This is a genomic window from Ewingella allii (genome assembly GCF_044430645.1).
Classification (GTDB): Bacteria; Pseudomonadota; Gammaproteobacteria; order Enterobacterales; family Enterobacteriaceae; genus Ewingella; species Ewingella allii.
The window spans coordinates 173014-288356 of record NZ_JAWUDN010000004.1 but is presented as its reverse complement, the minus strand read 5'-3'; the positions used below and the strand labels follow the sequence as shown (position 1 = coordinate 288356).

General features: G+C 54.4%; 94 protein-coding genes (2 of these 94 only partly in view). 43 read left to right on the top strand and 51 right to left on the bottom strand.

The window, feature by feature from the left end; translation table 11 throughout:
* Nucleotides 1-1192, bottom strand: the 5' portion of a protein-coding gene (gene clcA, locus SBO83_RS12000; protein ID WP_396131715.1) for a H(+)/Cl(-) exchange transporter ClcA. 275 nt of this gene lie to the left of the window's left edge; only the first 1192 of its 1467 coding nucleotides appear in the window; its start codon is at nucleotides 1190-1192; its stop codon lies off the left edge, out of view.
* A gap of 173 nt (nucleotides 1193-1365) precedes the next feature.
* Between clcA and hemL the strand changes: the two genes are divergently transcribed.
* Nucleotides 1366-2646, top strand: a complete 1281-nt coding sequence (hemL, locus tag SBO83_RS11995) for a glutamate-1-semialdehyde 2,1-aminomutase (protein WP_396131656.1) — start codon at nucleotides 1366-1368, stop codon at nucleotides 2644-2646.
* Nucleotides 2647-2711: 65 nt separating this feature from the next.
* On the opposite strand, the gene fhuB is transcribed toward hemL, so the two are convergent.
* The 4 genes from fhuB to fhuA form a co-directional block, all read right to left on the bottom strand.
* A complete protein-coding gene (gene fhuB, locus SBO83_RS11990) occupies nucleotides 2712-4700 on the bottom strand; it encodes a Fe(3+)-hydroxamate ABC transporter permease FhuB (protein ID WP_396131655.1) in 1989 nt (662 codons plus the stop codon).
* A complete protein-coding gene (gene fhuD, locus SBO83_RS11985; protein ID WP_396131654.1) occupies nucleotides 4697-5599 on the bottom strand; it encodes a Fe(3+)-hydroxamate ABC transporter substrate-binding protein FhuD in 903 nt (300 codons plus the stop codon). Before fhuD ends, fhuB begins: the two co-directional genes overlap by 4 nt.
* Nucleotide 5600: 1 nt before the next feature.
* Entirely contained in the window at nucleotides 5601-6428 is an 828-nt protein-coding gene (gene fhuC / locus SBO83_RS11980; protein ID WP_396131714.1) for a Fe3+-hydroxamate ABC transporter ATP-binding protein FhuC, read from the bottom strand.
* A gap of 107 nt (nucleotides 6429-6535) precedes the next feature.
* Complete coding sequence (gene fhuA, locus SBO83_RS11975) at nucleotides 6536-8746, bottom strand: ferrichrome porin FhuA (RefSeq protein WP_396131653.1); 2211 nt, start codon at nucleotides 8744-8746, stop codon at nucleotides 6536-6538.
* A gap of 550 nt (nucleotides 8747-9296) precedes the next feature.
* Here fhuA and SBO83_RS11970 point away from each other — a divergent pair.
* On the top strand, nucleotides 9297-10835 hold the full coding sequence (locus tag SBO83_RS11970; protein ID WP_396131652.1) for an oligopeptide:H+ symporter: 1539 nt from the start codon (nucleotides 9297-9299) through the stop codon (nucleotides 10833-10835).
* A gap of 62 nt (nucleotides 10836-10897) precedes the next feature.
* Here the strand turns inward: SBO83_RS11970 and mrcB are convergent, their stop codons facing one another.
* Together mrcB and hrpB are read right to left on the bottom strand one after the other, a co-directional pair.
* Nucleotides 10898-13483, bottom strand: a complete 2586-nt coding sequence (mrcB, locus tag SBO83_RS11965) for a bifunctional glycosyl transferase/transpeptidase (protein ID WP_396131651.1) — start codon at nucleotides 13481-13483, stop codon at nucleotides 10898-10900.
* Between the two features lie 129 nt (nucleotides 13484-13612).
* Nucleotides 13613-16054 (bottom strand): ATP-dependent helicase HrpB, encoded by a 2442-nt coding sequence (hrpB, locus tag SBO83_RS11960; RefSeq protein ID WP_396131650.1) that lies wholly within the window; start codon nucleotides 16052-16054, stop codon nucleotides 13613-13615.
* A gap of 79 nt (nucleotides 16055-16133) precedes the next feature.
* Here hrpB and thpR point away from each other — a divergent pair, with 79 nt between their 5' ends.
* The 6 genes from thpR (at nucleotide 16134) to folK (ending at nucleotide 21460) form a co-directional block, all read left to right on the top strand.
* Nucleotides 16134-16679: an RNA 2',3'-cyclic phosphodiesterase gene (gene thpR / locus SBO83_RS11955; RefSeq protein WP_396131649.1), complete on the top strand. Its 546-nt coding sequence runs from the start codon at nucleotides 16134-16136 to the stop codon at nucleotides 16677-16679.
* Between the two features lie 18 nt (nucleotides 16680-16697).
* Nucleotides 16698-17417 carry a DNA/RNA nuclease SfsA gene (gene sfsA, locus SBO83_RS11950; protein ID WP_396131648.1) on the top strand — a complete coding sequence of 240 codons (720 nt, stop codon included), beginning with the start codon at nucleotides 16698-16700 and terminating at the stop codon, nucleotides 17415-17417.
* Between the two features lie 286 nt (nucleotides 17418-17703).
* Nucleotides 17704-18159 (top strand): RNA polymerase-binding protein DksA, encoded by a 456-nt coding sequence (dksA, locus tag SBO83_RS11945; RefSeq protein WP_034787382.1) that lies wholly within the window; start codon nucleotides 17704-17706, stop codon nucleotides 18157-18159.
* Between the two features lie 76 nt (nucleotides 18160-18235).
* On the top strand, nucleotides 18236-19150 hold the full coding sequence (gene gluQRS, locus SBO83_RS11940; RefSeq protein ID WP_396131647.1) for a tRNA glutamyl-Q(34) synthetase GluQRS: 915 nt from the start codon (nucleotides 18236-18238) through the stop codon (nucleotides 19148-19150).
* A 511-nt stretch (nucleotides 19151-19661) separates the two neighbouring features.
* Nucleotides 19662-20984, top strand: a complete 1323-nt coding sequence (pcnB, locus tag SBO83_RS11935) for a polynucleotide adenylyltransferase PcnB (protein WP_396131713.1) — start codon at nucleotides 19662-19664, stop codon at nucleotides 20982-20984.
* Nucleotides 20981-21460, top strand: coding sequence for a 2-amino-4-hydroxy-6-hydroxymethyldihydropteridine diphosphokinase (gene folK, locus SBO83_RS11930; RefSeq protein WP_353501027.1), 480 nt, complete (start codon nucleotides 20981-20983; stop codon nucleotides 21458-21460). Before pcnB ends, folK begins: the two co-directional genes overlap by 4 nt.
* 27 nt (nucleotides 21461-21487) lie before the next feature.
* Here folK and qseC read toward each other — a convergent pair whose 3' ends face one another.
* Complete coding sequence (gene qseC / locus SBO83_RS11925) at nucleotides 21488-22855, bottom strand: quorum sensing histidine kinase QseC (RefSeq protein WP_396131646.1); 1368 nt, start codon at nucleotides 22853-22855, stop codon at nucleotides 21488-21490.
* Nucleotides 22852-23526, bottom strand: a complete 675-nt coding sequence (gene qseB / locus SBO83_RS11920; RefSeq protein WP_396131645.1) for a quorum sensing response regulator transcription factor QseB — start codon at nucleotides 23524-23526, stop codon at nucleotides 22852-22854. The genes qseC and qseB overlap by 4 nt, the downstream gene beginning before the upstream one ends.
* A 174-nt stretch (nucleotides 23527-23700) precedes the next feature.
* On the opposite strand from qseB, the gene panB reads away from it, so the two are divergent.
* The 3 genes from panB (at nucleotide 23701) to panD (ending at nucleotide 25886) form a co-directional block, all read left to right on the top strand.
* Nucleotides 23701-24495 carry a 3-methyl-2-oxobutanoate hydroxymethyltransferase gene (panB, locus tag SBO83_RS11915; RefSeq protein ID WP_353501024.1) on the top strand — a complete coding sequence of 265 codons (795 nt, stop codon included), beginning with the start codon at nucleotides 23701-23703 and terminating at the stop codon, nucleotides 24493-24495.
* A 14-nt stretch (nucleotides 24496-24509) separates the two neighbouring features.
* Complete coding sequence (gene panC / locus SBO83_RS11910) at nucleotides 24510-25364, top strand: pantoate--beta-alanine ligase (RefSeq protein ID WP_396131644.1); 855 nt, start codon at nucleotides 24510-24512, stop codon at nucleotides 25362-25364.
* A gap of 141 nt (nucleotides 25365-25505) precedes the next feature.
* Nucleotides 25506-25886: an aspartate 1-decarboxylase gene (panD, locus tag SBO83_RS11905; protein WP_353501022.1), complete on the top strand. Its 381-nt coding sequence runs from the start codon at nucleotides 25506-25508 to the stop codon at nucleotides 25884-25886.
* A gap of 348 nt (nucleotides 25887-26234) precedes the next feature.
* Here panD and SBO83_RS11900 read toward each other — a convergent pair whose 3' ends face one another.
* Entirely contained in the window at nucleotides 26235-27005 is a 771-nt protein-coding gene (locus SBO83_RS11900; protein ID WP_353501021.1) for an ABC transporter permease, read from the bottom strand.
* Nucleotides 27005-27928, bottom strand: coding sequence for an ABC transporter ATP-binding protein (locus tag SBO83_RS11895; protein ID WP_353501020.1), 924 nt, complete (start codon nucleotides 27926-27928; stop codon nucleotides 27005-27007). Before SBO83_RS11895 ends, SBO83_RS11900 begins: the two co-directional genes overlap by 1 nt.
* 148 nt (nucleotides 27929-28076) lie before the next feature.
* Between SBO83_RS11895 and can the strand changes: the two genes are divergently transcribed.
* On the top strand, nucleotides 28077-28733 hold the full coding sequence (gene can / locus SBO83_RS11890) for a carbonate dehydratase (protein WP_034787270.1): 657 nt from the start codon (nucleotides 28077-28079) through the stop codon (nucleotides 28731-28733).
* 118 nt (nucleotides 28734-28851) lie between these two features.
* On the opposite strand, the gene hpt is transcribed toward can, so the two are convergent.
* The 3 genes from hpt to cueO all read right to left on the bottom strand — a co-directional run bounded on the left by hpt (nucleotide 28852) and on the right by cueO (nucleotide 32194).
* Nucleotides 28852-29388, bottom strand: coding sequence for a hypoxanthine phosphoribosyltransferase (gene hpt, locus SBO83_RS11885; protein ID WP_034787258.1), 537 nt, complete (start codon nucleotides 29386-29388; stop codon nucleotides 28852-28854).
* Between the two features lie 113 nt (nucleotides 29389-29501).
* On the bottom strand, nucleotides 29502-30467 hold the full coding sequence (gene gutQ / locus SBO83_RS11880) for an arabinose-5-phosphate isomerase GutQ (RefSeq protein WP_396131643.1): 966 nt from the start codon (nucleotides 30465-30467) through the stop codon (nucleotides 29502-29504).
* A 110-nt stretch (nucleotides 30468-30577) separates the two neighbouring features.
* A complete protein-coding gene (cueO, locus tag SBO83_RS11875; RefSeq protein WP_353501017.1) occupies nucleotides 30578-32194 on the bottom strand; it encodes a multicopper oxidase CueO in 1617 nt (538 codons plus the stop codon).
* 204 nt (nucleotides 32195-32398) lie between these two features.
* Between cueO and SBO83_RS11870 the strand changes: the two genes are divergently transcribed.
* The 5 genes from SBO83_RS11870 to yddG all read left to right on the top strand — a co-directional run bounded on the left by SBO83_RS11870 (nucleotide 32399) and on the right by yddG (nucleotide 36939).
* Nucleotides 32399-32749: a YacC family pilotin-like protein gene (locus SBO83_RS11870; protein ID WP_396131642.1), complete on the top strand. Its 351-nt coding sequence runs from the start codon at nucleotides 32399-32401 to the stop codon at nucleotides 32747-32749.
* A 225-nt stretch (nucleotides 32750-32974) separates the two neighbouring features.
* Nucleotides 32975-33838: a polyamine aminopropyltransferase gene (speE, locus tag SBO83_RS11865; RefSeq protein ID WP_396131712.1), complete on the top strand. Its 864-nt coding sequence runs from the start codon at nucleotides 32975-32977 to the stop codon at nucleotides 33836-33838.
* Nucleotides 33839-33866: 28 nt separating this feature from the next.
* The gene (gene speD, locus SBO83_RS11860) at nucleotides 33867-34661 is read left to right on the top strand and encodes an adenosylmethionine decarboxylase (protein WP_353501016.1); all 795 of its coding nucleotides are present in this window, start codon (nucleotides 33867-33869) and stop codon (nucleotides 34659-34661) included.
* Nucleotides 34662-35146: 485 nt separating this feature from the next.
* Nucleotides 35147-35935, top strand: coding sequence for a hypothetical protein (locus SBO83_RS11855; RefSeq protein ID WP_396131641.1), 789 nt, complete (start codon nucleotides 35147-35149; stop codon nucleotides 35933-35935).
* A gap of 125 nt (nucleotides 35936-36060) precedes the next feature.
* Nucleotides 36061-36939, top strand: coding sequence for an aromatic amino acid DMT transporter YddG (gene yddG / locus SBO83_RS11850; protein WP_353501014.1), 879 nt, complete (start codon nucleotides 36061-36063; stop codon nucleotides 36937-36939).
* Nucleotides 36940-36943: 4 nt separating this feature from the next.
* On the opposite strand, the gene yacL is transcribed toward yddG, so the two are convergent.
* The 6 genes from yacL to pdhR all read right to left on the bottom strand — a co-directional run bounded on the left by yacL (nucleotide 36944) and on the right by pdhR (nucleotide 47545).
* Nucleotides 36944-37309, bottom strand: coding sequence for a protein YacL (gene yacL, locus SBO83_RS11845; protein ID WP_396131640.1), 366 nt, complete (start codon nucleotides 37307-37309; stop codon nucleotides 36944-36946).
* A 77-nt stretch (nucleotides 37310-37386) separates the two neighbouring features.
* A complete protein-coding gene (acnB, locus tag SBO83_RS11840) occupies nucleotides 37387-39984 on the bottom strand; it encodes a bifunctional aconitate hydratase 2/2-methylisocitrate dehydratase (RefSeq protein ID WP_396131639.1) in 2598 nt (865 codons plus the stop codon).
* Between the two features lie 406 nt (nucleotides 39985-40390).
* Nucleotides 40391-41815: a dihydrolipoyl dehydrogenase gene (lpdA, locus tag SBO83_RS11835; protein ID WP_353503897.1), complete on the bottom strand. Its 1425-nt coding sequence runs from the start codon at nucleotides 41813-41815 to the stop codon at nucleotides 40391-40393.
* 215 nt (nucleotides 41816-42030) lie between these two features.
* Entirely contained in the window at nucleotides 42031-43926 is a 1896-nt protein-coding gene (aceF, locus tag SBO83_RS11830) for a pyruvate dehydrogenase complex dihydrolipoyllysine-residue acetyltransferase (protein ID WP_185688562.1), read from the bottom strand.
* Nucleotides 43927-43939: 13 nt separating this feature from the next.
* Nucleotides 43940-46603, bottom strand: a complete 2664-nt coding sequence (gene aceE / locus SBO83_RS11825) for a pyruvate dehydrogenase (acetyl-transferring), homodimeric type (protein ID WP_353501011.1) — start codon at nucleotides 46601-46603, stop codon at nucleotides 43940-43942.
* 171 nt (nucleotides 46604-46774) lie between these two features.
* A complete protein-coding gene (pdhR, locus tag SBO83_RS11820) occupies nucleotides 46775-47545 on the bottom strand; it encodes a pyruvate dehydrogenase complex transcriptional repressor PdhR (RefSeq protein ID WP_034787223.1) in 771 nt (256 codons plus the stop codon).
* 437 nt (nucleotides 47546-47982) lie between these two features.
* Between pdhR and aroP the strand changes: the two genes are divergently transcribed.
* Nucleotides 47983-49359: an aromatic amino acid transporter AroP gene (aroP, locus tag SBO83_RS11815; protein WP_396131638.1), complete on the top strand. Its 1377-nt coding sequence runs from the start codon at nucleotides 47983-47985 to the stop codon at nucleotides 49357-49359.
* A gap of 97 nt (nucleotides 49360-49456) precedes the next feature.
* On the opposite strand, the gene ampE is transcribed toward aroP, so the two are convergent.
* Both ampE and ampD read right to left on the bottom strand, forming a co-directional pair.
* The gene (gene ampE / locus SBO83_RS11810) at nucleotides 49457-50311 is read right to left on the bottom strand and encodes a beta-lactamase regulator AmpE (RefSeq protein ID WP_396131637.1); all 855 of its coding nucleotides are present in this window, start codon (nucleotides 50309-50311) and stop codon (nucleotides 49457-49459) included.
* 67 nt (nucleotides 50312-50378) lie between these two features.
* Entirely contained in the window at nucleotides 50379-50948 is a 570-nt protein-coding gene (gene ampD, locus SBO83_RS11805) for a 1,6-anhydro-N-acetylmuramyl-L-alanine amidase AmpD (RefSeq protein ID WP_396131636.1), read from the bottom strand.
* A gap of 94 nt (nucleotides 50949-51042) precedes the next feature.
* Here ampD and nadC point away from each other — a divergent pair, with 94 nt between their 5' ends.
* The 4 genes from nadC to hofC all read left to right on the top strand — a co-directional run bounded on the left by nadC (nucleotide 51043) and on the right by hofC (nucleotide 55386).
* Nucleotides 51043-51936, top strand: coding sequence for a carboxylating nicotinate-nucleotide diphosphorylase (gene nadC, locus SBO83_RS11800; RefSeq protein ID WP_396131635.1), 894 nt, complete (start codon nucleotides 51043-51045; stop codon nucleotides 51934-51936).
* Between the two features lie 293 nt (nucleotides 51937-52229).
* The gene (gene ppdD / locus SBO83_RS11795; protein WP_353501006.1) at nucleotides 52230-52697 is read left to right on the top strand and encodes a prepilin peptidase-dependent pilin; all 468 of its coding nucleotides are present in this window, start codon (nucleotides 52230-52232) and stop codon (nucleotides 52695-52697) included.
* A complete protein-coding gene (gspE, locus tag SBO83_RS11790) occupies nucleotides 52694-54169 on the top strand; it encodes a type II secretion system protein GspE (RefSeq protein WP_396131634.1) in 1476 nt (491 codons plus the stop codon). The genes ppdD and gspE overlap by 4 nt, the downstream gene beginning before the upstream one ends.
* Complete coding sequence (hofC, locus tag SBO83_RS11785) at nucleotides 54166-55386, top strand: protein transport protein HofC (RefSeq protein ID WP_396131633.1); 1221 nt, start codon at nucleotides 54166-54168, stop codon at nucleotides 55384-55386. Before gspE ends, hofC begins: the two co-directional genes overlap by 4 nt.
* A 57-nt stretch (nucleotides 55387-55443) precedes the next feature.
* Here the strand turns inward: hofC and SBO83_RS11780 are convergent, their stop codons facing one another.
* The gene (locus tag SBO83_RS11780; RefSeq protein WP_034787211.1) at nucleotides 55444-56487 is read right to left on the bottom strand and encodes a GMP reductase; all 1044 of its coding nucleotides are present in this window, start codon (nucleotides 56485-56487) and stop codon (nucleotides 55444-55446) included.
* Between the two features lie 255 nt (nucleotides 56488-56742).
* Here SBO83_RS11780 and coaE point away from each other — a divergent pair, with 255 nt between their 5' ends.
* Genes coaE through yacG form a run of 3 tightly spaced genes read left to right on the top strand, consistent with a single transcriptional unit; the run spans nucleotide 56743 to nucleotide 58326 of the window.
* On the top strand, nucleotides 56743-57372 hold the full coding sequence (gene coaE, locus SBO83_RS11775; RefSeq protein ID WP_396131632.1) for a dephospho-CoA kinase: 630 nt from the start codon (nucleotides 56743-56745) through the stop codon (nucleotides 57370-57372).
* Nucleotides 57365-58117, top strand: a complete 753-nt coding sequence (gene zapD, locus SBO83_RS11770) for a cell division protein ZapD (protein ID WP_396131631.1) — start codon at nucleotides 57365-57367, stop codon at nucleotides 58115-58117. Before coaE ends, zapD begins: the two co-directional genes overlap by 8 nt.
* 8 nt (nucleotides 58118-58125) lie before the next feature.
* On the top strand, nucleotides 58126-58326 hold the full coding sequence (yacG, locus tag SBO83_RS11765; RefSeq protein WP_034787200.1) for a DNA gyrase inhibitor YacG: 201 nt from the start codon (nucleotides 58126-58128) through the stop codon (nucleotides 58324-58326).
* A gap of 62 nt (nucleotides 58327-58388) precedes the next feature.
* Here the strand turns inward: yacG and mutT are convergent, their stop codons facing one another.
* From mutT to secM, 3 genes are all read right to left on the bottom strand, one after another.
* Complete coding sequence (mutT, locus tag SBO83_RS11760; protein ID WP_396131630.1) at nucleotides 58389-58790, bottom strand: 8-oxo-dGTP diphosphatase MutT; 402 nt, start codon at nucleotides 58788-58790, stop codon at nucleotides 58389-58391.
* A gap of 92 nt (nucleotides 58791-58882) precedes the next feature.
* Nucleotides 58883-61606 (bottom strand): preprotein translocase subunit SecA, encoded by a 2724-nt coding sequence (secA, locus tag SBO83_RS11755; protein ID WP_396131629.1) that lies wholly within the window; start codon nucleotides 61604-61606, stop codon nucleotides 58883-58885.
* A 96-nt stretch (nucleotides 61607-61702) separates the two neighbouring features.
* Nucleotides 61703-62227, bottom strand: coding sequence for a secA translation cis-regulator SecM (secM, locus tag SBO83_RS11750; RefSeq protein ID WP_353500998.1), 525 nt, complete (start codon nucleotides 62225-62227; stop codon nucleotides 61703-61705).
* A gap of 26 nt (nucleotides 62228-62253) precedes the next feature.
* On the opposite strand from secM, the gene SBO83_RS11745 reads away from it, so the two are divergent.
* Nucleotides 62254-62778: a DUF721 domain-containing protein gene (locus tag SBO83_RS11745; protein WP_396131628.1), complete on the top strand. Its 525-nt coding sequence runs from the start codon at nucleotides 62254-62256 to the stop codon at nucleotides 62776-62778.
* A 12-nt stretch (nucleotides 62779-62790) separates the two neighbouring features.
* Here the strand turns inward: SBO83_RS11745 and lpxC are convergent, their stop codons facing one another.
* The 21 genes from lpxC to leuO all read right to left on the bottom strand — a co-directional run bounded on the left by lpxC (nucleotide 62791) and on the right by leuO (nucleotide 88378).
* Nucleotides 62791-63708, bottom strand: coding sequence for a UDP-3-O-acyl-N-acetylglucosamine deacetylase (gene lpxC, locus SBO83_RS11740; RefSeq protein ID WP_185688570.1), 918 nt, complete (start codon nucleotides 63706-63708; stop codon nucleotides 62791-62793).
* Between the two features lie 98 nt (nucleotides 63709-63806).
* A complete protein-coding gene (gene ftsZ / locus SBO83_RS11735) occupies nucleotides 63807-64961 on the bottom strand; it encodes a cell division protein FtsZ (RefSeq protein ID WP_034787181.1) in 1155 nt (384 codons plus the stop codon).
* 71 nt (nucleotides 64962-65032) lie between these two features.
* A complete protein-coding gene (gene ftsA / locus SBO83_RS11730; protein ID WP_034787178.1) occupies nucleotides 65033-66289 on the bottom strand; it encodes a cell division protein FtsA in 1257 nt (418 codons plus the stop codon).
* Nucleotides 66286-67125 carry a cell division protein FtsQ gene (gene ftsQ, locus SBO83_RS11725; protein ID WP_034787176.1) on the bottom strand — a complete coding sequence of 280 codons (840 nt, stop codon included), beginning with the start codon at nucleotides 67123-67125 and terminating at the stop codon, nucleotides 66286-66288. The genes ftsA and ftsQ overlap by 4 nt, the downstream gene beginning before the upstream one ends.
* A gap of 1 nt (nucleotide 67126) precedes the next feature.
* Nucleotides 67127-68047 carry a D-alanine--D-alanine ligase gene (locus tag SBO83_RS11720; RefSeq protein WP_353500996.1) on the bottom strand — a complete coding sequence of 307 codons (921 nt, stop codon included), beginning with the start codon at nucleotides 68045-68047 and terminating at the stop codon, nucleotides 67127-67129.
* Nucleotides 68040-69515 carry a UDP-N-acetylmuramate--L-alanine ligase gene (murC, locus tag SBO83_RS11715; protein WP_396131627.1) on the bottom strand — a complete coding sequence of 492 codons (1476 nt, stop codon included), beginning with the start codon at nucleotides 69513-69515 and terminating at the stop codon, nucleotides 68040-68042. Before murC ends, SBO83_RS11720 begins: the two co-directional genes overlap by 8 nt.
* Nucleotides 69516-69593: 78 nt before the next feature.
* A complete protein-coding gene (gene murG / locus SBO83_RS11710) occupies nucleotides 69594-70661 on the bottom strand; it encodes an undecaprenyldiphospho-muramoylpentapeptide beta-N-acetylglucosaminyltransferase (RefSeq protein WP_396131626.1) in 1068 nt (355 codons plus the stop codon).
* On the bottom strand, nucleotides 70658-71860 hold the full coding sequence (gene ftsW, locus SBO83_RS11705) for a cell division protein FtsW (protein WP_185688573.1): 1203 nt from the start codon (nucleotides 71858-71860) through the stop codon (nucleotides 70658-70660). The genes murG and ftsW overlap by 4 nt, the downstream gene beginning before the upstream one ends.
* Entirely contained in the window at nucleotides 71860-73176 is a 1317-nt protein-coding gene (gene murD / locus SBO83_RS11700; RefSeq protein ID WP_396131625.1) for a UDP-N-acetylmuramoyl-L-alanine--D-glutamate ligase, read from the bottom strand. Before murD ends, ftsW begins: the two co-directional genes overlap by 1 nt.
* Nucleotides 73177-73178: 2 nt before the next feature.
* Nucleotides 73179-74261, bottom strand: coding sequence for a phospho-N-acetylmuramoyl-pentapeptide-transferase (mraY, locus tag SBO83_RS11695; RefSeq protein WP_034787164.1), 1083 nt, complete (start codon nucleotides 74259-74261; stop codon nucleotides 73179-73181).
* Nucleotides 74255-75616 (bottom strand): UDP-N-acetylmuramoyl-tripeptide--D-alanyl-D-alanine ligase, encoded by a 1362-nt coding sequence (murF, locus tag SBO83_RS11690; RefSeq protein WP_396131624.1) that lies wholly within the window; start codon nucleotides 75614-75616, stop codon nucleotides 74255-74257. The genes mraY and murF overlap by 7 nt, the downstream gene beginning before the upstream one ends.
* Nucleotides 75613-77100 carry a UDP-N-acetylmuramoyl-L-alanyl-D-glutamate--2,6-diaminopimelate ligase gene (murE, locus tag SBO83_RS11685; protein ID WP_396131623.1) on the bottom strand — a complete coding sequence of 496 codons (1488 nt, stop codon included), beginning with the start codon at nucleotides 77098-77100 and terminating at the stop codon, nucleotides 75613-75615. The genes murF and murE overlap by 4 nt, the downstream gene beginning before the upstream one ends.
* A complete protein-coding gene (locus tag SBO83_RS11680; RefSeq protein ID WP_100938078.1) occupies nucleotides 77087-78850 on the bottom strand; it encodes a peptidoglycan glycosyltransferase FtsI in 1764 nt (587 codons plus the stop codon). Before SBO83_RS11680 ends, murE begins: the two co-directional genes overlap by 14 nt.
* Nucleotides 78851-78877: 27 nt before the next feature.
* On the bottom strand, nucleotides 78878-79198 hold the full coding sequence (gene ftsL, locus SBO83_RS11675; protein ID WP_353500991.1) for a cell division protein FtsL: 321 nt from the start codon (nucleotides 79196-79198) through the stop codon (nucleotides 78878-78880).
* Nucleotides 79195-80136: a 16S rRNA (cytosine(1402)-N(4))-methyltransferase RsmH gene (gene rsmH / locus SBO83_RS11670; RefSeq protein WP_353500990.1), complete on the bottom strand. Its 942-nt coding sequence runs from the start codon at nucleotides 80134-80136 to the stop codon at nucleotides 79195-79197. Before rsmH ends, ftsL begins: the two co-directional genes overlap by 4 nt.
* Nucleotides 80137-80138: 2 nt before the next feature.
* Nucleotides 80139-80597, bottom strand: a complete 459-nt coding sequence (gene mraZ, locus SBO83_RS11665; protein ID WP_034787151.1) for a division/cell wall cluster transcriptional repressor MraZ — start codon at nucleotides 80595-80597, stop codon at nucleotides 80139-80141.
* 680 nt (nucleotides 80598-81277) lie between these two features.
* The gene (cra, locus tag SBO83_RS11660; RefSeq protein WP_396131622.1) at nucleotides 81278-82282 is read right to left on the bottom strand and encodes a catabolite repressor/activator; all 1005 of its coding nucleotides are present in this window, start codon (nucleotides 82280-82282) and stop codon (nucleotides 81278-81280) included.
* A 333-nt stretch (nucleotides 82283-82615) separates the two neighbouring features.
* Nucleotides 82616-83107, bottom strand: coding sequence for an acetolactate synthase small subunit (gene ilvN, locus SBO83_RS11655; protein ID WP_034787147.1), 492 nt, complete (start codon nucleotides 83105-83107; stop codon nucleotides 82616-82618).
* A gap of 2 nt (nucleotides 83108-83109) precedes the next feature.
* Nucleotides 83110-84828 (bottom strand): acetolactate synthase 3 large subunit, encoded by a 1719-nt coding sequence (gene ilvI, locus SBO83_RS11650; RefSeq protein WP_353500989.1) that lies wholly within the window; start codon nucleotides 84826-84828, stop codon nucleotides 83110-83112.
* Between the two features lie 452 nt (nucleotides 84829-85280).
* Nucleotides 85281-87077 carry an AMP-binding protein gene (locus SBO83_RS11645; RefSeq protein ID WP_396131621.1) on the bottom strand — a complete coding sequence of 599 codons (1797 nt, stop codon included), beginning with the start codon at nucleotides 87075-87077 and terminating at the stop codon, nucleotides 85281-85283.
* A 356-nt stretch (nucleotides 87078-87433) separates the two neighbouring features.
* Nucleotides 87434-88378, bottom strand: coding sequence for a transcriptional regulator LeuO (gene leuO / locus SBO83_RS11640; protein ID WP_396131711.1), 945 nt, complete (start codon nucleotides 88376-88378; stop codon nucleotides 87434-87436).
* A 722-nt stretch (nucleotides 88379-89100) separates the two neighbouring features.
* Between leuO and leuA the strand changes: the two genes are divergently transcribed.
* The 4 genes from leuA to leuD are packed head-to-tail and all read left to right on the top strand — an operon-like array spanning nucleotide 89101 to nucleotide 93781.
* Complete coding sequence (leuA, locus tag SBO83_RS11635; RefSeq protein ID WP_396131620.1) at nucleotides 89101-90672, top strand: 2-isopropylmalate synthase; 1572 nt, start codon at nucleotides 89101-89103, stop codon at nucleotides 90670-90672.
* A gap of 2 nt (nucleotides 90673-90674) precedes the next feature.
* Nucleotides 90675-91766 (top strand): 3-isopropylmalate dehydrogenase, encoded by a 1092-nt coding sequence (leuB, locus tag SBO83_RS11630; RefSeq protein ID WP_034787139.1) that lies wholly within the window; start codon nucleotides 90675-90677, stop codon nucleotides 91764-91766.
* Between the two features lies 1 nt (nucleotide 91767).
* Nucleotides 91768-93168, top strand: coding sequence for a 3-isopropylmalate dehydratase large subunit (leuC, locus tag SBO83_RS11625; RefSeq protein ID WP_185688581.1), 1401 nt, complete (start codon nucleotides 91768-91770; stop codon nucleotides 93166-93168).
* 7 nt (nucleotides 93169-93175) lie between these two features.
* A complete protein-coding gene (gene leuD, locus SBO83_RS11620) occupies nucleotides 93176-93781 on the top strand; it encodes a 3-isopropylmalate dehydratase small subunit (protein ID WP_278878767.1) in 606 nt (201 codons plus the stop codon).
* Between the two features lie 64 nt (nucleotides 93782-93845).
* Here leuD and SBO83_RS11615 read toward each other — a convergent pair whose 3' ends face one another.
* Together SBO83_RS11615 and sgrT are read right to left on the bottom strand one after the other, a co-directional pair.
* Nucleotides 93846-95009: an MFS transporter gene (locus SBO83_RS11615; protein ID WP_396131619.1), complete on the bottom strand. Its 1164-nt coding sequence runs from the start codon at nucleotides 95007-95009 to the stop codon at nucleotides 93846-93848.
* 157 nt (nucleotides 95010-95166) lie between these two features.
* Nucleotides 95167-95346, bottom strand: coding sequence for a glucose uptake inhibitor SgrT (gene sgrT, locus SBO83_RS11610; RefSeq protein ID WP_353500982.1), 180 nt, complete (start codon nucleotides 95344-95346; stop codon nucleotides 95167-95169).
* A gap of 103 nt (nucleotides 95347-95449) precedes the next feature.
* Between sgrT and sgrR the strand changes: the two genes are divergently transcribed.
* The 4 genes from sgrR to thiQ all read left to right on the top strand — a co-directional run bounded on the left by sgrR (nucleotide 95450) and on the right by thiQ (nucleotide 100685).
* Entirely contained in the window at nucleotides 95450-97111 is a 1662-nt protein-coding gene (gene sgrR / locus SBO83_RS11605) for an HTH-type transcriptional regulator SgrR (protein ID WP_396131618.1), read from the top strand.
* Between the two features lie 319 nt (nucleotides 97112-97430).
* Nucleotides 97431-98414, top strand: a complete 984-nt coding sequence (gene thiB, locus SBO83_RS11600; protein WP_396131617.1) for a thiamine ABC transporter substrate binding subunit — start codon at nucleotides 97431-97433, stop codon at nucleotides 98412-98414.
* Nucleotides 98390-100000, top strand: a complete 1611-nt coding sequence (gene thiP, locus SBO83_RS11595) for a thiamine/thiamine pyrophosphate ABC transporter permease ThiP (RefSeq protein WP_396131616.1) — start codon at nucleotides 98390-98392, stop codon at nucleotides 99998-100000. The genes thiB and thiP overlap by 25 nt, the downstream gene beginning before the upstream one ends.
* Nucleotides 99984-100685, top strand: coding sequence for a thiamine ABC transporter ATP-binding protein ThiQ (thiQ, locus tag SBO83_RS11590; RefSeq protein WP_396131615.1), 702 nt, complete (start codon nucleotides 99984-99986; stop codon nucleotides 100683-100685). Before thiP ends, thiQ begins: the two co-directional genes overlap by 17 nt.
* A gap of 7 nt (nucleotides 100686-100692) precedes the next feature.
* Here the strand turns inward: thiQ and SBO83_RS11585 are convergent, their stop codons facing one another.
* Nucleotides 100693-101460 (bottom strand): DedA family protein, encoded by a 768-nt coding sequence (locus SBO83_RS11585; RefSeq protein WP_185688587.1) that lies wholly within the window; start codon nucleotides 101458-101460, stop codon nucleotides 100693-100695.
* A gap of 314 nt (nucleotides 101461-101774) precedes the next feature.
* Here SBO83_RS11585 and SBO83_RS11580 point away from each other — a divergent pair, with 314 nt between their 5' ends.
* From SBO83_RS11580 to rluA, 3 genes are all read left to right on the top strand, one after another.
* Complete coding sequence (locus tag SBO83_RS11580; RefSeq protein ID WP_396131710.1) at nucleotides 101775-104171, top strand: DNA polymerase II; 2397 nt, start codon at nucleotides 101775-101777, stop codon at nucleotides 104169-104171.
* 195 nt (nucleotides 104172-104366) lie between these two features.
* A complete protein-coding gene (gene rapA / locus SBO83_RS11575; protein WP_396131614.1) occupies nucleotides 104367-107264 on the top strand; it encodes an RNA polymerase-associated protein RapA in 2898 nt (965 codons plus the stop codon).
* A 66-nt stretch (nucleotides 107265-107330) separates the two neighbouring features.
* The gene (gene rluA / locus SBO83_RS11570; RefSeq protein WP_396131613.1) at nucleotides 107331-108032 is read left to right on the top strand and encodes a bifunctional tRNA pseudouridine(32) synthase/23S rRNA pseudouridine(746) synthase RluA; all 702 of its coding nucleotides are present in this window, start codon (nucleotides 107331-107333) and stop codon (nucleotides 108030-108032) included.
* Nucleotides 108033-108101: 69 nt separating this feature from the next.
* On the opposite strand, the gene djlA is transcribed toward rluA, so the two are convergent.
* The gene (gene djlA, locus SBO83_RS11565; RefSeq protein ID WP_396131612.1) at nucleotides 108102-108917 is read right to left on the bottom strand and encodes a co-chaperone DjlA; all 816 of its coding nucleotides are present in this window, start codon (nucleotides 108915-108917) and stop codon (nucleotides 108102-108104) included.
* A 182-nt stretch (nucleotides 108918-109099) separates the two neighbouring features.
* Between djlA and lptD the strand changes: the two genes are divergently transcribed.
* The 6 genes from lptD to apaH form a co-directional block, all read left to right on the top strand.
* Nucleotides 109100-111475 (top strand): LPS assembly protein LptD, encoded by a 2376-nt coding sequence (gene lptD / locus SBO83_RS11560; protein ID WP_396131611.1) that lies wholly within the window; start codon nucleotides 109100-109102, stop codon nucleotides 111473-111475.
* Nucleotides 111476-111541: 66 nt separating this feature from the next.
* Complete coding sequence (surA, locus tag SBO83_RS11555; protein WP_353500971.1) at nucleotides 111542-112837, top strand: peptidylprolyl isomerase SurA; 1296 nt, start codon at nucleotides 111542-111544, stop codon at nucleotides 112835-112837.
* Entirely contained in the window at nucleotides 112827-113834 is a 1008-nt protein-coding gene (gene pdxA / locus SBO83_RS11550) for a 4-hydroxythreonine-4-phosphate dehydrogenase PdxA (RefSeq protein WP_396131610.1), read from the top strand. Before surA ends, pdxA begins: the two co-directional genes overlap by 11 nt.
* Nucleotides 113835-113854: 20 nt before the next feature.
* Nucleotides 113855-114688, top strand: coding sequence for a 16S rRNA (adenine(1518)-N(6)/adenine(1519)-N(6))-dimethyltransferase RsmA (gene rsmA / locus SBO83_RS11545; protein WP_396131609.1), 834 nt, complete (start codon nucleotides 113855-113857; stop codon nucleotides 114686-114688).
* 80 nt (nucleotides 114689-114768) lie between these two features.
* Nucleotides 114769-115146, top strand: a complete 378-nt coding sequence (gene apaG, locus SBO83_RS11540; RefSeq protein WP_396131608.1) for a Co2+/Mg2+ efflux protein ApaG — start codon at nucleotides 114769-114771, stop codon at nucleotides 115144-115146.
* Nucleotides 115147-115151: 5 nt separating this feature from the next.
* Nucleotides 115152-115343, top strand: partial view of a bis(5'-nucleosyl)-tetraphosphatase (symmetrical) ApaH gene (apaH, locus tag SBO83_RS11535; RefSeq protein WP_396131607.1) — the beginning only. 663 nt of this gene lie beyond the right edge of the window; 192 of the gene's 855 nt are visible here — the first part of the coding sequence; its start codon is at nucleotides 115152-115154; its stop codon lies off the right edge, out of view.

Here is a 115343-nt window from a genome sequence, read left to right as displayed (position 1 = left end):
CCATGCCGGCAATCGCGAAGGTGGCAGGCTCTATGCCGTACTGCGGGAACATCGCCAGACTGGCGCTACCAAAGGCCGTGCCGAGCAGGGTTCCCAATGCCAGCATGGGGGCAAAAATCCCGCCGGGCGCGCCTGAGGCAAAGCACAGCAGCGTGGTGGCAACTCGAATAAGAAAGATAAACAGCAGCATTCCCAGCGTGTATTTCCCCGCCGCCGCGAGGGGGATCAGCGCAAAACCGCCTCCGGCGGCTTCGGGCAGGAACAGCCCCAAGACTCCGCAGAAACCGCCCAGCAGGCCGCCAATGATCAGCACTTTGCGCAGCTTGCCGCCGTGAATTCTGGCGAACATATCCTGAGTGCGGAAAATCAACGCATTGAACGCCACGCCGACCATGCCAAACACCATGCCCAGCACCAGATAGAGCCACAGGGTGTTGAGTGGTGCATTGGCCAGCTTGCCGACTTCAATCACCGCGCCTTCGCCGTTGAAAATGCGGAACACGATGCTCGACATAATCACGCCGATAAACACCGCTTTAATGGAAATCAGGCTGTAGCGGAACTGCAAACGCATCTCTTCGATGATAAACAGAATGCCCGCCAGAGGGGCATTGAAGGCAGCGGAAAGGCCCGCCGCCGCGCCGGTTGCCAGCAGCGAGTGGCGCGCTTCGGCACTGCGCAGGCGGAAAATATCCACCATCATCTTGCCGATATTGGCCCCCATCTGCACCGTCGGCCCTTCGCGCCCCAGCACCATCCCCGCGCCGAGCGTGCCCATGCCGCCGATAAATTTCACCGGGATCACGCGCCACCAGCGCACCGGTCTTAGCTCTTCCAGCGCGCCTTCTATTTCAGGGATGCCGGAACCACTGGCCTCCGGCGCAAAACGGTGGACCAAAAAATAGCCCAGCATGGCCAGTAACGCCGAGGCGATAAAGGCTACCGGCAGCAGCAAGATCCAATGATCGCTAAACACGCCTAAACCCGATTGGCGCAGGTGGATCACCCAATCCACCGCCTTTTCGAAAGCCACGCCAAGCAGCCCGGCGACGGTGCCGACTATCGCCGCGACCACCAGAATCGCGACGGGCGTTTTATCTCGACGCAGAAAATAGCGCAGAACATCGCTGCGCTTGCGGGGCCCGCGCAGAGCAGCATCTTTAGCAGAGTCGTGGGACGAGGTATCAGTCATGAGTTTGCAGGAATAGGCTAATAAGATGGGCAGATTTAACCACATAAAGCCCAATTTCGGAAAACGGAATACCAGACCAACGGCGCGAAGCGATTTCATAACGCGCCCCACTTCTTTAGAATGGGCGCATTATTTCCCTTTTCTACAAAAGCAGCACAATCCAGGAGCCGTATATGAGTAAGTCAGAAAGCCTGTTTTCGCAGGCGCAGGCGCTAATCCCAGGTGGCGTAAACTCACCGGTTCGCGCGTTCTCCGGCGTGGGCGGCGTCCCTTTATTCATTGAGCGTGCTGATGGCGCTTTCCTGTTTGATGCCGATGGCAAGGCGTATATCGACTATGTCGGCTCATGGGGCCCAATGGTGCTTGGCCACAACAACGCCGAGATCCGCAACGCCGTGATCGAAGCGGCGCAGCGCGGTTTAAGCTTCGGCGCGCCAACCGAGATGGAAGTCAAAATGGCCGAGCTGGTCACCGATTTGGTGCCGAGCATGGACATGGTGCGCATGGTGAACTCCGGTACCGAAGCCACCATGAGCGCCATTCGTCTGGCCCGTGGCTTCACCCATCGCGACAAAATCATCAAATTCGAAGGCTGCTATCACGGCCATGCCGACTGCCTGCTGGTCAAAGCCGGTTCTGGCGCACTGACGCTGGGTCAGCCAAATTCGCCGGGCGTACCGGCTGATTTCGCTAAGCATACTTTGACCTGTACCTATAACGATCTGGACTCCGTGCGCGCGGTGTTCGAGCAATACCCTGACGACGTGGCCTGTATCATCGTTGAGCCAGTGGCCGGTAATATGAACTGCGTGCCGCCACTGCCAGAATTCCTGCCGGGCCTGCGCGCGCTGTGCGACGAGTTTGGCGCGCTGTTGATTATCGATGAAGTGATGACCGGTTTCCGCGTCGCGCTGGGTGGCGCTCAGGAGCACTATAACGTGATGCCTGACCTGACCTGCTTGGGCAAAATCATCGGCGGCGGTATGCCGGTCGGCGCATTCGGCGGACGCCGTGAAGTGATGGACGCGCTGGCGCCAACCGGCCCGGTTTATCAGGCAGGTACGCTGTCAGGTAATCCGATTGCCATGGCCGCCGGCATCGCCTGTCTGACGCAGGTTTCCCAGCCGGGCGTGCATCAAACCCTCACCGAGCTGACTACCCGTCTGGCAGAAGGTCTGGTGGATGCCGCGCAGAAAGAGAACATTCCGTTCGTGGTAAACCACGTTGGCGGCATGTTCGGCCTGTTCTTCACCGAATCAGAAACCGTCACCAGCTATCAGGACGTGATGAAGTGCAACGTCGAGCGCTTCAAGAAGTTCTTCCACCTTATGCTCGAAGAAGGCGTTTATCTGGCTCCTTCTGCTTTCGAAGCAGGCTTTATGTCTCTGGCTCACACTCAGGAAGACATTCAGCGCACCATCGACGCGGCGCGCCGCTGCTTCGCTAAGCTTTGATTGTTGCAGAACAGCATTAAAAAAAAGGGGCCAATTGGCCCCTTTTTGTATTTCTGTATTGGGTACTACCTTCCCTGCTTCCGCAGCAAATAGATAAAGTACGGCGCGCCGATAAAGGTGGCCAATAGCCCGGCAGGAATTTGGTCGGGGAAGATAATCATTCGCCCACACCAATCGGCAAACACCATCAGCAGTCCCCCCAAAATACTGGCGACCATCCACTGAGGAATAGCGCGGCGGAAGCCTAGCATCCGCGCCATATGCGGCGCCATCAGGCCGATAAAGCTCAGTGGCCCGACGGTCAGCGTCGCGGCCGCAGTCATTACCGCAGCCAGCAGCAAAATCGCCGAGCGAGAAGGCGTCAGCGCCATGCCCACCGATTTAGCCGTCACGCTGCCCAGCGGCAAGATACTCACCCAGCGGCGACAGAAAGGCACCAACACCAGCAATACAGCAGCAATGGCCGCCGTGCGCCACGCCTGTGCCATGGTCACCGAGTAAGTCGAGCCGGAGATCCACGTCAGCAGGCCGCCCATGCGCGGATCGCCGCTGGCCAGCAGCAGCGCCATCAGCGTGCTGAAGGCCGTACTGAGCGCAATACCGGTCAGCAGCATGCGTTCGGCGGAGAAGCTTTTCAGCCCGGATGAAACCAGAATCACCAGCAGCGTAATGGCCGCGCCCGCGCTTCCCGCTGGCAGTAGCCAAACAAAGGCGTCGCCGGGGACGAGGAACAGCATTAGCACCACGCCGAAGGCCGCGCCGGAGCTTATCCCCAGCACTTCAGGACTCGCCATGGCATTGCCGGTTAGCTTCTGAATCAGCACACCGGCCGATGCCAGCATCAGCCCGGCAGACAGTGCAGCCACCACGCGCGGTGTGCGCCAAGGCAGCAGCGCATCAAGCTGCGCGCCAGTGGACCAGTTCCAACTATTAGCATCGCGCCCGGCCATCAGCGCAACGGCAACGCCCACTACCAGCAGTAATAGCGCCAGCCCGACCCAGCGCACCAAGTGGTGGCGCTCTTCTGGAACGTGGTCGCCCTGATCCATCGGCGGCGGCGACATACTGTTGCGCAGACGCGGCAGCAGCCATAGCAGCAGCGGCGCGCCGACCAGCGCGGTGGCCGCCCCGGTGGGAATTTCCATCCAGACCTGTGTCAGATATTGCATGATTTGGTCGGTCAGCCACAGCAGCAGAGCACCAATCAGCGGCGCGAGGATCAGCCTTGACGTCAGGCGGCGCGCCCCGAGCATCTTCGCTAATAGCGGCGCGAACAGGCCGATAAAGCCAACTATGCCCACGGCGTTAACAATCTGCGCACTCATCAGAATCGCCAGCGCCAGCACGCTGAGGCGCGCAACGTTCAGCCCCAGCCCCAGATTCTTGGCAATGCCGTCATCCAAACCCAGCAGAGTCATCGGGCGCTGCAACACAAACGCCAGCAACCAAACGATAATCAGCCGGGGCAGCAGGAAACTCGCCACGCTCCAGTCTTGCTGATTCAGCGAGCCGGTATTCCACATATATAAGCTTTGCAGCCGCTGGTAATTGAACAGTCCGAACAGGCCGTTTATCGCGCCGCAGTACAGGCCGAGCACCAATCCGGCAAGGATCAGCGTCACCGGCGACATGCGTTTGCCCCACGCAATGCCAAACACCAGCAGCCCGATGACTATCGCCCCAATCATTGCGGCAAATTGCTGTGTCAGCTCGCCGCCGGGCAGTGCCCATAGAATGGATACCGTCAGGCCGAGCTGCGCCCCCGCCGAAACGCCGAGGGTGGCGGGTTCTGCCAGCGGATTGCGCAGTACCTGTTGGAATAACAGCCCGACCAGCCCCAAGGACGCACCGGCAAGCAGCGCCACCGCCACGCGCGGCAGCGTGCTGTAATGGAACATCATCTGATTGACGTTATCGATGCTCGGCTGCCACAGCGCCTGACTCCACTGGTCGAACGGCAGTTGCTGGCGCAGGTTGTAGAAGCTGAGGGCCGCACTGACCAGCGCCAGCAGGATAAGTAAGCTTAGAGTTACGCTGAGAGAGCGACGATTCATGAGGCTTTCCCCAGCGTAGCCGTCAGGATGCGGCAAAAACGCATGGCGCTGAAGGTCGCGCCGTAGAACCAAACAGCAGGCACCATGCTCAGCTGTTTTTCGCGCACAAAGGGCATGGATTGCCACAGCGGTGTGCGAGAAACCTGCGCATAGACATCGGCGTCGCCGTGCCCGAAGCAGATGGCGTGGGCGTTTTTAACCGCCGCCAAACGCTCAATGCCAACACTCACGCTGCCCCAGAAGCTGCTTTCACCCTGCCATGCGTTGGTCAAACCTAAATCGAGCATGATTTCCTGAAACAGGCTGCCCTTGCCGAAAACCAAAACGTGGCGCGTGTCGAGGAAGGAGAACAGCAGAATAGGCTTTTGCGCGAAGGGCTGCACCTGAGTGCGGGTAGTGTCCAGCAGGTCATGGTAAATCTTCAGGTGCTGGGCGGCGCGCTCCTGTAAGTCGAGGTAACTCGCCAGCTTGTTGAGCGAGCGAATCGCCTGCTGGAGCGGATTCGGGCTGCCGTCGTTGGCCGTTAAACCCAGCACGGGCGCAATCGGCGCCAGCTGTTTGGCATTCGGGCCATAGCCTTGAGACACCAGCAGCAGCGAGGGTTTTAGCTGCTGCATCAGCTCCATATTCGGCTCCATTCGCTGGCCGACATCAATCACCTGAGCGGGCAGTTTTGGCTCATCCACCCACAGGTTGTAATTGCGGATATCCGCCACGCCCATTGGCATCACGCCGAGGGCAATCAGCAGCTCGGCCGGTAGCCATTCAAGGGCAATGATCTTGCTTAGATCAGGGCGCGAGGTGGCGAAAGAAGGAATGGCCGCCAACAGCGGAGAGAGCGCTAGCGCCTGTAGCAGACGGCGGCGACTTAGGTCAGGTGTAGGGAAAATCGTAGACATATCAATAGACAAAGCTTACCGGTGCGCCACCGGCTGGATGCGGGAGGATGCCCATCGGGATACCGTAAACTTGCTCAAGCACGTCGCCGCGCATCATCTCTTCCGGCGTGCCTTGGGCAATCAATTCGCCGCCGCGCAGCGCCATCAGATAATCGCAGTAGCGCGCTGCCATATTCAAATCATGCAAGACGGCAATCACGGTCAGCCCTTTCTCTTGGCTGAGGCGATGAATCAGGGCCAGCACGTCAACCTGATGAGCGATGTCCAGCGCGGAGGTAGGTTCGTCGAGCAGCAGGCAGCGGCTGTCCTGCGCCACCATCATGGCTAGCCATGCTCGCTGGCGTTCACCGCCGGACAGGCTATCCACCAAACGATGGGCGAAAGGCTTCAGGCCAACCAGTGAAATCGCCTCTTCGACTTTCTCACGATCCTGATGTTTGAAACGCCCCAGCGCGCCGTGCCACGGGTAACGACCAATCGCCACCAGCTCTTGCACCGTCATCCCTTCGGCTGCGGGCAGCTGTTGCGGTAAATAGGCGACCTGACGCGCAAAGGCTTTGCTATCCCACTGCTCCAGCGGCGTCTCATTCAACTGAATTTGCCCGGCAGAGGCAGACTGATGGCGCCCCAGCATTTTCAGCAAAGTGGATTTACCCGAGCCATTATGACCAATTAACCCGCACACTTTCCCCTTCGGGAACGTCAGCGACAGCGGCGCAAGCAGCGTGCGTCCGGGCACGGTGAAACTCACCTCATTCAGGCTGAACGTACTGTCATTAGCATGAGAGTCAGTTTGCGCGGCAGAATGATTTACGGCGTGGTTTGGCATAATATTTTCAGACATTCAGTTAGCCGCTCTTTACGTCAGATTCGAAGAAACAAAAATGGAAAAGGGCACGAGGTTCCGTGCCCACTTTTCATGACTATGTCAGGCTATCAGAAGCGGAAAGTTGCCGTGGCAACGACCTGACGCTCTGCACCATAGAAGCAACCATAGGTTGCAAAACAGCTTGCTACATATTCACGGTCAAACAGGTTATTCACGTTTAAGGCAATGTTAGAACCGTTCATACCAAAACGACCCAAGTCATATTTCACAACGGCATCCATCACCACTGCGCTACCGACTTTGAAGGTATTCGCTGGATCACCATAGCTTGAACCCAACAAACGCCCACCAGTTCCGAGTGTTAAACCACTGAGAGCAGTTTCATGGAAGGTGTAATCACCCCACAGTGAAGCCATGTGTTTTGGCACCTGCTCTGGCGTATTCCCTTTCAGCGTAGTATCCGTGGTGTATTGCGCGTCAGTGTAAGTATAAGACGCGGTCATGTTGATGTTGGCATTAACTGCGGCTTTAGCTTCAAGCTCTACGCCACGTGAACGAATTTCACCGCCCTGAATGGAGGAGAACACGTGAGCCGGATCAGACATCAGGTTGTTGGTTTTGGTCAGCTGATAAAGCGCACCAGTCACCACCACCGGCATATCATTTGGAACATACTTCACACCAGCTTCGTACTGGCGTCCTTTGGAAGGAGCGAAGGTATTGCCGCTGAAATCTGCACCTGCAGTCGGTTCGAAAGATTCGCTATAGCTGAAGTAAGGGCTGATGCCATTATCAAACAGGTAGTTCAAACCACCGCGCCATGTGAATTGGCTGTCGTCACGGCTAGTGTAGTTATTGGCTTGATAAGCTTTCGTTGATTGCTCAACCCAGTCGTAGCGACCACCGAGCGTCAGAACAAAGTTGTTCCACTCTGCCTGATCCTGTGCATAGAGGCCGGTCTGCTTTTGCTTGTTCTGCTGATAAGGTGCCGCGTCGCCAAAGTCGAAATCTTGATAGACAGGGTTATACAAATCTAACTGCGTCGCGCTACCAAAGGTCGCATTAACATCATTACGCATCTGCTGGAAATCAATACCGGTTAACAGGGTGTGATCAACAGAAGAAGTCGTAAACTTGCTCTGCAACTGAGTATCAACTGCAAACGTGTGAAGTTTTTCGTTATCAACCACCGTGCTGCGGTTCAGAGTGTGGTCATTAGGTGCTGTAGGACTGGTATCCAAACCAACGCCGTAGACGCTTTTCTGCGAAGTCTTGGATTCGACATAACGCAAGTTTTGACGCACCGTAAAGGTATCGTCAAACGCGTGTTCGAAGCTGTAACCCACTAATTTGTGAGATAAAGAATAGGTGTTGTTTGGTGCGCCTTCGTTAAAGCTCGATGGCAGGTGGGAACCATTTGGTAAAGGCTGAACCGTGCCTTCCTTCGGCAACCAACCGTAGTAGCCCGACTCTGGAGTGTCCTGCAAATTGGCGAGGAAAGTGAAGTTAGTTTTATCGTCAGGACGCCAAGAAAAAGAAGGCGCAATGGCATAACGTTTCTCTTTTGACATGTCCTGTTGAGTATCGTTAGAACGCGCAACACCCGTCAGGCGATAGGAATAAACCCCGGCATCATCAAGCGCATCGCTAAAGTCAAAACCGGTCTGATACAGATTGTCATTACCCATTTTGAACTGAACTTCTTTCAACGGCTCAGTGGTCGGACGCTTGCTGACCATCGAAATTATGCCGCCAGGACTGCTTTTCCCGTAAAGAACGGAAGTCGGCCCACGCATTAACTCAACGCGTTCCAGCATGTAAGGATCGATGAGCACTTCGTTATAGAAGTCGCCCTGCAATTTCAGCCCATCCAGATAGTTATTCTGGTTCACAGAGCCGAAACCACGAATTTTCACTGCGTCGTAAGTGTTTGATGAACCTCGGGTTGATATGGTAATACCCGGCGTGTAGCCCAAGGCCTCTTTTACCGACTCTGGCTGATGAGTATCCATCTCTTCACGCGTCACAACAGAAATTGACTGCGGGGTTTTAACAATCGGCGTGTCGGTTTTGGTGCCGGTGGCGCTGTGTTTCGCCGCGATGGTCGGCGACGGCCCCCAGGCTGATTCCGGCGCTACGTTAGCCGCGGCGTTGCCGGTGACCACGATAGTATCGCTTTTCGCCGGGGTGCTGCTGGTTTCTGCCGCGGTGGCTTGAAACGCTGTCGTTCCCAATGCGGCGGCGATAGTTAATGCCAAAGTTCCACGCTGAAAAGACCCTTTTGATGCAGTCATTGAAAGTGTGCGCTGATGTACCATTTGCTGTTCTCTGGAGATGTTGAATGGGAATGTAAACGATAATTATTATTATGAACGTCGGATAATATGCGTAACCCATACCCTTCTGCAAGCGCATTAAGGCCGGACAAAGTGTGAACGAATAGAAAATAGCCCTATGTAATACAGGGGTAAATACGATGGGTAAATGTTCGAAATGGCATGTGAAGCCGATGAAGAATAAATATTTTTAATGTTACCCAAGGGTAAAAATTAGCTGCTGAATGTATGCCCCAATTTCAAAGCGCTGAATGCATCGTCGTGAGGGTGAAAAAGCGTTTAAAATCGCGGTTTCACAGCATGGAAATGGTTAAAAGGACTAAAGAGAGCAATAAAACAACGTTGAGCATCCTGTGAAAACAAAATACAGTACGGCCCTTCCCCCGCGCGATACTGCGTTTTAGCAGGCTCAAAGGAGTTAAATCCGCACCGGGATAATTAAGGCTAATAGGGAAATTGCCGAGGCTATAGATACACATACATCGACAATAAAAGCTGCATTTAATACAGCAAACCAAATAGGCAATACATTATGCAATCCTCTGTTAACAAACAAGAAAGCCGGACGTTCCTCGGCCATCCTTACCCACTTCGATCCCTGTTCTTCACTGAAATGTGGGAGCGATTCTCGTTCTACGGCATCCGCCCATTATTAATTCTGTTTATGTCTGCCGCGGTGTTCGACGGCGGCATGGGGCTGGCGCGTGAGAACGCCTCGGCGATTGTCGGTATCTTCGCGGGCAGCATGTATTTGGCCGCTTTGCCGGGCGGTTGGTTGGCCGATAACTGGCTGGGTCAGCAAAAAGCCGTGTGGTATGGCTCGATTCTAATTGCCCTGGGTCACCTCTCCATCGCCCTGTCGGCGGTAATGGGCGACAACCTGTTTTTCATCGGTTTAATGTTTATCGTGCTGGGGTCGGGTCTGTTCAAAACCTGTATCTCGGTGATGGTCGGTACTCTATATAAGAAGGGTGATACCCGCCGCGACGGCGGTTTTTCGCTGTTCTATATGGGCATCAACATGGGTTCTTTTATCGCCCCGCTAATCTCCGGCTGGCTGGTTCGCGACCATGGTTGGCACTGGGGCTTCGGCATCGGTGGTATCGGAATGTTAGTGGCGCTGGTTATCTTCCGCCTGTTTGCCGTGCCTTCGATGAAGCGCTATGACAAAGAAGTGGGTCTGGACTCCACCTGGAACACACCGGTTGCTAAGAAGAATGGCGTTGGCACTTGGTTGCTGGCATTGGCCGTCGGCCTGGCGGTGATTGTGACGCTGATCGCCCAAGGTATCATCGTCATCAATCCTTTAGCCGTGGCGAGCGTTCTGGTTTACGTGATTGCCGCCTCGGTCACGCTGTATTTCATCTATCTGTTCGTGTTCGCCGGTTTGAGTCGCAAAGAGCGCGCCCGCCTGTTGGTCTGCTTCATTCTGTTAGTATCAGCAGCCTTCTTCTGGTCCGCCTTCGAGCAGAAACCGACCTCGTTCAACCTGTTCGCCAATGACTATACCCAGCGAATGATTGGGGATTTCGAGATCCCTGCGGTGTGGTTCCAGTCGATCAATGCCCTGTTCATTATCCTACTGGCACCGATTTTCAGCTGGGCGTGGCCTGCGCTGGCGCGTAAAAAAATCCAACTGAGCAGCATCACTAAGTTTGTTATCGGCATCCTGTTTGCTGCGGCGGGCTTTGGCCTGATGATGCTGGCGGCGCAAAACGTGCTGAGCAACGGCGGTGCGGGTGTCTCTCCGATGTGGCTGGTGGGCAGTATTCTGATGTTGACGCTGGGTGAGCTGTGCCTTAGCCCAATCGGGTTGGCGACCATGACCCTGCTGGCGCCGGAAAGAATGCGCGGCCAGATGATGGGCCTGTGGTTCTGCGCCAGCGCGCTGGGTAATCTGGCGGCGGGCTTGATTGGTGGTCACGTGAAAGCTGACCAACTGGAAATGCTGCCTAACCTCTTCGCGCGCTGCTCCATCGCGCTGCTAATTTGTGCCGCGGTGCTGATCCTGCTGATTGTCCCTATCCGTCGCATGATGGAAAACCAGCAGAAACCGGCTGAAAATAGCTAATCCCCTCCCAATGAAAAAGGGCGCGAACTGAGTCGCGCCCTTTTTCATTTCAGCATCTGATCCTACGGACTTGAGCCGAACATATCCTTAATCCAGCCCGCAACGCCTTTGCCATCTTCTTGTTGAGATTGCTGCTGTTGCTGCTGCTGTTGTTGCTGCTGCTGAATCGCGGCTTGCGACGCCTGACAGAGTTGGTCAGGGGAATCGGTCCAAACCGGGATACTGCGCGCTACGCCGCCCGTCAGGCCACCGCTGTTACAGACGAAGTTTCCACTGCCGTCGATATTCATGGTGGTGATGCCTTCCGGCACCTGCAAGGTCAGCGGCTGCGGCGTTTCGTTATCCAGATAGCGGCTATAGAGCACCAGCGCGCCGGTAGAACCCCACAGCTTAGACGGGCCGTTGTTATCGCGGCCAACCCAGGTGATCGCCACCTGATTGCCGTCGATACCCGCGAACCAGCTGTCACGCAGTTCGTTGGAGGTACCGGTTTTCGCCGCCAGATGCAAGTTCGGGAACTTGTTCGCCAAGGCGCGTGAAGTCCCCTCGGAAACCACCTGCTGCATCGCGTACATGGTCAGATAAGAAGCCTGAGCCGGAATAACCCGAACCGCCTGTGGGAAGCTCTGGTAGAGCACGGTACCGTCTTCCGCAATCACCGAACGCACGGCGGACAGTGGCGCTTTGTTGCCGCCGCTGGCAATGGTCTGGTACTCCTGCGCAACTTCCATCGGCGTCAGGGCAATGGCCCCCAACAGCATTGACGGCAGCTGGTTCAGCGACTCTTTTGGAATACCCAGATTAATCAGCTGCTTGGTAATATTATCCAGACCTACCGCCATACCGAGGTTAACCGTTGGCACGTTCATCGAGCGCGCCAGCGCGTCTACCAGCAGCACTTGTCCACGGAACTGGTGGTCATCGTTCTTCGGCGACCAGGTCTGGCCATTGGCCAGTTTCAGGGTTAGCGGCTGGTCAGCCAGCACGGTGTTCAGGCGGTATTTATCCGGCTGCGACAGGGCAGTCAGGTAGGTCGCAGGCTTGGCCAGAGAGCCGACCTGACGACGCGCCTGCATGGCACGGTTGAAGCCCGCAAACTGGGTTTCGGCGCCGCCGACCATGGCACGTACTTCGCCGGTGTAGCGGTCAACAATCACCATCGCGGTTTCAATGTCGTTCAACCCGCTCTTCTTACGCAGTAAAGGAATGCCTTCTTCCACGGCTTTCTCGGCGGAATCCTGAGAAATCGGGTCGAGGGTGGTAAAGATTTTCACCCCTGACATATCCTGCACTTTGTCGCCAAGCTTGGCCTGCAGCTCTTGACGCACCATCTGCATAAAGGCTGGCTGAGGAGAAATCACCCCGCCCTTCGGCTGGACGCCTAGAGGGCGCGCGCTGAGCATGTCATACAATTCTTGGTCGATAACCTTTTGATTAACCAGCAAACGCAGCACTAAGTTGCGGCGTTCAAGGGCCAGTTTCGGGTTACGCCACGGGTTGTACAGCGAGGCACCTTTCACCATGCCGACTAACAGCGCCTGCTGATCCAGACTCAGCTCATCCACCGGACGGCCAAAGTAGTAGAGGCTCGCCAGCGGGAAGCCGCGAATCTGATCTGAGCCACTCTGGCCGAGATAGACTTCGTTCAGATACAGCTCGAGGATGCGATCTTTGCTGTAGTTGGCGTCGACCAGAATCGCCATATAGGCTTCGCGCGCTTTACGGCTCAGCGAGCGTTCGTTGGTCAGGAACAGGTTTTTCACCAGCTGTTGGGTCAGCGTACTGCCGCCCTGCACCGCGTGTCCGGCGGTTAAGTTCGCCACCACCGCGCGGCCAATCGCCCAGAAGTTGATACCGTCGTGTTCATAGAAGTGACGGTCCTCGGTTGCCAGCAGCGTGTCCACCAGCAGGTCCGGGAAACCAGAGCGCGGCACGAACAGGCGCTGTTCACCGTTCGGAGATTGCAGCATGGTGATCAAACGCGGATCGAGGCGGAACAGCCCAAAGTCGCGGTTGTTGTCGAGGTTCTTAATCTCCGAAAGATGGTTATCTTCAAACATCAGGCGAGCGTTGATCTGGCCCTCTTTACCATCTGGGAAATCAAACGGGCGGCGCAGCAGATCAATGCTGTTGGCAGCCACGGTAAACTCGCCCGGACGGGTAATACGCGTTACTTGGCGGTATTGCGTGCCTTCCAGCAGGTTAATCATCTCTTTTTTGCTGTAGGGCATGTCCGGCTCAAGGTTGACCTGACGACCATACACCGCCGCTGGCAGCTGCCAGACTTTGCCATCAATACGGCCACGGATCTCAGTATTGAGATAGAAACCGTAAATCCCCATCAGAATGGCGAAGATGATGAACAGCTTAAACAGCAGCCAGAACCACCAGCGTTTTCTGCTGCGCGGCTTGCCCCCTTTGCCGGATTTCGCCGCTTTGCGTGGCGCGGCTTTGCGGGTCATACGCGACTCCCGACGGGTCTCTTCTTCATCGTCATAGTCGTCATCCGTTTCGCGGTCTTCTTCATAGTCATCATCGAATTCTTCATAATCGTCATCCCTACGGCGACGTACCGGACGCGAGCGCGAAGGCTTACGTCCTGCGGGTTTGCCTTTACGGCCAATCGGCTCGCGATCATCGCCAGACATGACAACTCTCCATAAAAACTGCTGTGTTCATAAATTGCGGCCTACTCTCTGCCTCGGTTGTGGCTATGACCAGAAGAAATCTCTGAAAAAAATCAGACAATTTCGCGTCTATCGACTTGGGTTTTCTGGTCATTGATATTTTTTGGTGCGACGCGTGGGCATTTCCACAGCCGGATTATCCGGCCAGGGGTGCTTAGGGTAGCGACCTTTCATCTCTTTTTGTACTTCGCGATACGTCCCTTGCCAGAATGCCGCCAAATCGGCGGTGATCTGCAATGGGCGCTGGGCGGGCGAAAGCAGCTCCAGCACCACGGCGACGCGGCCTTCGGCCAGCATCGGGCTGCGCTCCTCGCCAAACATTTCCTGCATCCGCACCGACAAAATCGGCGGCTGGTCAGCATAATAGCGGATTGGCAAACGGCTGCCAGTAGGAACGGTGTAATGGGTCGGCAGCGCCTTATCTAATCGCTGGCGCTGATGCCAATCCAGCAGCCGCAGCAGCGCGTCATGCAAATCCACCTGTTGCAGCATTTTGAGCGAGCGCACGCCGTTAAGCGACGGCGAGAGCCAATGCTCGAGGCCGTCAAGCAGGCTTTGGTCATCCATCGCGGGCCAGTCAGCTTCGGGCATCCATTTGGCGGCGCAAGTCAGGCGCAGGCGCAGCTGTTCGGCGGCTACCGACCAGTTAAGCGACGCCAAACCCTGCTGCCGAACCCAGTCAATCAGCGCCTGTTGTAAATCGGCGTCATCCGGCTTGGCCTGTGGGTTAGCTTTCAATACCAGCCGCCCCACCTGCCAGCGCCGCCACGCGCGTAGCGTGCCTTTCTCTTCATCCCACTCGACCGCAGTCTGCTCTTTGACAATTTGCGGCAAACGCTCGGCCAACTGGCTGGCATCCAGCGTCACTGCCAGCAAAATTCGCGCGTCTGGGCTGTTATTGCCATGCAACAGCTGCGGCGCCACCAGCCACGCGGCGCGGGTTAGCGCATCGTCCTGCGGCAGAGAAGCCCCGAGGCCGTTGGCTAACAAATAGCGGCCATCGGCTCCCCGGCGCTGGGCAATGCGGTCACTGAAGGCGGCGGCCAACAGCCACGGAGCCAGTGCCGCGTCCACCTGCCCTTTTTTGGCCGACACTCGCTGAGCTAGCTGACCAGCGCGGCGCTGCCAGTTGCCCTGCGGGCGACTGAGCCAGTAATCGATATCTGGTATGCCGCCGCGCGGAGGCTCCTCCAGCATGGCGGCCAGCAGCGCCGCCGTCGCTAAGGCATCGGCACCCTGAGCATCGGCGGCAATCAGCATCGCGGCAAGGCGCGGCTCGCAGCCGAGCTTGGCCATGCGCTGCCCCGCCGAGGTAAGTTTGCCCTGCTTATCCGTCGCGCCAAGAGAGTGCAGCAAGGTTTTGGCCGCCGCCATCGCGGGGGCGGGCGGCGCATCAAGCCAAGAGAGTTGGTCAGGCTGCTGGCAGCCCCACTGCAAAAGTTCGAGCCAGAAACTGCTCAGGTCGCTTTGCAGAATTTCCGCCTCGCCCTGCGCACTAGCGCGTTCAGCCTGCTCTTTGGCGAACAGGTGCCAGCACAGCCCCGGCTCCAGACGCCCGGCCCGGCCCGCGCGCTGGGTCATCGAGGCTTGGCTAATCCGCTGCGTCACCAGACGGGTCAGGCCGGAGCGCGGGTCAAACTGCGCGCTGCGTTCCAGCCCGCTGTCCACCACCAGCCGAATACCTTCGATAGTCAGGCTGGTTTCAGCAATATTGGTCGCGAGCACGATTTTGCGGCGGCCCGCTGGTGCAGGCTGAATCGCCTTTTGCTGCTGATCGAGCGTCAGCGCGCCATACAGCGGGCAGAGGTCGATATCGTCAGACACTCTCCCTGCCAGCAGGTTCTGCACGCGAGTGATTTCCGCCACGCCGGGCAGGAACAGCAGCATCGAGCCGCCGTTTTCGCTCATCAGGCGACTCACCACCCGCGCTATGCCTTCGTCGAGGCGCTCGTGGCTGGCGAGAGAAATATAGTGGCGATCCACCGGGAAGCTGCGCCCCTCGGAGACTATCACCGGCGCGTCGGGCAGCAGCGGGGTGAGTCGCAGATTGTCGAGGGTGGCTGACATAATCAGCAGCTTGAGGTCATCGCGCAGGGCGTTTTGCACGTCGAGCAGCAGCGCCAGCGCCAAATCGGCTTGCAGGCTGCGCTCGTGGAATTCGTCGAGGATAACCAGTGAGACGCCGCTCAGCTCAGGGTCGGCCTGCACCATGCGGGTCAGGATCCCCTCGGTGACCACTTCAAGACGAGTGGCGGCGCTGGTTTTGCTTTCCGCGCGCATGCGATAGCCGACGGTCTGGCCGGGCGTTTCACCAAGCTGCTGGGCCAGACGATAAGCCACGTTCTTGGCCGCCAGCCGACGCGGCTCGAGCAGCAGGATTTTACCGGGCAGGTTAGCCTGTTGCAGCAGCTGTAGCGGCAGCCAGGTCGATTTGCCCGCGCCCGTCGGGGCCAGCAGCAGTACCTGCGGCGCGCTTTTTAGCGCGGCTAATAAAGGGTCAAGTACGGCACTGACCGGCAAAGAAGATGACAATGAAAAAGCCCCATATGAGTTGATTTAAAGCGCCAGCATTGTAGCATCTGGGCCTGCTTCTGCCTTAAGGGAACCTGCAATGTCCGCTCAACGCCGTCTGTTTTTTGCTTTATCACTGCCACCGAAATTACAAAAACAGGTGATTAAATGGCGTGCTGATAATTTCCCGGCCGAGACAGGACGCCCGCTGACGGCGGCCAATTTGCATATCACTCTGGCCTTTTTGGGCGAGGTAAGCGAACAAAAAGAGGCGGCTTTGCGCGGCGTCGCGGGGCGAATCGATGCCAAAGCCTTCAGCGTGCAAATCGATGACGCGGGCCACTGGCCCGGAGCCGGCGTGGTTTGGCTCGGCACTCGGCGTGCGCCACGCGCGCTGCTGCAACTGGCCGAGGTGCTGCGCTCCCACGCGGCGCGCAACGGCTGTTACCAGAGCGCGCTGCCGTTTCATCCGCATATTTCGCTGTTCCGCGCCGCCACTCGTCCGGTCGCCATTCCTCCCGCAACGCCCAACTGGACGCTGGACGCCACCGAGTTTGGCCTGTACCAGTCCCTTTATGAGAGTGGCCGCACCCGATACTCCTTGTTGCAAAGCTGGCCGCTGTCGCCCGCCGCGCCTAACGACTAATTTCAATCAGGAAATGTCATGCACTTCGAGCCACCACTTCAACCCGCAACCCTGATCAAACGTTACAAACGTTTTCTGGCGGACGTGGTCACCCCAGAAGGTCAGGAATTAACCCTGCATTGCGCCAATACCGGCGCGATGACCGGCTGCGCTACGCCGGGCGATACCGTCTGGTATTCCACCTCCGACAACCCAAAACGCAAGTACGCTCATAGCTGGGAGCTTACCGAAACGCAGCAGGGGCACTGGATTTGCGTCAACACGCTGCGGGCCAACCAGCTAGTGCGAGAAGCGCTGGAATTAGGCGGTATTCCAGAATTATCTGCTTACAGTAAGATCTCTAGCGAAGTTAAATACGGCGCCGAAAACAGTCGCATAGATTTCATGTTACAGGCGGATAACGGTTCTGACTGCTATATTGAAGTGAAATCTGCCACCTTGTTGCAACAAGGATGCGGCTTCTTCCCCGACGCAGTGACCCTGCGAGGTCAGAAGCATTTACGCGAGCTTCAAGCGATGGCAGAACAGGGACAGCGAGCCGTTTTATTTTTCGCTGTATTGCATTCAGGCATTGAAAGCGTCTCTCCGGCACACCATATTGATCCGCGTTATGCAGCATTGTTGACGCAGGTACAGAAAAACGGTGTCGAAGTGATGTGTTACGGTGCAAAACTTTCTGCCGAGGGTATCCGCCTCACAGAACGTTTACCTCTGGCTACCCGCCAGTTTGTCGGATAACCCCTGTTATTAAAGCCATCGGCGGCGACCACATGGGGGCAGAGACTCTAAATTGTTCAATTTTTGAAGGATTAAGGAGTCGCGAATACGCTTTTCCTCACAGGTCTGTCAAGACCCTGCGATGATTAATTGCTTACCTCGTTGCCTTCTGGTATTTATAGCGGCCTGATTTTTTCCCCCTTTTGGGGATCGAAATACTCAACATCGTTGAATTACAGCAAGGCGGACAACGCAGCAGTAGCTTAAAGGATGAAGAGTATAGTGCGTTTTATGTAGGAGAAGCATCATGCAAGAAGGGCAAACCCGTAAGACATCGTCCTTGAGCATTCTCGCCATCGCTGGGGTAGAACCATACCAAGAGAAGCCAGGCGAAGAGTACATGAACGTCGCTCAGCTGACCCACTTCAAGAAGATCCTTGAAGCGTGGCGCAATCAGCTCAGGGATGAAGTTGACCGTACCGTTTCGCACATGCAGGACGAAGCTGCAAACTTCCCAGATCCGGTCGACCGTGCCGCTCAGGAAGAAGAATTCAGCCTTGAACTACGTAACCGCGACCGTGAACGTAAGCTGATCAAAAAAATTGAAAAAACGCTGAAAAAAGTGGAAGACGAGGATTTCGGATATTGCGATTCCTGTGGCGTTGAGATCGGTATTCGCCGTCTCGAAGCACGTCCTACCGCTGATTTGTGCATTGACTGTAAGACATTGGCTGAAATCCGCGAAAAGCAGATGGCAGGTTAAGTCTCGGGTCCCACGCGGTGCATTACGCACCGCGTTCCCTTAACAACGCAGCACCCTCTTTCGTTTCAAACTTCTTATGTCAGATACCCACGCCACGTCGCCCTACATCGGCCGCTTTGCTCCCTCACCTTCCGGTGAACTTCACTTTGGTTCTCTGATTGCCGCCCTCGGTAGCTATTTGCACGCCCGCGCCGCGCAGGGCCAGTGGCTGGTGCGTATTGACGATCTCGACCCGCCGCGCGAAATCGCCGGTTCCGCCGACAACATTCTTGCCACGCTTGAACGTTTTGGCCTGCACTGGGATGGTGAAGTGGTTTGGCAGTCGAAACGCCATGACGCCTACCGCGCCGCCCTAGACTCGTTGCACAACAATGGCCTGAGCTATTACTGCACCTGTACCCGCCAGCGCGTCGCCCAGCTCGGAGGCACCTATGATGGCCACTGTCAGCACTTAGGCCTTGGGCCTGAGAATGCGGCGATTCGCCTGCGCCAGACGCGCCCGGTTTACGCCTTCGACGATGATTTTCAGGGCCAACTGCACGCCAGCCAGACTCTCGCCGAAGAGGATTTTATTATCCGCCGCCGAGACGGCCTGTTCGCGTATAACCTCGCCGTGGTGGTCGACGATCACTATCAGGGAGTCAATCACGTGGTGCGCGGAGCCGACTTAATTGAGCCAACGGTGCGGCAGATATCGCTTTATCAGCATCTTGGCTACCCGCAGCCGGGATATTTGCATTTGCCGCTGGCGGTCAATGAGAGTGGCGATAAGCTTTCCAAACAAAATCACGCGCCCGGCCTGCCACCCGGCGACCCGCGCCCCGTGTTGTTGAAAGCGTTACAATTTTTAGGTCAAACCTTGCCGGAAAACTGGCAGGATTTACCATTAGATTTATTATTACGCTGGGCGATTGAACATTGGTCCCCCGCGCAGATGCCGCGTCAGCATGCGAAAGCTCCGCCAGATTTGACTTCGGCATTCTCAAAGTAGCCAGTGTGAGCTATGATTAGCCGCTGTTTTTGCGTCGCGTCATTTTTATCAGTCACTATCGAGGTGTCCCATTTTTACCCGAGTAGCCAATTTTTGCCGTAAGGTGCTAGTTCGTGAAGACAAAGTCATCCGTGAAGAAAACGCGGTGCCTGAACCAGCCCCTCTTCGTGAAGATAAAGACCGCCGCGACCCAACCTCCGTGGACTCTGCTTCCGTTGCCGACGGCAACCCAAGAACGCCGTCATCCCCACGCCGCGAACGCAGCGGCAATCGCGATAACCGTAATCGCCGTGATGACAATGGCAATCGAGGCGATCGACGCGGCAATAATGCGGCGCAAGGCGCGAGACAGCCATCCCGCTCTGCCCCTCGTCAGAACGAAAATCATGACAATCGCCGTTCAGCCAGCGAAGCGCCACGCGGCGATCGCCCATTCGTTGAACGTTACGTGACCGAAGAGCCGGCGAAGAAAGCCCGCGTCTCCTTTGATTACGAAGGCGAAACCCGCGCCATGACCATTATTCCTCGCGATGAGCACAACATCTCTCGTCGTGATATCAGCGAAAACGCCCTTAAAGTGCTGTATCGCTTAAATAAATCCGGTTACGAAGCCTACCTGGTTGGCGGCGGCGTGCGCGATTTATTGCTGGAAAAGAAACCGAAAGACTTCGACATCACCACCAACGCCACGCCTGAGCAGGTACGCAAACTGTTCCGCAACTGCCGTCTGGTAGGCCGTCGCTTTCGTCTGGCTCACGTGATGTTTGGGCCGGAAATCATTGAGGTCGCCACCTTCCGTGGTCATCACGAGCAGCAAGAAGAAGTGGAAGACAAAAACTCTTCCCAGCAGGCCGTCAACGGCATGCTGCTGCGCGACAACATCTTCGGCACCATCGAAGATGACGCCCAGCGCCGCGACTTCACCATCAACAGCCTGTATTACGGCGTGGCCGACTTCACCGTGCGTGACTACACCGGTGGCCTGCGTGACCTTGAAAACGGCATTATTCGCCTGATTGGTGACCCAGAAACTCGCTACCGCGAAGACCCGGTGCGTATGCTGCGCGCCGTGCGTTTCGCCGCCAAGCTGGACATGAAAATCAGCCCGGAAACCGCGCAGCCTATTCCTCGTCTGGCAACGCTGTTACAGGAAATCCCTCCGGCGCGCCTGTTCGAAGAGTCTTTAAAACTGCTGCAAGCGGGCAACGGCTACCATACCTACCTGAAGCTACGTGAATATCAGCTTTTCCAGCCACTGTTCCCGCTGATTGCGCGCCAGTTCACCGAAGAAGGTGACAGCCCGATGGAGCGCATTCTGGTTCAGGTGCTGAAAAACACTGACTTCCGTCTGCAAAACGATCAGCGCGTTAACCCTGCGTTCCTGTTCGCCGCGATGCTGTGGTATCCGGTGATTGAACACGCGCAGAAGCTGGCACAGGAAGGCGGATTGACCTATTACGATGCCTTCTCGCTGGCGATGAACGACGTGCTCGACGAGCAGTGCCGCACATTGGCGATCCCAAAACGTATTACTACGCTGGTGCGTGATATCTGGGCGCTGCAACTGCGCCTGTCTCGCCGTCAGGGTAAACGTGCGCATAAGCTGATGGAGCATCCTAAGTTCCGCGCCGCCTTCGACCTGCTGGCGCTGCGCGCCGAAGTCGAGCAGCATCGCGAACTGCAAAGCCTGACCGAATGGTGGGGTGAGTTCCAGGAAGCGACACCGGCCTCGCAGAAAAACATGCTGGGTACGCTGGGTGATGACGCCGCACCACGCCGCAGCCGTCCGCGTCGTCCGCGCAAACGGGCACCGCGCAAGGACAATGCGCAATGATTCGGGTCTACATTGCGCTCGGCAGTAACCTTGCCAAGCCTGTAGACCAGGTTAACTGTGCGCTGGAAGCTCTGGCGCACATGCCCCGCACCCAGCTGGTGGTCTGCTCGGCATTTTACCGCAGCAAGCCCCTCGGCCCGCAAAATCAGCCTGATTTCCTCAATGCCGTGGTGGCACTGGATACCGAACTGCCGCCAGAAGAGCTGCTCGACTGCACTCAGGCCATTGAACAGAATCAGGGACGGGTGCGAAAGCTGGAACGTTGGGGACCGCGCACGCTGGATTTAGACCTGCTGCTGTATGGCGATCGGGTGATCAACACCGAACGTCTGACCGTGCCGCATTACGACATGAAAAACCGTGAGTTTATGCTCTATCCGCTGGCAGAAATCGCGCCAGACGTGGTGTTCCCTGACGGCGAATCTCTGCAAACTGTTCTCACCCGCGTGCCGCTGAACGGGCTGGAACGCTGGTAACTCGCGGCCAGTTCATCTGGCCGTTGCTTATCTGATTACGACTTCTAAGCCACCCTGCTGGCGATTGCGATAACTCACCTGCAAGCCGTGCAACTGAGCGATACGCCGCACAATCGAAACGCCCAGCCCGCTGCCGGTCTGCTGTTGCCCCGGCGGCCGATAGAACCTCTCCCCCAGCCTCGCAAGGTGCGCTTCATCAATGCCCGGCCCCTGATCTTCAACCCGAATCCCCTGCTCGTCGAGCCACACCGTGACGTTCGACCCGCGCGGCGAATAGCGAACCGCGTTATCAATCAGGTTGCGCAGCATCAGCGAAAGCAACAACGGCTGGCCCTGAATCGTCGCCGGTTCGCCCAGAGGTTCAAAGCGCAGCGCGATGCCGCGGGCGTGCGCGGCGGCGTCCTGCTCACCCATCACCTGCATCAGCAGGCTGGCCCAGCTGATAGGCTCAAGCTCCTCTAACCCGTCAAAAGACTCCAGCCGCGACAGGGTCAGAAGTTGATCCACTAGCCGCGTGGCGCGATCAATGCTGGTAGTGAGATTCCCCAGCGCATGTTCGCGCGCGCTGGCGTCATCGCCGGAAAGCTGCACCACTTCGGTTTGAACGCGCAGCGCCGCCAGCGGGCTGCGCAGCTCATGGGCGGCATCCGAGGTGAAGCGGCGCTCGCGCACCAGCAGCTCGCCGGTGCGGCTAAACAGCGAGTTAAGGGATGTCACCAGAGGCAAAACCTCGGAGGGAACCTGCTGGGTGGAGATGGGCGCAGCGTCGTCAGGCGCGCGGCGATGAAGATCGTCCGCCACCCGGCGCAAAGGTTTTAGCTCGCGAGTGATCAGCAGGATCATCGCGAGAAGCAGGATAGGCAAGCTCGCCAGCCACGGCATTAACTGCCCGCTGACCAGCGTCCACGCCAGATCGTTGCGATAGTCATATTCTTGCCCGACCACCACGCGGAACTGCCCGTCGGCGGTGGTCAGCCACAGCAGTCGCCACGCGTCGTCATCCCCTTCCAGCTGGCTGTCGGTGAACCCCTGCGTGCTACTGTCAAAACGGATATGCTTGCCGTTCTCGCCGTCGTTGAGCAGCATCTTGCCCTGACGATCAAAAATGGCGAAGGTCAGCGCGTCATCGTCGGTATGGCCGCGATTGCCTTTATGCAGGATTTTCTTGGTTTCCGGCAGGCGCACGTCGTGCTCCACCGCCATCATCTCCGCCAGCCCCGCCCCTGCCAGTCGTTTGGCGAACAGTATCTGCTGGGTGTCGAACACTTCATTAATGTTGTGGCGAGTCTGCTGCCAGGCGATAACCGAGGCGGCCAGCCAAGTGAGCAGCGCCAAAAGGCCGAACAATAAAATCAGCCGCAGCCGCAAACTGAGACGCGCAAATCTAGCTCTCACTGGCCCTCCTCCGTGGCATCGCCCAAGGTGTAGCCCACGCCGTGGACGGTGCGGATAAAGCCGTTGCCGAGCTTCTTTCTCAAGTGGTGAATATGCACTTCAACTGCGTTGCTGCTGACCTCATCGTCCCAGCTGTAGAGCTTTTCCTGAATCAGCGGGCGAGGCAGAACCCGGCCTTTGTTGTTGAGAAACAGCTCCATGACGGTGATTTCACGCTGGGTGAGCACCACGACTTCGCCATTTAGCGTCGCGCTGCGAGAGGCGGGGTCGAATTGTAAACTGCCGTGGGTGACAATCGGGGTGATCTGCCCGTGGCGGCGGCGGATCAGTGCCTGTAGCCGCGCCGCGACCTCCACGAGCGCAAAAGGTTTGCACAGATAGTCATCGGCGCCGGCCTGTAGGCCACTCACCCGCTGTTCCAGTGCGTCACGCGCCGTAAGGATCAGCACCGGCGTGTCTTTGCCTTCGCGCCGCCATTCCCGTAACAGCTGCATACCATCGAGGCCCGGCAGGCTCAGGTCGAGAATCACTGCGTCATAAGGCGCGCTGTCGAGCGCCGCTTTGCCCATTTTACCGTCGGTAAACCAGTCAAGCGTAAACCCCAGCTTGCCCAACCCGGCCTTGATGCCGTCGCCAATCATGTTGTCGTCTTCAATCAGTAAAATGCGCATTGCTCTTCCTTAATATTCGCCCGAAATCTCCACTCTTTGATTATACGTCAACCACCTTAAGCAGTTCTTAAGATGTTCCGTGCCCTGAGCAGGAACTTCACTACCTGCTTATTCGGTCATACAGTAGAATGTCGGCAAGATATTCACCGAATGAATTGTTCACAGGAAGATCTCATGAAAGCTACAACCCTCAGCCAGTTACGCCAGTGGAAGCAAGAGAACCACAAGTTTGCGACCATTACCGCCTACGATGCCAGCTTCGCGCAGCTGTTCGCCGAGCAGGGTATCCCCGTGATGCTGATTGGTGATTCCCTCGGCATGGTGGTGCAGGGCCATGACTCTACCCTTCCAGTCACTGTCGAAGAGATTGCCTATCACACGCGCTGCGTGCGTCGCGGTGCGCCCAAGGCGCTGCTGCTGTCTGACCTGCCTTTTATGAGCTATGCCACCCCAGAGCAGACCTTTGCCAGCGCGGCCGTGCTGATGCGCGCCGGGGCCAATATGGTGAAGTTAGAAGGCGGAAGCTGGCTGTGTGAAACGGTGAAAATGCTCACCGAGCGCGCGGTGCCGGTTTGTGGTCATTTGGGCTTAACGCCGCAGTCGGTCAACGTATTCGGCGGCTATAAAGTGCAGGGCCGTGACGAAGTGGCGGCTAACCAGCTGGTGAAAGATGCGCTGGCACTCGAAGAAGCCGGAGCCCAGCTGATGGTGCTGGAGTGCGTGCCGGTCGAACTGGCGAAGCGCGTGACCGAAGAGCTTGCCATTCCGGTGATTGGTATCGGCGCGGGCAACGTGACCGACGGCCAGATTCTGGTGATGCACGACGCCTTTGGCATCACCGGCGGCCACACGCCGAAGTTCGCCAAAGACTTCCTGACGGAAGCGGGCGACATTCGCGGCGCGGTGCGCCTGTACGTTGAACAAGTCGCTCAGGGTGTCTATCCAGGCGAAGAACACAGTTTTAAATAAGAAGGGTTATCGACGTGCTGATTATTGAAAATGTGCCGCTGCTGCGCCGTGAAATTCGTTTTTACCGCCAGAACAACAAACGTATCGCACTGGTTCCCACCATGGGCAACCTGCACGAAGGTCACATGACTCTGGTGGAAGAAGCCAAAGCCCGTGGCGACGTGGTGGTGGTAAGTATCTTTGTTAACCCAATGCAGTTCGAGCGCCCTGACGATTTGGAGCGCTACCCACGCACCTTGCAGGAAGACTGCGAGAAGCTGAACAAACGCGGCGTGGACTTGGTTTTCGCGCCCTCACCGGCGGATATCTATCCAAAAGGCTTGGCTACCCAGACTCAGGTCGACGTGCCGGTTATCTCCACTATTTTGGAAGGCGCGAGCCGTCCGGGGCATTTCCGTGGTGTGTCGACCATCGTCAGCAAGCTGTTCAATCTGGTGCAGCCTGACGTCGCCTGCTTCGGCCAAAAAGACTTCCAGCAGTTGGCGCTGATCCGCACGCTGGTGGAAGACATGGGTTATGACATCGAGATTATCGGTGTACCGACCGTGCGCGCCAAAGACGGTTTGGCATTGAGTTCGCGCAACGGTTATCTCACTCACGACGAGCGCAAAACCGCGCCTGAGCTGGCGAAAATCATGAACCAGCTGGCCGAGCGCCTGAGCCAAGGCGAGCGCCACGTCGAAGAGATGCTGGAAGAGACGGCGCAGCAGCTACGCGACGCCGGCTTCACCCCTGACGAGCTGTTTATTCGCGACGCCAAGACCCTGCAAGAGCTGAATGTGGATAGCACGTCGGCCGTGATTCTGATGGCGGCGTGGCTGGGTAAAGCGCGACTGATTGATAATCAGCAGGTTGATTTGACGCAGTAGACAACGGGTACTAAATCGGCAAAGATGTGGTCGATCTGGGTATCGGATTTTTTGTATTTCATCAATTTGTTACCCCAAGCCTTCCCGCTGTCGCAATGAAGCAACAGTGTGAAAGTTAAAGGTAAATGAAGGGTCACCTACATGGTACGTACTATGCTCCAAGGCAAACTGCATCGAGTTCACGTGACTCAGGCTGATTTGCACTACGAAGGCTCCTGCGCCATCGATCAAGACTTCCTCGACGCGTCAGGGATTCTGGAATACGAAGCCATCGATATTTATAACGTTGATAACGGTCAGCGTTTTTCGACCTATGCTATCGCAGCTGAACGCGGCTCACGGATTATATCGGTGAACGGCGCGGCAGCGCGCTGCGCCTGCGTCGGCGACCTGCTGATCATCTGTTCTTACGTGCAGATGTCAGACGCCGAAGCCCGCAAGCACCAGCCGAAAGTCGCCTATTTCGAAGGTGAAAACCAACTGAAACGCACCGCCAAGGCGGTACCTGTTCAAGTGGCGTAACCTTGATTCAGGCATAAAAAAACGGGGCCACTGACTGGCCCCGTTTTTTTATTTTTAACCGCAATGAATCCACTAAATCATTTGTGATCTATCAAGGCGGCAACTAAGCGAACCCCAGGAGCTTACATCAGTAAGTGGCTGGGGTGAGTGCAGGCAGCCAACGCCGAGACAGCGCAAAAAACGGGGCAACTGACTGGCCCCGTTTTTTATTTTTAACCGCAATGAATCCACTAAATCATTTGTGATGTATCAAGGCGGCAACTAAGTGAACCCCAGGAGCTTACATCGGTAAGTGACTGGGGTGAGCGCAGGCAACCAACGCAGAGACAGCGCAAAGGATGACGTGGATTAGCTTCGCAAGCCGCGGCCACGCTCTATCAAATACCAAGCCAGCAAGTAAAACACTGCAATAAACGCCACCAACACGCCCATGGTGAACACCAGCGGAACATCGGTGATCCCCAAGAAGCCGTAGCGGAAGCCGCTGATCATATAGACAATTGGGTTGAGCTTAGAGACCGCCTGCCAGATTGGCGGCAGCAGAGTCAGCGAGTAGAACACCCCGCCCAGATAGGTCAGCGGGGTCAACACGAAGGTTGGGATCAGGCTGATGTCATCAAAGGTGGTGGCAAATACTGCGTTGAGCAGGCCGCCGAGGGAGAACAGGATCGCCGTCAGCAGCAGAGTCAGCGCGATAACCCACCATGAGTGGATCACCAGCGGCACGAAGAACAGTGAAATCGCGGTGACCAAAATCCCCACGCAGATACCACGCGCCACGCCGCCGCCGACATAACCGGCAATCACCACGTGCGTTGGCACAGGGGCCACCAGCAGCTCTTCAATATTGCGCTGGAACTTGGCGCTAAAGAAAGAAGAGGCCACGTTAGCGTAGGAGTTAGTGATCACCGCCATCATGATCAGGCCCGGCACGATGAACTGCATGTAGGTGAAACCATGCATTTGGCCAATCTGCGAACCAATCAAATTACCGAAAATGATGAAGTACAGCGTCATGGTGATCACTGGCGGAACCAGCGTCTGGATCCAGATACGCCCGAAACGGTTAATCTCTTTTAGCCAGATACTTTTGAGTGCAACCCAATACAATTGCGACATTATTTCGATTCCTCACTGCCGTTCACCAAGGTGACAAACAGCTCTTCCAAACGGTTAGCCTTGTTACGCATACTCAACACCTGCACGCCCTGATTGCTCAGTTGGCTAAACAGCGAGTTCAGCCCCTGTTCGCGCATCACTTCCACTTCCAGCGTCGAGGTATCCGTCAGCTTGTGGCGATAGCCTTCCAGCTGCGGCAGATTACTTTTCGGTGCCAAGTCGAGAATGAAGGTTTCAGATTTCAGCTTCGAAAGCAGCTCTTTCATGCTGGTGTTTTCCACCAGCTGGCCGCCCTGAATAATGCCGATGTTGCGGCACAGCATCTCCGCTTCTTCCAGATAGTGGGTGGTCAGGATGATGGTGGTCCCCTGGGCGTTAAGCTCTTTAAGGAAGCCCCACATGGAACGGCGCAGCTCGATATCCACCCCGGCGGTTGGTTCATCGAGGATCAGCAGCTTCGGCTCGTGCATCAGCGCGCGGGCAATCATCAGGCGGCGCTTCATCCCCCCCGACAGCATGCGGGAACGCTCGTTGCGCTTGCCCCACAGATCCAGCTGGGTTAGGTATTTTTCAGCGCGCTGTAAAGCCAGCGGGCGCGGAACGCCGTAGTAACCGGCCTGATTGACCACCACTTGCATGACGGTTTCAAACGGGTTGAAGTTGAACTCCTGCGGCACCAGCCCGAGCTGGCGCTTGGCGTTGACGATATCCTTATCGATGTCGTAACCAAAGACTCGAACCTTACCGGCAGATTTATTCACCAGCGAGCTGATGATGCCAATGGTGGTCGATTTACCGGCACCGTTTGGCCCGAGCAGCGCGTAGAAATCACCTGCTTCTACCTTGAGGTCAATGCCGCGTAAAGCCTGCACACCACCGGCGTAAGTCTTGGTTAACTTCTCCAGTTCCAATGCGTATGTCATAAGTGGAGCTTACCTTGTGTAGAGAACCTTGTTATAAATTCTGGCGTTATGATTTGTTGCTTAATGGGATGCTGAATCGATATGAAATAGCGGAGTGTTGCCCTATATTAACCCATCGCAGTTGATCGGTTACAGGCTATTAACGTCCATGAATGACATTGAAACACTTAAAAATAATAACGCCCTTTGGTCAAAAACCATGGTGGAAGAAGATCCAGGCTTCTTCGAACGTCTTTCCGAATCGCAAAAACCCCGCTTTCTATGGATTGGCTGCTCAGACAGCCGTGTGCCTGCTGAACAACTGACCGGGCTTGAGCCTGGCGAACTCTTCGTTCACCGTAACGTCGCCAATCTGGTTATCCATACCGACCTTAACTGCCTGTCCGTGGTGCAGTACGCCATCGACGTGCTGGAAGTCGAGCACGTGATTATCTGTGGGCACTACGGCTGTGGCGGTGTTCAGGCGGCGGTAGAAAATCCTGAGTTGGGGCTTATCAACAACTGGCTGCTGCATATTCGCGACATCTGGTACAAACACAGTTCACTGCTCGGCGAGCTTTCCCCAGACCAGCGTCTGAACAAGCTGTGCGAGCTGAACGTGGTGGAACAGATTTACAACCTCGGCCACTCAACGGTGATGCAGACCGCGTGGAAGCGTGGACAAAAAGTCTCGCTACACGGCTGGGTTTACGGCATTCAAGACGGGCGTCTGCGCGACCTCGAAGTGACCTCCACCAGCCGCGAAACGCTGGAACAACGTTACCGCCAAGGCGTCTCCGCCCTACTGCATGGCAATCCGCAGTAACTGTACAAAAGAATAAAAAGCAAAAGGCACATTATGTGCCTTTTTTTGTGCCTTTTTCCGGCGTGTCGCTCTGTGTGTACTGCCCGAGCTAGAAATACTAAGGCGGGCAGCCAGCCACTTACTCTTCGAGCATAACCACTTTGCCGACGTACGGCAGGTGGCGATAGCGCTGGGCGTAGTCGATGCCGTAACCCACCACGAATTCGTCGGGGATGGCGAAACCTACATATTCGACTTTCACGTCCACTTCGCGGCGCTCGGGTTTATCGAGCAGCGTGCAGATTGCCAGAGATTTTGGGCCGCGCAGTTGCAGCAGTTCGCGGACTTTGCTCAGGGTGTTGCCTGAGTCGATGATGTCTTCGACGATCAGCACATCTTTGCCACGGATATCTTCATCCAAGTCTTTAAGGATTTTAACATCGCGGGTGGTGGACATGCCGTTGCCGTAGCTGGAGGCGGTCATGAAATCCACTTCGTGGGAAACGTCAATGGTGCGACACAAGTCAGCCATAAACATGAATGAACCGCGCAACAGCCCGACCAGCACCATATCACTGCCGCTATCACGGTAGTGCTCGGTGATTTCACGGCCTAACTCAGCAATTCGGGTTTTGACTTCCTGCTCGGAAATCATGACGTCTACTCTGTGTTTCATATAAAGCCTAACCACCTGGAATTTGAAAGAGTCATCGCCACCACTGACCGTGATGGCGACCTTAAAGCGCGGGGATTATAACAAAGAACCAGTTAATGAGTAACGCCGTCGGATCAACCAATGCCCGCCTGATGTAAATCATGCAGATTTATCGCCCCGACCAGCACGCCGTCGCTGTTCACCACCGGCGCGGCGCTGATGTTCTGCTGGTGCAGGGCTTCCAGCGCCTCGCCCGCACGCCACTGTTCCGGAAGTTGGAAGCCGGGGCGGGTGATGGCATTCATTAGCGGCTCGTCGAGAGTATGACCTTTCACCAGCCAGCGGCGTAGGTCGCCGTCGGTAAATACCCCCACCACGTGGCGCTGTTTGTCGCAGACCGCAATCAGGCCCAGCCCGGTTCGGCTCAGCTCCAGCATGGCATTCATGACATTTTCGTCGCTGTCGATAACCGGCAGTCGGTCGCCGGTGCGCATCAAATGGTGAACGCGATTGAGTAAGCGCGCGCCGAGGCTGCCGCCCGGATGTGAGCGAGCAAAGTCCTCGGCACCGAAGCCGCGATGGCGCATTAAGGCCATCGCCAGCGCGTCGCCCATCATCAGAGTATTGACCGCGCTGGAGGTCGGGGCCAGCCCCATCGGGCAGGCTTCGCGCTCTACGCCGACGTCAATAATGGCATCGGCGGCCTGCGCCAGCGGGGAGTCTTTGCCACCGGTGATAGCAATCAGCTTGGTTTGGTTTTCGGCTAATAGAGGCAGGATCATATCCAGCTCTTTGGCGCGCCCAGAATAGGAGATGAAGATCAGCACGTCGTTGCTGCCAATCATGCCTAAGTCGCCGTGCAGCGCCTCGGCCGGATGGACGAAGAAGGCTGGCGTGCCGGTGCTGGCGAGGGACGCGGCAATTTTCTTGCCGATGTGCCCGGATTTACCCATTCCCGACACCACGGCTTTGCCTGTGCAGTTGAGCAGCAACTGGCAGGCTTCGACGAAATTGTCATCCAGCCGAGTCAGCAGCCGTTGCGCCTCTTCGATTTCGATTTCCAGCGTTTCCCGCGCAAAGCCCAGCAGCGACTTTTTCATCTTCTTCTCCCCTCAGAATGATGTGAATATCATTTTTTTCAGCCGCGTTACCATACAGTCTGCTGAGGCGAATGTCAGTGATCGACATATCGACTCAACAAACAAAGGCCTTAACTGGAAACCGTAAATCCAAGCATCATGCCGGTGTCTTCGTGTTCCAACAGGTGGCAGTGAGCCATGTAGGACTGCTCTTTGCTCGCCAGATAGTTGAAACGCACCAGCACCTCGCTGCGCCCGCCCTCCACTCTCACGATGTCTTTCCAGCCCGCGCGGTGCGCCGCTACTGGCTTACCATTCTCAGACAGAATGCGGAACTGGGTGCCGTGAATGTGGAACGGGTGCAGCATCATGTCGCCTTCACCGGAAATGGTCCATTTCTCGTACTGGCCCTGTTTGACATCAAAGGCCGGGCTGTTCATGTCATAAGCTTTGCCATTGATTCGGTTGCCGGTCATCAGGTCGAACTTGCCGTCATCCTTCTTACTCATGTCCATGCCTGCCATGTTGCCGTGGTCGTCATGGGACATGCCCTGCATATTCATGCCCGCCATATCGTGGCCGCCGTCGCCTGAGCCGTGATCCATGCTCATGCCCGCCATGGACTGATGCCCATAGCGCGCCATCAGCGCCGCCATGCCCTGCTGGTCAAGGCGCGGATCCATGGAGAGCTGCAACCAGCGGGTTGGCAGGCCATCGACGGAAACCAGCTCCGGCAGTGTGATCAGTTTATCCGGTATGTTCTGCTCGCCCTGCGTCAGGGTCGGCTGCACGCGCAGCACCGGCAGAGGTTTATCGAACGGCGCAAGGGTCATGCCCATCTGAGTGACCGGCAGGGTGACGAGGTCGAAAGCTTTGGCATCCGGGCAGTTGACCAGCACTTCGAAACGTTCGCCGGGCAGCATCGGCAGCTCGCTGAGTTTCACCGGCTCGGCGAGGAAGCCGCCGTCGCTGGCAATCACGTAGAGTGGGCGACCGTCGCTGGTTGAGACATTGAGGGAGCGCGCATTACAGCCGTTGAGCAGGCGGAAACGCAGCCAGCCGCGCGACACGCCGTGCTGCGGGAAGACCACGCCATTGGTCAGCATGTGTTGACCAAACCAGCCCACGGCGGCGGTCATCACATCCATCTGGTAGTCGATCTGCCCGGCGTCGTTCAGGCGCTTGTCCTGAAGAATCAGCGGGATATCATCCACGCCCCAGCGCGACGGCAGTTGCAGCTGGTTGCTTTCGTCATCTTCAATCAGTACCAAACCGGCCAGCCCCATGGCCACCTGATAGCCACTGGTCTGATGCGGATGCGGATGGAACCAGCAGGTAGAAGCAGGCTGGTCGAGGGAGAACTGCACCGTGCGGCTGGCACCCGGCGCGATGACGCCCTGCGGGCCGCCGTCCACCTGACCGGGAATTTCCAGCCCGTGCCAGTGTACCGTGCTGGCGACATTCAGTTGGTTATTCACCGTGACCGTCACCGGCTCGCCGCGTTTGACGCGCAGCGCGGGGCCGAGGATATTGCCATTAATTCCCCAGGTTTCGGTATTCACGCCCGGCGTAAACTGGCTCTGCCCGCGCTGTAAATTCAGCACCATCACGCCTTTGGCGTTGGGTTTGAGCAGCATGGGAATCGGCAATGCTGGCCTGTCAGCAGCAAATGCCAGACGGCTCCAGCCCGGCAGCGTAGTGGCCGCCCCCATCAGTGTTGTCCATTTAATAAAGTCACGACGATGCATGTTCAGATCCTTTTGGCGATGTTCCGTGCCTCTGTCGGGGTTGGCAAAGAACGGGCAGATATAAGACAGAGGGTAAACCTTCCACCAAGGGAAGGGTCAAGCAGCATTGCCGACAAAAGAAATTTAGTGTGACTCAGGGCAAATATGTTAACGTCGTTTCATTCTATCTGAGCCTGCTTTTTTCTCTTTATAAAGAACCACTCCATGAAAAAAACGACGCTAACCCTGATGTTGCTCGCCCTGCTCGGATTCTCCTCCGCCAGCCAGGCCCTAAGCGAATCAGAGGCTGAAGACCTGGCGGATTTGACAGCCGTCTTCGTGTATTTGAAAAATAATTGCGGCTACGAACAGCTTCCTAATTCGCAAATTAAGCGCGCGATTGTGTTTTTCGCTCAACAAAACCGTTGGGATTTAACCAATTACAGCAGCTTCAACATGCAGGCGATGGGTGAAGACAGCTACCGCGACCTGAGCGGGATTGCCGTCGCCAAACCGACCAAGTGCAAGGCGCTGGCTCGCGACTCCCTGAGCCTGCTGGCCTACTCCTCTAACTAACTCCCCTCCACGCCCGGCTTTTGCAGCTTTTCACTGACTTTCGCCTCTAGCCGGGCCGCTCTCCAGCGTATTTCCCCACCTCAGCTACACTTATATTCCTAAAACGTCTGAGTAATATTCAATCGTGCATACAATGGCGATGTTGGCTATCATGTTGCCCCCATTTTCCAAGGCTGTGAATACTCAGGAGAAGATTGCACAATGTCCCAGAATCCGTCACAGAAATTGTCCGAAAAAGAAATGTGGTTTGAGACGCTGCACGCCAACTTTGGCCAATATTTTCGCGTCGAAAAAGAGCTGTATCGCGATAAAACCGAGCATCAGGATCTGATCATTTTCGAAAACGCCGAGTTGGGCCGCGTGATGGCGCTCGACGGCGTGGTGCAAACCACCGAGCGGGATGAGTTCATCTATCACGAGATGATGGCCCACGTGCCGATTCTGGCTCACGGTAAGGCTAAGAAAGTGCTGATTATCGGCGGCGGCGACGGCGGAATGCTGCGCGAAGTGTGCCGTCATACGCAGGTTGAGTCTGTCACCATGGTAGAAATTGATGCCGGCGTGGTGGAGTTCTGCCGTCAGTATCTGCCGAACCACAATGCCGGTGCCTATGACGATCCGCGCTTTAACTTGGTGATCGACGACGGGGTGAAGTTCGTCAATCAGACCAGCGAAACCTTTGATGTGATCATCTCAGATTGCACCGATCCTATTGGTCCCGGAGAAAGCCTGTTTACCTCAGAGTTTTACCAAGGCTGCGAGCGCTGTCTGAATCCGGGCGGCATTTTCGTGGCGCAAAACGGCGTCTGCTTCTTACAGCAGGATGAAGCCGTTAATAGCCACCAGAAGCTGAGTCACTACTTTAGCGACGTCAGTTTTTACCAAGCGGCGATCCCGACCTATTACGGCGGCATCATGACTTTCGCCTGGGCCACCAACAGCCCGGAGCATCGCCAGCTCGACGCTAAGACTCTGCAAGCACGCTTCGACGCCGCAGACATTGCCTGCCGTTATTACAATCCGGCAATCCATTATGGCAGCTTTGCCCTGCCGCAATATCTACTGAATGCCCTGTCAGCCTCGCGCTGATCCGGCATCCATGAGGGGGTGAACTAAATTGCAAAAACTGAAACTGCATGGTTTCAATAACCTGACAAAAAGCCTGAGTTTTTGTATCTACGATATCTGTTATGCCAAAACGGCTGACGATCGTGACGGCTATATTGCCTACATCGACAAAGAATATAACGCGAACCGTTTGACGGAAATTCTCACCGAAACTTGCTCCATCATCGGTGCCAATATCCTCAACGTCGCGCGGCAGGACTATGAGCCACAGGGCGCCAGCGTCACGATTTTAGTGAGCGAAGAGCCAATGGACCCACGCGACGTGGATACCACCGAGCACCCTGGCCCGCTGCCAAACTCCGTGGTGGCGCATCTCGATAAAAGCCATATCTGCGTGCATACCTATCCAGAAAGCCACCCTGAAGGCGGCCTTTGCACTTTCCGCGCCGATATTGAAGTCTCCACCTGTGGCGTTATCTCGCCACTCAAGGCGCTGAACTACCTTATTCACCAGCTGGAATCTGACATTGTCACCATTGATTATCGCGTGCGCGGCTTCACTCGCGACATTAATGGCGTCAAACATTACATCGACCACTCGATCAACTCGATTCAGAACTTCATGTCGAAGGATATGAAGGCGCTGTATGACATGATGGATGTGAACGTGTATCAGGAAAATATATTCCACACCAAAATGATGCTGAAAGAGTTCGACCTTAAACATTATCTTTTCAATGCCAAGCCCGACCAATTAAGCGCGGCAGAGCATAAAGAAATTACCGACCTGCTGTATAAAGAGATGCAGGAAATTTATTACGGTCGCAATATCCCTTCGCTGTAAGATTTTTTAGCCGAACAGAGGTTAATAAGACGTTAATAAATGGCGGGCATCACATGTCCGCCATTTTAATTTGACTTAACTCCACGCTCAGCTACATTTAATTCTTATAGAAATCCCCGCTTCTACCTAAAAAATTCACTAAAGCTGTTTTTTACATTACCTTAAGTCAAATTGATCAGAAAATGATCCGCGTATTAAGTCAAATTTAAAGAATATAAAAAGATAACTAACTCAACTAGTTAACCATAAAGACTTTAAATTTAACTTAATACCTCTGTATTGATCTTATTTTGACCAAAAATGAATAGAGCCTGTTTTACCCACCTTATCCTGCGTTAGCATCCCCCCGCTGTTTTTAAAATCACCGCTCTCCTTCACCGACACAAAGAAATAATAAAATGACAATCTGTAAATTAAAGACCGTTGCCACCTTATTGGTATCGAGCTCTTTATTGGTTTCCGGGGTTTCCCGGGCCGGGGAAAGTTTGTTCAGCAGCAATACCGATGGAACACGCCACTATGTCAGTTATGGGGCGGAATATTATAAATGGGATGAAACCGTCGCTAACCAAGACGGCAAATACGTTGCAGAACATGGTCCTCGCCTGCGAGTAAACTTTGGCGCCAATAACTATCTCGATGCCCCAAGTGGCTTATTAAAAGCCTGGGACATGAGCCTGATGTTTGGCATCGTCAATTATCAGGGCAGCACGCTAGATGATAGCGCCAACGTGCCCGATGGCTCGTTAAAAGGCAAAACCACCTATACCGGCTACAGCGCGGATATCACGCGCGGTTACCGTTATCGCGCCTCGGACAGCATTTCTTTTGATGCCAAAGGGGCGCTGGGCGGGCAATTCTGGCTGCGCAATATTCGTTCCGACGATGTTTATATTGCCTCAGAGAATCGCACCCGCCAATTTAGTGCGCTGGAAGTCACGCTCCAGCCTTACGCCAAAGCTTCTCTTGGCGCAAACTGGCAGATGACCAGCGAGTCGCGCCTCAGTTTGGAAGGCGGCGCGCTATATCCGATTAAGACCTGGACCCACAGCAATCAGGGCGGTGTCTGGCTTGAGCCGAAATCTCGCCTGTCGCCGTTCACCAGCCTGACGTGGAATATCAACAAAGACCTGTTTGTGAAAGCGTCCTATATTCACCAGAAATACGGTAAATCGGACGACAAACAGGGCCAGCTCGACGGTCAGAATGTCGGCTACTATCAGCCAGCCACCACCACCTCGACGCTGGGCTTAGAGGTCGGTTACTACTTCTGATCCCCGCCTTTCACTCCCCTTCATCATGAATTGCTGTTGATGAAGGGGATTGAGATTCTTCAGGTTTGCTTAGCCGCGGCAATCGCTTATCTTGGATATCCCTTTCTCTGACTCAGACCGAATCCATGGATCGTTTTGCGACGCTTTTTGGTGTTATTGCCATTGTATTGTGGAGCATGAGCGTTGCTCTGACCCGCAGTCTGGCCGAAGCCCTTGGGCCATTTGGCGCGGCAGCCTCTATTTATACCGTGAGTGGAATTATGGTGTGGATGGCCAGCGGGCGGCCGACGCTGCGCGGGCAATCTGCGGCTTATCTGATTATTTGCGGCCTGCTGTTCGTTTTCTATATGGTGTCGTTTTCGCTGGCGATTGGTCTGGCCCATAGCCGCCAGCAAACCTTAGAACTTGGCCTGATTAACTACTTGTGGCCCAGCCTGACTCTGCTGTTCGCCGTGCCGTTGCTGAAATTAAAGGTGCGTTGGTGGATGTGGCCGGGCGCGGTGTTAGCCTTTGTTGGCGTGCTGTGGGCCATTAGCGGCGGGCACGGTTTGGATATCCACCAGCTGATGCGCAATGTGCGCAGCAACCCGGTGGCTTATGCGCTGGCGCTTGGCGCAGCAGTGTCTTGGGCGCTCTATTCCAATCTGGTGCGGATATTTAGTAAAGGGGCTGGGGTGTTGCCGCTGTTCTTGCTGGCAACCGGCGCGGTGCTGTGGGCGCTCTACTTCAACTACTCTTCTACCCGAATCAGAATGACCTGGCCGGCCGTCACTGAGTTACTGGTGATGGGCGCGATCACCGCGATTTCCTATCAGTGCTGGGACATCGCGATGAAAAAAGGTAATGCCACGCTGGTGGCGGCCCTCTCCTATTTCACGCCGTTATCGGCTATTTTCATCGCGGGGCTGTGGCTACATACCCTGCCGGGAGCCAGTTTCTGGCCGGGCGTCGGCATGGTGGTGGCGGGGTCGCTGCTATGCTGGAGCGCCTCGCGCGGCAAGTAACGGCTTACCGGTAGATGGTGATAAAAGAACGGTACTTCTCGAGGACTTGCAGAAAGTCCTCGACGCCGCAAAACGCCAGACTCTCTTCATCATAATAGCTCATGCCCTCTTCCATCTCGTCGCCCTCGAATCCTAACTGGTTGGCGCGGATCATCACTTCATCGTCGGCCAGCAGCAGGGTGTACTCATGGCCTTCAATCTGGCACTGGCGCTCGCTACCTTTCAGCTCGGCGAGGGCAGCTTCGACTTTATCCAACACGCTCAAGTCGCCTTTAACTTCTTCGTTCAGCCAGTGGCCCAGAACCTCATGCCCCATTGAAAAACGAACTTTGACCTCACCGGTGATATCACGCAAAAAATCGTAGTCCATGGTTGAGTCCTCTGAAAAATTCATAACAAAAAGGGGAGCCGAGGCTCCCCTTTCAACAATGGTCAGAATATAACGATTTAGACTGCGGTTTGGAAGATAACGCCGTCAGCTTTGTCAGTATATTCGCTCAGCTTGTCGAAGTTCAGATAACGGTAGGTGTCTACCGCTGTCTTGTCCACTTCGGCCATATAGCCTAAATACTCTTCCGGCGTTGGCAAGCGACCCAGCAGGGAAGCCACCGCGGCCAGCTCTGCCGAGGCCAGATAGACGTTTGCGCCATTGCCTAGACGGTTCGGGAAGTTACGGGTAGAGGTTGAAACCACGGTCGAGCCGTCGGCCACGCGTGCCTGGTTACCCATGCACAGTGAACAGCCAGGGATTTCAACACGCGCACCGCTCTTACCGAAGACGCTGTAATAGCCCTCTTCTGTCAGCTGAGCCGCATCCATTTTGGTCGGTGGAGCAACCCACAGACGAGTCGGCAACGCGCCTTTATGGCTGTCGAGCAGTTTACCTGCTGCGCGGAAGTGACCGATGTTGGTCATGCAAGAACCGATGAACACTTCATCAATTTTGCTGTTCTGCACAGAGGAAAGCAGACGAGCGTCGTCCGGATCGTTTGGCGCACAAAGGATTGGCTCTTTGATCTCAGCCAGATCGATTTCAATCACTGCCGCGTATTCCGCGTCAGCATCGGCTTCGAGCAGGTTTGGATTCGCCAGCCACTCTTCCATGCCTTTGATGCGGCGCTCGATGGTACGACGATCGCCGTAACCTTCAGAGATCATCCACTTCAACAGCACGATGTTAGAGCTCAGGTACTCTTTGATCGGTGCCTGATCCAGTTTGATCGTACAACCCGCCGCTGAACGCTCTGCGGACGCATCCGCCAGTTCAAAGGCTTGTTCGACTTTCAGCTCTGGCAGACCTTCGATTTCCAGAATACGGCCGGAGAACAGGTTCTTCTTACCTTTCTTCTCAACGGTCAGGTGACCTTCTTGAATTGCGTAGTAAGGGATTGCATGAACCAGATCACGCAGGGTGATACCCGGTTGCATCTTACCTTTGAAACGCACCAGAACGGATTCTGGCATATCAAGAGGCATCACGCCGGTTGCTGCCGCAAAGGCCACCAGCCCGGAACCCGCCGGGAAGGAAATGCCGATTGGGAAGCGAGTGTGTGAGTCGCCGCCGGTGCCGACGGTGTCTGGCAACAGCATGCGGTTCAGCCATGAGTGGATGATACCGTCACCCGGGCGCAGTGAAACACCGCCGCGGTTCATGATGAAGTCAGGCAGAGTGTGGTGAGTCGTGACGTCAACCGGCTTAGGATAAGCGGCGGTATGACAGAAAGACTGCATCACTAAATCAGCCGAGAAGCCCAAGCAGGCCAGGTCTTTCAGCTCATCACGGGTCATTGGACCTGTGGTGTCCTGAGAGCCTACGGAGGTCATCTTAGGTTCGCAGTATTCACCAGGACGAATCCCGGCAACGCCACAGGCGCGGCCAACCATTTTCTGTGCCAGTGAGAAGCCCTTGTTGCTCTTAGCAACTGGCTTAGCGATACGGAACACGTCGCTCGCAGGCAGTTTCAGAGACTCACGGGCTTTGGTGGTTAAGCCACGGCCGATGATCAATGGAATACGGCCACCGGCGCGAACTTCGTCCAGCAAGACGTCAGTTTTCAGCTCAAACTTAGCAATCACTTCGCCAGTGTCGTGGTTACGCACTTCGCCAAGGTACGGGAAGATGTCGATAACATCGCCCATGTTCAGGTCAGATACGTCCACTTCGATTGGCAGCGCGCCCGCATCTTCCATGGTGTTGAAGAAGATAGGTGCGATTTTGCCGCCCAGCACCACACCGCCGCCGCGCTTGTTCGGCACGAATGGGATGTCGTCGCCCATGAACCACAACACGGAGTTGGTTGCAGATTTACGGGAAGAGCCGGTACCGACTACGTCACCCACGTAAGCCAGCGGGAAGCCTTTTTTGTTCAGTTCTTCGATCTGTTTAATTGGACCTACGCTGCCCGGCGCGTCAGGCACGATGCCTTCGCGTTCGTTTTTCAGCATAGCCAGCGCGTGCAGAGGGATATCTGGACGGGACCAGGCATCCGGAGCAGGCGACAAATCGTCGGTATTGGTTTCGCCCGTGACTTTGAAAACGGTAACGGTGATTTTCTCGGCCAGCTTTGGACGAGACAGGTACCATTCCGCATCAGCCCAGGACTGAAGAATCTTTTTCGCGTGCTCATTGCCTGCCTGCGCTTTCTCTTCCACATCGTAGAAGTTGTCGAACATCAGCAGAGTATGGGACAGCGCTTTAGCCGCGATAGGTGCCAGTTTGGCATCTTCCAGTGCGTCGATCAGCGGGTGAATGTTGTAGCCGCCCTGCATGGTGCCCAGCAGTTCAATGGCTTTTTCAGGGGTAACCAACGGGGAGGTTGTTTCGCCTTTGGCGACGGCAGCCAGGAATCCGGCTTTAACATAGGCGGCTTCATCAACGCCTGGCGGTACACGATTAATCAGCAGGTCTAACAGAGTGTCTTCTTCGCCTTTCGGCGGATTTTTCAGTGACTCAACCAACGCTGCCATCTGTGAAGCATCAAGTGGCTTAGGGACGATGCCCTCTGCAGCACGCTCGGCTACGTGCTTACGGTATTCTTCTAGCACGACTTTCTCCTCGCTCTCATTGTCATTTATTATGCCTGGCTTCCATCATCAGAACGGCGTCATGCCTGTAGGGGCAGGGTTTTTCAATCTTTCTGATGAATCGGGACACTGCGGGTATGTTGATTTCTTTGTCGTCATAACAAGTCCTTGAACCTAAGCACAGTGGCCCTTTGCGCCGAGGCAGCATAGCAGGATTTATCTCGCTTGTTAATTCGTTCACATAAAAGCAACATTAAATCTTTGCTGAATCGTTGAGCGCAGACGGATCGACTGCGCGCCCTCTCGCCGCGCATTAGAACAGCATAATAGGCTTAGATTAACAAGGGATTAAAGGCGGGTTTTGGCAAATAGCGGACATAAAAAACGGCGCCTTTCAGCGCCGTTTGTTCAAACTCTAAAGCTTAAATTATTTCTTTTTCGCTTTAGGGTTCGGCAGGTCAGTGATGCTGCCTTCGTAGATTTCTGCTGCCAGACCCACGGACTCGTGCAGAGTCGGGTGAGCATGGATGGTCAGCGCGATATCTTCTGCATCACAACCCATTTCAATCGCCAGACCGATTTCGCCCAACAGCTCGCCACCGTTAGTACCGACAATAGCACCACCAATTACGCGGTGAGATTCTTTGTCGAAGATCAGTTTGGTCATGCCGTCTGCGCAGTCGGAAGCGATAGCACGGCCAGAAGCAGCCCACGGGAAGGTGGCGGTTTCGTAGCTGATGCCTTTCTCTTTCGCTTCTTTCTCAGTCAGACCGACCCAAGCAACTTCTGGCTCAGTGTAAGCGATGGATGGAATCACTTTCGGATCGAAGTAGTGTTTCTTGCCGGAGATAACTTCGGCAGCCACGTGGCCTTCGTGCACGCCTTTGTGTGCCAGCATTGGCTGACCGACGATGTCGCCGATAGCAAAGATGTGTGGCACGTTGGTGCGCATTTGTTTGTCGACGTGGATGAAACCGCGGTCGTCAACTTCAATGCCTGCTGCGCCAGCTTCCAGCGATTTGCCGTTTGGCACGCGGCCGATTGCCACCAGCACTGCGTCATAACGCTGTGGTTCTGCAGGGGCTTTCTTGCCTTCCATTGTTACGTAGATGCCGTCTTCTTTGGCTTCAACAGCGGTAACTTTGGTTTCCAGCATCAGGTTGAATTGCTTGCTGATTTTCTTGGTAAAGACTTTAACAACGTCTTTGTCAGCCGCAGGGATAACCTGATCGAACATTTCCACTACGTCGATTTTTGAACCCAGCGCGTGGTAAACGGTACCCATTTCCAGACCGATGATACCGCCGCCCATGACCAGCAGACGCTCTGGGACGGTTTTCAGCTCAAGCGCATCCGTTGAGTCCCAAACGCGTGGGTCATCATGTGGAATAAATGGCAGTTTGATTGGACGGGAACCCGCCGCAATGATCGCATTGTCGAAGTTGATGGTGGTAGCACCGTTTTCGCCTTCAACAACCAGAGTGTTCGCGCCAGTAAATTTGCCCAAGCCGTTCACGACTTTGACTTTACGGCCTTTCGCCATACCTGCCAGACCACCGGTCAGCTGGTTGATGACTTTTTCTTTCCAGACACGCACTTTGTCGATGTCGGTTTTCGGCTCGCCGAAAATAATGCCGTGCTCTTCCAAAGCTTTAGCTTCGGAGATGACTTTCGCCACGTGCAACAGGGCTTTGGAAGGGATACAGCCAACGTTCAGACACACGCCACCGAGGGTGGAATAACGTTCAACCAGAACTGTCTCAAGACCTAAATCAGCGCAACGGAAAGCAGCAGAATAGCCCGCAGGGCCCGCCCCAAGTACCACGACCTGAGTTTTAATTTCAGTACTCATCATGACCTCTTAATTGTTTGTCCGGCGGGTCAGACGTCTTTATTTATGTCGTAACGCCCATCGTCCACCGGGTCGTTCTATCGCCCGCAGTTTACAAAATTGTTAACAAATTTGAAACAACAAACGGCATACGATTTGTGCTTTGCTACTGATAATCCCCAACAGCATGGCGAGATTAGCAGAAAAAAGCCGGCCGTTTGGCCGGCTTTTTTGGCTTACATCACCAAGCGGCGAATGTCAGACAACACGTTGTTAATGATGGTAATGAAGCGCGCACCATCCGCACCGTCGATAACACGGTGGTCGAAGGAGAGCGACATTGGCATCATCAGGCGCGGTGTGAACTCTTTACCGTTCCAGACTGGCTCCATTGCGGACTTGGAGACACCGAGGATTGCCACTTCTGGCGCGTTGACGATTGGCGCGAAGTGGGTCGTCCCGATACCACCAAGGCTAGAGATGGTGAAGCAACCGCCCTGCATTTCGCCAGCAGTCAGCTTACCGTCACGCGCTTTCTTGGAGATAGCCATCAGTTCACGGGACAGCTCAGCGATACCTTTCTTGTTCACGTCTTTGAAGACGGGAACAACCAGGCCGTTAGGCGTATCAACCGCAACACCGATATTGATGTATTTTTTCAGCGTCAGCTTCTGACCATCTTCGGACAGAGAACTGTTGAAGCGAGGCATTTGCTCAAGAGCAGCTGCAACGGCTTTCATGATGAAGACCACTGGGGTGAATTTCACATCCAGTTTGCGTTTCGCCGCTTCGTCATTCTGCTGCTTACGGAATGCTTCCAGCTCGGTGATATCGGTTTTGTCGAAGTGCGTAACGTGCGGGATCATCACCCAGTTACGGCTCAGGTTAGCACCAGAGATTTTCTGGATACGACCCAATTCAACTTCTTCGATTTCACCAAACTTGCTGAAGTCGACTTTCGGCCATGGCAGCATGCCCGGCAGACCGCCGCCAGTTGCTGCAGCAGGTGCAGCTTCAGCGCGTTTCACGGCTTCTTTCACGTAAGTCTGCACGTCTTCGCGCAGGATACGGCCCTTACGACCCGTGCCCTTCACTTTCGCCAAATTCACACCGAATTCGCGCGCCAGGCGACGAATAACCGGAGTCGCATGAACGTAAGCGTCGTTCTCAGCGAACTCGCCTTTGCTTTCTGCCTTAGCAGCAGGTGCAGCGGCTTTCTGTTCTTGCTTAGCAGGTGCAGCAGCTTCTTCTTTCTTAGCAGCAGGAGCTGGAGCAGCGCCTTCTACTTCGAAGACCATGATCAGGGAGCCGGTGCTGACTTTGTCGCCCGCAGCGATTTTGATCTCTTTCACGGTACCCGCGAACGGAGCCGGAACTTCCATTGAAGCTTTGTCGCCTTCAACGGTGATCAGAGACTGTTCAGCAGTGACTTTGTCGCCCACTTTAACCATGATTTCAGTGACTTCAACTTCGTCGCCGCCGATATCTGGCACGTTAACTTCTTTGCTGCCCGACGCCGCTGGGGCTGCCGGTGCGGCTTCAGATTTGGCTTCTTCTTTGGCCGGAGCCGCTGAACCAGAACCTGCAACCTCGAACACCATGATCAGAGAGCCGGTGCTGACTTTGTCGCCCGCAGCGATTTTGATCTCTTTCACGGTACCCGCGAACGGAGCCGGAACTTCCATTGAGGCTTTGTCGCCTTCAACGGTGATCAGGGACTGTTCTGCTTCAACTTTGTCGCCAACCTTAACCATGATCTCGGTAACTTCAACTTCGTCACCACCGATGTCCGGTACGCTGACTTCTTTGCTTTCGCTAGAAGCCGCAGCGGCTGGTTTCTCTTCTGCTTTTGGTGCAGCTTTCTCTTCGGCTTTAGCAGGTGCTGCATCAGCAGCACCTTCAGCGGAGTCGAAGATCATGATCAGTTTGCCGGTTTCAACCGAGTCGCCCACTGCCACTTTAATCTCTTTCACAACACCCGCTTGTGGTGAAGGAACTTCCATTGAAGCCTTGTCGCCTTCAACGGTGATCAGCGACTGTTCAGCTTCAACTTTATCGCCGACCTTCACCATAATTTCGGTGACTTCAACTGCATCTGCACCGATATCAGGTACGTTAATTTCAATAGCCATCTGTCTTTACCTCTTATGCCAGACGCGGGTTAACTTTGTCAGCATCGATGCCGAACTTGGTAATGGCTTCAGCCACAACCTTCACATCGATCTCGCCACGTTTGGCCAGTTCGCCCAGCGCAGCAACCACAACGTAGGAAGCATCAATTTCGAAGTGGTGACGCAGGTTTTCGCGGCTGTCAGAACGACCGAAGCCGTCGGTGCCCAGTACGCGGAAATCGCTGGCAGGAACGAAGTTACGGATCTGCTCGGCGAACAGCTTCATGTAGTCAGTAGAAGCCACTACCGGTGCATCGTTCATCACCTGAGCAACATAAGGAACACGCGGTGCCTCAGTTGGGTGCAGCATGTTCCAGCGCTCACAGTCTTGACCATCACGAGCCAGCTCGGTGAAGGAAGTTACGCTATAAACGTCAGAACCTACGCCGTAGTCTTTCGCCAGGATCTGCGCTGCTTCACGTACGTGACGCAGGATAGAACCGGAGCTCATCAGCTGCACTTTGCCTTTGCTACCTTCCACGGTTTCTAACTTGTAGATACCTTTACGGATGCCTTCTTCCGCGCCTTCTGGCATGGCTGGCATGTGGTAGTTTTCGTTCAGCGTAGTGATGTAGTAGTAGATGTTCTCTTGCGCTTCGCCGTACATACGGGTCAGGCCGTCATGCATGATGACTGCAACTTCGTAAGCGTAAGCCGGGTCGTAAGAAATACAGTTAGGGATAGTCAGAGACTGAATGTGGCTGTGACCATCTTCGTGCTGCAAGCCTTCGCCGTTAAGCGTTGTACGACCAGAAGTACCACCGACCAAGAAGCCGCGAGCCTGTTGGTCACCCGCTGCCCAGCACAGGTCGCCGATACGTTGGAAACCGAACATGGAGTAGTAGATGTAGAACGGGATCATTGGCAGATCGTTGGTGCTGTAAGAAGTCGCTGCGGCCAGCCATGAAGATGCGGCGCCCAGTTCGTTGATACCTTCCTGCAGGATCTGACCTTTCTCGTCTTCTTTATAGTAAGCAACCTGCTCACGGTCTTGCGGGGTGTATTGCTGACCGTTCGGGCTGTAAATACCAATCTGACGGAACAGACCTTCCATACCGAAAGTACGCGCTTCATCGGCGATGATCGGTACCAGACGGTCTTTGATAGAGTCGTTTTTCAGCATCACGTTCAGAGCACGCACGAAAGCGATAGTGGTAGAGATCTCTTTCTTCTGCTCTTCAAGCAGCTGAGAGAAGTCTTCCAGTTTCGGCAATTCAAGCTTCTGAGTGAAGTTTGGCAGACGCGTTGGCAGGTAGCCTTTCAGCGCCTGACGACGTTCATGCAGGTACTTGTACTCTGCAGAGTCTTTTTCCAGCTGAATGTATGGCAGTTTTTCCAGGTTTTCATCGGTCACTGGCACGCTGAAACGGTCGCGAATATAACGCACGCCGTCCATGTTCATTTTCTTAACCTGATGAGCGATGTTTTTGCCTTCTGCTGATTCACCCATGCCGTAACCTTTGATGGTGTGAGCAAGGATAACAGTTGGCTGGCCTTTGGTGTTCTGCGCTTTGTTCAGTGCAGCAAAGACTTTCTTCGGATCATGACCACCACGGTTCAGCGCCCAGATCTCGTCGTCGGTCATATCTTTAACCAACTCAGCAGTTTCTGGATAACGACCGAAGAAGTGCTCACGAACGTATTTACCGTCACGAGACTTGAAGGTCTGGTAGTCGCCGTCAACGGTTTCGTTCATCAGTTGGATCAGTTTACCGGAGGTGTCTTTACGCAACAGCGCATCCCAACGGTTGCCCCAAATCACTTTGATCACGTTCCAGCCAGCGCCCGCGAAGATGCCTTCCAGTTCGTTGATGATTTTGCCATTACCAGTAACCGGGCCATCAAGGCGCTGCAGGTTACAGTTAATGATGAAGCACAGGTTGTCCAGCTTCTCACGGGTCGCGATAGTGATCGCACCTTTAGATTCTGGCTCATCCATCTCACCGTCGCCGAGGAACGCGTAAACGCGCTGCGCGGAGGTGTCTTTCAGACCACGGTGTTCAAGATATTTCAGGAACTTCGCCTGATAGATAGCACCGATTGGACCCAGCCCCATAGAAACGGTCGGGAACTGCCAGAATTCAGGCATCAGTTTAGGGTGCGGATAAGAAGAAAGACCTTTACCGTGAACTTCCTGACGGAAATTGTTCATCTGGTCTTCAGTCAGGCGGCCTTCAAGGAAAGCACGCGCGTACACGCCTGGAGAGATGTGGCCTTGGAAGTACACCAAGTCGCCGCCATCGTTCTCATTGCGAGCACGGAAGAAATGGTTGAAGCACACTTCGTAAATAGCTGCTGAAGACTGGAAGGAGGACATGTGGCCGCCGAGATCCAGGTCTTTTTTAGAGGCACGCAGAACGGTCATGATCGCGTTCCAGCGGATAGCAGTACGAATGTTGCGTTCCAGCTCCAGGTTACCCGGATACTCAGGTTCGTCTTCAACAGCGATGGTGTTGACATAGTTACGGCTGGCAGCGCCAGCTGCGACGCTTACGCCGCCCTTACGTGCTTCATTCAGAACCTGATCAAGCAGGAACTGTGCACGCTCAACACCCTCTTCACGGATGACCGATTCGATCGCTTGTAGCCAGTCGCGAGTTTCGATCGGATCCACGTCATTATTTACACGTTCTGACATGGTGCTTTTCCTTATCTGTATCTAATACGTTGGTTTATCTGGAGCCTGTCTTCCTGCGCTCTGATGTTGCTGTTGCAGAAAGTGCGTGCCACTCAAAGCACACGAAGACAGGCCCGTCAGTTTAGTTGCCGCAGTTCTCAAAATAAGAACGTCAACGTTGGTCCTGGTGGACTAGTTTTCTTCCTTGCGTTGCTGTAGTCGACGTAAAGACCGATCGCGACGACTGCGCTCCCGGCTGACATCCAGCATGACTTCCTCAATAAACGCCAGGTGACGGTGTGATGCTTCACGCGCTTTTTCCGGTTCGCGTGCCACAATCGCCTCGAAAATCCCAGCGCGATGCTTGCTCACCACCGCCAGCATTTCCCGGCGCGCATAGAGCAATTCAAAATTCTGTCGAACGTTTTTCTCCAGCATTGGCCCCATACAGCGAAGCAAATGCAGCAGCACCACATTATGCGCGGCTTCTGTGACAGCCACTTGATACTGCATAACGGCGTCCGCTTCGGCGTCAAGATCTCCGCTATCCTGCGCGACCTGAATCAACACGTGACAGTCGCGGATGCGTTGCAAATCATCGTCAGTGCCTCGGAGTGCGGCGTAATAAGCCCCAATGCCTTCAAGAGCATGACGAGTTTCAAGGAGATCAAATTGTGACTCAGGATGGTCGGCGAGTAATTCTGCCAGTGGGTCACTCACGCTTTGCCAGAGATTACTCTGCACGAAAGTGCCACCACCCTGACGGCGCAGGAGCAACCCTTTGGCCTCAAGACTTTGGATTGCTTCTCTTAGAGAAGGACGCGAAACATCAAACTGCTTTGCCAGTTCACGCTCAGGGAGAAGTTTTTCACCCGGGCGCAGCGTCCCTTCAAGTATTAGGAACTCAAGTTGCTGCTCGATCACATCTGACAACTTAGGTTGTCGAATTTTGCTGTAAGCCATGTGACGGTCTCTACGAATAGCAATCTGCGAGTAGCACATCTGTGAGTGCACGGAGTAAATTGGTAATACCAATTTAAAAAACGTGGCCGTAAAGTAACAAAGTATTCACCTTGTGTCCATATGGTCGCCCCGCAAATGAGCAAGGCTCGCACATTTTAACAAATATTTATCATTCCTATTTTTTGCTCGGGTCGGGATCACATTTTTAAGATCTGGGACAAATTTCCACATTATTTGCTTATGAGTTATTCAAATGCTGCATAAAGCAGGTGCAAACTTTTGCGCATACCACTATTCTTGCCCCAACGGTAGTTCATGCTGCTTTTTTGCTTCATGACAGCCGTAAATAAATAGATACAATAACTGTAATCATCGCCTTACAACTTGCTTAACTTGCAGATTTGTATGGGGTTTACCCAAACACAGAGGATCAGTAGATGGATGATCGACAACATGGCGATGAGCTGAAGCGCGGGTTAAAAAACCGCCACATTCAGTTGATTGCGCTGGGCGGGGCTGTCGGGACAGGCCTGTTTCTGGGCAGCGCCTCCGTTATCCAGTCCGCGGGCCCGGGAATTATCCTTGGCTACATTATTGCTGGATTTATAGCTTTTTTGATTATGCGTCAGCTGGGTGAGATGGTCGTGGAAGAGCCTGTAGCAGGCTCATTTAGCCATTTTGCCTATAAATATTGGGGTGGTTTTGCTGGCTTCGCGTCGGGCTGGAACTACTGGGTGCTTTACATCCTGGTTGCCATGGCAGAACTGACCGCCGTCGGTAAATACATTCAATTCTGGTGGCCGGAGATCCCAACCTGGGCCTCTGCAGCAGCTTTCTTCGTGCTGATTAACGCCATCAACCTCACCAACGTCAAAGTGTTTGGTGAGATGGAATTCTGGTTTGCAATCATTAAGGTTGTGGCCGTTGTTGCCATGATCCTGTTCGGCGGCTGGTTGCTGTTCAGCGACACCGCTGGCCCGCAGGCCACCGTGCGCAACCTGTGGGAACAAGGCGGATTCCTGCCTCACGGCATGACCGGGCTAGTCATGATGATGGCGATCATTATGTTCTCGTTTGGCGGCCTTGAACTGGTTGGTATTACTGCCGCAGAAGCCGATAATCCAGAGGTCAGCATTCCAAAAGCGACCAATCAGGTTATCTACCGCATCCTGATTTTCTACGTGGGTTCGCTGGCAGTGCTGCTTTCACTGATGCCTTGGACGCGCGTAGGGCCAGACACCAGCCCGTTCGTGCTGATTTTCCATGAGCTGGGAGACGCGCTGGTGGCTAACGCCCTGAACGTGGTTATCCTGACGGCGGCGCTGTCGGTCTATAACAGCTGCGTATACTGCAACAGCCGTATGCTGTTCGGCCTAGCTCAACAGGGCAATGCGCCAAAAGCCTTGCTCAATGTGGATAAACGCGGCGTGCCGGTAAGCTCAATTCTGGTGTCAGCTGCGACTACCGCGCTTTGCGTATTGATTAACTACCTGATGCCGGGCGAAGCCTTTGGACTGCTGATGGCGTTAGTGGTTTCAGCATTGGTGATCAACTGGGCGATGATCAGCCTGGCACACATCAAGTTCCGCCAGGCTAAACGTAAAGAAGGCGTGGAGCCGAAGTTCAAAGCGCTGCTCTATCCAGTCGGTAACTACATCTGCCTGCTCTTTATGGCGGCAATTCTGGTGATTATGGCTATCACCCCGGGCATGGCCATCTCCGTATGGCTGATCCCTGTGTGGATCGCCATTCTGGCCGTAGGTTACCTGCTGAAAAGCAAAAATAGTAAAGCGTTGAACGCAGCGGCAAAGTAAGGTTTTTCGCTTACAAGCGTTCTGGCTTATAGATGTTAAAAGTAAAAAGCCCGGTGAATAACCGGGCTTTTTTTATGGGCGGGAGGTTTGCTCGAGCTTAAACCAGAGTGCCGTAAATGGTCAGAATAGCAACCACCACCAGAATAATCATGGTGACTTTTCGCGCCAGAGAGACAGCAGAGCGCGGCGTTTGCACCGGGTCGGTATGCGGGTCACGGGCCAGAGAGAACTGTGCCAGATTAGTCAAAACCTGATATTGCGATGTGTGGATATCCCCCAGCGAGGCAAACCATGCTGGCAGTGCTTTCTCGCCATGTCCCAGCAGCGCGTAAGCCACACCCGCCAGCCGAACAGGGACCCAATCCAGAATATGCAATAAGGCATCCACACCAGACTGCGAACGTTTCATTGGCGTGGTATGGCGCGCCAGCCAAGTTTGATAGCCACGCAAGACGGCGTAACCACCCAGCGCAATCGGGCCGTAAGGACCGAAAACCACGAACCAAAACAGCGGTGCCAGATAGTAGCGGAAGTTAATCCACAGCAGCGCGTTTTGTAACTCTCTTAGCCGAACTTCTTCAGTACAATCAACCGGTAAACCGTGGATCAGGGCTAGCTCCTCGGCCATAGCCGAACAAGCGTTAGCATCTCCCTGACGCGCTGCCTTGAGATAGGCACGGTAATGCTTGCGCTTAATACCCGCGCCGATGCAGAACAGGCAAATCACTACCCAAAGAATTAAAGATGGCACGCCGAAGAAGAAACCGTGAAACGCCCGCAGTACCAGCCACAGCAGGGCCATCCAGACAATGGCAATCGCCAGAGTTTTCGTCAGGCTGGCATTGTGCCCGCGACGGAAAATCACTTCGAAACGATGATCTAACTGCCAGTGCTCGCCCAATTTGAACAGGCGCTCCCAAGCCAGCACCAACAATAAGGTAAATAACGTCATCGGTAATTACTCTCTCTGTTGCACGTCAAGGGCGGAAAATAGCCCATCCATTACGCCGTAGTTTACGTCAGTCCCTGTCGCTTTCGTTAACCTGATGTTGCCTTAATAATGACAAATAGTGCTCCCACTGAAACTCAGGGCCGGGGTCCGTTTTGCGGCCGGGGGCGATGTCACTGTGCCCAGTGATGCTCTCAACACTAATAGGATAGTGCTTAATTAACAACTCACTAACTGAAATCAGGCTTTGATATTGTGCCTCGGTAAAGGGGTCGGAATCCGTCCCTTCCAGCTCAATACCAATTGAAAAGTCGTTACAGCGCTCCCTGCCCTGCCACACCGAAACGCCAGCGTGCCACGCCCGTTTGTCGAAAGGCACATACTGCACAATCTCCCCATCGCGACGAATCAGACAGTGCGCCGCCACGCGTAAATGATGGATATCAGCAAAATAAGGGTGCTCGTTGGGGTCCAGCGTTCCGGTAAACAATTGATCAATATAAGGACCGCCAAACTGACCGGGCGGCAGGCTGATGTTATGAATAACCAGCAACGAAGGAATTTCATCTTCCGGACGAAGATCAAAGTGCGGGGAAATTACCTTTCGGGCTTCGGTAATCCAGCCATTTTCTAACTGCATCAAGGACCTCAACGGTGGGCTTTGGTGGTACTTATTACGGCAACAGGGTAGCATGTTTTTTTCTCTCCCTTAGCCGCCATTTCGGAGTATTTGTATGTCTACCCGCAGCTACAGCCTTGAAAGTCGCCGGGCGCTGTTACTCGAACGTATTCAAAATGATATCCCTGCATCAGTGACTCAGGCGCTGGGCGAAGACCTCGGTGGTGAGGCCAACGCCGATAACGATCTGACTGCCCAACTTCTCGATGAAAACACGCTCGCAAAGGCGACAATTATTACCCGAGAAGCCGGCATTTTTTGTGGCCAGAAATGGCTTGATGAAGTGTTCAACCAGCTGAGCAACGGCAGTGTCACAATCTCATGGAAGGTACAGGACGGCGACAAAGTGGTTGAGAATCAAACCCTTTGTGAGCTTTCTGGGTCTGCGCGCGTGCTGCTGACCGGCGAACGTACTGCATTGAACTTCGTACAAACCTTATCGGGCGTCGCCACCGAAGTGAGCCATTACGTGAAGCTGCTGGAAGGCACCCAAACGCGCCTGCTGGATACCCGTAAAACCCTGCCAGGCCTGCGCACCGCGCTGAAATATGCCGTGCTTTGCGGCGGTGGCAGCAACCACCGTTTAGGTCTGGCCGATGCATTCCTGATAAAAGAGAATCACATCATTGCCAGCGGCTCGATTAAAGCCGCCGTTGCCAAGGCGCAGCAGATCCACGCCAGCGTGCCCGTTGAGGTTGAAGTCGAAACCCTCGATGAGCTGCAACAGGCCCTGGATGCCGGAGCAGATATCATCATGCTCGATAACTTCACCGTGCCAATGATGCGCGAAGCCGTTGCTCTCACCAATCAGCGTGCGCAGCTCGAAGTGTCTGGCAACGTCACTGACAAAACCCTGCGCGAATTTGCCGAGACGGGTGTCGATTACATCTCCGTCGGCGCTTTAACCAAGCATATCCGCGCCATGGACCTCTCCATGCGCTTTAGCTAATCCTTTTAGCTTCTCATTGTTACCTCGCCCTCTGTCATCAGAGGGCATTTCTCTTCCTGCCTTACCTTCTATCACCTTATTTCTTGTCATACGGAATTCTTCTGACCGCAACCTTCAACATTGCGAGACATGCCGCAATCTTTGCGGGCTTTTGCATGCGCTCATTTTAATTTCTGGAGGTGTCGCGGAGAGTCATTCAACGGGAGTAGCACCTGAAAATATTAATCGCTAAGTTGCTGGCCAAGGGCGATGGAGGCCCGATTTCAAGCCATTAATATTAAGGAGAAATGCACATGACGAGAAACAATCAGCTTAGACAGCAAGGCTTTACACTTATCGAACTGATGGTGGTGATTGCCATTATTGCCATACTCAGCGCGATTGGTATTCCGGCCTACCAAAGTTACATTCAAAAAGCCGCGCTCACCGATATGCTGCAAACCATGGTGCCCTATAAAACCGGCGTTGAGCTTTGCGCTATTGATCAGGGCACCCTCACCCCCTGCAATATCGCCACTCAAGGCATTCCAGCGACGGCCGCAACGCGCTATGTCAGTCAGGTTGCTGTTGCAGCAGGTGTGATCACCCTCACCGGCCAACAGGCGCTAAATGGTTTAAGCGTGGTGATGGCCCCTTCCCTCAATGCCACCTCAGGAACAATCAGCTGGAGCAGAACCTGCACCAATACCCAAAACGCAGTAATGAAACAGGCTTGTGAAAGCGTCTTCCGCTTTGCCACACCGCCTAAGGCTGCGGAATGAACATATCAGCAAGCCATACTCACCCAACTGACGAAGCGCTTGATAAGCTTTGCCAGCGCTATAAAGCCATTGTTTTACACAAGGATGATTCAATCATACGGGTCGCCTGTCATGAAATTGAAAGCGATACCGATGCACTTAAAAAGGCGCTTGAATTTGCCTGTGCCCTAAAAATTGAAATTGAATTGTGGACTGCGGAACGTTTCACCCAAGCCATCGAAAAATCTACGGCTTCTCAACAAGAAGTGGCTTTAGAAGAACCGACGGCTATGGCGTCAGTGCTCTCCACCAGCAGTAACGAGCTGGATGATGACAGTGAAGCGCCGGTGGTGAATTTCTTAAATCAGGTTCTGCGCACTGCCATACTTCGCCGCGCTTCAGATATCCATTTCGAGCCTAGCGAAAACGCCCTGCGTATCCGTTTACGCATTGATGGGGTGTTGCAGGAGATCCCAGGGCCAGAGGCTTCCATGACCGCCAGCCTGTGCGCTCGAATCAAAATCATGGGCCAGCTCAATGTGGCAGAACGAAGATTGCCGCAGGACGGGCAACTGATGGTGACACTACAAAACCAACGCTTTTCACTGCGTATCTCTTCGCTGCCCACGCTTTATGGTGAAAAAATCGTCTTGCGGGTGCTGAAGATCACTGAGCAAGATTTAGGGTTGGACCAGCTGGGTTTCACTCCGCGAGATTTATGCCATTACATCAACGCCTTGAAATGCCCGCAGGGGCTGATTCTGGTCACTGGCCCAACAGGCAGTGGCAAAACCGTCACGCTGTATGGCGGTTTGCGGCACCTGAATGCTGTACAGCGTAATATCTGTAGCGTCGAGGACCCGGTCGAGATCCCCGTGACGGGTATTAATCAAACCCAGATTAATACCAAAACGGATTTAAGCTTCGCAACCGTGCTGCGCGCCCTACTGCGGCAAGATCCCGACGTCATCATGGTTGGCGAAATACGCGATCAGGAAACGGCTGAAATCGCCATCAAGGCGGCACAAACGGGCCATCTAGTGCTGTCGACTCTGCACACCAATTCAACTTGCGAAACCCTTAATCGATTGGGGCAGATGGGTATTGAGGGCTATCACATTGCCGCCAGTTTAAAGCTGGTGATTGCCCAACGGCTGGTACGCAAGCTCTGTCCACACTGTCGAAAACCTCATGCTTCTTTCGTCAATCATAGTGAGAAAGGCCGCCCCGGCCCGATGCCATTATGGATAGCAGTAGGCTGTGAGCGCTGCTATCAAGGCTATTATGGCAGGACGGGGATTTATGAGATTTTAACCATTACTCCTGCGCTACAACAGGCACTGGTTAATGGCGCAAGCGTTGCAGATCTGAATAAAATTGCGCGCTCGCAGGGATATAAAACGCTGATGGAAGCGGGGATGTTGCTGGTTCAGCAAGGTACTACCTCGCTGGAGGAGCTCTATCGCGTTTCAGGTGAAGGAGAAGCTGCATGACTGAAGCTCATCCGCCAACAAATCGCCTGAATTTGTATCGTTGGGAGGGCGTCGACGCGCTTGGCCGCTTCCAGTCAGGAGAACTGCTGGCGGCGGATGAGCTTGCCTTGCATCAACAACTTTTCACCATGGCTCTTCAGCCGCTCAGAGTGAAGTGCCACCAGAGGGTACGCGCGTCCTATTGGAAAGGTGCCGACCTGATTGCCTTTATCCGGCAATTGGCGACGCTGCTGCAAACGGGGCTACCTCTGGTGAACAGCTTGACGCTGCTGGCGAAGGAGCATCCGAAAGCGCCATGGCGATGCATTCTGCAAAACATTTTCACCGGAGTGCGCGAGGGCACCCCGCTTTCCGCCATGGTGGGGCAGTTTCCGCAGGTTTTTCCCGTTATCTTTCGCCGTATTATTGCTATTGGGGAAATGACCGGGCAGCTAGACCACTGTTGCTTACAGTTGGCTCTACAGCAGGAAAAACAGGCGGAATTGAGCCAGAAGGTAAAAAAAGCGCTGAGATATCCGCTGATCGTATTGGCGATTGCCAGCACGGTGACCATTTTAATGCTAACCATGGTTTTGCCGGAATTCGCTAAAATCTATGCATCATTTGACGCCCAGCTCCCTTGGTTTACTACCCTACTGATCCTTGCCTCGCAGGGATTGATACGTTTTGGTCCGGCAACAACCTTTATTATCATTATTGCCGTCGTCTTTTATTTCAAAAAATATCATCCCCAAGCCCTGTGGCGTAGTCGTGAACAGAGGTTACTGATGCGCGTGCCGCTGATCCGAAATCTCATAGCAGACAGTTGCTTAGGGCAGATTTTCCAAACGCTGGCCATGACGCAGCAGGCCGGTTTGACACTCATTGCTAGCCTAGAGGCTGCGGCAACGGCTTCAACCAATCTGCTATTTGAGCAGGCTATTTTAGACATTAAGCATCAAATCGCTCTTGGTACGCCCTTGCATCAAGCCTTTGGCAATTCGCCCCTTTTCCCTTCCCTCTGCCAGCAGTTGATTCATATTGGCGAAGAGTCAGGGTCACTGGATGAAATCTTATTGAAACTCGCTCAGTGGCATAACCAGCAGGCAAACCAGTTGGCCGACACCATGGCGCAGTCCATCGAGCCACTGATGATGGTGGTCATGGGGATCTTAGTGGGGGGTTTAGTGATAGCGATGTACTTGCCGATATTCCAGCTGGGTGCGGCTATGGGGTAAAGCAGGTAAGGCAGAGAGCACGGCGGCAATAGGAAAAAGCCACCGTGCCTGAGCGAGTTATTTAGAACCGAAAAGACGGTTTTCTTGCTCAGCTACGCGAATAAAAGTGGTGCGTTTAGTCAGCTCTTTCAAGCGCTCAGCACCGACATAGGTGCAGGCAGAGCGTAAACCGCCGAGGATGTCGCGCACGGTATTTTCCACCGGGCCGCGCAATGGCAGTTTAACGGTTTTGCCTTCGGCAGCGCGATATTCTGCAACACCACCAACGTGGCGCTTCATGGCAGATTCAGAGCTCATGCCGTAGAACAGCATGAACTTCTCGCCATCTTCCTCAACCACGGTACCTTCGCACTCGTCATGGGCAGCCAGCATACCGCCGAGCATCACGAAGTCAGCACCGCCGCCAAAGGCTTTGGCGACATCGCCCGGTACGGCACATCCGCCATCACTGACGATTTGGCCACCAAGGCCGTGGGCGGCGTCGGCACATTCAATTACGGCAGAGAGCTGCGGGTAGCCGACGCCGGTTTTCACCCGCGTGGTGCAGACTGAGCCAGGTCCAATCCCAACTTTGACGATATCTGCACCAGAGAGGATCAGTTCTTCAACCATTTCGCCCGTCACGACGTTACCGGCGCAAATCACTTTGTCTGGGCATGCTTCACGCACGCGCTGCAAGAAGGAGACAAAATGCTCTGAATAACCGTTGGCAACATCAAGACACACAAATTTAAGCAGCGGAGAAAGCGCCAAAATCTGCTTCAGCTTGGTGAAATCAGACTCTGAAGTGCCGGTAGAAACCATAACGTGACGCAGGACAGATTCATTGGATGCATCGACGAACGCCTTCCATTGTTCAACGCTGTAGTGTTTGTGCACCGCGGTAAGAACGTCGAATGAAGCGAGAGCCTGCGCCATACGGAAAGTGCCCACGGTATCCATATTGGCCGCAATAATCGGGGTGCCAGACCAGCTGAAACCGGGGTGTTTGAAGGTGAAAGTGCGCTCTAGCTCTACTTCTGAACGGCTTTTGAGGGTAGAACGTTTTGGCCGGATTAAAACGTCTTTGAAACCTAACTTCAAATCTTCTTCAATACGCATGAGGTCATGTCCTGGTTTGTTGCGATAAATCGTGGCGACGGATCGCTAAGGTACAAACGGGGTTGTTTGCCACCCTTTCCAGTGGTTTTATCATACGCAGGAAAACCGTAACGGCAAGACTGCTTTCACAACTTTAATCACAGACTTTGAATCTGCAATTAAGCGAAACCTTGAGCTAAAAGCGAGACCAGCCCGGCTTGCACTTACTCATAATCTCTTTATCATTTAAGCCAACAGTCTTTTTAGAGTGAACGCATGAGTTATATCGTTGCATTGACCGGGGGTATTGGCAGCGGCAAAAGTACGGTCGCCGACAGCTTCGCCCGCCACGGCGTGAGTATCGTTGATGCTGACGTCATTGCTCGCCAGGTAGTAGAACCTGGGCAACCGGCATTACAGGCTTTAATTGATCACTTTGGCAATGAGATTGCTCATGATGACGGCTCACTGAATCGCGGCGCATTGCGACAAAAAATCTTCACTCATCCCGAAGAAAAACAGTGGGTTAATCAGCTTCTTCACCCTTTAATTCATGCCAGAACGCGCGAACTTTTCGCTGCGGCGACAACCCCCTATCTCCTGTGGGTTGTTCCTTTGCTGGTGGAGAACGGATTGCATAGCGTGGCGGATCGCGTGTTGGTGGTGGATGTCAGCGAACAGACGCAGCTAGCCAGAACCATCCAGCGCGATGGTATCAGCCTACAGCAGGCTCAAAGTATTCTGTCTGCGCAAGCGACTCGCCAACAGCGATTAGCCTGCGCGGATGACATTATTGATAACAACGGTGGTGCCGAGACGCTCGAACCGCGTGTTGCTTCATTACATAGCCGTTATCTGGAATTGGCGGCTTCAGCGACCCGACAGGATATTGACAAGAATGAGTGATGTAGTAACTACCGTTCTCTTTGAACATCCTTTAAATGAAAAAATGCGGACATGGCTGCGCATTGAGTTTTTATTGCAGCAGATGCATGCCAATACTCAAATCACGTCCATTTCTACCGCGTTACTTTTTTTCCGAACTGCGTCTGATTTATTGGACGTTCTGGAGCGTGGAGAAGTAAGGACTGATTTACTCAAAGAGCTAGAGCGCCAACAGCAGAAGTTATCGCAGTGGCAAGATGTTCCCGGCGTTGATCTTTCACGCATAGATTCCCTGCGTGCAGAACTCAAGCACACTGCGGCCATATTGATGAAAGCCCCGCGAATCGGCCAGGCGCTGCGCGAAGACCGGCTGATGGCGCTGGTTCGTCAACGCCTCAGTATTCCCGGCGGCTGCTGTAGTTTCGACTTGCCGACCCTGCATATCTGGCTGCATCTGCCGCAGTCTCAGCGTGACGGCGACGTGCAGGAGTGGCTCGCAACCCTTAATCCGCTGAATAATGCGCTGATGCAGGTATTAGATTTAATTCGACAATCTGGCGCTTTCAAAAACCAAATTAGCCTCAACGGATTCTTCCAAGAGAATGCCGAAGGCGCCGATCTTTTAAGATTGCGTATCTCTTTGGAAAATCAGCTGTATCCGCAAGTGTCTGGCCATAAAACCCGTTACGCCATTCGGTTCTTGCCACTCGATAGCGAACGTGGTCAAGTGCCTGCCAGACTGACTTTTGAACTTGCCTGTTGTTAGGAGTAAAGATGGACCCTGAAATCACCAAGGTAAACTGCCCGACCTGCGGCAAAGCCGTAGTCTGGGGCGAACAGAGCCCTTATCGACCTTTCTGCTGCAAGCGTTGCCAGCTTATCGACCTTGGCGAATGGGCTGACGAAGAGAAGCGCATTCCAAGCAAAGGCGATATCAATGATCTGGATGACTGGAGTGAAGAGGAAATTCACTAATCCGGCGTTTCAGCCAGTCAATAAAAAAGGAGCCTTAGGCTCCTTTTTTACTTTGGCGCGAGTTAAATATCACCATTATTTAAGGCCTTGACGATAGACTCATTGGCCGGAGGGAAATCTTCTACTTTTAGCTCAGTCTGGGGTACCCAGCGCATTGGCTGCCCCTCTTTGCCATAAGGCTCACCCTGCCACTGCTCCACCAGGTGGAAATGCAGGTTAATAACGCGGTCGGGGAAGATATGCTCCAGGCTTTTAATTAGCACCGGCTTTTCAGCCACAATACCCGCCTCTTCCTGCAACTCGCGAATCACCGCCTGCACAGGCGTTTCGCCCTGCTCGACTTTACCGCCCGGAAACTCCCAGAACCCAGCCATATGTGAGGAAGCATCGCGCTGAGTAATGAAGATCTCTTTCTGCGCGTTACGAATAATTCCCACCGAAATAGTGATTCTTTTCAGCGACATGTTTCCATCCTTATTCATCTTAAGGTGCTGACCATAAGCAAAGGGCGGTGATTAACCGCCCTTTGACTTTATAGACTCACGGAGCTAATAGCTTACTTCTGTAAACGGCCGTGGCACTGTTTGTATTTCTTACCAGAACCACATGGGCATGGGTCGTTACGGCCCACTTTACGGTCGCCCTGAGAGCCAGATGCCAGACGCTCGGCTTCTTCGATTTCCAAAGAAGTCTGGTCCTGATGGCTAAGATGCTGCTGGCGTGCCAGACGCTCCGCTTCTTCGCGGCGCTGCTCTTCCATCGCTTCGACTTCTTCCGGCATGCGAACCTGAACTTTACTCAGTACGCTAACCACTTCATATTTCAGTGATTCCAGCATAGAAGCGAACATCGCGAAGGACTCGCGCTTGTACTCTTGCTTTGGATCTTTCTGCGCGTAGCCACGTAAGTGGATACCTTGACGCAGGTAGTCCATCGCCGCCAAGTGCTCTTTCCACAGTGAGTCCAGCGTTTGCAACATCACGCCTTTCTCAAAGTTACGCATCATCTCAACGCCAACCACTTCTTCTTTACGCGCGTAAGACTCCATCGCGTTTTCCAGAATACGCTCGCGCAGGGTCTCTTCATGCAGCTCTGGCTCTTTGTCCAGCCACTCTGCAATCGGCATTTCCAGCTCGAAATCGTTTTTCAGGCGCTGTTCCAGACCTTCAACATCCCACATTTCTTCCAGAGACTGAGGTGGAATGTAGCTGTCGATGGTGCTTTTGAACACATCTTCGCGGATGCTGCGAATGGTTTCGCTCACGTCAGACACGTCCAACAGCTCGTTACGCTGGCTGTAGATTGCGCGACGCTGATCGCTGGCAACATCATCATATTCAAGCAGTTGCTTACGAATATCAAAGTTACGGCTTTCAACTTTACGCTGTGCGTTAGCGATCGCTTTGGTCACCCAAGGGTGTTCAATCGCTTCGCCCGGCTTCATACCCAGCTTACGCATCATGTTAGAAACGCGGTCTGACGCGAAGATACGCATCAGCGCATCTTCCATCGACAGGTAGAAACGAGATGAACCGGCGTCACCCTGACGCCCCGCACGACCACGCAGCTGGTTATCGATACGGCGAGATTCATGACGTTCTGTACCGATGATGTGCAGACCACCAGAAGCCAGAACCGCGTCATGGCGAATCTGCCATGCTGCTTTGATCTGCGCTTTTTGCTCGTCAGTCACGTCTTCGCCCAGGTTTTCAATCTCAACCTGCCAGCTACCACCCAGCACGATGTCAGTACCACGACCGGCCATGTTTGTGGCGATGGTTACCGCGCTTGGTTGGCCCGCCTGAGCAACGATATCCGCTTCTTTGGCGTGGAATTTGGCGTTTAGAACGCTGTGCGCAATGCCTGCTTTATCCAGCTCACGCGAAACCACTTCTGACTTCTCAATTGAGATAGTACCGACCAGAACCGGCTGGCCGTTGGCTGTGCGCTCGCGGATGTCTTCAATGATTGCGCCAATTTTTTCCATTTCCGTCATGTAGACCAGATCCGGTAAATCCTTACGTACCATTGGGCGGTTGGTTGGCACCACGATGGTGTCGAGTTTGTAGATGGAGCTAAATTCGAAAGCTTCGGTGTCAGCAGTACCGGTCATACCCGCCAGCTTCTCGTAAAGACGGAAGTAGTTCTGGAAGGTGATGGAAGCCAGCGTCTGGTTTTCATTTTGAATGTCGACGCCTTCTTTGGCTTCAACAGCCTGATGCAGACCGTCAGACCAGCGGCGACCTTGCATGGTACGGCCGGTGTGTTCGTCAACGATGATAACTTCGCCATCTTTAACGATGTAGTCAACGTCACGGGTGAACAGCACGTGGGCGCGCAGTGCGGCCGTCACGTGGTGCATCAGCATGATGTTAGACGGAGAGTAGAGTGACTCGCCGTCGTCCATGATGCCCGCTTCCATCAGCATTTCTTCAATCAGAACCAGACCGCGCTCGGTCAGGTGAACCTGACGCGCTTTCTCGTCCACGGAGAAGTGACCTTCACCCTGGAAGCTGTCTGAGTCTTCTTTTTCCTGACGAATCAGCTTAGGGATCAGCTTGTTCACGCGGATATACATTTCGGAGCTGTCTTCAGCCGGGCCGGAAATGATCAGCGGGGTACGGGCTTCGTCAATCAAGATTGAGTCAACTTCATCGACCAGCGCGTAGTGCAGTTTACGCTGAACGCGCTCTTCAGGGCTGAAAGCCATGTTGTCGCGCAGGTAGTCAAAGCCGTATTCGTTGTTAGTACCGTAAGTGATGTCAGCGGCGTAAGCAGCACGCTTGGCCGGCGCTGGCATGTTCGGCAAGTTGATGCCGATGGTCAGGCCGAGGAATTCAAACAGTGCACGGTTATTTTCGGCGTCACGCTGGGCCAAGTAGTCGTTGACGGTAACAACATGGACACCTTTGCCGCTAAGAGCGTTAAGGTATGCCGGCAGCGTCGCGGTCAAGGTTTTACCTTCACCAGTACGCATTTCCGCGATGCAGCGCTCGTTCAGCACCATACCGCCCAGCAGCTGGACGTCAAAGTGACGCATACCGAAGACGCGCTTACTTGATTCACGAACGACGGCGAAAGCCTCGGGAATGAGGTTTTCCAGAACTTCACCTTTTGCTAAACGTGCGCGGAATTCATCCGTCTTGGCTTTTAACTGGTCGTCGGTCAGCTTCTGGATCTCAGGTTCCATGCGGTTAATGAGATCAACAACTTTGCGCATGCGGCGCAGAGTACGATCGTTACGGCTACCAAAAACTTTGGTCAATAATTTGATTAACATAATGCTTAATGTCTCTTTGAGACTGCTAATAGCAGCCACTATTTTGTTGATTTATTGAAAGAAATAGCAAATAAGACTTCTGAAATCAGAGAGTAATTAACTCAATGAAATTGGACCGGCGCGGATACCTTGTACCTGAGCAAGCCACAAGCCGGGCTGATGCTGGTGCGTGGAGAGAATGAGGGGTTGTTTGGTCTGACGAATAATAACCGGAGGTTTCGGCTCATGCGTCAGTAAAGAATTAAGCGTAACTAGCAGTGCAAGCTGCTGAATATGCAGAGGTTCGGCTTGGTCAGCCACCACTTCAGGCGTAACGGTATAAACCACCTGAGGCGCTAATGCAAAAGAGAGGTGGCGAATCACCGTGCGGAGCGCATGCTGTTGCCAGTAATCTACACCAAACGCCGGGCGGCGATGCGCCTGAAGCAGGGCGAGATTCGTCAGCCCTGTACTCCCGATGTTAAGGCGGTTTACACTGGACGATGCATTCGGGACTGACGCTAATTCCGTTTGTGATAGATTTGTCGACACGCCGAGGCTAGCCGCGACCATCCCCAATAGGAGATGCGGCCAAAAATACCTTCTGCCAAATTGTCGCCAACGATTTAGAATGCCAATCACAAGTTTACAATCCGCCGGAGCCAGTCATGCGCGATAGTCGCCCACAATTATTAGATGTTCTGTTTGACGATGCGTCTTCAGCGGATAAAAGTCCGTTGCGGCTTGTTCAGCAGCGGGCAGCGGCGTTATTAAAACTTAACCGCGCCGTGAAGAGTTTATTACCCACCCCCATGCGACCATGGTGTCGTGTCGGTAATTATCGACAAGGTATATTAGTGCTTGAGATAGCAAATGCTAGCTGGATGATGCGGTTACGCTATGAACAACCGGCATTGCTCTCTGCACTTCGAGCGCAAATTCTACCATCATTGTCGTCAATCGACATCAGGATTAATCCATCGTTAATGGTGAAAATGGAAAATGCATCGCAGATTAGCGCGAAAGAAAGCGCGGTGAATTCTGATGAAAAACCGTTTAGACAGTTGAGTGCACAAAGTGCTGACGAATTACGAGGTTTGGCGAGCAGAAGCCCGGAAAAACTGAGAAAGGCATTAGAACGACTGGCTGGATTGGCCGGAGAGGGTGCCAAAACAACCAGTCGTAATAAGTAATACCAGTACCGATTACGCCAATACTGTGGAAGGGGCTTTGAAGGCCAATGGCACTTCAGCTTCATCCTGGAAGGTAACGTATTCCCAGGCTTCCTGCTTAGCCAGTACCGCTTGCAGTAACTTGTTGTTCAGTGCATGACCAGACTTGTATGCGGTAAACGCACCAATAATGTTATGTCCACACATGAACAAATCGCCGATAGCATCGAGCATTTTGTGACGAACGAATTCATCTTCAAAACGCAGGCCATCTTCGTTAAGCACGCGGTAATCATCCACAACAATTGCGCAATCAAAGCTGCCACCCAGGCACAAACCACGTGACTGCAGGTACTCGATATCACGCATAAATCCAAAGGTGCGGGCGCGGCTGATTTGGCGAACAAATGCTTCTGCGGAGAAGTTCATTTTGTAGCGCTGAGAACTCGCATCAATGGCCGGATGATTGAAGTCGATAGTGAAGTCCAAAGAGAAACCATTGAATGGTTTAAATTCAGCCCACTTGTCGCCGTCTTCAACACGGACAGTGTCTTTAATGCGCAAGAATTTCTTGGCGCAGTTCAGTTCTTCAATACCCGCATCCATCAACAGATAGACGAAAGGTGCTGCACTACCGTCCATAATCGGCACTTCTGGAGCATCAACTTCGATAACGATGTTATCGATGCCTAAGCCTGCCAGCGCCGCATTAAGGTGCTCAACCGTAGAAATACGTACGTCATGCTCATTAACCAGGCAAGTACAGAGCATGGTATCACGCACGGATTTGGCATCTGCCGGGAAATCGACCGGTGGATTCAAGTCAGTGCGACGATAGATGACCCCGGTATTGGCCGGTGCAGGACGCAGAGTCAGGGTGACTTTCTTGCCGGTATGCAAACCGACGCCCGTCGCCTGAACGATACGTTTTAATGTACGTTGTTTGATCATCGTTTTTATCTCGCAATGTTGTCCATCCAACCGAGCCTATAATACATTAAGCTCGGCGGGACAGTTTAGCACAAAGAGCGGAGATCCTACAATTAGGACTAGTCTGCCTGCTTACGCAGGAAGGCTGGGATGTCCAAATAGTCAGGCTCTTTATTAGATTGCGTGTTCGGATCATTAACCACCTTCGCTGCTGGCTTAGTTTCCTGCGGCAGAGGCGATAGCCCGTGCTGCTGATAACGGTGATCCATAACTGGCTGGCTGGCTGGCTTGTTAGTGACCAGAGTGATTTCTGGGCGCTTATCCATGCCAATACCTGTTGCCACCACGGTGACACGCAATTCGTCATTCATTTCTGGGTCAAGTGACGTACCGATAACCACGGTCGCATTGTCAGAAGCGAAAGCACGGATAGTGTTACCCACGGTTTCGAACTCATCCAAACGCAGGTCGAAGCCAGCGGTGATGTTGACCAGTACGCCGCGAGCGCCGGACAGGTCGATGTCTTCCAACAGTGGGCTGGAAATTGCCATTTCGGCAGCCTCTTCCGCACGATCTTCGCCACATGCCACACCAGAGCCCATCATGGCATAACCCATTTCGGACATCACGGTACGCACGTCAGCAAAGTCGACGTTCATCAGACCCGGACGGGTGATCAGTTCGGCGATACCTTGAACTGCACCTTTCAGTACGTCGTTGGCTGCACCGAATGCATCCAACAGGGAGATACCACGACCCAAGACTTTCAACAGCTTGTCGTTAGGAATGGTGATCAGGGAGTCCACGTGTTTGGACAGCTCGGCGATACCCTGCTCTGCAAACGCCATACGTTTCTTGCCTTCGAAGTTGAAAGGCTTAGTCACGACGGCCACAGTCAGAATACCTAAATCTTTCGCTACTTCAGCGACCACAGGAGCTGCACCGGTACCGGTACCGCCGCCCATGCCTGCCGCGATGAAGACCATATCCGCGCCTTCGAGTGCAGCACGCAAAGCTTCACGGTCTTCTTCAGCAGAATTACGACCCACTTCAGGGTTCGCACCAGCACCCAAACCTTTGGTAATACCGCTACCGATTTGGATAGTCTGGCCTACAGCCGTTTTACGCAACGCCTGTGCGTCGGTGTTAACGGCAAAGAATTCAACACCTTCGATGCGCTCGCGCACCATGTGTTCTACGGCGTTACCGCCGCCACCGCCGACGCCGATGACTTTAATCACCGCGTCGTTGGTCAGTTCCATAGGTTCAAACATAGTTTCTCTCCGTTTTGTGCCTGTCGCTTCGAGATCGCAATTGCTAACAGCATGATCCCGTTTTTAAAACATTAAAACTCTTTTCTCAACCAGCTACTAATTCTCTTGAACCAGCTGCCCACTGAGGCGCGTTTTTCCACTTCAGCCTCACCACTTAGGTGAGACTCTTTCCCGTAGTGCAGTAGCCCTACAGCCGTTGAGTAGTAAGGTTCCTGCGCATAATCTGTCAGCCCGGTGATGTTCAGCGGTTGTCCAATACGCACCTGGGTATGGAATACCCGCTGCGCACAGGCTGCCAGACCATCAATTTGTGCTGCGCCGCCTGTAAGAACTATGCCAGCGGCCAGATGATGTTTTACGCCTTGCTGACGTAATTGCTCCTGCAATTGTAAAATTTCATCATTTACTAAATTCAACAATTCCGTGTAACGCGGTTCAATCACTTCTGCCAGCGTCTGACGCTGCAGGCTGCGTGGCGGGCGTCCGCCTACGCTTGGCACTTCGACATTCTCGTCTTTACCAACAATCGAACCTAACGCGCATCCGTGGCGTACTTTAATAGCTTCTGCGTCAGTCGGTGGTGTACCGAAGGCGTAAGCGATATCGCTGGTGACCACGTTACCCGCATAAGGAATAACCTTAGTATGACGCAGCGCGCCGCCGGTATAAACCGCGATATCCATGGTGCCACCGCCGATATCCACGACGCAAACACCCAATTCACGCTCATCTTCGGTCAGCACGGCATAGCTTGCCGCCAGACCGGCGAAGATCAGTTGGTCAACTTTCAGGCCACAACGTTCGACGGCTTTAACAATATTCTTAGCCATATCATTGTGACAGGTTATTAAATGCACTTTTGCTTGCATTCTCACACCTGAAAGCCCCACCGGATTCTTAATCCCTTCCTGATAGTCGATGGCATATTCTTGCGGGATCACGTGCAACACGCGATGCTCATCGCGAACGCGGACCGACTTAGCGGTATGTACCACGTTCTCTACATCTTCCTGCGTTACTTCTTCTTCTGAAATAGGAACCATCCCTATTTCATTCTGACAACTGATATGTTTACCAGACAAAGCAAGGTAAACCGAAGAAATTTGGCAATCCGCCATTAATTCGGCCTGATCAATGGCGCGCTGTACGCATTTCACCACTGATTCGAGGTCGTTCACGCCGCCCTTATCCATGCCGCGTGACGGGCAGCTTCCCACACCGATAATATTGACCATGCCATCGGGCAGAACTTCCCCTACCAATGCGGCGACTTTCGCCGTACCGATCTCCAGCCCAACTACCAGTTTTCTGTCCGTCGACTTGATCATTGTTGTTTAGCCTGTGCCTGATTCTGTTGCTGATTACTGTTTTGCTGATCGATAAACTCTGGAGCCCAGCCGACCGATGCACCGGTGTCGTAACGTAAATCGACATAACTGATGCGTTTCTTATCGGTTTCGGCCTGTTGCTGAAGCTTTGGATAAAGGTCGATGAAACGCTGTAGGCGCCCCATGCGATCATCTCTTCCCAGCTCCAGCCGGATGTCGCTATCCAGAGTCACTTGCCACGAGTGACGAGCACTCATGGCCACTGATTTCACGGTGAACTTGGCCGCTGAAAGCGTCTGGCTCATCGATTGATAACCTTGCAAAACATCCTGTTCGCTGCCTTCCGGACCATAAAGCAACGGCATCTTCTGTTTGACTACTCGCTCGGCGGGTATGCTGAATGGTTTGCCGTCGGCATCGACCATATGCAAATCATTCCAATGTGCGACCGGCACATACTCCACCAGATGAATCTTCAACTCATTCGGCCATTGCTTGCGTACGCTGACCTGTTTTATCCAGGGTAAACGCTCTATCTGCTGCTGAATGACGTTCACATCCTGCGTCATGAACGTTCCTGGCGCACCTAAGGCCAGAATTGCCTGACGAATATCATCGTTAGTGGTGTAGTGGCGTTCGCCAGTGACCACTAACTGGGACAGAGGCAAACGATTTGCGTCCTGCATCCAGCCAATAACTGCCCATGCGCTCCATAAAACTGTACCTAGCACCATCAGCAGGAAGATGATTCCTGCTAATTGCCCGCCATTACTGCGACGACCGCCTTTGTTTTCAGCTGTCGCGCGCTCTCGTGCATTCAGGGCCGCTTGAGACATATCAGTCGGCCAGCTCCAGAATACGGACCACCAGCTGCGAGAAGCTCAAGCCGAACTGTTTCGCCGCCATCGGCACCAGACTGTGGCTGGTCATACCTGGGGAAGTGTTTACTTCCAACAGGTTGAAGCTGCCGTCGGCGTCTTGCATCACGTCTACCCGGCCCCAGCCGCTGCAATCGAGCGCGCGGTAAGCCTGTAACGCCAGTTCTGAAAGCTGCTCTTCTTGCTCGCTGCTCAAACCGCTCGGGCAAAAATATTGTGTTTCGTCAGACAGATATTTGGCCTGATAGTCATAGAAAACACCGGCTGGCTGAATGCGAATCGAAGGCATCACTTGGTCACCCAGAATTGCCACCGTGTACTCAGGGCCACTCAGCCACTTCTCCACCAGCACGTCGTCGTCATGGCGGAAGCCCTCTTCTAACGCAGGCAGTAACTGCTCGGCGGAAGTGACTTTGCTCATACCAACGCTTGAACCTTCGCGGCTTGGCTTAACAATCAGCGGCAGACCTAAACTCGCGATTTTGTCGGCCAAAGCGCCCTGCCCTACTTCGCCCAGCTGTTTTTTATTCAGCGCGACGAAAGGAGCCACCGGTAAGCCCAAGGCTTGCCACACCAGCTTGGTGCGGAACTTGTCCATGGTTAAGGCCGAAGCCATCACGCCGCTGCCGGTATAAGGCAGGCCAACTTGTTCCAACAGGCCTTGCAGCGTGCCATCTTCACCGCCGCGCCCGTGGAGCGCGATAAAGACGCGGTCAAAACCTTCGTCTTTCAGGCGAGTGACGGAAAACGTTTTGGTATCGACGCCGTGAGCATCGATGCCGGCTTCTTTCAGCCCAGCCAGTACGGCTGCGCCAGAGTTAAGGGACACATCGCGCTCTGCGGAAGTACCACCAAATAAAACCGCAACTTTATTAGCCATGATGTTCATCCCCTTTTTTCACCGGCTGCAATTTTTGATCAGCCAATTTGCGGGCCACTTTGCCGATGTTCCCGGCGCCCTGCACCATGACCAGATCGCCGCCTTCAAGAATTTGCGACAGAGTTTCTGGTACAGCATCAATATCAGACACCAAAATCGGGTCCAGCTTGCCGCGAGCACGGATGGTGCGACACAGCGAGCGGCTATCTGCTCCCGGGATTGGCGCTTCGCCAGCCGGATAAACGTCGAGCATGATCAGCACGTCGACCTGCGACAGCACATTGGCGAAATCGTCATACAGGTCGCGAGTACGGGTGTAGCGGTGCGGCTGGAAAATCATCACCAGACGCTTATTCGGCCAGCCCGCGCGTGCTGCTTTAATGGTGGCATCCACTTCCGTTGGGTGGTGACCGTAGTCGTCCACCAACATCGCGCTGCCGCTTTTCGCATTTACATTCTCCAGCGAATATTCGCCGAGGAAGTCAAAGCGACGGCCCGTGCCTTGGAAACCGGCTAACGCGCGCAAAATGGCTTCGTCTTCAATGCCTTCTTCTGTCGCCACGGCAACGGCTGCGGCGGCGTTCAAGGCATTGTGGCGGCCCGGCGCATTGAGCGTGACGCTAATCAATGGCTTATCCTGGCGACGAATGGTGAAGTGCCCTTGGGCGCCTTTCTGGTGATAGCTTTCGATAAAGACGTCGGCGTCTTCGCTAAAACCGTAAGTCGTAATATGGCGGCCAACGCGTGGCAGCAGCTCGCGGATCACCGGGTCATCAATGCACATCACCGCGCGCCCGTAGAACGGCAGGTTGTGCAGGAAGTTGATGAACGTCTGTTTCAGGTTCTCAAAATCACCCTGATAGGTGTCCATGTGGTCTGCTTCGATGTTGGTCACAATCGCCACCATCGGCTGCAAATGCAGGAAAGACGCGTCGCTTTCATCGGCTTCTGCAATCAGGAAACGGCTGGAACCCAGTCGTGCATGAGTCCCTGCGGCTTTCACTAAACCGCCGTTTACGAAAGTCGGGTCCAGCCCGGCTTCGGCATAAATACTGGTGACCATCGCGGTGGTCGTGGTCTTGCCGTGAGTCCCGGCGACGGCGATGCCGTGGCGGAAACGCATCAATTCGGCCAGCATTTCAGCGCGGCGAATCACCGGAATACGGGCTTCGCGTGCGGCAACAATCTCCGGGTTGTCGGCGGAAATAGCCGTCGATACCACGACGACGCTGGCGTCCAACACGTTTTCTGGACGGTGATTAAAGTAAATCTGCGCGCCCAGCTCGGTCAGCTGTTGAGTCACGGCATTGGGTGCCAAGTCGGAACCGCTAATCTGATAGCCTTCATTTGCCAACACTTCGGCGATACCACCCATGCCAGCACCACCGATGCCAACAAAGTGAATGTGCCGAACGCGATGCATCTCGGGCACGAAGGTACGTAGTTTCGCCAATTGTTGTGTATTCACGTTTTTCTTCACTATTTCCGGTTACTGATTAATCCGTTACTTACGGCTCGGACCGCATAAAAAGCGGCCCGTTCATATTCATTTTTCGCTGGCGGCAACCACTTCTGCGGCAACGCGCTCGGTGGCGTCGGGAATGGCTACCGCACGCGCGGCCCGCGCCATTTCCAGCAAGTGGGTTCTGTCCCAGCCAGACATCGCATCAGCCACCGCAGCGGCGCTGAAATTCGCCTGTTCGATAATTTTGGCTGCACCGGCTTTCTCCAGTGGCAGCGCGTTCCAATATTGCTGGCGGTCTTTGTGCTGGAACGGCACGAAAATCGCGGGCAAGCCTGCCGCAGCGATTTCGCTGACGGTCAATGCGCCGGAGCGACACACCACCACGTCCGCCCACGCGTAGGCCTCGGCCATATCATCGATAAACTCGGTGATTTTGTGCTGGGTCTGGCCGACTTTTTCATACGCCTGCTCGACAGTCCCCAGCGCGCCTTTGCCCACCTGATGCCATAGGGTGATTTTATCCCCCAGCAGCGCGGCCAGTTCCGGCATGGTTTGGTTCAGCACGCGCGCGCCCTGACTGCCACCCACCACCAACACGCGAATCGGGCCTTGACGATCCGCCAGACGCACATCCGGCAGTGGCAGCGCCAGCACGTCAGTGCGCACCGGGTTACCCACCACGTCGGCATTCGGGAATGCACCCGGGAATGCCTGTAATACTTTCTTCGCAATGCGCGACAACCAGCGGTTCGTCAGCCCGGCGATACCATTTTGCTCGTGCAGCACCACGGGGATGCCGCAAGACCACGCCGCCAAACCGCCGGGGCCAGAGACGTACCCGCCCATGCCCAGAACCACGTCCGGCTGAAAACTACGCATGATGACTTTCGCCTGACGCCACGCATGATATATGCGAAGTGGCGCGGTGAGTTGCGCTTTCAGACCTTTCCCACGTAATCCGGAGATCTGAATGAAATCAATCTCAATGCCGTTTTTAGGCACTAAATCGGCTTCCATGCGGTCGGCAGTGCCTAACCAGCGCACTTCCCAGCCCTGCGCCATCAAATGATGTGCAACCGCCAGTCCCGGGAAAACGTGTCCGCCGGTACCGCCTGCCATCACCATTAAACGCTTGGTCTTGCCACTCATCGGGCACTCCTTACAAACGCCTGGGCTTTAGCCAGACGCGTTTCAAAATCTACACGCAGCAACAATACGATTGCCGTGGACATAATCAGCAAGCTCGAACCACCGTAACTGATCAATGGCAGGGTCAAGCCTTTGGTCGGCAGCATACCCGCAGCGGCCCCGACGTTTACCAGCGCCTGGAAGCTAAACCACACGCCGATGGAGCAAGATAAAAAGCCTGAAAAACGCTGATCGATCTCTAAAGCGCGACGGCCAATCGACATCGCACGAAAAGCGACGAAGAATACCATTAACAACGCTAAAACCACACCGAAATACCCTAACTCTTCCCCTAAAATGGAGAAGATGAAGTCGGTATGTGCTTCCGGCAAATACTCCAGCTTTTGTACGGAGTTACCTAAACCCTGCCCCCAGAATTCACCGCGACCAAATGCCATCAGTGACTGGGTTAATTGGTAGCCACTGCCGAACGGATCGGCCCACGGATTCCAGAAGGAAGTCACGCGTCTCATACGGTAAGGTTCTGCCACGATAAGCAGCACCACCGCGAAGGCGCCGGAGCCGATAATCGCCAGAAACTGCCACATCTTCGCCCCGGCCAGAAACAGCATGGCAAGGGTGGTAATGAACAGTACCACCACGGTACCCAAGTCAGGCTGGGCCAGCAGCAGGACGGCAAGAATCACCATCACGCCCATAGGCTTACAGAAGCCCCAGAAGTTGCTTCGCACCTCATCAACCTTGCGCACCAGATAGCTGGCGAGATAGCAGAACAGCGACAGCTTGGAGAACTCCGCAGGCTGGATACGCAGCGGACCGAATGAGATCCAGCGCGATGCCCCGTTGACCGAGCTACCCACCACCAGCACCACCAGCAGCATGACGATGGAGATCAGTAGCAAAACGTTGCTGTACTTCTGCCAGACAATCATCGGCACGCGCAGCGTCACCAAAGACAGGCCGAAGGCCAGGCCGAGGTAAATCGCATCACGCTTGGCAAACAGGAACGGGTCATCGGCCAGACGCTGGCCAATCGGCATGGAGGCCGAAGTCACCATCACAAAGCCGATAATCGCCAGACCAAAGGTCAGCCACAGCAGAGTTCGGTCATACAGCACCAGCGTGGTGGACTCGTTCTCTTTCGACCCCATCACCCAGTCATTAAATTTGCCCGCGAGGCTCAACCCTGGAATACGCATTAGCCAAGCTCCTTCGCGAGAGCAGCAAACAGGTCGCCGCGCTGTTCAAAGTTGCGGAACTGGTCGAGGCTGGCGCAAGCTGGCGACAGCAATACCATATCGCCAGCAGAAAGCTGTCCGCTAATGTGACGCATCGCCTGCTCCATAGTGTCGAAGGTGCTGGACACTTCGGGGCGCAGTTCAGCCAGCTCTGCGCCGTCACGGCCAAAGCAGTAGACGCGGATGTTGTCGCCTTGCAGATAGCGGGCCAGCGGCGAGAAGTCGGCTGACTTGCCGTCACCGCCCAACAGCAGGTGCAAAGTGCCTTCCACTTCAAGGCCATTTAAGGCCGCTTCAGTGCTGCCAACGTTGGTCGCTTTGGAATCGTTAATCCAGCGCACGCCGTTATGCTGCCATGCCACCTGGAAGCGATGGGCAAGGCCGGTGAAGTGGGTTAGTGCTTGCAAACTTGAGGATTGCGGCACGCCGACGGCATCCGCCAAAGCCAGCGCGGCCAGCGCATTGGTATAGTTATGACGCCCAGTCAGCGGCATCTCTTTGGTGTTCAACACCCGCTCACCGCGCACGCGCAGCCAGATGTCATTCTGCTGGCGCGTGAGGTGGTAATCACCGACATCAACGCCGAAGCTCACACAGCGGCTGTCTGCGCCGCGAATAGGCATGGTCAGCGCGTCATCTGCATTCACCACGCACAGCTTGGCGTTCTCATACACTTTCAGCTTCGCGCCGCGATACTGCTGCAAACCAAACGGATAGCGATCCATATGATCTTCCGTGACGTTGAGGATGGTGGCAGCCGCCGCCTGTAAGCTATGGGTGGTTTCAAGCTGGAAGCTAGAAAGTTCCAGCACGAACAGCTGGTAGTCCTGCCCCAGCATGCTCAGGGCCGGTAAACCGATATTGCCGCCGACGCCAACTTTCCAGCCCGCCGCCTTGGCCATTTCGCCGACCAGCGTCGTCACCGTGCTTTTACCGTTGGAACCCGTGATAGCCACAATCGGTGCCTGCACTTCGCGGCAGAACAACTCGATATCGCCAACGACTTCGACACCGGCGTCAATCGCCGCGCTAAGCGCCGGGGTTGCCAATGCCATGCCCGGGCTTGCCACGATCAAATCGGCATCCAACAGCCAATCTTCATTAAGTGAACCGAGGTGACGCTCTACGCTGTCCGCCAGCTTATCCAAGTCCGGCGGGCTGACGCGGGTATCAATAACGCGAGGCGTTACGCCGCGCGCCATAAAGAAATCAACACAGGAGAGCCCCGTAAGGCCCAGCCCGATAATGACCACTTTTTTACCCTGATAGTCAGCCATAATTACCGTACCTTCAGCGTCGCCAGGCCAATCAGCACCAGCATCAGCGAAATAATCCAGAAGCGCACGATGACGCGTGGTTCTGGCCAGCCTTTAAGTTCGTAATGGTGGTGAATTGGCGCCATGCGGAAGATGCGCTGCCCACGTAACTTAAAGGAACCTACCTGCAAGATGACCGACAGAGTTTCAACCACAAACACCCCACCCATGATCACCAGTAAGAACTCTTGGCGCAGCAGCACGGCGATGGTGCCGAGCGCGCCACCCAGTGCCAGTGAACCCACGTCGCCCATGAAGACCTGCGCCGGATAGGTGTTGAACCACAAGAAGCCCAAGCCCGCGCCGACAATGGCGGTACAGACGATCACCAGCTCACCCGCATGACGCAGATAAGGAATGTGCAGATAGTTTGCGAAGTTCATGTTACCCGTCGCCCATGCCACCAGCGCAAAGCCTGCGGCAACAAACACGGTTGGCATGATGGCTAAACCATCAAGGCCGTCGGTCAGGTTGACGGCGTTACTGGTGCCGACAATCACGAAGTAGCTCAGCAAGATGTACAGCAGGCCGAGCTGCGGCATGATGTCTTTAAAGAACGGCACAACCAGCTCGGTGGCCGGTGTGTCTTTGCCAATCGCGTACATGGTGAAAGCCACGGCCAGTGCGATCACTGACTGCCAGAAGTATTTCCAGCGAGCAATCAAGCCCTTGGTGTCTTTGCGCACCACTTTGCGATAGTCATCGACAAAGCCGACGATGCCGTAGCCGACCAGCACGAACAGCACGCACCAGACGTAAGGGTTAGACGGATAGGCCCACATCAGCACCGAAATGGTGATGGAGGTCAGGATCATCAATCCGCCCATGGTTGGCGTGCCGCGCTTACTGAAGTGCGACTCAGGGCCGTCGTTACGCACGACCTGGCCGAAAGACATTTTTTGCAGACGGGCAATCACGCGAGGCCCCATCCACAAAGAGAGGAATAATGCGGTCAGCAGGCTGACGATGGCGCGAAACGTCAGGTATGAAAAGACGTTGAAGCCGGAATAATATTTGACCAAATGTTCGGCCAGCCAAACTAGCATGTTGCATTCTCCTGTAACGCCCGTACTACCTGCTCCATGGCGGCACTACGTGAACCCTTAATTAAAACGGTGATGACCGCATGTTCTGACAGCAAGCTTGTTAAACGGGCCGTCAGGGCTGACTTATCTTGCAGATGTTCGCCACAGCCACTGGCGTCACTGATGGTTTTACTGGCGTTACCCACGCTGAAAACTTTATCGATGCCCGCTTCGCGAATAGCCTCGCCCACTTCGCGGTGACAATTTTCGCTTTCTGCGCCTAGCTCGCCCATGTCGCCCACCGCCATCACGCGATAACCCGGCATTTCAGCCAGCGTCTGCGCGGCAGCCGTCATGGAACCCACATTGGCGTTGTAGCTGTCATCAAGCAGCGTTTTGCCTTCACTCAGAGCGATGGGGAACAGACGCCCCGGCACGGCTTGTAAAGTGGATAAGCCTTGGCGAACATTGTCTAACGTCGCGCCAACGGAGAGCGCCAAGGCCGCAGCGGCCAGCGCATTTGCAATGTTGTGACGCCCAGGCAGCGGCAGAGAAACGTCCACCACGCCTTGCGGTGCATGCAGAGTAAACGCGGTTTTCAGCGGGCTTATCTCTACGTCTGAGGCATAAAAATCAATGTCTTCGCCCGCTTCTGGTGAGAAGCGCCAGACGATTTTGTTATGCAGATGGCGCTGCCAGTGCGGCCAGTCGTTGCTGTCAGCATTGAGAATGGCGACGCCATTGGCCGGTAAACCTTCAAAGATTTCACCCTTGGCCTGAGCAACGCCTGCCAGTGAACCAAAACCTTCGAGGTGGGCAGCGGCGAGGTTATTGACCAGTGCAGTCTCAGGACGCACTAAATCGGTGGTGTAAGCAATTTCGCCGCCATGGTTAGCGCCCATCTCGATCACGGCGAAATCGTGTTCCGCAGTCAGGCGCAACAGGGTTAATGGCACGCCGATGTCGTTATTGAAATTGCCTGCGGTATAAAGGACGTTGCCGCACTGGCGCAAAATCGCCGCGGTCATCTCTTTCACCGAGGTCTTGCCAGAGGAGCCGGTCAGGCCAACCACCCGGGCAGGAACCTGCTGTCGAACCCACGCGCCGAGACGGCCGAGGGCGATGCGAGTGTCGGCAACCACAAGTTGTGGAACTTCCACCGGTAAGCGCTTACTTACCAGCAATGCCCCCGCTCCGGCTGCAATGGCATCAGCAGCGAAGTCGTGAGCATCAAATTTTTCGCCCTTGAGAGCGACGAACAGGCAGCCAGACTCAATTTTGCGGGTGTCGGTCACCACGGCGTCAATCTGCGCGTCCGCGCCGATCAACTCAGCATTGAGTTCGTTAGCCAGTGCCTGAAGGGAAACGCGGATCATGCGACTACCCCCAGTAAGCGGGCTGCGGTGGTGCGGTCCGAGTAGTCCAGACGCTGATTCCCCACCAGTTGATAATCCTCGTGGCCTTTACCGGCAATCAGCACCACGTCATCTTCTGCGGCTTGCATGATGGCGCTGGTGACGGCTTCGGCGCGGCCATGAATCTCTAATGCACGGCCCGCGTCGAGCAGCCCGGCAAGGATATCGGCCACTATGGCGCGCGGCTCTTCGCTACGCGGGTTATCGTCAGTCACAATCACGCGGTCGGCGTACTGCTCGGCAATGCCGCCCATAAGTGGGCGCTTACCTTTGTCGCGGTCGCCGCCACAGCCGAAGACGCACCACAGCTGGCCTTTGCAGTGCAGGCGCGCCGCGGCTAACGCTTTCTCCAGAGCATCCGGCGTGTGGGCATAATCCACCACCACCGTCGGCTTGCCCGGCGCATTAAACACTTCCATACGGCCACAAACCGGCTGCAACTGGGCGGAGGTTGCCAGCAGGTCTTTCAGCGGATAATTGAGGGAGAGCAGAGTCGCCAAGGCCACCAGCAGGTTGCTGACGTTGAACGCGCCCATCAGGCGGCTTTCAATCAGGCCTTCACCCCAGCTGGAATCAATGTTCACGCTGGCGCCGCCGTCGTGGTAATTCACGCTGCGAGCTGCCAACCAGCGCCCTTTCCAATCAGCCGGGATCTTATCTTCCATAGTGACGGCGATGGCGTCCGGTGACTTTTGCAGCCAGCGCAGACCCACTTCGTCGTCAGCATTAATGATTTTCTGCCCCAGCTGATGCGACGCAAACAGCAGCCATTTGGCTTCTTCATAAGTTTGCATATCGCCGTGGTAATCCAGATGGTCACGGCTCAGGTTAGTAAAGGCGGCGGCGGCGAAAGGCAGCGCGGCAACGCGATGCTGAACCAGACCGTGGGAAGAGACTTCCATCGCGGCGAAGCTCGCGCCTTGCTTCACTAAGTCAGCCAGAACATGCTGAACCTGTACCGCGGAACCGGTGGTATTTTCCGCCGGAACCACATTATTCAGTAAACCGTTACCCACGGTGCCCATCACGGCACTGGTTTCGCCCAACAGCTGCGCCCACTGCGCCAGCAACTGGGTGGTGGTGGTTTTACCGTTGGTGCCGGTCACGCCGACTAATCGCAGGGATTTGCCCGGCTCGGCGTAGAAACGCCCGGCCATCTCGGACAGCAATAAATTCAAGTCATTCAGATAGATAACCGGTACGCCATGCATCTGGGATACCGCGCCATGCTCCTGTTCACCTTTAGCTTCGGCCACCACGGCAGCCACGCCTTGCGCGATTGCCTGTGGGATAAAACGACGCCCGTCGTTGCTATGGCCTGAAATCGCGACGAACAAGTCTCCCGCAGCCGCCACGCGGCTGTCTAAAACCAGTTCTTTCAGCGCTACGTCTGGGGCATCACTCACCCAGGGCGCTAGTAGGTCGCGCAAATTACGATCTGCCACCTGAAGCCTCTTTTTGATTGTTAACTATGTCGTCATTTTCGCTGACGGTTAGCGCGTCAGGCTCAATGTTCATGGTGCGCAATACGCCACCCATAATCGCCCCAAAGACCGGTGCTGAAATCGCACCGCCATAGTATTTACCGCCCTGCGGGTCGTTAATAACCACGACCAATGCAAAACGCGGATTACTCGCTGGCGCAACGCCGGCTGTGTAAGCGATATAGCGGTTAACGTATTTGCCGTCCGGGCCAACCTTCTTTGCCGTACCGGTTTTAATCGCGATACGGTAGCCCTTGATAGCAGCTTTAACGCCACCACCGCCCGGCAGTGCAACGCTTTCCATCATGTGAACCACTTTACGCACCAGAGGTTCAGGGAAAACGCGTTCACCCGATACAGGAGGATCAACCTTAGTGATCGACAAAGGGCGATAAACGCCCAAGCTGCCAATCGTTGCATAGACACGCGCTAATTGAAGTGGAGTCACCATTAGCCCGTAGCCGAAAGAGAAGGTGGCCCTCTCTATGTCAGACCACCGTTGTTTTTTAGGGTATAAGCCACTGCTTTCTCCAACCAGCCCCAAATTGGTCGGTTTTCCCAATCCGAATCGCGAGTAAGTATCTACCAGCTCTGCGGACGGCATCGCTAACGCCATTTTTGATACACCGACGTTACTCGACTTCTGCAAGACACCCGTCACTGAAAGCTCCGGGTATCGGGCCACGTCTTTGATTTCGTGACCATTAACGTAGTACGGCAGGGTGTTAAGAACGCTGTTCTCTTTCACCACACCGTTTTTGAGCGCGGTCATCACCACCATAGGTTTGACGGTAGAACCCGGCTCGAAGATGTCCGTGATCGCACGGTTACGCATGGCTTCTTTTGGCGTATCCGGCAGATTATTCGGGTTGTAAGACGGGCTGTTAGCCATCGCCAGCACTTCGCCGGTCTGCACATCCACCAGCACGGCGGTGCCTGATTCCGCTTTGTTGAACGCCACGGCGTTAGTCAATTCGCGATAAACCAGTGCCTGCAAACGTTCGTCAATGCTCAGTGCGAGGTTGTGCGCCGCCTGACTGTCAACGGATGAAATATCTTCAATCACGCGGCCAAAACGGTCTTTACGGATAGTCCGTTCGCCCGGCTTGCCGGTTAACCAGCGGTCGAAGCTCTTCTCAACGCCTTCAATACCCTGACTGTCGATATTGGTCACGCCAATCACGTGAGCCGTCACCTGCCCTGCCGGATAGTAGCGGCGGGATTCCTGTCGCAGCGAGATGCCGGGCAGTTTTAGCTTGTGGATATACTCGCCAATCGAGGGATTCACCTGACGCGCCAGATAGACAAAGCGGCCTTTAGGGTTGGCGTTGATTCGGGTAGAGAGTTGATCGAGGGGAATATTCAGGGCGTCGGCCAGCGCTTTCCAGCGCGTATCGACGGTGATCCCGCCGTGATCGTTAATCTCTTTAGGATCGGCCCAGATAGCATTGACCGGCACGCTAACCGCCAGAGGGCGTCCGGCGCGGTCGGTGATCATGCCGCGAGAAGTTTCGATGGTTTGCACCCGCAAAGAGCGCAGATCGCCTTCTTTAACCAGCTTGTCGGGGCTGATGACCTGCAAGAAAGCCACTCGCAGCATCAGGCCCACCAAGGCCAGAAGAATACATCCGCACAGCAACGCAAAACGCCAGCTGATAAAGCTGGCTTGATCTTCAGGACGTTTTAACTTCGTTTTGCGCGCTGCTTTCATCTTTTACGAGTCTTCTCCATAAGCGTTTTAAGGTTGAACCACAATGTTTTCTTGAGATGGATCAACGTGCTGCATCTGCAATTTCTCCGTTGCGATGCGTTCCACCCGGCTATGATCGCCGAGGGCATTTTCTTCCAAAATCAGGTTGCGCCACTCAATGTCCAGCGCATCTCGTTCCAACACCAGCTGCTCTCTCTGTGCCGTCAATAAGCGCGTTTTGTGAGAGGTGGTGACCACAAATATGGCGCTGACCAACACGGCAATGAGCAAAAGCAGCGGAAGCTTGCCATTGCGCAGAATGTCACCCGCAATGACGCCAACCAGACCATGACGCTCATTACCAATCACGAGGCCGTTCTCGCGGCAAAACGCAGCACGGAGCTACGGGCACGTGGGTTTTCTGATACTTCAGCGTCCGATGGCATCATCTTGCCGATGGACTTCAGCGAACGGCCGCCCAGCTCGGAGATTTGCGCTTCGGTCATCGGGATGCCCGCTGGAACCTGCGCACCACGGCTGTGCTGGCGAATAAAGCGTTTGACGATGCGATCTTCCAGCGAGTGGAAACTGATCACCGATAAACGACCGTCGGTTGCCAGGATCTCCAGCGCACCGTCGAGTGCGCGTTCGATCTCTTCTAGCTCACTGTTGATGTAGATACGGATCGCCTGGAAGCTGCGGGTGGCAGGATGCTTGTGCTTCTCGCGGAAAGGCGAAGCGTTGGCGATCAAATCCGCCAGCTCTTTGGTGCGCGTCATCGGCTGCTCGCGGTTGCGCTCAACAATGGCACGGGCAATACGCTTAGCAAAACGCTCTTCACCAAAGGTTTTCAGCACCCAGGTAATGTCTTCTTCTTCGGCCTTCATCAGCCATTCTGCGGCGGAATAGCCACGCGTCGGGTCCATACGCATGTCCAGCGGCCCGTCACGCATGAAGGAAAAACCGCGCTCGGCGTCGTCCAACTGCGGAGAGGAAACGCCTAAATCCAACAGCACGCCGTCGATCTTGCCTTCAAGACCAAGGTCTTTGACGTAAGTCGCTAAGTCGGAAAACGGGCCATGAATAATTGAGAAACGCGGGTCTTGAATGGATTCGGCGGCTTTAATCGCCTGTGGGTCTCTATCGATAGCGAGCAGGCGCCCGTCCGGCCCAAGTTGGGACAGAATCAGACGCGAATGGCCACCACGGCCAAAAGTTCCATCAATGTAAATTCCGTTTTCACGAATGTTCAGGCCGTTTACGGCCTCATCCAGCAAAACGGATGTGTGCTTAAAATTTTCAACCATGCTTATAGTGACAAGTCCTGTAATCGGTCAGAAAGTGGTTCCTGAGACGACTGTTCAGCGTCAATGTCTTCCTTAACTTGTTGATACCAGGTCTGTTCATCCCACAGTTCAAACTTGTTGAACTGCCCAACCAGCATCACTTCTTTGGCAAGCCCGGCGTGTTGGCGCAATGTGGTTGCAATCAACAATCGCCCAGCGTTATCCATCTGACATTCACTCGCATGGCCCAACAGCAGGCGCTGAATACGGCGCTCGACGGGGTTCATACTCGACAGACGGGACAATTTTTGTTCGATAACTTCCCATTCGGGCAGGGTGTAAAGGAGGAGGCATGGGTGATGGAGGTCTATGGTGCATACCATTTGACCTTGCGATTCTTCGCTCAGCAAATCCCGATATCGGGTGGGTACGGCAAGTCGCCCTTTGCTGTCGAGGTTAACCATCGTCGCGCCACGAAACATGACCGATCTACCCCTCTATGACCCTTTTCACCACTTTCCTCCACAAATTCCCACATAAAAGAGTTTACGGATGGTATTAAAACCTTGTCAAGCCAGAGCAGAGGCGGTTTGGCATTATTTCGCGGGCGTCGAGGAGCCTTATCGCAAGGGAGTAAGGATTTTTAGTAGCGGAATAGAAAATAACGTCATGATTAGTTGAGGAAATTTCGTAGTGAAAATAATTATGATTAAAAAAAAATCAAATTGAACATTATTTAACTATTTATATTCTTCTGCTAACGATCTCTCAGTTCTTAACCTCTCCATCATCAAAAACAGAATGTTGATTCGTTTTAAGATGATTACTGCTAAAACACGATTACTCTTGTTGCCAGCCCGCATGCAGCAAGCTTTTGTCCCTTTTTAGGGCCTTTACAAATTAAACAGAAAATCGGCCGATAAAAATTGAGGCGTGAATTCTACAGCACTTTTAGCGCCAGTATTAACGTATTTAAAAATTGATTTAGCGGTTTATATCAGCCAGAAAAGGTAGCAAAACATTTGCTAATAATTCAATGCGTAGGAAATGTCCCAAAATACCCATTTAAACGTTATGGGCTAGTTTTGCGGCATATTTTTGCGAGGAGAATGGCAAAGATAAGTAAGTCGCGGGTTTAGCGAACCTAAACCCGCGTTGAAGATTATTTTCTGCTCAAACGCCCACGGCGGAACAGGTTGCGGCGAATTCGAGTCAAACCGGCTTTCGGTTTTTTTGGCTCGTCGAGACAGGCCAGCACCAGCTCAAGCACGCGCTCGGCCACGTCGCGGTGGCGCTGCGCCACGGCCAGTACCGGGCAATCTAAGAAGTCGAGCAGCTCATTATCACCAAAGGTGGCGATGGCTAAATCCATCGGCAAACGCCCTTCCCGCTTCAGGGTGACATCCATTACGCCCTGCAACAGCTGGAACGAGGTGGTGAACAGCGCCTGCGGCATAGGATGGGTTTTCAGCCACTCGGCAAACGCCAGCGCTGCTGATTCACGGTCATAAGCATTGGCATAGAGGTACTGCGGCTCACGGGTATCATCGGCCCAGGCCTGACGGAAACCTTGCTCGCGCAGGAAGCTGACGGAAAGCTCTGGCAGCGCGCCGAGATAGAGAACCGATTCAGCCGGAAACGCGCGCAGCTCCTGCGCCAGCGTAAAGGCGTCTTCCTGATCGGCCCCCACCACGCTGATGAAATGTTCAGGATCGAGGGCTCGGTCGAGGGCAATAATGGGGAAGTCATCATTGGCCCAGCGCTGATAGAACGGGTGCTCCGGCGGCAAGGAGGTGGAAATAATGATTGCATCGACCTGACGCTGCAACAGATGCTCCACGCAGCGCATTTCGTTGTCTGGCTGGTCTTCGGAACAGGCAATCAGCAACTGATAGCCACGCTGGCGCGCCTGACGCTCAAGGTAGTTAGCAATTTTGGTGTAGCTGGTATTTTCCAGATCGGGGATCACCAAACCAATGGAACGGGTTCGGCCCGCGCGTAGCCCGGCGGCGACGGCGTTAGGGTGGTAGTTATGTTCCTTCACGACAGCCATGACTTTTTCAACTGTCTTATCGCTGACACGATACTGTTTCGCTTTGCCGTTAATAACATAACTGGCAGTGGTACGCGAAACGCCCGCTAACCGCGCGATTTCATCCAGTTTCACCGAGAAAACCCCTTACATAACTCATTAAGTGAAGTGCAGCACGCCTTGAAATGGCCGATTTTAACGACTGGCGAGGCAATGACTGCTGTCCGTTGGCAATTCAGCCGCCGAGTGAAAGCGACATCAATGACGAAATGATTAAATAAACTTGTCTTTATCTAACCGCAGAAGACCCTGTTGAGCAAGGTGTTTTACCGAATCGCTTCACCTCAAGGATTAAAGAAGGCAGTACCTTCGTCGTGAGACGAAAGACAAAATAAAAGCCCAACCGGAGTTGGGCTTCTGAGCAGCACATGATTCATCGGGCCACAATAGCCCCCATGATATCAAGGATTAACGCATCACTTTGTCACCGCGAGAGACGCCAACCACGCCAGAACGCGCGACTTCAACGATTTCCGCCACTTCACGCACGGTTGCCAGGAAGGCGTCCAGCTTGTCGCTGGTTCCCGCCAACTGCACGGTATAGAGGGTCGCCGTGACGTCAACAATTTGACCACGGAAAATCTCAGTGGAACGTTTCACCTCTTCACGCCCGTAGCCCGAGGCTTGCAGCTTAACCAGCATGATTTCGCGCTCAACGTGCGCGCCCTGCACCAGCTCGTTGACGCGCAGAACGTCCACCAGCTTATGCAGCTGCTTTTCAATCTGCTCCAGCACCTTGGCGTCGCCCACCGTTTGGATGGTCATGCGCGACAGCGTTGGATCGTCGGTCGGCGCTACGGTCAGACTTTCAATGTTGTAGCCGCGTTGGGAGAACAGGCCGACGACGCGTGACAAAGCGCCTGATTCGTTTTCGAGCAATACTGATAAAATCCGGCGCATGATTAGGTCCTCTCCGTTTTGCTTAACCACATTTCGTCCATCGCACCGCCACGGATGTGCATCGGGTAAACGTGTTCTGTTTCATCCACGCTGATATCCACGAATACCAGACGGTTTTTCTGATCCAATGCCTGCTGCAATTTGCTCTCCAGCTCATCGGCGGAGCGAATCGCAATACCCACGTGGCCATAGGCCTCTGCGAGTTTGACGAAGTCAGGCAGAGACTGCATGTACGACTGCGAATGGCGGCCAGAATAGATCATATCCTGCCACTGTTTAACCATGCCGAGATAACCGTTGTTCAGGTTAACCACAATGACCGGCAGGTCGTATTGCAGCGCGGTAGACAGCTCCTGAATGTTCATTTGGATACTGCCGTCGCCGGTCACACAGATAACGGTTTCTTCCGGCAGGCCGAGCTTCACGCCCAAGGCCGCAGGCAGGCCGAAGCCCATGGTCCCCAGACCACCGGAGTTAATCCAGCGGCGCGGCTTATCAAACTGATAATAGAGCGCGGCAAACATCTGATGCTGGCCGACGTCCGACGTCACGTAGGCATCGCCCTTGGTCAAACGATGCAGAGTTTCGATAACCGCCTGAGGCTTAATCGTGCCGCTGTTTTTATCGTAGCCGAGGCAATCTTTCGCGCGCCACTGCTCGATGCTCTGCCACCAGTCGCGCAGCGCGTCGTACTCTTGTTTCTCATCGCTTTGCGCCAGCAATTCCAGCATCTGCTCCAGCGTCTGCTTGGCGTCACCCACGATAGGGATATCCGCGCTCACCGTCTTCGAGATAGAGGTTGGGTCGATATCGATATGCATGATGGTGGCATTCGGGCAGTACTTGGCCAGATTGTTGGTGGTACGGTCATCAAAACGCACGCCCACGCCGAAGATAAGGTCGGCATTGTGCATGGTCATATTGGCTTCATAGGTGCCGTGCATCCCCAGCATACCCACGCTTTGACGGTGAGTGCCTGGGAAAGCGCCAAGGCCCATCAGCGAGCTGGTCACCGGCAGATTAAGCTTTTCGGCCAGCTGTAACAGCTCGGCGCTACATGCAGAGTTAATCGCACCGCCGCCGACATACAGCACCGGCTTCTTCGCCGCCAACAGGGTTTGCAGCGCGCGTTTAATCTGCCCACGGTGGCCTTGCACCGTCGGGTTATAGGAGCGCATGGTGATTTGCTCAGGGTAGGAATAGGGCAATTTTACCTGCGGATTGACCACATCTTTCGGCAAATCAACCACAACCGGGCCTGGGCGGCCGGTAGAAGCGAGGTAAAACGCCTTCTTCAATACCGTCGGAATATCTTCCGCGTGCTTCACCAGGAAGCTATGTTTCACTATCGGGCGGGAAATCCCCACCATGTCGCATTCCTGAAAAGCGTCATAGCCAATCAGCGAACTGTGAACCTGGCCTGATAACACCACCAGCGGAATGGAATCCATATAGGCCGTCGCAATGCCGGTAATGGCATTGGTCGCGCCCGGGCCGGAGGTCACAAGCACCACGCCAACGTCGCCCGTTGCGCGTGCATAACCGTCAGCCATATGAACAGCGCCCTGCTCGTGTCTAACTAGCACATGATCAATCCCGCCGACCGTGTGCAGGGCATCATAGATATCCAACACCGCTCCGCCGGGATAACCGAATACGTGTTTAACGCCCTGGTCGATCAACGACCGGACGACCATCTCGGCTCCTGACAACATCTCCATGGTTTTGCCTCCAGGCTTTTTGTTTCTATAGGATGACTTATTTTAATAAGAGTCTTTTTATAAGAGAGCTGCCCGGTGAATAAACAACTCAAAGGAAAATGGAATTCATTTCCATCGTCCGGGTAAGAGGGCTTAGCCCTGCTGTTCTTATCTTATGACGTAAATGTAACTCAATACCTTAGCGTCTGAATTTCGGTCAAGCAAACGGCAAAATACCGCTGCCGGGGCCACTATTTTGTGTCGCGCTGCTGGCCTTATCTAGAGCGAGACAAAACACTACACAAAGCAGACTACTACTCAGGAATATCAGGAAGGGGGAATAAATTACAGCATTAAATTATGACAACATTCTTGTTCCACTAGATGGGAATAGGCATAAAAAAGGCGGATTTGAACAGAATCAAAAAACAGACGGCCCGCCGCAAAGTCTGCCGCGGGCCAGAAGTGTGACCCTAGTCACAATAGAAGGCATCAATCTCTTTTTTATAGCGCTCGGCGATAATCTTGCGGCGAATTTTCAGCGTAGGGGTCAGCTCACCCGCCTCCATGGTGAAGGGCGTGGTCAGCAGCGCAAACTTCTTCACCTGCTCATAACTTGCCAACTCGTGCTGGATCTGTCGAACGCGATAAGTGAAGAGCGACAGGATCTGCTCATTTTTCAGCAGCCCTTCGCGGTTGAAGTAATCAATGTGGTGCGCCTGAGCATATTCACTCAGCGCATTGAAGTCGGGAACAATCAGCGCCGAGACAAAATGCTTGGCATCGGCAATCACCGCCGCCTGCTCAATATAGCGGTCCTGCACCAAAGTTCCCTCAATGCGCTGCGGCGCAATGTATTTTCCGCCCGAGGTTTTCATCAGATCTTTTAGGCGTTCGGTAACAAACAGGTTGCCCTGCTCATCCATTTTCCCCGCGTCGCCGGTTTTGAACCAGCCGTCGGCCGTAAAGCTCGCCGCCGTCTCTTCCGGCTTATTAAAGTAGCCGCGCAGCAGCGTCGGCCCGCGAACCTGAATCTCATTCTCTTCGCCAATGCGAATTTCCACCTTGGGCAGCGCCGTGCCTACTGAGCCAAACTGGAAATCGTTCTCCTCCCAGCAACTGACCGTGGCGCAGGTCTCGGTCAGGCCGTAGCCATATTTGATCTTTAGCCCAATGGACTCGAAAAACAGGATCACATTGTCATCTAAGCTTGCTCCGGCGGCGGGAAGGAAACGCACATTGCCGCCGAGCAGGCCGCGTAGCTTGCTCAGCACCAGTTTGTCCGCCAGCGCGAACTGGCTTTTTTGCCACCATGACTGCGATTCGTGCTTTCTGGCAGCTAAAAACTTCTCCCGCCCTTGGGCCATCGCCCAGTGAAAAAGCTTTTTCTTCACCAGCCCTGAGTGCGACACGCTCTGATTAATAGCGCTAAAAACCTTTTCGTAGAAGCGCGGAACGGCGCACATCACGGTAGGTTTGACAGCAGACAGCGCCTCGCGGACTAAATCCGTCTGGCGCAGATAAACATTCTGCGCGCCGCTGTGCATCACAAAGAAGCTCCACGCGCGTTCGAAAACGTGGGCCAGCGGCAGGAAACAGAGCGAGATATCGTCCCGAGTAAGGCTGAGGCGGTGGTCATGTTGTTGCAGCTGATTGGCGATGCTGAGGTAGTCGAGCATCACCCCTTTTGGCTCGCCGGTGGTACCCGACGTATAAATCAGGGTAAATAGATCTTCAAGGCTGCGCCGCGCCAGGCGCTGTTCAAGGCTTGTGCGCGAACTCGGGTCGGGCGTTTCAAGCCAGCTAACGTGGCGAGCAATGGGCGCGTCGCGCAGATTCACTGACTCATCCAGCACCAGAATATGCTCCAGCTGCGGGCAAAGCGTCTGTAAAGCCAGCGCGGCGTCGAACTGACTTTGCTCGAGCACAAACAAAATGCGAATGCCGGCATCATTAACCACATAGGCCGACTGCGCCGGGGTGTTGGTGGCGTAAAGAGGAACGGTGATCGCCCGAATTTGCAACAGCGCCAAATCAGCCAGCGTCCACGCCATGGCGTTACTGCCGCAAAGCGCCACCCTCTCCTGCACCTCGACGCCCAAACGCAATAAGATGCCGGAAAGCCGGTCTATCTTCTCACCGGCTTCACGCCAGGTGAGGGAGTGCTCTTTTTCCGGCGACCATTCCCGAAAAGCAATGTTGTCAGGCTGCGATGAAAGTTGGTATTGAAAGCGTGAAACCAAATGGAAGTCAGTAAGAGTTGTCGTCATAACCCGCAAACCTGAAAGATGAAGAGACAGTAAGCGGCAATGGCCACCAGTGGGGCATAAAAATTGCTTACCGTTATTAACAATTCGCGCAGTCTACCGAGGGATGGTCAGCAGACAAACAAATTATTATTCAAGAATGGCAGGGAAATGAGAAATGACCAAAAGCGGTGAAAGAAAATGTTACCAATTCCGCAGGGGAAAAGTCGCCAGCAACTGCCACTTTCCACGCAGAGTAAAAAACCATGTTAAGAAACAAAACCAGTGATTGCATCTATGTTGAAGGGGGAGGAGCCCGCGTTTTTTGAAATAAAACAGGGTGAGTCGGTTTCCTCCCTGAACCCGCACTGGCTTAGGGGTTATAAGGTGGCGCTCTCTTCTAGAAGAGTTTTTAGCCACATATTCCCTTTGTCTTTACTGGATGATTCGTGCCAGGACAAATAGCAAGGCAGTTTATTTTTCAACCATGGCACAGGGATAATATTGAGATTTAAAATTCCCGCATTTGCATGAGCTAACCAACTTGGTACCAAGGCAACCATTTGTGTGCGGGCAACAATATTCATCACGCTATTAAGGTCAGTTCCCTGAAACGCAATTAAAGACTGTATTTCAGAAGAGTCATAATAAGGTAAATAGAATGAGTGGCGATCTAACATAACCACCGCATGTTGTTCACGGAGATATCTTTCGTCAGGCATGTGCGGGCTAATTCGCGGATGGTTCTGCGCGCAAACTAAAACCAGCTCATCAGTGAATAATTCCTGATTACAAAAATCGCTGCCCTCAAAGCGGCGATAGCTAATAACAAATTCGATATTTTGGTAACGCAGCTGATGCTCAATATTATCTGGGACTATCGTCTGGAATTTGATCCCCACGGAGGAGGTGACATCCTCAAGACTGTTGAGAATATTCGCGGTAAGTCTGATATCCAGAGGGCTACAGAGCGCGACGTTAAATTGGCGGTTACTGGTTCTGACGTCAAAACCTGCGCCCGGCAGCTCATTCATGACAATTTGCAATGCCTGGCGAATAGGGCCAAAAAGTTGTTTCGCTCGCGTCGTCGGCTGAATACCTCTTCCGTACCGAACAAAGAGATCGTCATTGAACATAATCTTTAAACGCGACACCGCGTTACTTACCGCAGGCTGTGACATCCCCAGCAACTCAGAGGCGCGGGTAATATTCTGTAACTGCATCACAGCATCAAATACGGTGAGTAAATTAAGGTCTGCGTTACGCAAACTTCCTGCGGCATTGGTGGTATCTTGTTGCTCGTCGATTAAATTAACAGCCATAATTCCCCCGAAGTCTTTTAAAATAAAAAATGAATAATAACTTGTTTTTAAGCTTTGCTTATTAACCAGAACAATGACAATAAAACAGGCGTCTTTATAAGGGGAATGATTATAAAAATGCCAATACCTTATGAAGACTCAAGTGATATTAAAAATGAATTAATTTCTATCATTCATTATTTAAATCGAATGATATAAAACTACAAAATAGATATCCTCACAATATACGAAAATAGAATTATTAATTAAGTAATTCGCAACAAGACCCAACTCTATGATTTTCAATTAAAATAGCCTAAAAACGCGCGCTTAATCAGTTAAGAAAGCCGGATGTTGGCCATTTGGTTGAAAATCAGCGTGTCAAAATCGATTACTTCGGCCAATAAGTATTTAGCAGAATTTTTCACCAAATGAGAGTCAATCTCATCCATTGCTAATTAAATAGTGAAGCTATTCCAACGGTTGACACGCCACGCACATTCACGTATCAATTTAGGCAACGGTTAAAACAACCTCCGATTCAACACGAAATTTAAGAGAAGCTGAAACCCATGTTCACTACTACTCGTCTACTAGGCCTACTACTCAACGCAGAAATCTTGCGCGGTATGCCAGTGGGCGAAAATCAGAACTGATTTCAACTTCCACAGACACTAAACCCGCGCCGATGCGCGGGTTTTTTTTTACCTCCACGGCGTGAAAGTAAAACAGACAAGGAATCTACCATGAGCGAACAAGTCATTATTTTCGATACCACGCTGCGTGACGGTGAACAGGCGTTACAAGCCAGCCTGAGCGTCAAAGATAAGTTGCAGATTGCGATTGCGCTGGAAAGAATGGGCGTCGACGTAATGGAAGTCGGCTTCCCGGTTTCCTCTCCGGGCGACTTCGAATCTGTACAGACCATCGCTCGCCAAATCAAAAACAGCCGCGTTTGTGGCCTGGCGCGCTGCGTTGATGGGGATATCGATGCCGCCGCTGAAGCGTTGCGCGTCGCCGAAGCCTTCCGTATCCACGTGTTCTTGGCAACCTCTACCCTGCACATCGAATCAAAATTAAAGCGCTCTTTCGACCAAGTATTGGAGATGGCCGTGCACTCAGTAAAACGTGCACGTAACTATACCGACGACGTTGAATTCTCTTGCGAAGATGCAGGCCGTACGCCGTTGGATAACCTGTGTCGCGTTGTAGAAGCTGCTATCAAAGCCGGTGCAACCACCATCAATATCCCTGACACCGTGGGCTACACCACCCCAACCCAGTTCGGCGGCATCATTACTAATTTGTATGAACGCGTGCCAAACATTGATAAAGCCATTATCTCCGTCCACTGCCACGATGACTTGGGCATGGCCGTCGGCAACTCCATCGCGGCCATTCAGGCCGGTGCGCGTCAGGTGGAAGGTACCTTAAACGGGATTGGTGAGCGCGCAGGTAACACCGCGCTGGAAGAAGTGATTATGGCAATCCGCACTCGCTCCGAGTACATGAATGTCCATACCAATATCAATCACAAAGAAATTTACCGCACCAGCCAGATTGTCAGCCAAATCACCAACATGCCAATCCCAGGCAACAAAGCGATTGTTGGCTCTAACGCCTTCGCCCACTCCTCCGGTATTCATCAGGACGGCGTGCTGAAAAACCGCGAAAACTACGAAATCATGACCCCAGAGTCCATCGGCCTGAACCAGATTCAGCTGAACCTGACTTCACGCTCCGGTCGCGCCGCGGTCAAACACCGTATGGAAGAGATGGGCTACCAAGAAGCCGACTATAATTTGGATCATCTGTACTCCGCATTCTTGAAGCTGGCTGATAAAAAAGGTCAGGTTTTTGACTACGACTTAGAAGCGCTGGTGTTCATCAATAAACAGCAAGAAGAGCCTGAGTTCTACCGTCTGGACAACTTCAGCGTGCAGTCAGGTTCCAGCATCACCGCCGCCGCCTCTGTAAATCTAGCCTGTGGCGAAGAAATTAAAACCGAAGCCGCGACAGGTAACGGCCCGGTGGACGCGGTCTATCAGGCAATCAACCGTATTACCGGCTACCAGATCGAACTGGTCAAATATCAACTGACTGCCAAAGGCCATGGCCGCGACGCATTAGGCCAAGTGGACGTAGTGGTTTCCTTTAATGGACGCCGTTTCCACGGTGTAGGTCTGGCGACCGACATCGTCGAATCCTCCGCGAAAGCGATGGTCCACGTATTGAACAGCATTTGGCGCAGCAAGCAGGTAGAAATTGAAAAACAGCGCCTGCAAACCGAAAAACAAAACAATCAGGAAACGGTGTGAACATGAGCAAGACCCATCATATTGCCGTCTTACCCGGCGACGGCATTGGCCCGGAAGTAATGCAACAGGCGTATAAAGTGTTGGACGCGGTACGTCAGCGCTTTGGCCTGAAAATCACCACCAGCGAATACGACGTTGGCGGCGCAGCTATCGACAAGCACGGCAGCCCATTGCCACCGGCCACCGTTGCCGGTTGTGAGCAAGCAGACGCCATCTTGTTCGGCTCAGTGGGTGGCCCGAAATGGGAACATCTGCCGCCAAATGATCAGCCAGAGCGCGGCGCTTTGCTGCCGCTGCGTAAGCACTTCAAGCTGTTCAGCAACCTGCGCCCTGCCCGCCTGTATCAAGGTTTGGAAGAGTTCTGCCCGCTGCGTGCCGACATCGCCGCAAAAGGTTTCGACATTCTGTGCGTGCGCGAACTGACTGGCGGCATCTACTTCGGTCAGCCTAAAGGTCGCGAAGGCCAAGGCATGCACGAGAAAGCCTTCGATACCGAAGTTTATTATCGTTTCGAAATTGAGCGTATTGCCCGCATCGCCTTTGAGTCTGCACGCAAACGCCGCAGTAAAGTGACGTCAATTGATAAAGCTAACGTGCTGCAAACCTCCATTATGTGGCGCGAAGTGGTTAACGAAATCGCCAAAGATTACCCGGACGTCAGTCTGAGCCACATGTACATCGACAACGCTACCATGCAGCTGATCAAAGACCCGTCGCAGTTCGACGTGCTGCTGTGCTCCAACTTGTTCGGCGATATCTTGTCTGACGAGTGCGCGATGATCACCGGCTCCATGGGCATGTTGCCATCGGCGAGCATGAACGAGCAGGCTTTCGGCTTGTTCGAACCGGCTGGCGGTTCAGCGCCGGATATCGCAGGCAAAAACATTGCTAACCCGATTGCTCAAATCCTCTCCGCAGCCCTGCTGCTGCGCTACAGCCTTGGCGCTGATGACGCGGCGGACGCTATCGAGCAAGCAGTAAATAAAGCATTAGAGGCAGGCCATCGCACAGGCGATTTGGCCAACAGTGGTAACGCAATTGGCACTAACGAAATGGGCGACATCATTGCCCGCTTCGTGGCAGAAGGGGCATAACATGGCGAAGACTTTATATCAGAAATTGTTTGATGCTCACGTGGTGTACGAAGCGCCAAACGAAACTCCATTGCTGTATATCGACCGTCATTTGGTGCACGAAGTGACCTCCCCGCAGGCGTTCGACGGCCTGCGCGCCAAGGGCCGTCAGGTGCGTCAACCGGGCAAAACCTTCGCCACCATGGACCACAACGTTTCGACGCAGACCAAAGACATCAATGCCAGCGGCGAAATGGCCCGCATCCAGATGCAGGAACTGATCAAGAACTGTGCTGAGTTCGGCGTACAGCTGTATGACCTGAATCACCCGTTCCAGGGCATCGTCCACGTTATTGGACCTGAGCAAGGCATGACCTTGCCGGGCATGACCATCGTGTGCGGCGACTCCCACACCGCCACGCACGGCGCTTTCGGCTCATTGGCCTTCGGTATCGGCACCTCTGAAGTTGAACACGTTTTGGCGACGCAAACCCTGAAGCAGGGCCGTGCGAAAACCATGAAAATCGAAGTGACTGGCGACGCTCCGGCAGGCATCACCGCCAAAGACATCGTGCTGGCCGTCATTGGTAAAACCGGCAGCGCGGGCGGTACTGGCCACGTGGTCGAGTTCTGCGGTAAAGCGATTGAAGCCTTGAGCATGGAAGGTCGTATGACCCTGTGCAACATGGCTATTGAAATGGGCGCTAAAGCGGGCTTGGTTGCCGCCGATGAAACCACCTTCGCTTACTTGAAAGGCCGCCAGTTCGCGCCGAAAGGCCAAGACTGGGATGAAGCCGTGGCTTACTGGAAGACGCTGAAAACCGACGAAAACGCCACGTTCGACACCACTGTCACCCTGAACGCAGCGGATATCGCCCCTCAGGTTACTTGGGGCACCAACCCAGGCCAGGTGATGGCGGTGAATCAGGTTATCCCTAACCCATCCTCTTTCAGCGACCCGGTAGAACGCGCGTCAGCTGAAAAAGCGTTGGCTTATATGGACTTGCAGCCGGGCATTAAGTTGACCGACGTCTCCATCGACAAAGTGTTTATCGGCTCTTGCACCAACTCACGTATTGAAGATTTACGCGCAGCTGCGGCCATTGCCAAAGGCCGTAAAGTCGCCAGCGGCGTGCAGGCTATCGTGGTGCCAGGCTCTGGCCCGGTGAAAGCGCAGGCAGAAGAAGAAGGTTTGGATAAGATTTTCATCGAAGCCGGTTTCGAATGGCGTTTGCCGGGCTGTTCAATGTGTCTGGCGATGAACAATGACCGTCTGAATCCGGGCGAGCGTTGTGCTTCCACCAGCAACCGTAACTTCGAAGGTCGTCAGGGCCGCGGTGGTCGTACTCATCTGGTAAGCCCGGCAATGGCAGCTGCCGCCGCGGTTACTGGCCGTTTCGCTGATATTCGTGAACTGAACTAAGGAAACCATCATGACTAAATTCACTCAACATATTGGTCTGGTGGTTCCGCTGGATGCGGCTAACGTCGATACCGATGCCATCATTCCTAAGCAGTTTTTGCAGAAAGTGACCCGTACCGGCTTCGGCCAGCACCTGTTCAACGACTGGCGTTTCTTGGACGACGCGGGGCAGCAGCCTAACCCTGATTTCGTGCTGAATAAGCCGCGTTATAAAGGCGCAAGCATTCTGTTAGCTCGTGAAAACTTCGGCTGCGGCTCATCCCGTGAGCATGCGCCTTGGGCGCTGACTGATTACGGCTTCCACGCCGTGATCGCCCCAAGCTTTGCCGATATTTTCTACGGTAACTCGTTCAACAACCAACTGCTGCCAATCACCCTGAGCGATGAGCAAGTGGATGAGTTGTTCAAACTGGTTGAAGCTAACGAAGGCATCACCTTCGAAGTGGATCTGGAAAACCAAGTGGTCAATGCCGGTGGCAAAAGCTACGCGTTTGAAATCGACAGCTTCCGCCGTCACTGCATGATCAATGGCTTAGACAGCATTGGACTGACCTTGCAACACGAAGCAAATATCTCCACTTACGAGAACAAACAGCCCGCATTCATGAAGTAATGGCTGAGCCGTTTGATAAAAAAACCCGCGAAATTCGCGGGTTTTTTATTGCCGATGACTCAGCTCACACGTCTTTGACTCTCCACATCAGGCCAAACGCCAGTAGGGATAACAGGGTGATCACCCAATAGACCGGATAATGGCCGAAGTTCTCGACGATAGTGCCTTGCAGCAGCCCGGCGAAAATCACGCCGGTCGAAATACTATTGGTAAACAGCGTGGTCGCCGACCCAGCCCGACCGGGCATTAAGTCTTGAAAATAGAGCATGCCGATGCCCGCAATAATGCCGATGAATATCGCATTGAACAGTTGCAGCAGGAGCAGCGCCGTTTTCGACTCAAACAGCACCAGCCCGGCATAGAACAGTACGCCGTTGACGGCGGCAACCAGCATTAGGCGTCGCTTGCCCCAGCGTTTCACTAAAGTGCCCGCAATCAGCATCGCCGGGATCTCAATCCCCGCCGCCGTACCCATCAGCAGCCCGGCTAAGCCTTCTGGCAGCCCGAGATCGCGCGCGATATACAACGGCATATCAATCACATACATCAGATTGCAGGTCCACATCAGTAACGACGCGAAAAACAGCAGCCTGACATCCCGATTGCGCCACGCGCTCACCGCCACCTCGGCATTATCCACCGGCTGCTCCACGCGTGGCACCGACGGCAGAAACAGCCAAATCATCAGGATACTGGCGATATACACCGCCGCCGCGCTGAGATACATCAGCGTGAAGCCGTAATTGAGCGCAAGCATAAAGGAGAGCGGTGGGCCGAGCACCCAGGCCAGCGACAGCATGGCGCGCATTGTTGAGCTGAACATTACCACTTCGCTGGCGGAGCGATCCGCGTGCTCGCGGGCCAGCGCAAACAGCTGCGGCATCGAAGTATTGGCAATCGCCGCCAGCAGCACGCCGACGGTGATCAGCACTAAATAGTCGCGGCTAAAGGCAAAAACCAGCGCGTTGCCCACCGCCATCACGCAGCAAAGTAGCAGTAGCTTTCGGCGGTCGCCCTTCATATCCGAGCGATTGGCCAGCAGGAAGCTGACTGCAATGCCCGCGATGGCATTCACCGTATAAAACAGCCCAACCCACATCGGCCTGACCTTCACTTCATTGGTCAAAAACAGGCTTAGAGTAGGTGCCTGTAACGCCCCGGCAATGCCGCACAGCAGGGAAACGGTCAGAAAAGTGGCATAGATTGAATTGATACGACGCGTAAGCATGAGCCATCCCAAGGTGGTCGAAGGCGGGTAAACAACTCCCAGTGTAGCCGCGTTTTAAAATAAAAAAACCAGTGAGTTACCTCACTGGCTGGTGACAATACACCATTACTCAGAAATCGTTTTAGCCAGCCTGAAGCCGCTTAAGTTCAGGCCAGAATTAGGTATGTTTGCGGTACTGCTCGTCGCTCATCTCGTCGATATCCCACTGCATTAGCTGAGTCAGCGTGGCAACGCGATACTCTTGCGGCACCCAGTTCAACCACTCAGCTGGCGCGCTTTTTGGGGCGACCGCGCGGAAATAGCGCTGGAAAAAATCTCGATTTAGAAGACCTTGCATGCTGACCTCCTGGGTAAGTGCGTTACGGCTTTGTTGCTAAACAGTATCGGAGTAATATGAGGAAAGATAAATTGATGAAAACAGCACCTGGAGTTCCTCTTTTATGTCCTCAGCGCGTTTACAACAACAGTTCATTCGGCTTTGGCAAAGCTGCCACGGGGAAGAGACGCACACCACGTTACAGGCACTTTCCGAGGTGATGAACTGCTCGCGCCGCCATATGCGATCCTTGCTCACCACCATGCAGGAAGAGGGTTGGATCAACTGGCAGGCCGAGGCCGGCCGTGGCAAACGATCTACGCTGACCTTTCTCTACACTGGCCTTGCGCTCCAGCAACAGCGGGCAGAGGAGCTATTAGAAGAGGATAAAATCGATCAGCTGGTGCAGCTGGTCGGCGACAAAAAGGCCGTGCGCCAGATGCTGATTTCTCAGCTGGGCCGCAGCTTTCGTCAGGGGAAACATATCCTGCGCGTGCTCTACTATCGCCCGCTGCTGAATCTGCTGCCTGGCACCATGCTGCGGCGTTCAGAAACTCATATTGCCCGGCAAATTTTCAGCGGCCTAACGCGCATAAATGAGGAAAACGGGGAATTAGAAGGCGATTTAGCTCACCACTGGCAGCAGCTATCCCCGCTGCACTGGCGTTTCTATCTGCGCCCGGCCATTCACTTCCATCACGGCCGCGAGCTGAACATGGCGGATATCATCAGCAGCTTTGCCCGGCTGAGCACCCATCCGCTGTTTGCGCACCTTTCATCAGTGACGTCGCCGACGCCCAACGTCATCGACATCCATCTCAGCTCGACCGACAAGTGGCTGCCGTGGCTGCTGGGCAACGTTCACGCCATGATTTTGCCGCAAGAGTGGGCGTCGATGCCGGACTTTGCCCGTCACCCTGTCGGCACCGGCCCCTACGCCGTGGTGCTCAACCAAAACACCCAGCTACGCATTCGCGCCTTTGACGAGTATTTCGGTTTTCGCGCGCTGATTGATGAGGTCAATATTTGGGTGCTGCCGGAACTCACCGAGGACTTGGTGCATTCCGGCGTCCAACTGCAAGCCGACGAATCTGGCGACAGCGAGCCGGAAAGCCGCCTTGAGGAAGGCTGTTATTTTCTGCTTTATGACCAGCGTTCGCCTATCGGCAGTGACGAAGCCAGCCGCCTGTGGCTCAGCGAGTTACTCAGCCCGATTGCCCTGCTCAACGCCACCGAGACCATTTACCAGCGCTACTGGGCACCCGCCTTTGGCCTGCTGCCGCGCTGGCACCACCTGCAGACCCACCTTCCGCATCCCAAGCCCGCCCACCTGCGGGAAATAACCCTGACTTACTACAGCGAGCACTCGGAGCATCAGGCAATCAGCAAGGCCATTACGCCTCTGCTGGCGGCGCACGGGGTGAAGCTCAACATTCAGGTGGTGGATTACGCCAGTTGGCACAGAGGGGAAGCGAAAAGCGATGTCTGGCTGGGCAGCGCCAACTTCACCCTTCCCCTTGAGTTTTCACTATTTGCTACCCTGCTCGAGCTGCCGTTAATCAACTACTGCATGGATTGCGACCTGAAATCCGACGGCGCAAAGTGGCGCGCCGGACAGTTGAACATGGCGGAGTGGGCGCAGAAACTGGTAGAGAATAACCATCTGCATCCGCTGTTCCATCACTGGCTGGTGCTACAGGGACAACGCAGCATGCGCGGGGTGCGCATGAACACCCTCGGCTGGTTTGACTTTAAATCCGCCTGGTTCGCGCCGCCGGACAGTTAATGCTTCTTCCACAAGCCGCGCGAAGTCTCTAGAATGGCAATCGTTCTCAACGGGGTGCCTGAAGTTCATTGTTTTATGAACTCTATTTAAACGCCGCGAGCGAGTGTTTAGCGGGTGAAGTCCAGCGCACAGCCAGCGCAGCGTACTCAAGTACGTGAGCATGGCGAGCACTGCACGACGCCCGATCAACACCCGCGCAGCAAGTTTAAAGGCTGAGATAAACTCGTCGAACCTGATCCGGTTAACCCCGGCGGAGGGATTTGAGACTGCGCCTGCTTACTCAAAATCCTTTGCCCCTTTTCTTTTATGGAGTGCAAAGTTGAAGAAATTACTGCCTTTCCTGCTGCTGTTGAGCGCCCCGGCCTTCGCCGCCAAGCCTGTCCTCACCGTTTACACCTATGACTCATTCGCTGCTGACTGGGGCCCCGGCCCGGCGATTAAAAAAGCCTTTGAAGCTGACTGCGGCTGCGAACTGAAATATGTCGCGCTGGAAGACGGCGTCTCGCTGCTCAATCGCTTACGGATGGAAGGTAAAAACAGTCAGGCTGACGTGGTGGTCGGGCTGGATAACAACCTGCTGCAAGCCGCCGAGCAAACGGGCTTGTTCGCCAAAGCACCGGCTATCGACGCCAAGCTGGATATCCCAGGCGGCTGGAATAACCCAACCTTCGTGCCTTACGATTACGGCTACTTCGCCTTCGTCTATGACAAAAACAAGCTGAAGAACCCGCCGAAAAGTCTCGATGAGCTGATTAACAGCCCGCAGAACTGGAAAGTGATTTACGAAGACCCGCGCACCAGCACCCCGGGCCTCGGCCTGCTGCTGTGGATGCAGAAAGTCTATGGCGACAAAGCGCCGCAAGAGTGGCAGAAGCTGGCGAAGAAAACCGTCACCGTCACCAAAGGCTGGAGCGAGGCTTATGGACTGTTCCTCAAAGGGGAAAGTGATCTGGTGCTGAGCTACACCACCTCTCCGGCTTACCACATTATTGAAGAGAAGAAAGATAACTACGCCGCCGCGAACTTCAGCGAAGGCCACTATATGCAGGTTGAAGTTGCCGGGCAGTTGGCCGCCAGCAAACAGCCGGAACTGGCGGCGAAATTCATCAAATTCGTCACCAGCGCGGGCTTCCAGAACACCATTCCAACCGGCAACTGGATGTACCCCGTAGTGAAATCCGAGCTGCCTGCCGCCTTTGGTCAGTTGACCGTACCGAGCAAATCCCTGCAATACAGCGCGCAAGACGTCGCTGATCACCGTAGTCAATGGATTCAGGCATGGCAAACCGCCGTCAGCCGCTAATCCCCCACTGGCTATGGCCGGGCATGGTCGCCGCCCTGAGTATTTTAGCGGTGGCCGTGCTGGCGCTTGGTTCCCTGTGGCGTCATGCGCCACAGTTAGCTGGCCCCTCGCTGTGGCAAGACGCCTATCTGTGGCATGTCATTCGCTTTACCTTCTGGCAGGCGCTGCTGTCGGCGCTGTTCTCCGTGCTGCCCGCGATTCTGCTGGCGCGCGCCCTGTTCCGCCGCCGCTTTCCCGGCCGCCAAATCCTGCTGCGCCTGTGCGCCATGACCTTAGTGCTGCCGGTGTTGGTTGCGGTGTTCGGCATTCTCAGCGTCTATGGCCGCCAGGGCTGGCTGGCCCAGCTCTGCCAATGGTTGGGCGTGGATTACGCCTTCTCGCCCTATGGGCTGAAAGGCATTTTGCTGGCTCACATCTTCTTTAACCTGCCGCTGGCCGCCCGCCTGCTGCTGCAGGCGCTGGAAAACATCGCTACCGAGCAGCGCCAGCTTGCCGCCCAGCTCGGCATGAACGCATGGCAGCAGTTCCGTTTTGTCGAATGGCCCGCGCTGCGCCGCCAGATCCTGCCCGTCGCCGCGCTGATCTTTATGCTGTGCTTCGCCAGCTTTGCTACCGTGCTCTCCTTGGGCGGCGGCCCGCAGGCCACCACCATTGAGCTGGCGATTTATCAGGCCCTGAGTTACGACTATGACCTAACCCGCGCCGCCAGTCTGGCGCTGATTCAGCTGGTGTGCTGTCTCGGGCTGGTGATGCTAAGCCAGCAGCTCAGCCGCGCGCTGCCTGTCGGTCATACCCACGCGCAAAAATGGTATGACCCCAACGACTCGCTGCTGCGCCGAAGCTGCGACGCCCTGCTGATCGCCCTCGCGCTATTGCTGATCCTCCCTCCGCTGCTGGCAGTGGTGGCCGACGGCGCCAATCGCGCCGTGCTCAGCGTGCTTCAACAACCGGCGCTGTGGCAGGCTTTGTGGACCTCGCTGCGCATCGCGGCGGGCAGCGGATCGCTCTGCGTGATCCTGACCATGATGCTGCTGTGGAGCAGCCGCGAGCTGAGACTTCGCCAGCGCAGCGGCTGGGCGCAGGCGCTGGATATCAGCGGCATGCTGATTCTGGCGATGCCCGGCATCGTGCTGGCGACCGGCTTCTTCTTACTGCTGAGCGACACTATCGGGTTGCCGCAGTCGCCGTGGTCGCTGGTTATCATGACCAACGCGCTGATGGCGGTTCCCTATGCCATGAAGGTGCTGGATAACCCGATGCGTGACGTCGCCGAGCGCTACAGCCTGCTCTGTTTGTCTCTGAATATGCGCGGCTGGCGTCGCCTGCGCTGGGTGGAACTTAGCGCGCTGAAACGCCCTTTAACGCAGGCGCTGGCCTTCTCTTGCGTGCTGTCGCTGGGGGATTTCGGCGTGATTGCGCTGTTCGGCAATGAGAATTTCCGCACGCTGCCTTTCTATCTTTATCAGCAGATTGGTTCTTATCGCAGTCAGGACGGCGCAGTCACCGCGCTACTCTTGCTGCTGCTCTGCTTCCTGCTGTTCACCCTGATTGAACGTTTACCGGGCCGCCATGCTGACGCTAAATAAACTGACCTACCTGTATGAACACCTGCCGATGCGCTTTGATTTACAGATTGAGGCGGGAGAGCGCGTCGCCATTCTGGGGCCAAGTGGCGCGGGGAAAAGCACTCTGCTTAGCCTGACGGCGGGCTTTCTCGCGGCCACCAGCGGGAAAATTCTGCTTAATGGCCAAGACCATAGCCAGACGCCACCGGCCAAGCGCCCGGTCTCCATGCTGTTTCAGGAGAACAATCTGTTCTCCCATCTGACCGTGCGCCAGAACATGGGGCTGGGGCTGCATCCGGGATTAAAACTAACCGCCGCGCAGCTGCAGGAATTGTTGGAAATTGCCCGACAGGTGGGGCTTGAGGATTGTCTAGATCGCCTGCCTTCGCAGCTTTCCGGCGGGCAGCGCCAGCGCGTGGCTTTGGCGAGATGCCTGTTACGCAGCCAGCCTATTTTGCTGCTGGATGAGCCATTTTCTGCCCTCGACCCGGCCTTGCGCAGTGAGATGCTCAATTTGCTGGATAAGGTCTGCTCGGAGCGCAGTCTGACGCTGCTGATGGTGTCGCACAATCTGGATGATGCGGTTCGGGTGGCGCAACGCACGCTGCTGATTGTCGACGGCCGCATCTACTATGACGGCCCGACGCAGGCTCTGGTGGAAGGTAGTGCAGCAGAAGCCCAGATCTTGGGCATTCCGCTGCGCTGAGAGAGGGTTAACGGGTGATCACTTTCCACAGCAGATGCCCGTAAACCGGCATTAAGGGCTGCTTGCTCAACATCACAAAGCAGACCGCCGTGCCGATCACGCCAAGCACTGAGAGCACGCGCACTCGCGCCAAAGGCAGCCAGCGCGCCATAGCGTCGCCGCTGTTTTTATCTGAACGGAACCAGCGCCACAGTAACCACGCCGTCAGCCACAACAAGGCGGCAGAGCCCAGCAGCAGCCATTTGAACACCGTGCTGTTATGCCCGGCGGGGATATCAATCGCCACGCCCGCCAAAATACCCGGCAGGAAGTAGACCGGCGGCCAGGTGATGCAGCCGACAATATTCGGCGGAGCAAATTTATACGGCGGCAGACTGAGCATCCCAGCGACCATCGGCACCAGCGGGCGAGTCGGCCCAATAAAGCGGCCGATAATTACCGTCGCGAAGCTGTGACGGTCGAGCGCGCTGCCGGTTTTGTCGAGCAGCGCCTGATAGCGTTGCAGGAACTTCCAGTTATGCAACGGCCCCTTGAAGCGACGGCCGATGAAATAGGAGGCCCAGTCGCCCACGAAACAGCCCAGCCCTGCGGCCAGCCAGGCTTCATACAGGCCAACCTGTCCACTGCCAATCAAGGTGCCCAGAGTGGCCATCATGACGGTGCCGGGAAGGATCAACCCGACCAGCGCCAGCGATTCAAAAAACGCCACCACCGCAACGATAATCAGTGCAATTCCCACCGACTGCGCGACGAGATGCTGTAAATAGGCTTCCATAAAATCCCAGTGTTATGTGCGTCTTGCATGGTCAAAATAATGGCTGACCATCCCTGCATTATCAGGTAAATGGCTGATTAGGCTATGAATGCAAAGCATTTACAGAACAAATTTCAGCCTGGTAATTCATAAGTGTAGCTTTATAAAACATTACGCGGCTGAATTGTCAGCGCAGGGCGAAAGTGAGTCAACCGGCGAATTGTATGCATATTTGCCTAAATGCGCCTTAAACCCGCGCCGATGGACAAGAACTGTATAAATAACCATACTATATTGCTCTACCCTGCTTTTTTACTCGACCTAATGAGGCGCTTATCAACGCACCCACTTCGCACGCTTCGACGCTCACCTCGCCACGTCAGGGGTTTGTGTTAACCCGACACTGGCGTGACACCCCGCGCGGTACGGAGGTGGAGCTGTGGCTGGCGACCGACAGCGGCCCCCAGCGCGTGCGTTTGCCTTTGCAGGAGTCGGTGGCTTTTCTGCCGGTCGAGCAACAAAAACAGGCCGAACGACTACTGGTCGGTGAGAAAGGCTACAGCCTGCGCGAGTTGCCTTTGCAGGATTTCCAGTCTCGCCCGGTCCTTGGTCTGTATTGCACTCAGCACCGCCAGTTAATGCGGCTGGAGAAACTGCTTAAAGAAGGGGGAGTCACCCTGTTCGAAGCAGATATTCGCCCGCCCGAGCGCTATTTAATGGAGCGCTTCATCACCGCGCCGGTGTGGTTCAGCGGCCAGCAGAGTGGCGACAATCTGCTGGTTGAAACCCGCATAAAGCCCGCCGAAGCCTATCGTCCGCCGCTAAAGCTCTGCTCGCTGGACATTGAAACCAGCGGCAACGGCGAGCTTTACTGTATCGGCCTTGAGGGCTGCGGCCAGCGCCACGTCTACATGCTCGGGCCGCCGAACGGTGACCCAGATACTCCGCGCGACTTCATTCTGGAGTATGTCGACAGCCGCCCGAAGCTGCTGGAAAAACTCAATGAGTGGCTGGCGGCCTACGACCCTGACGTCATTATCGGCTGGAATGTGGTGCAGTTTGACCTGCGCGTGTTGCAAAGACACGCCGAGCGCTACCACATCCCGCTGCGTTTTGGCCGCGATGGTAGCGACCTCGAGTGGCGCGAGCACGGCTTCAAACAGGGGCATTTCTTCGCCGCCGCCGCCGGGCGTTTAATCATTGACGGCATTGAAGCACTGAAATCGGCTTTCTGGAACTTCTCCTCTTTCAGTTTGGAAAACGTCTCGCAAACTTTGCTCGGTGAAGGCAAAGCCAGCGACAGCCCTTACCAGCGATTGGCCGAAATCGAACAGCGTTTTCGCGAAAATAAGCCCGCGCTGGCCCACTACAACCTGAAAGACTGCGAGCTGGTGACGCGCATTTTTGCTAAAACCGAGCTGATGCCCTTTCTGCTTGAGCGCGCCTCGGTGACCGGGCTGGCGGTCGATCGCCACGGCGGCTCGGTGGCCGCTTTCACCCACCTTTATTTACCGCGCATGCATCGCATCGGCTATGTCGCGCCGAACATGGGCGAACGCGAAGGGGAAATGAGCCCCGGCGGCTTCGTGATGGACTCCCGTCCCGGCCTGTATGATTCCGTGCTAGTGCTTGACTACAAAAGCCTTTACCCGTCGATTATCCGCACCTTCCTGATTGACCCCGTCGGGCTGGTCGCGGGTTTGCAGCAGCCCGATGAGCAACACGCCGTGCCGGGCTACCGCGGCGCGCACTTCTCCCGTGAGAAGCACTGCCTGCCGGAAATCGTCCGGCAAATCTGGCAAGGACGGGAAACCGCCAAGCAGCAAAACAACAAGCCGCTGTCGCAGGCGCTGAAAATCATCATGAACGCCTTTTATGGCGTGCTGGGTTCCAGCGGCTGTCGCTTCTTCGACCCAAGGCTGGCGTCATCCATCACTCTGCGCGGCCACGACATCATGCGCCAAACCCGCGAACTGATTGAAGCTGAAGGCTTTCAGGTGATTTATGGCGATACCGATTCCACTTTTGTCTGGCTAAATAAAGCCCACTCTGAAGAGGAGGCCGGTGCCATTGGCCGCCGTCTGGTGGAGCAGGTGAATGCCTGGTGGAAAGCCCATCTTCAGCAGGAATATGGGATAGAAAGCGCGCTGGAGTTGGAGTTTGAAACCCACTTCAAACGCTTCCTGATGCCGACCATTCGCGGCTCTGAGCAGGGCAGTAAAAAGCGCTATGCCGGATTAACCCAAGGGCCGGACGGCGAACATATCATCTATAAAGGTTTGGAAACCGTGCGCACCGACTGGACGCCGCTGGCGCAGGAGTTCCAGCAGGCGCTGTATCAGCGTATTTTCCATAATCAGCCCTATCAGGACTATGTGCGGGATTACGTGGCAAGCACGCTGGCGGGCGAGTTCGACAGCCAGCTGGTTTATCGCAAACGCCTGCGCCGCAAACTCAGCGACTACGAGCGCAATGTGCCGCCGCACGTCCGTGCTGCAAGGCTGGCCGACGAGTATAATTTGGCCCAAGGCCGCGCACAGCAGTATCAAAACGGCGGCTGGATAAGCTATGTCATGACCACTTCCGGGCCGGAGCCGCTGGAGAATCTGCATTCGCCGATTGATTACGACCACTACATTGAGCGCCAGCTCGAGCCGGTGGCCGACGGCATTCTGCCCTTCCTGCATGATGACTTTGCTACACTTATCACTGGCCAGATGGGTTTGTTTTAAATCAGGCGCGCGGGTCTGTTTAGTAAAGATGTATCGTGACGTAAGGGCCGCCTTCTATTACCATAGCGCCCTTTCCCGAATCTGAACCACCCCCATAAAATTAACCATTCCGCGCCACTGGCGAGGAAAGCAAGCTATTACTAAAAATCAGGGCGCAGTAAAGCCGTTCATAACAGACAGACACAGAGAGAGATTATGCCGTTTACATTGGGTCAACGCTGGATAAGCGACACGGAAAGCGAATTAGGATTAGGGACCGTCGTCGCGATTGATACGCGCATGGTAACCCTGCTTTTCCCCGCCACTGGTGAAAACCGACTGTATGCTCGTAATGATTCCCCAATCACCCGCGTGATGTTTAACACCGGGGACACCATCAGTAGCCATGAAGGATGGCAGCTACTGGTTGAAGAAGTGGTTGAAGATAAAGGGCTGCTGACCTACATCGGTACGCGTACCGACACCGAAGAGACGGGCGTCGCGATGCGCGAAGTGCTGCTCGACAGCAAGCTGACCTTCAGCAAGCCTCAAGACCGACTGTTCGCCGGTCAAATCGATCGCATGGACCGTTTCGCCCTGCGTTTCCGCGCCCGTAAATACCAGCGCGAACAGTTCCGTCTGGAGTTCGGCGGCCTGCGCGGTATGCGTGCCAGCCTGATCCCCCACCAGCTGCACATTGCTTATGAAGTGGGCCAGCGCCACGCCCCGCGCGTGCTGTTAGCCGACGAAGTGGGTCTGGGTAAAACTATCGAAGCCGGGATGATTATCCACCAGCAATTGCTGTCTGGTCGCGCTGAACGCGTGCTGATCGTGGTGCCGGAAACCCTGCAACACCAGTGGCTGGTCGAGATGCTGCGCCGCTTCAACCTGCGCTTCTCGCTGTTTGATGACGACCGCTACGCCGAGTCGGTCCATGAAGCCACTAACCCGTTTGAAACCGAGCAGTTGGTTATCTGTTCGCTGGACTTCGTGCGCCGCAATAAGTCTCGTCTCGAGCAGTTGTCAGAAGCCGAGTGGGACATGCTGGTGGTCGACGAAGCGCACCACTTGGTGTGGAGCGAAGACGCGCCGAGCCGCGAATATCAGGTGATCGAGCAACTTTCTCAGCAGATCCCAAGCGTGCTGTTGCTGACCGCAACCCCAGAGCAACTGGGCCAGCAGAGCCACTTTGCCCGCCTGCGCTTGCTCGACCCGGATCGTTTCCACGATTACGAAGAATTCATCGAAGAGCAGCAGCAGTATCAGCCGGTGGCTGATGCCGTGACCCTGCTGCTCAACCAAGAACAATTAACGCCGGAGGCACTGGCGCTGCTGGGCGAACGCGTAGGCAATGCCGACGTCGACACCCTGCTGGCCGCCGCCAACGCCGGGGATGAAGCCGCCGCCAAGAAGCTAGTCGCGATGCTGATGGACCGCCACGGCACCAGCCGAGTGCTGTTCCGTAACACCCGTAATGGCGTGAAAGGCTTCCCCGAGCGCCACCTGCACGCGGTGAAATTGCCTCTGCCAACCCAGTACCAGACCGCAATTAAGGTGTCCGGCATCATGGGCGCCAAGAAAACGGTAGAAGCGCGCGCTTACGACATGCTCTACCCGGAGCAGATTTATCAGGAGTTCGAAGGCGACAACGCCACCTGGTGGAACTTCGACCCGCGCGTGGAGTGGCTGTTGGGCTACCTGACGGCCAACCGTGACGAAAAAGTGCTGGTGATCTGCGCCAAAGCCGCCACCGCGCTGCAACTGGAGCAGGTGCTGCGCGAGCGCGAAGCCATTCGCGCCGCCGTGTTCCACGAAGGTCTGTCAATTATTGAGCGTGACCGCGCGGCGGCCTACTTCGCTTCTCAGGAAGATGGCGCGCAGGTGCTGCTCTGTTCTGAAATCGGCTCCGAAGGGCGTAACTTCCAGTTCGCCAGCAAAATAGTGATGTTCGATCTGCCCTTTAACCCGGACCTGCTGGAGCAGCGTATTGGTCGTCTGGACCGTATCGGCCAGCAGAACAACATCGACATCATGGTGCCTTATCTCGAGCAGACCGCGCAGTCGGTGCTGGTGCGTTGGTTCCATGAAGGTCTGGACGCTTTCGAGCACACCTGCCCGACCGGCCGCACCATTTACGACAGTGCCTACGAGCAGCTGATTGCTTTCCTGGCGACGCCAAACGAGCAAGAAGGGTTGAACGAGTTTATTGCTGAATGCCGCAGTAAGCACGACGCCCTGAAGCTGGCGCTGGAAAACGGCCGCGACCGCCTGCTGGAGATGCATTCCAACGGCGGCGAACCGGCACAGCAGCTGGCAAAAGAGATCGGCGAGCAGGATAACGACGTCAATCTGGTGAACTTCGCGCTGAACCTGTTCGACATCGTGGGGATCAATCAGGAAGACCGTAGCGATAACCTGATCGTGCTGACGCCGTCAGATCACATGCTGGTGCCGGACTTCCCTGGCCTGCCAGAAGATGGCTGCACCGTGACCTTCGACCGTGAGCAGGCGCTGTCCCGCGAAGACACGCAGTTCATCAGTTGGGAACATCCGATCATTCGCAATGGTCTGGATCTTATCCTGTCAGGCGATACCGGCAGCTGCGCGGTGTCTATCCTGAAGAATAAGGCGCTGCCGGTCGGCACGCTGCTGGCCGAGCTGGTGTATGTGGTGGAGTGTCAGGCACCGAAGCACCTGCAATTAACCCGCTTCTTGCCACCGACGCCGGTTCGCATGTTGATGGACCGTAAAGGCACCAATCTGGCGGCTCAGGTTGAATTCGAAAGCTTCAACCGCCAGTTAAATGCCATTAACCGTCACAACTCCAGCAAGCTGGTCAACGCGGTACAGGCTGATGTCCACGCCATGCTGCAACAGGCCGAGCCGCAGATTGCCGAAGAAGCCCGCACGCTGATTGAAGCCGCCAAGGTCGAAGCCGACGTGCAGCTGAACCAAGAGCTGGCGCGCCTGAAGTCGCTGAAAGAGGTTAACCCAAACATTCGTGATGACGAGCTGGAAGCGATAGAATCGAACCGCCAACAGGTTCTGGCTAACCTGAACGATGCCAGCTGGCGTCTGGATGCAATCCGCTTGGTGGTGGTTAGCCACCAGTAATGCCAGCCAAGAGGCAGGTGCCCCCTGCCTCTTCCCTTTTCATGACAGTAGATAATTGAAACCGCGATGAGTGAAAATCAATCCACATCCTACATCCCTTCCAATACCAAGCCGCTGGAGGATTACCACCCGCCGAAGGATCCTTGGTTACAGGTGATTTTTCAGGATGAGCACATCATGGTGGTCAATAAGCCAAGCGGCCTGCTGTCCGTTCCTGGCAAGCTGGCTGAGCATCACGACAGCCTGATGACCCGCATTCAGCAAGAGTTTCCCGAAGCCGAGACGGTGCATCGCCTGGATATGTCCACCAGCGGCGTGATTGTGGTGGCGTTAACCAAGGAAGCCGAGCGCGAGCTGAAACGCCAGTTCCGCGAGCGCGAGACCAAAAAAGTCTATATCGCCCGCGTCTGGGGCCGGGTGGAAGAGGATTACGGCATTATCGATTTGCCGTTGATTTGTGATTATCCGAATCGCCCAAAACAGAAGGTGTGTCACGAAACCGGAAAAAAAGCCCTCACCCAGTATGAAGTGATCTCCTGGGACGATGACGGCACCACGCGCGTGAAGCTGCGCCCGATCACCGGCCGCTCGCACCAGTTGCGCGTTCACCTGCTGGCTATTGGTCATCCGATCCTTGGCGATAAGTTCTATGCGCCGCCCGAGGCAATGGCCGTGGTCAATCGCCTGCAGCTGCACGCGCAGGAGTTGTCGTTTTACCATCCGATCACCGATACGCCGCTGGTCTTCAACTGCGAGCCGGATTTCTAAGGGCAAGATATAAATAAAAAGGCGCTGAACTAACATTCAGCGCCTTTTTTGCGTCAGAAGATCAGAAGATTATTTAAAACCTTTCTCGCGTTTAATCAGGTCATAAGCCGCCTGAATCGCCTGCGCCTTCTCTTTCGCCATCTCCATCATTTCCGGCGGCAGGCCTTTCGCCACCAGCTTGTCGGGATGATGTTCGCTCATCAGCTTGCGATAGGCGCGCTTAATGACGGCGCTATCGTCTGACGGACTGACACCCAGCACTTTACAAGCATCGGCCAGCGTCGGCCCTTGCGGAGCCTGCCGGAATCCGCCCTGTGAGTAATGCCCCTGCTGCCCGCCAAATTGCTGACCGCCCTCCATCATGCTGAGGAACTGGTCGAACTGCTGGCGGGAGATGCCTAACTCTTCGGCGATGACGTACAGCACCTGCCGTTCATTAGGATGCAGCGAGCCATCGGCAAAGGCGGCCTGGATCTGAATTTCCAGAAAAGTCCGGATTAGATCGAAACGCCCAAAACAGACGCTGCGCAGTTCGCGCATCTTCTCACGCAGTGGATAACTCGACTCTTTACCACTCTGGAATGCGCGCTGTGCTGCATTACGGTGCTCGCCGTGCAGCTGCATTCTGTCCATATAAAGGCTGGCAATCTGAATATCAGCCTCGGTAACACGCCCCTTTGATTTCGTTAAATGCCCCATCACCTCAAAGGTGGTGCGGAAAAAAACAGTTTGTCTTGTCTGTTGATCGGCAAAATAACCGCGGCTTTTAACCGCGCGCGCCTTGTCGAACATATGCCCGACCAACACCCCAATTACGATTCCCCAGAATCCCACGCCGGACATTAAACCCAGCACAAGCCCGAGCAGCTTTCCCCAATACTGCATATACTCCTCAATTCACCATGGCGTCGTCGAAAAATTGCTTTATCATAACTGGCATTTATCGTTGTGCCTAACGGCGACGACGTTTACCGGTTGGATTTAACACTAGCGCAACGATGATGAGTAATATAGTCTCTGACCGTTTGCCGGCATGATGCCTCTGATGACGGAACACCATTTTACGTATGAAAAACAGACGTCTGAAAACACGCTTCCCCACGCTGCTGGCCACCACTATTTGGACGGCCCTGTACAGCCATGGCGCTTTAGCTGATCTCGCTGCGCAGTGTATGCTCGGCGTGCCTACTTATGATAAACCTCTGGTAACCGGTGATCCGAATAAGCTTCCTGTTAATATTCAGGCGGATCAGGCCACCGGCAACTATCCCGACAACGCGCTGTTTAGCGGTAGCGTTAATGTCGAGCAGGGTAACAGCTCACTGACTGCCGATCAGGTGCAGCTTAATCAGGTAACTACGCCTGGCGAAGCCACGCCAATCCGCACCGTGACCGCAACCGGTGACGTGAGATATAGCGATCCGCAGATCAAACTGAACGGCCCTAAAGGTTTCTCGAATCTAACCACCAAAGATACCGATCTGGAAAAAGGTGACTACCAGATGGTAGGCCGCCAAGGTCGCGGTACGGCAGATAAGATGAAGCAGCGTGACAGCAACCGCTACACCATCTTGGATAACGGTACCTTTACTTCCTGTCTGCCCGGCGATAACAGCTGGAGCGTGGTGGGTTCGACCATCATTGAAGATCGTCAGGAAGAAGTGGCTGAAATCTGGAATGCCCGTTTCCACATTGGCCCGGTGCCGGTGTTCTACAGCCCGTACATGCAGTTGCCAATTGGGGACCGCCGCCGTTCCGGTTTCTTGATCCCGAACGCCAACTACAGCAGCACTAACGGCTTCGGCGTTACAATTCCTTATTACTGGAATATCGCGCCTAACTACGACGCCACCATCACCCCAAACTACATGAGCAACCGTGGTCTGCAATTGCAGAACGAGTTCCGTTATCTGACCGGCCTCGGCGCGGGGCTGATGGAGTTCGATTATTTGGGCGATGATAAAAAAATCGACGACGATTTTGTGAAGAGTCAGGCGCGTCAAAGCGATAAAACCAAACGCTGGTTGTACTACTGGGTGCACTCAGGCGTCGTGGATCAAGTCTGGCGTTTCAACGTTGACTACACCAAAGTCAGCGATCCGTACTATTTCAATGACTTTGACTCAAAATATGGTTCAACCACGGACGGCTATGCGGCGCAGAAATTTAGCGTCGGCTATGCCAATAAAAACTGGGACGCGACCTTAGCCAGTAAACAGTTCCAGATCTTTAACGGCACGGGTGACGGCAACGCTTATCGCGCAATGCCGCAGTTTGACGTCAACTACTACAAAAACGATCTCGGTCCGTTTGACCTGCATGTCTACGGCCAGGCCGCCAAGTTCACCAGCGTAAACCCGGATAACCCGGAAGCCACGCGACTGCACTTAGAGCCAACATTAAGCCTGCCGCTAAGTAACAGCCTGGGTAGCCTGGATAATGAAGTCAAATTAATGACGACCCATTATCAGCAGGATATTCCTGACTCGTTCTTTGCTGCCAACCCTAACTCTAAGCTGCAAAGCTCGGTGAACCGTACGCTGCCTGAGTTTAAATCTGACGGCAAGATGGTGTTTGAACGCACCATGGATTGGAACGCGGGCTATACCCAAACCCTCGAACCACGCGCCCAGTATCTCTATATTCCTTACCGCGACCAGAGTGGGATCAACACCTATGACTCCACGCTGCTTCAGTCCGACTACACCGGCCTGTTCCGCGATAAGAGCTACAGTGGCCTTGACCGTATTGCTTCAGCTAACCAAGTGGCGAGTGGGTTAACGACCCGTATTTACGATGATGGTTTGGTTGAACGCTTTAACGCATCATTGGGACAGATTTACTACTTCACCCCTCCGCGCACTGGCGATCAGAACAGCGTTCTGGATAAAAATGATGATACCGGCAGCCTGGTGTGGGCGGGCGATACTTACTATAAAATCAATGACTTCTGGGGTGTTCGCGGCGGTGCGCAGTATGACACACGCCTTGATGCCTTAGCGCTGGGTGATGCGGTGCTTGAATACCGAGGTGACGCGGACAAAATGGTTCAGTTGAGCTACCGTTATGCCAGCCCGGAGTATATTCAGGCGACATTACCTAACGTGAGAAACCCGGGTTATCAGCAAGGTATTTCGCAAGTGGGTGGCATCGCCAGCTGGCCGATCGCCGATCGCTGGGCCATCGTGGGTGCCTATTATTACGACACCAAAGCACAGCAACCGGCTGATCAATTGCTCGGTCTGCAATACAATACCTGCTGTTGGGCGGTTGGCTTTGGCTACGAGCGTAAAATCACCAACTTTGATAACGTCAACGCAGAAAGTAAGTATGACAACAAGATTTCACTCACTCTTGAACTTCGTGGCCTGAGTAATAGTCATACCCTCGGAACCGCAGAAATGCTGGGCCGCGGTATATTGCCTTATCAACGTGCATTCTAAGACCGACGACATGTTGAACTCAGTGAACTTGCATCCGCAATTGCGGATTAAACAAATGGAAAATGTATGAAGAACTGGAGAACACTTCTCCTCGGCGTAACGCTTTGTGCCAGCACCGCGTTTGCAGCCCCTCAAGAGGTTGATAAAGTGGCCGCCGTGGTGGATAACGGTGTGGTCCTGGACAGTGACGTCAATAGCCTGATGCAATCTGTTAAACAGCAGGCTAAAGAGGCAAATCAGCAATTACCTGATGACGCAACGCTGCGCCACCAGATCCTTGATCGCCTGATCATGGACAAGATCCAGTTACAGATGGCCGATAAAATGGGCATCAAACTAACTGATGAAGACGTTGATAAAGCCATCGCGGGGATTGCCGCACAGAACAAACTGACGGTTGACCAACTGCGTAGCCGCCTGGCCTACGATGGTCTGAACTACAGCACTTACCGTGCCCAGATCCGTAAAGAGATGATGATCAGCGAAGTGCGTAACAGCGAAGTTCGTCGTCGCGTTACCGTTCTGCCACAGGAAGTTGATGCACTGGCCAAACAGGTTGGCGCACAAAACGGCGGCGACGCTGAGTTCAACCTGAGCCACATTTTGCTCCCCCTGCCGGAAAACCCAACGCAGGACCAGGTCGATACGGCTGAAGCTTTAGCCAAGAAACTGGTAGCTGAACTGAACAACGGTGGCGACTTCGGGAAAATGGCGATCGCCTACTCTGCTGACTCCCAGGCGCTGAAAGGCGGCAACATGGGTTGGGGCAAATTGCAGGAGCTGCCAACGCTGTTTGCTCAGGCACTGAGCACCGCGCAGAAAGGCCAAATCATCGGTCCAATCCGTTCCGGCGTCGGCTTCCATATCCTGAAAGTTAACGATATCCGTGGCGACAACAAAACCGTTTCTGTTACCGAAGTTCACGCACGTCACATCTTGCTGAAGCCGTCGGTGGTCATGACTGACGATCAGGCTCGCGCGAAGCTTGAGCAGGTCGCGGCGGATATTCGCAGCGGTAAAGCCAAGTTTGCTGATGAAGCGAAGCAGCTTTCTCAGGACCCAGGTTCAGCGAATCAGGGCGGCGACTTAGGCTGGGCATCTCCTGACATGTACGATCCGGCGTTCCGTGACGCCCTGATGAACCTGAAAAAAGGCGAACTCAGCGCACCGGTTCACTCCTCATTCGGCTGGCACTTGATTCAGTTACTCGATACCCGTCAGGTGGATAAAACCGACGCAGCGCAGAAAGAGCGCGCGTATCGCATGCTGTTCAACCGTAAATTCTCTGAAGAAGCTCAGACCTGGATGCAGGAACAACGTGCCAATGCGTACGTGAAGATTCTGGACGGTAATGGACAATAATTCTTTAGCGACAAAAAGTTTGGTCATCACCCCCGGCGAGCCAGCCGGGGTTGGGCCGGATCTGGTACTTGCTCTGGCTCAACAGGCGTGGCCTGTTGAGTTAGTGGTTTGTGCCGATCCGGCTTTGTTACTTGAGCGCGCCCAGATTTTGGGATTGAAAATCGAGTTACGTGATTACCAGCCGGGCGCGGCGCCTCAGCCTCAGGCTGCGGGCACGCTGACCGTTTTGCCGGTGAAAACCGCGGTTCCAGTGATCGCTGGTCAGCTTAACGTAGCTAATGCAGGTTACGTGGTGGAAACGCTGGCTCGCGCCTGTAACGGCGCTATCAACGGCGAATTCGCCGGCTTAGTGACCGGTCCGGTGCAGAAAAGCATTATCAATGATGCCGGAATTCCGTTTATCGGCCATACCGAGTTCTTCGCCGATCGCAGCCAATGCAATCGCGTGGTGATGATGTTGGCGACGGAAGAGCTGCGCGTTGCTCTGGCGACGACGCATCTGCCGCTGATGGACGTCCCCGCAGCGATCACTCGTCAAAGCTTGCATGAAGTGATCACCATTTTGCATCATGACTTGCAGACCAAATTTGGTATTGTCGATCCGCAAATTTATGTCTGTGGTCTTAACCCGCACGCTGGGGAAGGCGGTCACATGGGGCATGAAGAGATTGATACCATCATTCCTGCGCTGAATGAATTGCGCGAAAAGGGAATGAGTCTGATTGGTCCGCTGCCAGCAGATACGCTGTTCCAGCCGAAATATCTGCAACACGCCGACGCGGTGTTATCGATGTATCACGATCAGGGCCTTCCGGTGCTAAAATACCAAGGATTCGGCCGCGCAGTGAATATCACACTCGGCCTGCCCTTTATCAGGACCTCCGTTGATCACGGTACCGCACTTGAACTGGCCGCCACCGGCACTGCCGATGCAGGCAGCTTCAAGACTGCAATAAATCTCGCCATTCGCATGGCAACCAATTCTGCTGTTCTATAAAGAAAAGTAAAACAACTACAATGAATAATCGTGTACACCAAGGCCACTTTGCTCGTAAACGTTTCGGGCAAAACTTTTTAACCGATCAGTTTGTTATCGACAGCATCGTATCGGCTATCCATCCATTGCCCGATCAGGCCGTTGTCGAAATCGGTCCCGGCCTGGCTGCTTTAACAGAGCCGGTTGCCTCGCGCCTTAATAGTATGACCGTGGTCGAGCTTGACCGCGATTTGGCCGCCCGTCTGGAGACCAATCCGAAGATGGCCAGCAAGCTGCGTGTGATCCAGTCTGACGCCATGAAAGTCGACTTCGGCGAGCTGTCGAAAGAGCTGGGCCAGCCGCTGCGCGTGTTCGGCAACTTGCCGTATAACATCTCCACGCCGCTGATGTTCCACCTGTTCCTCTATACTAATGCTATTCGCGACATGCACTTTATGTTGCAAAAAGAAGTGGTTAACCGTCTGGTTGCCGGGCCGAACAGCAAAGCTTACGGCCGCCTGAGCGTGATGGCGCAGTACTACTGCCATATTATTCCCGTGCTGGAAGTTCCGCCGGAATCCTTTACGCCAGCGCCAAAAGTGGAATCTGCGGTGGTGCGTTTAATTCCGCACGCTGAAATCCCTTATCCGGTTGACGACATCCGTATTCTGAGTCGTTTGACCACCGATGCCTTTAACCAGCGTCGCAAAACCGTGCGTAACAGCCTCGGCCATTTGTTCACCGTTGAAGAGATGGTAGAGCTGGGTCTGGATTTACAGATGCGCGCAGAGAATATTTCTGTTGAGATGTACTGCAAACTGGCTAATCGCTTATCTACCCGGCCGAAAAATGGCCAGCCGCAGCCAGAACAATAATCGTACTGAGCCAATATGATAAGGGGCGCAAGTGCCAAAGCACTGCGCCTCGAAACATAAAGGAAGCGAGGAGTAACGCTATGCTTGATTCACCACGCGTATGTGTTCAGGTGCAAAGTGTCTACATTGAATCGCAGTCGATACCTGAAGAAGAGCGCTATGTCTTCTCTTACACCGTGACCGTCCGTAATCTCGGCCGCTTCAACGTACAGTTACTCCGCCGTTACTGGTTGATTACTGACAGTAATGCCCGGCAGATAGAAGTTCAGGGTGAAGGTGTGGTCGGTGAACAACCGCTTATTCTTCCTGGTAACGAATTCCATTACACCAGCGGCGCCGTGCTAGAAACGCCACTGGGCACCATGGAAGGGCATTACGAAATGGTCGCAGAGGACGGTGAATTATTCCGTGTCCCTATCCCTGTTTTTCGCCTCGCAATCCCAACGCTGATAAATTAACTCTCATGTCGACATATCTTATTGGTGATGTTCACGGCTGTATCGATGAACTCAAAGCGCTATTGGCGCAAGTCAATTTCAATCCTGAACAAGACCGATTATGGCTGACGGGCGACCTCGTGGCGCGCGGCCCCAACTCGCTCGAAGTGCTGCGCTATGTCAGCAGCTTGGGGGAGTCAGTGCGCATGGTGCTGGGA

Coding starts and splice junctions, on each gene's coding strand:
- hemL (WP_396131656.1), top strand. CDS start 1,366: ATGAGTAAGTCAGAAAGCCTGTTTTCGCAGGCGCAGGCGCTAATCCCA.
- fhuB (WP_396131655.1), bottom strand. CDS start 4,700: ATGAATCGTCGCTCTCTCAGCGTAACTCTAAGCTTACTTATCCTGCTG.
- fhuD (WP_396131654.1), bottom strand. CDS start 5,599: ATGTCTACGATTTTCCCTACACCTGACCTAAGTCGCCGCCGTCTGCTA.
- fhuC (WP_396131714.1), bottom strand. CDS start 6,428: ATGCCAAACCACGCCGTAAATCATTCTGCCGCGCAAACTGACTCTCAT.
- fhuA (WP_396131653.1), bottom strand. CDS start 8,746: ATGGTACATCAGCGCACACTTTCAATGACTGCATCAAAAGGGTCTTTT.
- SBO83_RS11970 (WP_396131652.1), top strand. CDS start 9,297: ATGCAATCCTCTGTTAACAAACAAGAAAGCCGGACGTTCCTCGGCCAT.
- mrcB (WP_396131651.1), bottom strand. CDS start 13,483: ATGTCTGGCGATGATCGCGAGCCGATTGGCCGTAAAGGCAAACCCGCA.
- thpR (WP_396131649.1), top strand. CDS start 16,134: ATGTCCGCTCAACGCCGTCTGTTTTTTGCTTTATCACTGCCACCGAAA.
- sfsA (WP_396131648.1), top strand. CDS start 16,698: ATGCACTTCGAGCCACCACTTCAACCCGCAACCCTGATCAAACGTTAC.
- dksA (WP_034787382.1), top strand. CDS start 17,704: ATGCAAGAAGGGCAAACCCGTAAGACATCGTCCTTGAGCATTCTCGCC.
- gluQRS (WP_396131647.1), top strand. CDS start 18,236: ATGTCAGATACCCACGCCACGTCGCCCTACATCGGCCGCTTTGCTCCC.
- pcnB (WP_396131713.1), top strand. CDS start 19,662: ATGACCATTATTCCTCGCGATGAGCACAACATCTCTCGTCGTGATATC.
- folK (WP_353501027.1), top strand. CDS start 20,981: ATGATTCGGGTCTACATTGCGCTCGGCAGTAACCTTGCCAAGCCTGTA.
- qseB (WP_396131645.1), bottom strand. CDS start 23,526: ATGCGCATTTTACTGATTGAAGACGACAACATGATTGGCGACGGCATC.
- panB (WP_353501024.1), top strand. CDS start 23,701: ATGAAAGCTACAACCCTCAGCCAGTTACGCCAGTGGAAGCAAGAGAAC.
- panD (WP_353501022.1), top strand. CDS start 25,506: ATGGTACGTACTATGCTCCAAGGCAAACTGCATCGAGTTCACGTGACT.
- SBO83_RS11900 (WP_353501021.1), bottom strand. CDS start 27,005: ATGTCGCAATTGTATTGGGTTGCACTCAAAAGTATCTGGCTAAAAGAG.
- SBO83_RS11895 (WP_353501020.1), bottom strand. CDS start 27,928: ATGACATACGCATTGGAACTGGAGAAGTTAACCAAGACTTACGCCGGT.
- can (WP_034787270.1), top strand. CDS start 28,077: ATGAATGACATTGAAACACTTAAAAATAATAACGCCCTTTGGTCAAAA.
- hpt (WP_034787258.1), bottom strand. CDS start 29,388: ATGAAACACAGAGTAGACGTCATGATTTCCGAGCAGGAAGTCAAAACC.
- gutQ (WP_396131643.1), bottom strand. CDS start 30,467: ATGAAAAAGTCGCTGCTGGGCTTTGCGCGGGAAACGCTGGAAATCGAA.
- cueO (WP_353501017.1), bottom strand. CDS start 32,194: ATGCATCGTCGTGACTTTATTAAATGGACAACACTGATGGGGGCGGCC.
- SBO83_RS11870 (WP_396131642.1), top strand. CDS start 32,399: ATGAAAAAAACGACGCTAACCCTGATGTTGCTCGCCCTGCTCGGATTC.
- yddG (WP_353501014.1), top strand. CDS start 36,061: ATGGATCGTTTTGCGACGCTTTTTGGTGTTATTGCCATTGTATTGTGG.
- yacL (WP_396131640.1), bottom strand. CDS start 37,309: ATGGACTACGATTTTTTGCGTGATATCACCGGTGAGGTCAAAGTTCGT.
- lpdA (WP_353503897.1), bottom strand. CDS start 41,815: ATGAGTACTGAAATTAAAACTCAGGTCGTGGTACTTGGGGCGGGCCCT.
- aceF (WP_185688562.1), bottom strand. CDS start 43,926: ATGGCTATTGAAATTAACGTACCTGATATCGGTGCAGATGCAGTTGAA.
- aceE (WP_353501011.1), bottom strand. CDS start 46,603: ATGTCAGAACGTGTAAATAATGACGTGGATCCGATCGAAACTCGCGAC.
- pdhR (WP_034787223.1), bottom strand. CDS start 47,545: ATGGCTTACAGCAAAATTCGACAACCTAAGTTGTCAGATGTGATCGAG.
- aroP (WP_396131638.1), top strand. CDS start 47,983: ATGGATGATCGACAACATGGCGATGAGCTGAAGCGCGGGTTAAAAAAC.
- ampE (WP_396131637.1), bottom strand. CDS start 50,311: ATGACGTTATTTACCTTATTGTTGGTGCTGGCTTGGGAGCGCCTGTTC.
- ampD (WP_396131636.1), bottom strand. CDS start 50,948: ATGCAGTTAGAAAATGGCTGGATTACCGAAGCCCGAAAGGTAATTTCC.
- nadC (WP_396131635.1), top strand. CDS start 51,043: ATGTCTACCCGCAGCTACAGCCTTGAAAGTCGCCGGGCGCTGTTACTC.
- ppdD (WP_353501006.1), top strand. CDS start 52,230: ATGACGAGAAACAATCAGCTTAGACAGCAAGGCTTTACACTTATCGAA.
- gspE (WP_396131634.1), top strand. CDS start 52,694: ATGAACATATCAGCAAGCCATACTCACCCAACTGACGAAGCGCTTGAT.
- hofC (WP_396131633.1), top strand. CDS start 54,166: ATGACTGAAGCTCATCCGCCAACAAATCGCCTGAATTTGTATCGTTGG.
- SBO83_RS11780 (WP_034787211.1), bottom strand. CDS start 56,487: ATGCGTATTGAAGAAGATTTGAAGTTAGGTTTCAAAGACGTTTTAATC.
- coaE (WP_396131632.1), top strand. CDS start 56,743: ATGAGTTATATCGTTGCATTGACCGGGGGTATTGGCAGCGGCAAAAGT.
- zapD (WP_396131631.1), top strand. CDS start 57,365: ATGAGTGATGTAGTAACTACCGTTCTCTTTGAACATCCTTTAAATGAA.
- yacG (WP_034787200.1), top strand. CDS start 58,126: ATGGACCCTGAAATCACCAAGGTAAACTGCCCGACCTGCGGCAAAGCC.
- mutT (WP_396131630.1), bottom strand. CDS start 58,790: ATGTCGCTGAAAAGAATCACTATTTCGGTGGGAATTATTCGTAACGCG.
- secA (WP_396131629.1), bottom strand. CDS start 61,606: ATGTTAATCAAATTATTGACCAAAGTTTTTGGTAGCCGTAACGATCGT.
- SBO83_RS11745 (WP_396131628.1), top strand. CDS start 62,254: ATGCGCGATAGTCGCCCACAATTATTAGATGTTCTGTTTGACGATGCG.
- lpxC (WP_185688570.1), bottom strand. CDS start 63,708: ATGATCAAACAACGTACATTAAAACGTATCGTTCAGGCGACGGGCGTC.
- ftsZ (WP_034787181.1), bottom strand. CDS start 64,961: ATGTTTGAACCTATGGAACTGACCAACGACGCGGTGATTAAAGTCATC.
- ftsA (WP_034787178.1), bottom strand. CDS start 66,289: ATGATCAAGTCGACGGACAGAAAACTGGTAGTTGGGCTGGAGATCGGT.
- ftsQ (WP_034787176.1), bottom strand. CDS start 67,125: ATGTCTCAAGCGGCCCTGAATGCACGAGAGCGCGCGACAGCTGAAAAC.
- SBO83_RS11720 (WP_353500996.1), bottom strand. CDS start 68,047: ATGGCTAATAAAGTTGCGGTTTTATTTGGTGGTACTTCCGCAGAGCGC.
- murG (WP_396131626.1), bottom strand. CDS start 70,661: ATGAGTGGCAAGACCAAGCGTTTAATGGTGATGGCAGGCGGTACCGGC.
- ftsW (WP_185688573.1), bottom strand. CDS start 71,860: ATGCGTATTCCAGGGTTGAGCCTCGCGGGCAAATTTAATGACTGGGTG.
- murD (WP_396131625.1), bottom strand. CDS start 73,176: ATGGCTGACTATCAGGGTAAAAAAGTGGTCATTATCGGGCTGGGCCTT.
- mraY (WP_034787164.1), bottom strand. CDS start 74,261: ATGCTAGTTTGGCTGGCCGAACATTTGGTCAAATATTATTCCGGCTTC.
- murF (WP_396131624.1), bottom strand. CDS start 75,616: ATGATCCGCGTTTCCCTTCAGGCACTGGCTAACGAACTCAATGCTGAG.
- SBO83_RS11680 (WP_100938078.1), bottom strand. CDS start 78,850: ATGAAAGCAGCGCGCAAAACGAAGTTAAAACGTCCTGAAGATCAAGCC.
- rsmH (WP_353500990.1), bottom strand. CDS start 80,136: ATGGTTGAAAATTTTAAGCACACATCCGTTTTGCTGGATGAGGCCGTA.
- mraZ (WP_034787151.1), bottom strand. CDS start 80,597: ATGTTTCGTGGCGCGACGATGGTTAACCTCGACAGCAAAGGGCGACTT.
- ilvN (WP_034787147.1), bottom strand. CDS start 83,107: ATGCGCCGGATTTTATCAGTATTGCTCGAAAACGAATCAGGCGCTTTG.
- ilvI (WP_353500989.1), bottom strand. CDS start 84,828: ATGGAGATGTTGTCAGGAGCCGAGATGGTCGTCCGGTCGTTGATCGAC.
- SBO83_RS11645 (WP_396131621.1), bottom strand. CDS start 87,077: ATGACGACAACTCTTACTGACTTCCATTTGGTTTCACGCTTTCAATAC.
- leuA (WP_396131620.1), top strand. CDS start 89,101: ATGAGCGAACAAGTCATTATTTTCGATACCACGCTGCGTGACGGTGAA.
- leuB (WP_034787139.1), top strand. CDS start 90,675: ATGAGCAAGACCCATCATATTGCCGTCTTACCCGGCGACGGCATTGGC.
- leuC (WP_185688581.1), top strand. CDS start 91,768: ATGGCGAAGACTTTATATCAGAAATTGTTTGATGCTCACGTGGTGTAC.
- SBO83_RS11615 (WP_396131619.1), bottom strand. CDS start 95,009: ATGCTTACGCGTCGTATCAATTCAATCTATGCCACTTTTCTGACCGTT.
- sgrT (WP_353500982.1), bottom strand. CDS start 95,346: ATGCAAGGTCTTCTAAATCGAGATTTTTTCCAGCGCTATTTCCGCGCG.
- sgrR (WP_396131618.1), top strand. CDS start 95,450: ATGTCCTCAGCGCGTTTACAACAACAGTTCATTCGGCTTTGGCAAAGC.
- thiP (WP_396131616.1), top strand. CDS start 98,390: ATGGCAAACCGCCGTCAGCCGCTAATCCCCCACTGGCTATGGCCGGGC.
- thiQ (WP_396131615.1), top strand. CDS start 99,984: ATGCTGACGCTAAATAAACTGACCTACCTGTATGAACACCTGCCGATG.
- SBO83_RS11585 (WP_185688587.1), bottom strand. CDS start 101,460: ATGGAAGCCTATTTACAGCATCTCGTCGCGCAGTCGGTGGGAATTGCA.
- rapA (WP_396131614.1), top strand. CDS start 104,367: ATGCCGTTTACATTGGGTCAACGCTGGATAAGCGACACGGAAAGCGAA.
- rluA (WP_396131613.1), top strand. CDS start 107,331: ATGAGTGAAAATCAATCCACATCCTACATCCCTTCCAATACCAAGCCG.
- djlA (WP_396131612.1), bottom strand. CDS start 108,917: ATGCAGTATTGGGGAAAGCTGCTCGGGCTTGTGCTGGGTTTAATGTCC.
- lptD (WP_396131611.1), top strand. CDS start 109,100: ATGAAAAACAGACGTCTGAAAACACGCTTCCCCACGCTGCTGGCCACC.
- surA (WP_353500971.1), top strand. CDS start 111,542: ATGAAGAACTGGAGAACACTTCTCCTCGGCGTAACGCTTTGTGCCAGC.
- pdxA (WP_396131610.1), top strand. CDS start 112,827: ATGGACAATAATTCTTTAGCGACAAAAAGTTTGGTCATCACCCCCGGC.
- rsmA (WP_396131609.1), top strand. CDS start 113,855: ATGAATAATCGTGTACACCAAGGCCACTTTGCTCGTAAACGTTTCGGG.
- apaG (WP_396131608.1), top strand. CDS start 114,769: ATGCTTGATTCACCACGCGTATGTGTTCAGGTGCAAAGTGTCTACATT.